The 111,557-nt window shown below is 59.8% G+C and carries 109 protein-coding genes, 1 other RNA gene and 1 pseudogene (2 of these 111 only partly in view); 69 read left to right on the plus strand and 42 right to left on the minus strand.

Features of this window, described 5'->3' with window-relative positions:
- Positions 1 to 265: the end of a DUF1013 domain-containing protein gene (locus tag J7400_RS13665; RefSeq protein ID WP_209064172.1), read on the plus strand. It extends 491 nt beyond the left edge of the window; 265 of the gene's 756 nt are visible here — the last part of the coding sequence; its start codon lies off the left edge, out of view; the stop codon is at positions 263 to 265.
- Positions 266 to 364: 99 nt separating this feature from the next.
- Here J7400_RS13665 and recR read toward each other — a convergent pair whose 3' ends face one another.
- From recR to J7400_RS13680, 3 genes and pseudogenes are all read right to left on the minus strand, one after another.
- Positions 365 to 955: a recombination mediator RecR gene (gene recR / locus J7400_RS13670; RefSeq protein ID WP_209064174.1), complete on the minus strand. Its 591-nt coding sequence runs from the start codon at positions 953 to 955 to the stop codon at positions 365 to 367.
- Between the two features lie 76 nt (positions 956 to 1,031).
- Positions 1,032 to 1,376 (minus strand): YbaB/EbfC family nucleoid-associated protein, encoded by a 345-nt coding sequence (locus J7400_RS13675; protein WP_209064176.1) that lies wholly within the window; start codon positions 1,374 to 1,376, stop codon positions 1,032 to 1,034.
- A 266-nt stretch (positions 1,377 to 1,642) separates the two neighbouring features.
- A pseudogene (locus tag J7400_RS13680) lies at positions 1,643 to 3,418 on the minus strand (DNA polymerase III subunit gamma/tau); the annotation flags it as partial.
- Positions 3,419 to 3,571: 153 nt separating this feature from the next.
- Between J7400_RS13680 and J7400_RS13685 the strand changes: the two are divergent.
- On the plus strand, positions 3,572 to 4,069 hold the full coding sequence (locus J7400_RS13685) for a dual specificity protein phosphatase family protein (protein WP_209064181.1): 498 nt from the start codon (positions 3,572 to 3,574) through the stop codon (positions 4,067 to 4,069).
- A gap of 68 nt (positions 4,070 to 4,137) precedes the next feature.
- Here J7400_RS13685 and J7400_RS13690 read toward each other — a convergent pair whose 3' ends face one another.
- Entirely contained in the window at positions 4,138 to 4,665 is a 528-nt protein-coding gene (locus J7400_RS13690) for a cytochrome c family protein (RefSeq protein ID WP_209064184.1), read from the minus strand.
- A 144-nt stretch (positions 4,666 to 4,809) separates the two neighbouring features.
- On the opposite strand from J7400_RS13690, the gene J7400_RS13695 reads away from it, so the two are divergent.
- Entirely contained in the window at positions 4,810 to 5,646 is an 837-nt protein-coding gene (locus tag J7400_RS13695) for a prephenate dehydratase (RefSeq protein WP_209064513.1), read from the plus strand.
- A 100-nt stretch (positions 5,647 to 5,746) separates the two neighbouring features.
- Here J7400_RS13695 and J7400_RS13700 read toward each other — a convergent pair whose 3' ends face one another.
- Together J7400_RS13700 and nudC are read right to left on the minus strand one after the other, a co-directional pair.
- Complete coding sequence (locus J7400_RS13700) at positions 5,747 to 6,214, minus strand: SRPBCC family protein (RefSeq protein ID WP_209064187.1); 468 nt, start codon at positions 6,212 to 6,214, stop codon at positions 5,747 to 5,749.
- Between the two features lie 55 nt (positions 6,215 to 6,269).
- The gene (gene nudC / locus J7400_RS13705; RefSeq protein ID WP_209064190.1) at positions 6,270 to 7,244 is read right to left on the minus strand and encodes an NAD(+) diphosphatase; all 975 of its coding nucleotides are present in this window, start codon (positions 7,242 to 7,244) and stop codon (positions 6,270 to 6,272) included.
- A 181-nt stretch (positions 7,245 to 7,425) separates the two neighbouring features.
- Here nudC and ffs point away from each other — a divergent pair.
- From ffs to J7400_RS13730, 5 genes are all read left to right on the plus strand, one after another.
- An RNA gene (gene ffs / locus J7400_RS13710) (signal recognition particle sRNA small type) lies at positions 7,426 to 7,524 on the plus strand.
- Positions 7,525 to 7,785: 261 nt separating this feature from the next.
- Complete coding sequence (locus J7400_RS13715; RefSeq protein WP_209064191.1) at positions 7,786 to 9,726, plus strand: extracellular solute-binding protein; 1,941 nt, start codon at positions 7,786 to 7,788, stop codon at positions 9,724 to 9,726.
- A 3-nt stretch (positions 9,727 to 9,729) separates the two neighbouring features.
- Positions 9,730 to 10,818 (plus strand): microcin C ABC transporter permease YejB, encoded by a 1,089-nt coding sequence (locus tag J7400_RS13720; RefSeq protein ID WP_209064193.1) that lies wholly within the window; start codon positions 9,730 to 9,732, stop codon positions 10,816 to 10,818.
- The gene (locus tag J7400_RS13725) at positions 10,818 to 11,924 is read left to right on the plus strand and encodes an ABC transporter permease (protein ID WP_209064196.1); all 1,107 of its coding nucleotides are present in this window, start codon (positions 10,818 to 10,820) and stop codon (positions 11,922 to 11,924) included. Before J7400_RS13720 ends, J7400_RS13725 begins: the two co-directional genes overlap by 1 nt.
- The gene (locus J7400_RS13730; protein WP_209064198.1) at positions 11,921 to 13,501 is read left to right on the plus strand and encodes an ABC transporter ATP-binding protein; all 1,581 of its coding nucleotides are present in this window, start codon (positions 11,921 to 11,923) and stop codon (positions 13,499 to 13,501) included. Before J7400_RS13725 ends, J7400_RS13730 begins: the two co-directional genes overlap by 4 nt.
- Positions 13,502 to 13,523: 22 nt before the next feature.
- Here J7400_RS13730 and hemN read toward each other — a convergent pair whose 3' ends face one another.
- Positions 13,524 to 14,879 carry an oxygen-independent coproporphyrinogen III oxidase gene (gene hemN, locus J7400_RS13735; RefSeq protein ID WP_209064201.1) on the minus strand — a complete coding sequence of 452 codons (1,356 nt, stop codon included), beginning with the start codon at positions 14,877 to 14,879 and terminating at the stop codon, positions 13,524 to 13,526.
- Between the two features lie 71 nt (positions 14,880 to 14,950).
- Between hemN and J7400_RS13740 the strand changes: the two genes are divergently transcribed.
- Entirely contained in the window at positions 14,951 to 15,691 is a 741-nt protein-coding gene (locus tag J7400_RS13740; protein WP_209064203.1) for a transcriptional regulator FnrL, read from the plus strand.
- 80 nt (positions 15,692 to 15,771) lie between these two features.
- Here J7400_RS13740 and J7400_RS13745 read toward each other — a convergent pair whose 3' ends face one another.
- Entirely contained in the window at positions 15,772 to 16,611 is an 840-nt protein-coding gene (locus J7400_RS13745) for a universal stress protein (protein WP_209064206.1), read from the minus strand.
- A 219-nt stretch (positions 16,612 to 16,830) separates the two neighbouring features.
- Here J7400_RS13745 and ccoN point away from each other — a divergent pair, with 219 nt between their 5' ends.
- The 9 genes from ccoN to ccoS all read left to right on the plus strand — a co-directional run bounded on the left by ccoN (position 16,831) and on the right by ccoS (position 25,922).
- Complete coding sequence (gene ccoN, locus J7400_RS13750; protein ID WP_209064208.1) at positions 16,831 to 18,432, plus strand: cytochrome-c oxidase, cbb3-type subunit I; 1,602 nt, start codon at positions 16,831 to 16,833, stop codon at positions 18,430 to 18,432.
- A gap of 15 nt (positions 18,433 to 18,447) precedes the next feature.
- Complete coding sequence (ccoO, locus tag J7400_RS13755) at positions 18,448 to 19,179, plus strand: cytochrome-c oxidase, cbb3-type subunit II (protein WP_209064210.1); 732 nt, start codon at positions 18,448 to 18,450, stop codon at positions 19,177 to 19,179.
- Positions 19,180 to 19,189: 10 nt separating this feature from the next.
- Positions 19,190 to 19,375 (plus strand): cbb3-type cytochrome c oxidase subunit 3, encoded by a 186-nt coding sequence (locus J7400_RS13760; RefSeq protein ID WP_209064212.1) that lies wholly within the window; start codon positions 19,190 to 19,192, stop codon positions 19,373 to 19,375.
- Positions 19,372 to 20,241 carry a cytochrome-c oxidase, cbb3-type subunit III gene (gene ccoP / locus J7400_RS13765; RefSeq protein WP_209064213.1) on the plus strand — a complete coding sequence of 290 codons (870 nt, stop codon included), beginning with the start codon at positions 19,372 to 19,374 and terminating at the stop codon, positions 20,239 to 20,241. Before J7400_RS13760 ends, ccoP begins: the two co-directional genes overlap by 4 nt.
- A gap of 333 nt (positions 20,242 to 20,574) precedes the next feature.
- Entirely contained in the window at positions 20,575 to 21,570 is a 996-nt protein-coding gene (locus J7400_RS13770; RefSeq protein ID WP_209064216.1) for an AraC family transcriptional regulator, read from the plus strand.
- Positions 21,571 to 21,679: 109 nt separating this feature from the next.
- Complete coding sequence (gene ccoG / locus J7400_RS13775; protein WP_209064219.1) at positions 21,680 to 23,104, plus strand: cytochrome c oxidase accessory protein CcoG; 1,425 nt, start codon at positions 21,680 to 21,682, stop codon at positions 23,102 to 23,104.
- Entirely contained in the window at positions 23,104 to 23,565 is a 462-nt protein-coding gene (locus tag J7400_RS13780; RefSeq protein ID WP_209064221.1) for a FixH family protein, read from the plus strand. The genes ccoG and J7400_RS13780 overlap by 1 nt, the downstream gene beginning before the upstream one ends.
- A gap of 4 nt (positions 23,566 to 23,569) precedes the next feature.
- Positions 23,570 to 25,759, plus strand: a complete 2,190-nt coding sequence (locus tag J7400_RS13785) for a heavy metal translocating P-type ATPase (protein ID WP_209064224.1) — start codon at positions 23,570 to 23,572, stop codon at positions 25,757 to 25,759.
- Positions 25,760 to 25,763: 4 nt separating this feature from the next.
- Entirely contained in the window at positions 25,764 to 25,922 is a 159-nt protein-coding gene (gene ccoS / locus J7400_RS13790) for a cbb3-type cytochrome oxidase assembly protein CcoS (RefSeq protein WP_209064227.1), read from the plus strand.
- 86 nt (positions 25,923 to 26,008) lie between these two features.
- On the opposite strand, the gene J7400_RS13795 is transcribed toward ccoS, so the two are convergent.
- Together J7400_RS13795 and J7400_RS13800 are read right to left on the minus strand one after the other, a co-directional pair.
- Positions 26,009 to 27,400: a D-alanyl-D-alanine carboxypeptidase family protein gene (locus J7400_RS13795; protein ID WP_348540178.1), complete on the minus strand. Its 1,392-nt coding sequence runs from the start codon at positions 27,398 to 27,400 to the stop codon at positions 26,009 to 26,011.
- 186 nt (positions 27,401 to 27,586) lie between these two features.
- On the minus strand, positions 27,587 to 28,288 hold the full coding sequence (locus J7400_RS13800; protein WP_209064230.1) for an HAD family hydrolase: 702 nt from the start codon (positions 28,286 to 28,288) through the stop codon (positions 27,587 to 27,589).
- Between the two features lie 108 nt (positions 28,289 to 28,396).
- Between J7400_RS13800 and clpS the strand changes: the two genes are divergently transcribed.
- The 4 genes from clpS (at position 28,397) to hemF (ending at position 31,528) form a co-directional block, all read left to right on the plus strand.
- The gene (gene clpS / locus J7400_RS13805; protein ID WP_247738814.1) at positions 28,397 to 28,714 is read left to right on the plus strand and encodes an ATP-dependent Clp protease adapter ClpS; all 318 of its coding nucleotides are present in this window, start codon (positions 28,397 to 28,399) and stop codon (positions 28,712 to 28,714) included.
- Positions 28,715 to 28,742: 28 nt separating this feature from the next.
- Complete coding sequence (locus J7400_RS13810) at positions 28,743 to 29,726, plus strand: class I SAM-dependent methyltransferase (protein WP_209064235.1); 984 nt, start codon at positions 28,743 to 28,745, stop codon at positions 29,724 to 29,726.
- A gap of 46 nt (positions 29,727 to 29,772) precedes the next feature.
- Entirely contained in the window at positions 29,773 to 30,573 is an 801-nt protein-coding gene (locus J7400_RS13815) for an SDR family oxidoreductase (protein WP_209064239.1), read from the plus strand.
- 61 nt (positions 30,574 to 30,634) lie between these two features.
- Positions 30,635 to 31,528, plus strand: coding sequence for an oxygen-dependent coproporphyrinogen oxidase (hemF, locus tag J7400_RS13820; protein WP_209064242.1), 894 nt, complete (start codon positions 30,635 to 30,637; stop codon positions 31,526 to 31,528).
- A 60-nt stretch (positions 31,529 to 31,588) separates the two neighbouring features.
- On the opposite strand, the gene hemC is transcribed toward hemF, so the two are convergent.
- Entirely contained in the window at positions 31,589 to 32,545 is a 957-nt protein-coding gene (hemC, locus tag J7400_RS13825; protein WP_209064244.1) for a hydroxymethylbilane synthase, read from the minus strand.
- A 103-nt stretch (positions 32,546 to 32,648) separates the two neighbouring features.
- Between hemC and hemE the strand changes: the two genes are divergently transcribed.
- The gene (gene hemE, locus J7400_RS13830) at positions 32,649 to 33,680 is read left to right on the plus strand and encodes a uroporphyrinogen decarboxylase (protein WP_209064247.1); all 1,032 of its coding nucleotides are present in this window, start codon (positions 32,649 to 32,651) and stop codon (positions 33,678 to 33,680) included.
- A gap of 117 nt (positions 33,681 to 33,797) precedes the next feature.
- Here hemE and J7400_RS13835 read toward each other — a convergent pair whose 3' ends face one another.
- The 6 genes from J7400_RS13835 to J7400_RS13860 form a co-directional block, all read right to left on the minus strand.
- The gene (locus tag J7400_RS13835) at positions 33,798 to 34,892 is read right to left on the minus strand and encodes a CaiB/BaiF CoA-transferase family protein (RefSeq protein ID WP_209064250.1); all 1,095 of its coding nucleotides are present in this window, start codon (positions 34,890 to 34,892) and stop codon (positions 33,798 to 33,800) included.
- A gap of 135 nt (positions 34,893 to 35,027) precedes the next feature.
- Complete coding sequence (locus J7400_RS13840; protein WP_209064253.1) at positions 35,028 to 35,867, minus strand: SDR family oxidoreductase; 840 nt, start codon at positions 35,865 to 35,867, stop codon at positions 35,028 to 35,030.
- A gap of 11 nt (positions 35,868 to 35,878) precedes the next feature.
- Positions 35,879 to 37,027, minus strand: coding sequence for an acyl-CoA dehydrogenase family protein (locus tag J7400_RS13845; protein ID WP_209064256.1), 1,149 nt, complete (start codon positions 37,025 to 37,027; stop codon positions 35,879 to 35,881).
- 53 nt (positions 37,028 to 37,080) lie between these two features.
- The gene (locus J7400_RS13850; RefSeq protein ID WP_209064259.1) at positions 37,081 to 37,518 is read right to left on the minus strand and encodes a MaoC family dehydratase; all 438 of its coding nucleotides are present in this window, start codon (positions 37,516 to 37,518) and stop codon (positions 37,081 to 37,083) included.
- A 12-nt stretch (positions 37,519 to 37,530) separates the two neighbouring features.
- Positions 37,531 to 37,998, minus strand: a complete 468-nt coding sequence (locus J7400_RS13855; RefSeq protein ID WP_209064262.1) for a MaoC family dehydratase N-terminal domain-containing protein — start codon at positions 37,996 to 37,998, stop codon at positions 37,531 to 37,533.
- Between the two features lie 10 nt (positions 37,999 to 38,008).
- Complete coding sequence (locus tag J7400_RS13860) at positions 38,009 to 39,193, minus strand: lipid-transfer protein (RefSeq protein ID WP_209064265.1); 1,185 nt, start codon at positions 39,191 to 39,193, stop codon at positions 38,009 to 38,011.
- 134 nt (positions 39,194 to 39,327) lie between these two features.
- Here J7400_RS13860 and J7400_RS13865 point away from each other — a divergent pair, with 134 nt between their 5' ends.
- Positions 39,328 to 40,236, plus strand: a complete 909-nt coding sequence (locus J7400_RS13865) for a LysR family transcriptional regulator (protein WP_209064268.1) — start codon at positions 39,328 to 39,330, stop codon at positions 40,234 to 40,236.
- Positions 40,237 to 40,243: 7 nt separating this feature from the next.
- On the opposite strand, the gene J7400_RS13870 is transcribed toward J7400_RS13865, so the two are convergent.
- A complete protein-coding gene (locus J7400_RS13870) occupies positions 40,244 to 42,871 on the minus strand; it encodes an ATP-binding protein (protein ID WP_209064271.1) in 2,628 nt (875 codons plus the stop codon).
- Between the two features lie 155 nt (positions 42,872 to 43,026).
- Complete coding sequence (locus J7400_RS13875) at positions 43,027 to 43,614, minus strand: molybdopterin-dependent oxidoreductase (RefSeq protein ID WP_247738804.1); 588 nt, start codon at positions 43,612 to 43,614, stop codon at positions 43,027 to 43,029.
- A gap of 212 nt (positions 43,615 to 43,826) precedes the next feature.
- Between J7400_RS13875 and J7400_RS13880 the strand changes: the two genes are divergently transcribed.
- From J7400_RS13880 to J7400_RS13890, 3 genes are all read left to right on the plus strand, one after another.
- Entirely contained in the window at positions 43,827 to 44,444 is a 618-nt protein-coding gene (locus J7400_RS13880; RefSeq protein ID WP_209064273.1) for a response regulator transcription factor, read from the plus strand.
- Positions 44,445 to 44,585: 141 nt separating this feature from the next.
- On the plus strand, positions 44,586 to 45,512 hold the full coding sequence (locus J7400_RS13885) for a lipid A-modifier LpxR family protein (protein WP_209064275.1): 927 nt from the start codon (positions 44,586 to 44,588) through the stop codon (positions 45,510 to 45,512).
- A gap of 125 nt (positions 45,513 to 45,637) precedes the next feature.
- Positions 45,638 to 46,705 (plus strand): Hint domain-containing protein, encoded by a 1,068-nt coding sequence (locus J7400_RS13890; RefSeq protein ID WP_209064277.1) that lies wholly within the window; start codon positions 45,638 to 45,640, stop codon positions 46,703 to 46,705.
- An 8-nt stretch (positions 46,706 to 46,713) separates the two neighbouring features.
- On the opposite strand, the gene J7400_RS13895 is transcribed toward J7400_RS13890, so the two are convergent.
- Complete coding sequence (locus J7400_RS13895; RefSeq protein WP_209064279.1) at positions 46,714 to 47,091, minus strand: VOC family protein; 378 nt, start codon at positions 47,089 to 47,091, stop codon at positions 46,714 to 46,716.
- A 51-nt stretch (positions 47,092 to 47,142) separates the two neighbouring features.
- On the opposite strand from J7400_RS13895, the gene J7400_RS13900 reads away from it, so the two are divergent.
- On the plus strand, positions 47,143 to 47,679 hold the full coding sequence (locus J7400_RS13900) for a winged helix-turn-helix transcriptional regulator (protein WP_209064281.1): 537 nt from the start codon (positions 47,143 to 47,145) through the stop codon (positions 47,677 to 47,679).
- Here J7400_RS13900 and J7400_RS13905 read toward each other — a convergent pair.
- Positions 47,651 to 47,818 (minus strand): hypothetical protein, encoded by a 168-nt coding sequence (locus J7400_RS13905; RefSeq protein WP_209064284.1) that lies wholly within the window; start codon positions 47,816 to 47,818, stop codon positions 47,651 to 47,653. The genes J7400_RS13900 and J7400_RS13905 overlap by 29 nt on opposite strands.
- A 39-nt stretch (positions 47,819 to 47,857) precedes the next feature.
- Positions 47,858 to 48,277 (minus strand): hypothetical protein, encoded by a 420-nt coding sequence (locus J7400_RS13910; RefSeq protein WP_209064286.1) that lies wholly within the window; start codon positions 48,275 to 48,277, stop codon positions 47,858 to 47,860.
- 203 nt (positions 48,278 to 48,480) lie between these two features.
- Between J7400_RS13910 and J7400_RS13915 the strand changes: the two genes are divergently transcribed.
- Positions 48,481 to 49,032, plus strand: coding sequence for a hypothetical protein (locus tag J7400_RS13915; RefSeq protein ID WP_209064288.1), 552 nt, complete (start codon positions 48,481 to 48,483; stop codon positions 49,030 to 49,032).
- A gap of 157 nt (positions 49,033 to 49,189) precedes the next feature.
- Here J7400_RS13915 and J7400_RS13920 read toward each other — a convergent pair whose 3' ends face one another.
- Complete coding sequence (locus J7400_RS13920; protein ID WP_209064290.1) at positions 49,190 to 50,185, minus strand: quinone oxidoreductase; 996 nt, start codon at positions 50,183 to 50,185, stop codon at positions 49,190 to 49,192.
- Positions 50,186 to 50,277: 92 nt separating this feature from the next.
- On the opposite strand from J7400_RS13920, the gene J7400_RS13925 reads away from it, so the two are divergent.
- From J7400_RS13925 to J7400_RS13950, 6 genes are all read left to right on the plus strand, one after another.
- Positions 50,278 to 51,111 (plus strand): LysR family transcriptional regulator, encoded by an 834-nt coding sequence (locus J7400_RS13925; protein WP_209064292.1) that lies wholly within the window; start codon positions 50,278 to 50,280, stop codon positions 51,109 to 51,111.
- 167 nt (positions 51,112 to 51,278) lie between these two features.
- Complete coding sequence (gene rpsD / locus J7400_RS13930; protein ID WP_209064300.1) at positions 51,279 to 51,899, plus strand: 30S ribosomal protein S4; 621 nt, start codon at positions 51,279 to 51,281, stop codon at positions 51,897 to 51,899.
- Between the two features lie 267 nt (positions 51,900 to 52,166).
- Entirely contained in the window at positions 52,167 to 52,523 is a 357-nt protein-coding gene (locus J7400_RS13935) for a hypothetical protein (RefSeq protein WP_209064302.1), read from the plus strand.
- Between the two features lie 268 nt (positions 52,524 to 52,791).
- Positions 52,792 to 53,877, plus strand: coding sequence for a histidinol-phosphate transaminase (gene hisC, locus J7400_RS13940; RefSeq protein WP_209064304.1), 1,086 nt, complete (start codon positions 52,792 to 52,794; stop codon positions 53,875 to 53,877).
- Entirely contained in the window at positions 53,874 to 54,809 is a 936-nt protein-coding gene (locus J7400_RS13945) for a prephenate/arogenate dehydrogenase family protein (protein WP_209064306.1), read from the plus strand. The genes hisC and J7400_RS13945 overlap by 4 nt, the downstream gene beginning before the upstream one ends.
- Positions 54,806 to 55,657, plus strand: coding sequence for an extensin family protein (locus J7400_RS13950; protein WP_209064308.1), 852 nt, complete (start codon positions 54,806 to 54,808; stop codon positions 55,655 to 55,657). Before J7400_RS13945 ends, J7400_RS13950 begins: the two co-directional genes overlap by 4 nt.
- 9 nt (positions 55,658 to 55,666) lie before the next feature.
- On the opposite strand, the gene J7400_RS13955 is transcribed toward J7400_RS13950, so the two are convergent.
- Positions 55,667 to 56,665, minus strand: a complete 999-nt coding sequence (locus J7400_RS13955; RefSeq protein ID WP_209064310.1) for a DUF2125 domain-containing protein — start codon at positions 56,663 to 56,665, stop codon at positions 55,667 to 55,669.
- A gap of 69 nt (positions 56,666 to 56,734) precedes the next feature.
- On the opposite strand from J7400_RS13955, the gene J7400_RS13960 reads away from it, so the two are divergent.
- The 3 genes from J7400_RS13960 (at position 56,735) to J7400_RS13970 (ending at position 60,843) form a co-directional block, all read left to right on the plus strand.
- Positions 56,735 to 57,259 carry a gamma-glutamylcyclotransferase gene (locus J7400_RS13960; protein ID WP_209064312.1) on the plus strand — a complete coding sequence of 175 codons (525 nt, stop codon included), beginning with the start codon at positions 56,735 to 56,737 and terminating at the stop codon, positions 57,257 to 57,259.
- Positions 57,260 to 57,363: 104 nt separating this feature from the next.
- Entirely contained in the window at positions 57,364 to 58,602 is a 1,239-nt protein-coding gene (locus J7400_RS13965; protein WP_247738805.1) for a biopolymer transporter ExbB, read from the plus strand.
- A gap of 3 nt (positions 58,603 to 58,605) precedes the next feature.
- Positions 58,606 to 60,843 carry a peptidoglycan -binding protein gene (locus tag J7400_RS13970; protein WP_209064314.1) on the plus strand — a complete coding sequence of 746 codons (2,238 nt, stop codon included), beginning with the start codon at positions 58,606 to 58,608 and terminating at the stop codon, positions 60,841 to 60,843.
- A gap of 57 nt (positions 60,844 to 60,900) precedes the next feature.
- Here J7400_RS13970 and J7400_RS13975 read toward each other — a convergent pair whose 3' ends face one another.
- From J7400_RS13975 to gloB, 3 genes are all read right to left on the minus strand, one after another.
- Entirely contained in the window at positions 60,901 to 61,863 is a 963-nt protein-coding gene (locus J7400_RS13975) for a M23 family metallopeptidase (RefSeq protein ID WP_209064316.1), read from the minus strand.
- Positions 61,863 to 64,193 (minus strand): ATP-dependent Clp protease ATP-binding subunit ClpA, encoded by a 2,331-nt coding sequence (gene clpA / locus J7400_RS13980; protein ID WP_209064318.1) that lies wholly within the window; start codon positions 64,191 to 64,193, stop codon positions 61,863 to 61,865. Before clpA ends, J7400_RS13975 begins: the two co-directional genes overlap by 1 nt.
- A gap of 268 nt (positions 64,194 to 64,461) precedes the next feature.
- Entirely contained in the window at positions 64,462 to 65,229 is a 768-nt protein-coding gene (gene gloB, locus J7400_RS13985) for a hydroxyacylglutathione hydrolase (protein ID WP_209064320.1), read from the minus strand.
- A 61-nt stretch (positions 65,230 to 65,290) separates the two neighbouring features.
- On the opposite strand from gloB, the gene J7400_RS13990 reads away from it, so the two are divergent.
- On the plus strand, positions 65,291 to 66,031 hold the full coding sequence (locus tag J7400_RS13990; protein ID WP_209064322.1) for a methyltransferase domain-containing protein: 741 nt from the start codon (positions 65,291 to 65,293) through the stop codon (positions 66,029 to 66,031).
- A 243-nt stretch (positions 66,032 to 66,274) separates the two neighbouring features.
- Here J7400_RS13990 and J7400_RS13995 read toward each other — a convergent pair whose 3' ends face one another.
- Positions 66,275 to 67,849 carry a hypothetical protein gene (locus tag J7400_RS13995; protein ID WP_209064325.1) on the minus strand — a complete coding sequence of 525 codons (1,575 nt, stop codon included), beginning with the start codon at positions 67,847 to 67,849 and terminating at the stop codon, positions 66,275 to 66,277.
- A gap of 439 nt (positions 67,850 to 68,288) precedes the next feature.
- On the opposite strand from J7400_RS13995, the gene J7400_RS14000 reads away from it, so the two are divergent.
- The 6 genes from J7400_RS14000 to J7400_RS14025 all read left to right on the plus strand — a co-directional run bounded on the left by J7400_RS14000 (position 68,289) and on the right by J7400_RS14025 (position 73,587).
- The gene (locus J7400_RS14000; RefSeq protein ID WP_209064327.1) at positions 68,289 to 68,849 is read left to right on the plus strand and encodes a F0F1 ATP synthase subunit delta; all 561 of its coding nucleotides are present in this window, start codon (positions 68,289 to 68,291) and stop codon (positions 68,847 to 68,849) included.
- Positions 68,849 to 70,387 carry a F0F1 ATP synthase subunit alpha gene (gene atpA, locus J7400_RS14005; protein ID WP_209064330.1) on the plus strand — a complete coding sequence of 513 codons (1,539 nt, stop codon included), beginning with the start codon at positions 68,849 to 68,851 and terminating at the stop codon, positions 70,385 to 70,387. The genes J7400_RS14000 and atpA overlap by 1 nt, the downstream gene beginning before the upstream one ends.
- Positions 70,388 to 70,399: 12 nt before the next feature.
- Positions 70,400 to 71,272 (plus strand): F0F1 ATP synthase subunit gamma, encoded by an 873-nt coding sequence (locus J7400_RS14010; protein ID WP_209064331.1) that lies wholly within the window; start codon positions 70,400 to 70,402, stop codon positions 71,270 to 71,272.
- 16 nt (positions 71,273 to 71,288) lie between these two features.
- Positions 71,289 to 72,713, plus strand: coding sequence for a F0F1 ATP synthase subunit beta (gene atpD / locus J7400_RS14015; RefSeq protein ID WP_209064333.1), 1,425 nt, complete (start codon positions 71,289 to 71,291; stop codon positions 72,711 to 72,713).
- An 11-nt stretch (positions 72,714 to 72,724) separates the two neighbouring features.
- Positions 72,725 to 73,120 (plus strand): F0F1 ATP synthase subunit epsilon, encoded by a 396-nt coding sequence (locus J7400_RS14020; protein WP_209064335.1) that lies wholly within the window; start codon positions 72,725 to 72,727, stop codon positions 73,118 to 73,120.
- Between the two features lie 113 nt (positions 73,121 to 73,233).
- Positions 73,234 to 73,587: an H-type lectin domain-containing protein gene (locus tag J7400_RS14025; protein ID WP_209064337.1), complete on the plus strand. Its 354-nt coding sequence runs from the start codon at positions 73,234 to 73,236 to the stop codon at positions 73,585 to 73,587.
- Positions 73,588 to 73,715: 128 nt separating this feature from the next.
- Here the strand turns inward: J7400_RS14025 and J7400_RS14030 are convergent, their stop codons facing one another.
- A complete protein-coding gene (locus J7400_RS14030) occupies positions 73,716 to 74,783 on the minus strand; it encodes an alpha/beta hydrolase (protein ID WP_209064339.1) in 1,068 nt (355 codons plus the stop codon).
- Positions 74,784 to 74,804: 21 nt separating this feature from the next.
- Between J7400_RS14030 and J7400_RS14035 the strand changes: the two genes are divergently transcribed.
- Complete coding sequence (locus J7400_RS14035) at positions 74,805 to 75,488, plus strand: TetR/AcrR family transcriptional regulator (protein ID WP_209064341.1); 684 nt, start codon at positions 74,805 to 74,807, stop codon at positions 75,486 to 75,488.
- Positions 75,489 to 76,272: 784 nt separating this feature from the next.
- Here the strand turns inward: J7400_RS14035 and ugpC are convergent.
- Both ugpC and J7400_RS14045 read right to left on the minus strand, forming a co-directional pair.
- Positions 76,273 to 77,331, minus strand: a complete 1,059-nt coding sequence (ugpC, locus tag J7400_RS14040; RefSeq protein ID WP_209064343.1) for a sn-glycerol-3-phosphate ABC transporter ATP-binding protein UgpC — start codon at positions 77,329 to 77,331, stop codon at positions 76,273 to 76,275.
- The gene (locus tag J7400_RS14045) at positions 77,328 to 78,122 is read right to left on the minus strand and encodes an IclR family transcriptional regulator (RefSeq protein WP_209064345.1); all 795 of its coding nucleotides are present in this window, start codon (positions 78,120 to 78,122) and stop codon (positions 77,328 to 77,330) included. Before J7400_RS14045 ends, ugpC begins: the two co-directional genes overlap by 4 nt.
- Before the next feature lie 148 nt (positions 78,123 to 78,270).
- On the opposite strand from J7400_RS14045, the gene J7400_RS14050 reads away from it, so the two are divergent.
- From J7400_RS14050 to J7400_RS14105, 12 genes are all read left to right on the plus strand, one after another.
- A complete protein-coding gene (locus tag J7400_RS14050; RefSeq protein ID WP_209064347.1) occupies positions 78,271 to 79,527 on the plus strand; it encodes an ABC transporter substrate-binding protein in 1,257 nt (418 codons plus the stop codon).
- Positions 79,528 to 79,627: 100 nt separating this feature from the next.
- Positions 79,628 to 80,554 (plus strand): sugar ABC transporter permease, encoded by a 927-nt coding sequence (locus J7400_RS14055; RefSeq protein ID WP_209064349.1) that lies wholly within the window; start codon positions 79,628 to 79,630, stop codon positions 80,552 to 80,554.
- Position 80,555: 1 nt separating this feature from the next.
- Positions 80,556 to 81,404, plus strand: a complete 849-nt coding sequence (locus J7400_RS14060; RefSeq protein WP_209064350.1) for a carbohydrate ABC transporter permease — start codon at positions 80,556 to 80,558, stop codon at positions 81,402 to 81,404.
- Positions 81,401 to 83,467, plus strand: coding sequence for an alpha-galactosidase (locus J7400_RS14065; protein ID WP_209064352.1), 2,067 nt, complete (start codon positions 81,401 to 81,403; stop codon positions 83,465 to 83,467). Before J7400_RS14060 ends, J7400_RS14065 begins: the two co-directional genes overlap by 4 nt.
- Positions 83,464 to 85,173, plus strand: coding sequence for an IlvD/Edd family dehydratase (locus J7400_RS14070; protein ID WP_209064354.1), 1,710 nt, complete (start codon positions 83,464 to 83,466; stop codon positions 85,171 to 85,173). The genes J7400_RS14065 and J7400_RS14070 overlap by 4 nt, the downstream gene beginning before the upstream one ends.
- Positions 85,173 to 85,934 carry an SDR family oxidoreductase gene (locus tag J7400_RS14075; RefSeq protein ID WP_209064356.1) on the plus strand — a complete coding sequence of 254 codons (762 nt, stop codon included), beginning with the start codon at positions 85,173 to 85,175 and terminating at the stop codon, positions 85,932 to 85,934. The genes J7400_RS14070 and J7400_RS14075 overlap by 1 nt, the downstream gene beginning before the upstream one ends.
- Before the next feature lie 3 nt (positions 85,935 to 85,937).
- A complete protein-coding gene (locus J7400_RS14080; protein WP_209064359.1) occupies positions 85,938 to 86,828 on the plus strand; it encodes a 2-dehydro-3-deoxygalactonokinase in 891 nt (296 codons plus the stop codon).
- Between the two features lie 4 nt (positions 86,829 to 86,832).
- Complete coding sequence (locus J7400_RS14085; RefSeq protein WP_209064361.1) at positions 86,833 to 87,438, plus strand: 2-dehydro-3-deoxy-6-phosphogalactonate aldolase; 606 nt, start codon at positions 86,833 to 86,835, stop codon at positions 87,436 to 87,438.
- Positions 87,435 to 88,295 (plus strand): SMP-30/gluconolactonase/LRE family protein, encoded by an 861-nt coding sequence (locus J7400_RS14090; RefSeq protein ID WP_209064362.1) that lies wholly within the window; start codon positions 87,435 to 87,437, stop codon positions 88,293 to 88,295. The genes J7400_RS14085 and J7400_RS14090 overlap by 4 nt, the downstream gene beginning before the upstream one ends.
- On the plus strand, positions 88,292 to 90,229 hold the full coding sequence (locus J7400_RS14095; protein ID WP_209064365.1) for a beta-galactosidase: 1,938 nt from the start codon (positions 88,292 to 88,294) through the stop codon (positions 90,227 to 90,229). Before J7400_RS14090 ends, J7400_RS14095 begins: the two co-directional genes overlap by 4 nt.
- 146 nt (positions 90,230 to 90,375) lie before the next feature.
- Entirely contained in the window at positions 90,376 to 90,837 is a 462-nt protein-coding gene (locus tag J7400_RS14100; protein ID WP_209064376.1) for a MarR family transcriptional regulator, read from the plus strand.
- Positions 90,837 to 91,733: an alpha/beta fold hydrolase gene (locus J7400_RS14105; protein ID WP_247738807.1), complete on the plus strand. Its 897-nt coding sequence runs from the start codon at positions 90,837 to 90,839 to the stop codon at positions 91,731 to 91,733. Before J7400_RS14100 ends, J7400_RS14105 begins: the two co-directional genes overlap by 1 nt.
- A 95-nt stretch (positions 91,734 to 91,828) precedes the next feature.
- Here J7400_RS14105 and J7400_RS14110 read toward each other — a convergent pair whose 3' ends face one another.
- Together J7400_RS14110 and J7400_RS14115 are read right to left on the minus strand one after the other, a co-directional pair.
- Entirely contained in the window at positions 91,829 to 92,743 is a 915-nt protein-coding gene (locus J7400_RS14110; RefSeq protein WP_209064378.1) for a manganese-dependent inorganic pyrophosphatase, read from the minus strand.
- Positions 92,744 to 92,847: 104 nt separating this feature from the next.
- Positions 92,848 to 93,849 carry a TraB/GumN family protein gene (locus J7400_RS14115; RefSeq protein ID WP_209064380.1) on the minus strand — a complete coding sequence of 334 codons (1,002 nt, stop codon included), beginning with the start codon at positions 93,847 to 93,849 and terminating at the stop codon, positions 92,848 to 92,850.
- 116 nt (positions 93,850 to 93,965) lie between these two features.
- On the opposite strand from J7400_RS14115, the gene J7400_RS14120 reads away from it, so the two are divergent.
- A complete protein-coding gene (locus tag J7400_RS14120) occupies positions 93,966 to 94,625 on the plus strand; it encodes a DUF2161 family putative PD-(D/E)XK-type phosphodiesterase (protein ID WP_209064382.1) in 660 nt (219 codons plus the stop codon).
- A gap of 124 nt (positions 94,626 to 94,749) precedes the next feature.
- Positions 94,750 to 95,274, plus strand: a complete 525-nt coding sequence (locus J7400_RS14125; protein ID WP_209064384.1) for a GrpB family protein — start codon at positions 94,750 to 94,752, stop codon at positions 95,272 to 95,274.
- A gap of 259 nt (positions 95,275 to 95,533) precedes the next feature.
- On the opposite strand, the gene J7400_RS14130 is transcribed toward J7400_RS14125, so the two are convergent.
- On the minus strand, positions 95,534 to 96,115 hold the full coding sequence (locus J7400_RS14130; RefSeq protein ID WP_209064386.1) for an NAD(P)H-dependent oxidoreductase: 582 nt from the start codon (positions 96,113 to 96,115) through the stop codon (positions 95,534 to 95,536).
- Between the two features lie 159 nt (positions 96,116 to 96,274).
- Here J7400_RS14130 and J7400_RS14135 point away from each other — a divergent pair, with 159 nt between their 5' ends.
- Together J7400_RS14135 and J7400_RS14140 are read left to right on the plus strand one after the other, a co-directional pair.
- Positions 96,275 to 96,679, plus strand: a complete 405-nt coding sequence (locus tag J7400_RS14135) for a hypothetical protein (protein ID WP_209064388.1) — start codon at positions 96,275 to 96,277, stop codon at positions 96,677 to 96,679.
- A 60-nt stretch (positions 96,680 to 96,739) separates the two neighbouring features.
- Complete coding sequence (locus J7400_RS14140) at positions 96,740 to 97,102, plus strand: hypothetical protein (protein WP_209064390.1); 363 nt, start codon at positions 96,740 to 96,742, stop codon at positions 97,100 to 97,102.
- Between the two features lie 314 nt (positions 97,103 to 97,416).
- Here J7400_RS14140 and groL read toward each other — a convergent pair whose 3' ends face one another.
- Entirely contained in the window at positions 97,417 to 99,054 is a 1,638-nt protein-coding gene (gene groL / locus J7400_RS14145; protein ID WP_209064392.1) for a chaperonin GroEL, read from the minus strand.
- 38 nt (positions 99,055 to 99,092) lie between these two features.
- The gene (locus J7400_RS14150) at positions 99,093 to 99,380 is read right to left on the minus strand and encodes a co-chaperone GroES (protein ID WP_209064394.1); all 288 of its coding nucleotides are present in this window, start codon (positions 99,378 to 99,380) and stop codon (positions 99,093 to 99,095) included.
- 242 nt (positions 99,381 to 99,622) lie between these two features.
- Here J7400_RS14150 and J7400_RS14155 point away from each other — a divergent pair, with 242 nt between their 5' ends.
- From J7400_RS14155 to J7400_RS14175, 5 genes are all read left to right on the plus strand, one after another.
- On the plus strand, positions 99,623 to 101,122 hold the full coding sequence (locus tag J7400_RS14155) for a malonyl-CoA synthase (RefSeq protein ID WP_209064396.1): 1,500 nt from the start codon (positions 99,623 to 99,625) through the stop codon (positions 101,120 to 101,122).
- Between the two features lie 3 nt (positions 101,123 to 101,125).
- Positions 101,126 to 102,010, plus strand: coding sequence for an alpha/beta hydrolase (locus J7400_RS14160; protein WP_209064398.1), 885 nt, complete (start codon positions 101,126 to 101,128; stop codon positions 102,008 to 102,010).
- A 233-nt stretch (positions 102,011 to 102,243) separates the two neighbouring features.
- The gene (rsgA, locus tag J7400_RS14165) at positions 102,244 to 103,332 is read left to right on the plus strand and encodes a ribosome small subunit-dependent GTPase A (protein WP_209064400.1); all 1,089 of its coding nucleotides are present in this window, start codon (positions 102,244 to 102,246) and stop codon (positions 103,330 to 103,332) included.
- 139 nt (positions 103,333 to 103,471) lie between these two features.
- Positions 103,472 to 104,038 (plus strand): hypothetical protein, encoded by a 567-nt coding sequence (locus J7400_RS14170; RefSeq protein WP_209064402.1) that lies wholly within the window; start codon positions 103,472 to 103,474, stop codon positions 104,036 to 104,038.
- A 185-nt stretch (positions 104,039 to 104,223) separates the two neighbouring features.
- Positions 104,224 to 105,075, plus strand: a complete 852-nt coding sequence (locus J7400_RS14175; RefSeq protein WP_209064404.1) for a DMT family transporter — start codon at positions 104,224 to 104,226, stop codon at positions 105,073 to 105,075.
- A 39-nt stretch (positions 105,076 to 105,114) separates the two neighbouring features.
- Here J7400_RS14175 and J7400_RS14180 read toward each other — a convergent pair whose 3' ends face one another.
- Positions 105,115 to 105,570, minus strand: a complete 456-nt coding sequence (locus J7400_RS14180) for an NUDIX hydrolase (protein WP_209064406.1) — start codon at positions 105,568 to 105,570, stop codon at positions 105,115 to 105,117.
- Positions 105,571 to 105,681: 111 nt separating this feature from the next.
- Here J7400_RS14180 and J7400_RS14185 point away from each other — a divergent pair, with 111 nt between their 5' ends.
- The gene (locus tag J7400_RS14185; RefSeq protein WP_247738819.1) at positions 105,682 to 106,467 is read left to right on the plus strand and encodes an alpha/beta fold hydrolase; all 786 of its coding nucleotides are present in this window, start codon (positions 105,682 to 105,684) and stop codon (positions 106,465 to 106,467) included.
- Positions 106,460 to 107,617, plus strand: a complete 1,158-nt coding sequence (locus J7400_RS14190) for an alpha-D-ribose 1-methylphosphonate 5-triphosphate diphosphatase (protein WP_209064408.1) — start codon at positions 106,460 to 106,462, stop codon at positions 107,615 to 107,617. Before J7400_RS14185 ends, J7400_RS14190 begins: the two co-directional genes overlap by 8 nt.
- A gap of 114 nt (positions 107,618 to 107,731) precedes the next feature.
- Here the strand turns inward: J7400_RS14190 and J7400_RS14195 are convergent, their stop codons facing one another.
- The 5 genes from J7400_RS14195 to J7400_RS14215 all read right to left on the minus strand — a co-directional run.
- The gene (locus J7400_RS14195) at positions 107,732 to 108,811 is read right to left on the minus strand and encodes a 5-(carboxyamino)imidazole ribonucleotide synthase (RefSeq protein WP_209064410.1); all 1,080 of its coding nucleotides are present in this window, start codon (positions 108,809 to 108,811) and stop codon (positions 107,732 to 107,734) included.
- Entirely contained in the window at positions 108,804 to 109,295 is a 492-nt protein-coding gene (gene purE, locus J7400_RS14200; RefSeq protein WP_209064412.1) for a 5-(carboxyamino)imidazole ribonucleotide mutase, read from the minus strand. Before purE ends, J7400_RS14195 begins: the two co-directional genes overlap by 8 nt.
- A gap of 247 nt (positions 109,296 to 109,542) precedes the next feature.
- Positions 109,543 to 109,683: a hypothetical protein gene (locus tag J7400_RS14205; RefSeq protein ID WP_209064415.1), complete on the minus strand. Its 141-nt coding sequence runs from the start codon at positions 109,681 to 109,683 to the stop codon at positions 109,543 to 109,545.
- A gap of 177 nt (positions 109,684 to 109,860) precedes the next feature.
- Positions 109,861 to 110,619, minus strand: coding sequence for a peptidoglycan editing factor PgeF (pgeF, locus tag J7400_RS14210; protein WP_209064417.1), 759 nt, complete (start codon positions 110,617 to 110,619; stop codon positions 109,861 to 109,863).
- Positions 110,616 to 111,557 carry the 3' portion of an SAM-dependent methyltransferase gene (locus tag J7400_RS14215; protein WP_209064419.1) on the minus strand. It continues 117 nt past the right edge of the window, so only the last 942 of its 1,059 coding nucleotides appear in the window; its start codon lies off the right edge, out of view; it ends in the stop codon at positions 110,616 to 110,618. Before J7400_RS14215 ends, pgeF begins: the two co-directional genes overlap by 4 nt.

A 111,557-nucleotide genomic window follows, 5' to 3' on the forward strand; every position in this document is an offset into this window, starting at 1 on the left:
CCTCGCAGTGAACAAAGCGGCGGCGAAGAAAGCGGCAGAAGGCGGCATCATGTCTGATGATGAGCGTCGCAAGCTGGTGTCCACCGAGCAGTCGCTGGAGATGGAAGCGGAGCCGAAGATCCCATCCGCCATCGAAGGTCTGGAGACCTTCTCCCTTGCGGATGATGATGAGGATGACACCGACACCCGCAGCGATGATGAATTCGCGGATGCGGACAGCTTCTTCAACCTGCCAGGTGGCGATGAAGAAGAGCAGCCTCGCTAAGCGCTGCGCTCACGTGAAATTACAAAAGGCCGTGCATATCCTGCGCGGCCTTTTTGTTTTTGACAGGCCCCCAATAGCGCTGTCGCACGTCAAATATGGTCAGAGTGATTTACGGGCGTTCAGCGCGGCGCTGATGGTGCCTTCGTCAAGGTAATCAAGTTCCCCGCCAACCGGCACACCCTGCGCCAGCGAGGTCAGGGTGACCTGTCCCTCCAATTGATCCGCGATGTAGTGCGCCGTGGTCTGCCCATCGACGGTGGCGTTGAGCGCCAGAATCACTTCGGTGACGCCCTCGCTGACCACACGGTCCATCAGGCGGGGGATGGAGAGTTCTTCGGGGCCGACGCCCTCAAGTGCCGAGAGCGTGCCGCCAAGCACGTGATAGCGCCCGTCAAAGACGTTGGCGCGTTCCATGGCCCAGAGGTCTGACACGTCCTCTACGACGCAGAGCACGCCTGTGGCGCGCTTCTCAGAGGTACAGATGTCACAGATGTCAGAGGTGCCCACATTGCCGCAATTCAGGCATTCCCGCGCGCTGACGGCGACGGCTTGCATGGCATCGGCAAGGGGGGTGAGCTGGAGCGCCCGTTTGCGGATCAGATGCAGCACCGCGCGGCGGGCGGAGCGGGGGCCAAGCCCGGGCAGCTTGGCCATCATCTCGATCAGCGTATCAATTTCGGAACTGCTCATGTCCGGGCCTTTTCTGGCGATTGTTTTCGCCAGTTATAGCAAGAAAAAGCCCGGTGCACAGAAGGGTTTCTGAAGATCAGAAGGGCAGTTTCATGTCGGCGGGCAGGCCGAGTTCGGATGTGATTTTGCCCAGTTCGTCCTGTGCGCGCTCGGCGGCTTTGGACTGTGCGTCTTTGATGGCGGCGAGGATCAGGTCTTCGACCACTTCCTTGTCATCACCGTTGAAGATGGAGGGATCAATGTCCAGCGCCTTTAGCTCGCCCTTGGCAGAGGCTGTGGCTTTGACAAGGCCCGCGCCGCTTTCGCCAACAACCATGATGTTGTGCAGCTCGTCCTGCATCTCGGTCATCTTGGTTTGCATTTGCTGGGCTTTTTTCATCATGCCGGCCATGTCGCCGAGATTGCCTAGACCTTTGAGCATTGGTCGTCTCCTAGAGGATTTCTTTGCAGAGTAGATACGGGCGATGGGGCTTAGGAACAAGGGGCAGCGGGTCGCAAGATGCGTGACCGGCGCGAAATGGCACTTGTTGTGGTGAGGGGCGGCGGTTGGCTGTGGGAAACGGTTTGCGAGACGGCTGGTCTACGACCGTTCGCCACTGAAACGATTTACTGGATCGTTTCCTAGATTGATTGGGCTCCGCCCGTTCGCACCTGAAATGGTCCACTGGACCATTTCCGAGACCGTGCTCACTCCTCAAATGGGTCCCATTCGTCTTCGACTTCGGGGAGGGCTTCGGCGAGGGCTTCATTGGCCAGATCGCGGCGGGATTTGATTTCGGTGATCTTGGCCTTGGGGAAAGCGTCCATCACGGCCATGACCAGCGGATGGGCTTCGGCCTCGGCGCGCATCTGATTTTTGGCGGCGTCGCGGATTTCTGCTACGCTGGGTGCGCCGCCGGTGTTCACCAGGGTGACAGCCCAGCGGCTGCCGGTCCAGCGCTGCAGGCGGCTGCCGAGGCGTTGGGCAAGATCGTTGGGCGCTTTGGGTGCAGGCTCAAACTCGATGCGACCGGGTGAGTAATTGGCCAGTCGCACGCCGCCTTCCACTTCCACAAGCAGTTTCGCGTCGCGCTGCTGGCGGATCAGTTCGATCACGTGCTCGAAGGTCGGGTATTTGGCCAGCTCCGCGACATTCTGAGGGGCCAGAGCTGTGGCTTGGCCGTGGCCACCTGCGCGCGCGGTCACGCCGCCGCCTTGAGGCGTGTGGCCCATCGGTGCGCCTTGCGCAACCGTGCCGCCGCCTGCGGGCACACCCATGCCATTGCCGCCTCCGGGAGGGGGCGATGGTGGCGGGGTATCCTGCAGCTTGCGCACCAGCTCTTCGGGGCTGGGCAGATCGGCCACATGGGTCAGACGAATGATGGCCATCTCCGCGGCCATCATGGCGTTTGGCGCAGCGGCCACCTCTTCAAGCGCCTTGAGCAGCATCTGCCACATCCGGGTCAGCACACGCATGGGCAGCTCGTTGGCCATGGTTTGACCACGCGACCGCTCATCCGGGCTGACAGTGGGATCCTCGGCCGCCTCCGGCGTGATTTTAACAACGGAGACCCAATGCGTGATCTCGGCCAGATCGCGCAGCACGGCCATCGGGTCGGCCCCGTCGGCATATTGGGCAGACAACTCATTGAGCGCATTGCCCGCATCCCCGCGCAGGATCATGTCAAACAGATCAAGCACACGGCCCCGGTCTGCGAGGCCCAGCATGGCGCGGACCTGATCGGCTGTGGTTTCGCCAGCGCCGTGGGAAATGGCCTGATCCAGCAGGGATGTGGCATCCCGCGCAGAGCCTTCGGCGGCGCGGGTGATCAGCGCGAGCGCATCTTCGGCGATTGCTGCGCCCTCGGCTGTGGCGATGCGCGTGAGCATGCCAATCATGTCTTCAGGCTCGATCCGGCGCAGGTCAAACCGCTGACAGCGGGACAGCACGGTCACCGGAACTTTGCGAATCTCGGTGGTGGCGAAGATGAATTTGACGTGGGCGGGGGGCTCTTCCAGCGTTTTGAGCAGCGCGTTGAACGCGCTGGTGGAGAGCATGTGCACCTCATCGATGATGTAGATCTTGTAGCGTGCCGAAGCCGCGCGGTAGTGCACGGAATCGATGATTTCACGGATGTCGTTAACACCGGTGCGGGAGGCGGCGTCCATCTCCATCACATCGACGTGGCGGCCTTCCATGATCGCGACGCAATGTTCGCACTCTCCGCAAGGTTCGGTGGTGGGGCCGGAGGTGCCATCCGGGCCGATGCAGTTCATGCCTTTGGCGATGATCCGCGCCGTTGTGGTTTTACCGGTGCCACGAATCCCTGTCATGACAAAGGCTTGCGCGATGCGGTCGGCCTCAAAAGCGTTTTTGAGCGTGCGCACCATGGCGTCCTGCCCGACAAGATCCGCGAAGGTTTCGGGGCGATACTTGCGCGCGAGAACCTGATAGCCGGTGTCGGGAGTGTCGGTCATGGTCGTCCTGTGAGATTTCCGCCCGGAAGATTCGGGTGGTCAGTGGCAATGGTCTGACGCAGGTTAAGCGGCAGGGGGCGGCGCGTCCACCGGATATAGGCAGGGACAGGGCTCTGCAATCGGGCATGCGCTGCGTTTGGGCAGTGGAGCGATCGGGTGATGGAACGATTTGAGATAAGCGCTTTGGATGTTGGCGGGGGACAGCTGGCGCTTGCGCGGCAACCCGGCAGCACAGGTAAGCTCGCTGAGGATGTGCGGGCCTTGGCGGATTGGGGCGCAGAACGGGTGCTGAGCCTCACCGAAACGGAGGAACAGCAAGGGTTGGGTGCCGCGGCGCTGCCGCAACAGCTTGAGGCGCAGGGAATCGCCTGGATGCATTTTCCGATACGGGATTTTGATGTGCCCGAGGCGCATGAGGCGGAAGCCTGGGGCGCGTTGCAGCAGGAGATCCTGAATGCGCTTGGCAGTGGAGGGCGCGTGCTGGTCCATTGCCGGGGCGGTTGCGGGCGCTCCGGGATGATTGTGCTGAGGTTGATGCTCGCCTGCGGGGAGGCGCTGGAGGATGCGCTGAAGCGGTTGCGGGTGGTGCGGCGCTGTGCAGTGGAGACCGATGCGCAGATGCGGTGGGCCACAGAAGGGGCGTTGCAACAGGCCTAACGGGGCTGCCCAAAACAAAAGGCCGCAGAAGAACTGCGGCCTTTCAAAACAGATATCTGGCGGTCAGATCAGTTGCCAATCGTTTCCAGATAGGCAATCAGGTTGGCGCGGTCTGTCGGCTTTTTCAAACCGGAGAAGGCCATCTTGGTGCCTGGCGCATAGCTTTTTGGGTTGGTCAGGAAACCGTCGAGGTTTTCTGGGGACCAAACGTCAGCCACCTGCTCCAGCGCACCGGAGTAGTTGAAGCCGTCAACCGAATCCACAGCGCGGTTTACAACGCCAAAGAGGTGCGGGCCGGTGCCGTTGGCACCATCATCGAGTTTGTGGCAGGCTTTACATTTGCTGAAGACTTTGGCGCCTTTGTCAACATCTGCGCTGGCCAGAAGCTCTGCGAAAGACGGTCCTTCGTCGACTTCGGCTGCGCCGCTGTCTGCGCCTTCAACTTCAATCACATAAGCCTGCTTGGCATGGCCGTCACCGTGTCCTTTTGGACCAGTGTGGTAAAGCGCTTCGGCAGCCCAGCCGCCCAGCAAGAAAATAAGCAGCGCGCCGCAAAGTGCGCCGACTACTTTGGTGATTGTCATCGTGTCGAACATGCTACGTTTCCGTTTCGTGGCGTTTGCTGGCTATCTACGCGCTTCCCCTGTCAAAACGCAAGGTGTAGTTACCGCGACCAAACGCCCCTACTTGCGCAATTCTTGCGTTGGTCGGAAGGCGCAGAGGGGGCAGGAATGACCAAGTTGACCAATCGCATCGCATTTCAGGGCGAGCCGGGGGCCTATTCACATGAGGCGTGCCAGAACGCGCGCCCGGAGATGGAGGCCATGCCCTGCCGGTCCTTTGAGGATGTGATCGCTGCGGTGAAGAGCGGCGAGGCAGATTTGGCGATGCTGCCGATTGAGAACACGACCTATGGGCGTGTGGCAGACATTCACCGTCTTTTGCCCGAAAGCGGCCTGCACATCGTTGATGAAGCCTTCGTGCGCGTCAGAATCAGCCTGATGGGCCTGCCGGGTGTGCCGCTTGAAGACATCGATACGGTGCGGGCGCATATGGTGTTGATCCCGCAATCCGCCGCGTTTTTGCGCTCCCATAAGATCAAGGCCTATTCCGCTGCGGACAGTGCGGGCGCGGCCCGTGAGTTGGCAGAACATCGGCGTGCCAATGAAGGGGTGTTAGCCTCTGAGCTGGCTGCGGAGATTTACGGGCTGAATGTGTTGGCAACGGATGTGGAAGACCACGGCCACAACACTACCCGATTCCTGATCATGTCACGTGAGCCGAACTATGCGCGCCGTGAAGACCGCAAGATGATGACCACCTTTGTGTTTGAAGTGCGCAACATTCCGGCCGCGCTCTACAAAGCGATGGGGGGATTCGCCACCAATGGCATCAACATGACCAAGCTGGAAAGTTACATGGTGGGCGGGAGCTTCACGGCGACGCAGTTTTATGCGGATATCGAAGGGCATCCGGAGGATCCGGCGGTGCAACTGGCGATGGATGAGCTGCGCTATTTCACCACAAATGTGTCGATCATCGGGGTCTACCCTGCGGATCAAGACCGCCTGACGTAAGTGCAGCCAATCGGGCTTTGATACGAAAAAAGGCGCCTCTTGGGGCGCCTTTTGTCTTATGAAACTGGGCCAGCCGCCCGCGCGAGAAAACCCAAATGGGTCAGGCGCTCTGGGCGTAGCGGTCCTCAAAATCCTCACGCATATGCGCCAGACGTTTGCTGACCCGGCTGGTCAGATTGCCCCGCGCCAGCTTCAAAGATTGCAGCAGCAGGCGGGAGGACAGGGTTTTGGCACGCATGCCGCACCAGAATTGGATGCGTGTCTTGGTGCGCGACAGGGCCACCAGTTCGATTTTCACGTCGGTTTCCAGCCCGCCGATCTTGGCTTTCATGGCGATTTCATTGGGCCGGTCATAGCCTGTCATCTCCAGATGTACCTCGCGCGCTTTGCCGCGAAAGATGAAGGAGATCTGCCATTCTGCCCCAACGCCTGCGTGATGCAGGGTGTCCAAGCGCGTGACATCGGCGCCGCGCCGCAGGGCTGACCGTTCGTAGACTTCAACGTCCGTGAGCATGATGAATGCTTGTTCGATGGGAACGTCGATGTCTTCTCTTCCGGTAAGTTCCATTGGGCCTCTGCTTTGGGTCAGGATGGGTGTCGCGCTGTTTGGCGCAAGTTTCGCGTCAATCCAATCTGTCCGCAAGCCAGTTCCGAAGAAGAAAATGTGCAATTGCACCTATCCGAGCGGGCTTGAGTTTTGGGTGGTTGCCGGCAAAGACATCCAGCATGTCTTCGCGGCTGACCCAGAGGGCGTCCTCAAGTTCATTTGGGTCGACGGTGATCTCTTCGGTCAGGGCCTCGCCCCGGCAACCAAACATCAATGATGAAGGGAAGGGCCAGGGCTGGCTGGCGAGGTAAGAGACCGCGCCCACTTTGATGCCTGATTCTTCGACAACTTCGCGCCGCACCGCCGCTTCAAGTGTTTCGCCGGGTTCCACGAAGCCTGCCAAAAGCGAGTACATCCCGTCGGGCCAGCCGGGGGAGCGACCCATCAGCACTTTGTTGCCATGGGTGATGAGCATGATCACCACCGGATCTGTGCGGGGGAAATGCGAGGTTCCGCAGGAGGGGCAATCCCGCTGCCAGCCGGACATGGCCATACGGCTTTCCGCGCCGCAGGCTGCGCAGAAGCGATGTGACCGGTGCCAGCCAAAGATCGCCCGCGTGGTGGCCGCAAGCTCGGCGTCGCGTGCTGACAGACGCGCCATTGCCGCGCGCACCTCTACAAAACGATGGTCTTCCGGCAGGACGGGGTGGTGCTGTTCAGAGGGATCAAAGAACTGATTGATGGTTGCGAGGTCCTGCGCCTCCGGCTCCCAAGCGGAAATGTCATGGGCAAAGAGCGCGCTGCCGTCCTCAGACAGGCCGAGAAATATCGGCGGGACTGGCGGGTTTGCCGCTTCGTTAAGCAGCGGGTGATCCATAGGGAGCTGCACCAAGCTGTCAGTGTTTGGGCCGGACAACAGAGATTTGCCGCGCCAGACAACAATGGTGCGGCTGCTCGGCAGCTTGGCCAGCGCGTTGGCTTTCTCCCCGCGCAGTTCGGCGGCGCGGTTGAGGCCTGAGCCTCCAAAGGTGACGGTTTCTGCGTGTCTCATGCCTGGCTCCTCTTGTCGCAGATGAGTGGCATGATCGTGCCGTCGCTGCAATGGAAAGGCGTTTGAGATCACAGCTTTGTCTGGTGGTGCCTATGCGGGAGGCGGGCAGGGGTGCCTGCTCCGGCGACAGAGTTGGGCAGAGGCGCTTGCATCTGCCGCGCGTGCGCCCTATATCGGCTCTTGAGAGGTTGGCGCGGGTAAGCGCCTCGCCAACCCGGTCAGATCCGGAAGGAAGCAGCCGTAACGAGCCCCGCTTGGGTCGTTGTCCAGCCTCTCACCTTACTTCTCCCCACAAATGTTTCAGACCGTTTGCTGTGCGAAAACGCCTTTTTGCAGAGGGCGCCTAACAGCGGTTATGCCTTTGTTTTGGCGTTAAAAAGCGCCTTGGCCGCATGAATGCGCCGTGGTGCAGCTTTGCCAGCATGTGATGCGCAAACATTCACGCCATATTGAGTCATTGAGAACTTGAAGTTTGTTGGTTGAAACCTTTAGCTTATCTAACACGTAAACACAGTGAACATGTGGGTGCAGGAGAGGCCAAATGACCGAAAAAACCATAAGAATTGCTGGACCTATGTTTGACCGACGCGGTGCGCTGCGCCTGATGGGCGGGAGCGCGCTGTCGATTGGCGCAGGGCTTGGCAGCGGGATGGCCTTTGCCAACGAGGACGAGATTATCCGCTCGCATGGCTATTCGTTCTTTGGCGACCTAAAGTACCCGGCGGATTATCCGCATTTTGACTATGTGAATCCGAATGCCCCCAAAGGTGGTCAGATCACGCTGAGTGCGCGCGGCACCTTTGATGGCTTCAACCGGTTTGCGTGGCGCGGAAATCCTGAGACGGCCTCAGGTGTTGTGGCCGAAGCGATGTTTGCGGAGATGCCATGGGGCGGTGGTGCGCCGGCGGATTCGATTACGGACAGTTATTGTCTGATCGCAAAAGAGGTCGAATACCCCAAAAGCAAGACGTGGTGCGTGTTCCACATGCGCGACGATGTGGTCTTCCGCGATGGCACACCGCTGCGGGCGCAGGACGCCGCGTTTACGCACAATCTGTTCCTGGAGCAGGGCATCCGTTCTTATGCGCGCTCGGTGAGTGAACGCATCACGGGTGTGGAGGTCATTGATGACCACACGATCAAATATACTTTCGCCGATGGCATATCGCGCCGCTCTCTGATCAGTCAGGTCGGTGGCACGCCGATTTTCTCTGAAGCCTGGTATCAGGAGACGGGTGAGCGGCTGGATGAGCCTTCGGTGCTGTCGCCAATGGCGTCGGGTCCCTATCAGGTCGGTGACTATGAGTTTAACCGCTATGTGGTTTATGAGAAAAACCCCAACTACTGGGGCTGGGACCACCCTGCCAATGTTGGCCGGTTCAATTTTGACCGCGTCAGGATCGAGTATTTCTCCGATGCGACTGCAGAGTTTGAGGCCTTCAAAGCGGGTGAGTACACCTTCCGCACCGAAGGATCGACCAAGCGTTGGGCCACGGGATATGATTTCCCCGGTGTGAATGACGGCTCGGTGAAGAAAGTGGCGCTGCCTGATGGCACGGCGCCAAACAACAGCGGCGTGATTTTCAACACATTGCGCGCGCCGCTGGACAACCGCGATGTGCGCCATGCGCTTTCACTGGCGTTCAATTTCGAGTGGACGCGGGAATCGCTGCAGTTCGACCTCACTACACAGCGCACGTCCTTCGTGGAAGGGCAGGAATGGGAAGCCAAAGGCGTGCCGGAAGGGGCAGAGCTGGCGCTTCTGAAATCGCTGGGCGATGTTGTGCCGCCTGAGATGCTGACAGAGACTGCGGTGGTGCCGCACACCTCCAAAGCGTCCAACCCGATCGACCGTCGCAACAAGCGTGCGGCGCTCAAGCTGTTTGAGAAAGCCGGTTGGACGGTGAATGACAACGGCGAGATGGTGGATGCCAGCGGCGCGCAGATGTCGCTTGATTTCCTCGTGATCTCCAGCTGGGATGAAACCCGACTAGCCACCATTGAGGCCTACGTGAAGACGCTGGCAAATTGGGGCATCAAGGTCAAAGCCGACAAAGTCGACAGCGCGCAGGGACAGCAGCGTTTCCTCGATAAGGACTATGACCTGATCCATACGCGGATTTTGACCTTCTCTTCCGCAGGCACCGGCCTCAAACAGCTGTTTGGCTCCCAAACCGCGGAAGTCTCCTCCTACAATCCATCTGCCCTGCGCAGCCCCATGGTGGACGCCATCATCGATGCGGCGCTTGCCACCACATCGCGGGAGGATGAGGTTGTTGCGTTGACGGCGCTGGACCGCGCGTTGCGCTATGAGCGCGTGATCGCCCACGCCGGATTTGTTCCGGAGACCTGGGTGTCTTACTTTGACATGTATGAGCGGCCCGAAGAGCTGCCGCCCTATGCGGTCGGTGTGCTTGATTTCTGGTGGTACAACAAAGAGAAACACGAGGCGCTGATCGCCTCGGGTGCGCTAAGGAAGTAAGCTTTGGGCGCCTATATTCTCCGCAGACTGTTGCTCATAATCCCGACGTTGCTTGGGATTATGATTATCAATTTCTCGCTGGTTCAATTTGTCCCCGGTGGCCCGGTGGAACAAGTCATTGCCCGGATGCAGGGCGAGGGTGATGTGTTCTCAGGCTTTGCTGGCGGCAATGAAGATGTCGGCGGGGAAGAGACCTTTGGCTCTGACAGCGAGTATCTTGGGGCGCGCGGGCTCCCCAAGGAATTCATCGAGGAGCTTGAACGGGAGTTCGGCTTTGACAAGCCGCCGCTGGAGCGGTTTCTCAATATGATGGGCAACTATCTGACGCTGGATTTCGGGGAGAGCTATTTCCGTAAGATCACAGTGATTGATCTGGTGCTGGAGAAGATGCCGGTCTCGATCACGCTCGGGCTTTGGTCAACGCTGATTGCCTATTTGGTGTCCATTCCGTTGGGCATCCGCAAGGCGGTGAAAGATGGCACGGCCTTTGATACCTGGACGTCAGGGGCGATCATCATCGCCTATGCCATTCCGGGCTTTCTATTTGCGATCATGTTGCTGGTGCTGTTTGCTGGCGGGTCTTATTTTAAGATATTCCCGCTGAGGGGGCTGACCTCTGACAACTTCCAAGACCTGACAACCATGGGCAAGATCCTGGATTATGCCTGGCACATCACGTTGCCGGTGATCGCCTCCACTATCTCCGCCTTTGCGACACTGACGCTTTTGACCAAGAACAGCTTTCTGGATGAAATCAAAAAACACTATGTGATGACAGCGCGGGCCAAGGGGCTGACAGAGCGGCGTGTGCTTTATGGGCATGTGTTCCGCAATGCGATGCTGATCGTGATCGCGGGTTTCCCGGCGGTGTTTATCGGTGTGTTCTTTGGCGGCTCTGTTCTGATCGAGACAATCTTCTCGCTTGATGGGCTCGGGCGGCTTGGCTTTGAGGCCGCGGTGGCGCGAGATTACCCCGTGATCTTTGGCACGCTCTTTGTGTTTGGCCTGATCGGCCTTGTGGTCGGTATCCTGTCGGACCTGATGTATGTGTTGGTTGATCCGCGCATCGACTTTGAGAAGAGGGAAGGCTGATGGCGCTGTCTCCACTGAACCAGCGCCGCTGGAGCAACTTCAAACGCAATCGCCGCGCCTTCTGGTCGCTGATTATCTTTTGCGTGGCCTTTGGCATTTCCCTGTTTGCGGAGCTGATTGCCAACGACAAGCCGATCCTTGTGAACTATCGCGGTGAGTTCTTTACGCCTGTTTTTAGTTTCTACCCTGAAACGACCTTTGGCGGGGATTTCAAAACCGAAGCCGACTACAAGGACCCGGTCGTGCAATGCCTCATTTCCACCGGGGGTGTTGAGGATTGTTTTGATGTGCCGGAAGATATTCTCGAAGAGCTGGATGCGGGCACCTACAGCGCGGACGGGTTTGACAAAGGCTGGGCGCTCTGGCCGCTCATTCCCTACAGCTATGACACGCCGGTGGATCGTTCCGGTGCCGCACCATTGCCACCGGATGGGCAGAACTGGCTGGGCACGGATGACCGCAAACGGGATGTGGTTGCGCGTGTGCTCTACGGCTTCCGCTTGTCGATATTCTTCACCCTTCTCGTGACAGCGGCGGCAAGCCTGATTGGCATCGTGGCCGGGGCCGTGCAGGGCTATTTTGGTGGCTGGTTGGATCTGATCTTCCAACGGGTGATCGAGATCTGGGGCGCCACGCCAAGCCTTTATATCATCATCATCATGTTTGCGATTGTGGGGCGCAGTTTCTGGCTGCTTGTGCTCTTGACGGTGTTGTTCAGCTGGACGGCGCTGGTTGGTGTGGTGCGCGCAGAATTCTTGCGGGCGCGGAACCTTGAGTATGTGCGCGCGGCCAAGGCGCTGGGCGTGAGCAACAGGGTGATCATGTTCCGCCATATGCTGCCCAATGCGATGGTCGCGACCGTGACCATGCTGCCCTTCATTGTGACCGGCACGATCAGCACGCTGGCGGGGTTGGATTTCCTTGGCTTTGGTCTGCCATCCTCAGCACCGAGCCTTGGCGAGCTGACCCTTCAGGCCAAGCAGAACCTGCAAGCGCCGTGGCTTGGCTTCACCGCCTTCTTCACATTTGCCATCATGCTCTCGCTCTTGGTCTTCATCTTTGAAGGCGTGCGCGATGCGTTTGATCCGAGAAAGACCTTTTCATGAGCATTCTGGACGTCAAAGACCTGCGGGTGGGGTTTCGCCAAGACGGGCAGCTTCATGAGGCCGTGAAAGGTGTGTCGTTCAGCGTGGATCGCGGGGAAACCGTGGCGCTGGTCGGGGAGTCCGGGTCGGGCAAGTCGGTGACGGCTTTGTCGACGGTGTCGCTGCTGCCGGGCAGTGCCGAGGTGCAGGGCTCGGTGCACTATGACGGGCAAGAGATGGTTGGCGCGCCTGAAAACCTGCTGCGGCAGGTACGTGGCAATGACATCAGCTTTATCTTTCAGGAGCCGATGACCAGTCTCAATCCCTTGCATACGCTTGAAAAGCAGCTTGGCGAGAGCCTTGCCCTGCACCAGGGCGTGACGGGGGATGCGGCGCGTGGCCGGATTTTGGATCTGCTCAACAAAGTGGGATTGCGCGATGCGGAACAGCGCCTGACGGCCTACCCGCACGAGCTGTCCGGTGGACAGCGGCAGCGTGTGATGATTGCCATGGCGCTGGCCAACAAGCCTGACATTCTGATCGCTGATGAGCCAACAACCGCGCTCGACGTGACCATTCAGGCGCAGATTCTGGAGTTGCTTGCCGAGCTGAAGAAATCCGAAGGCATGGGGCTTTTGTTCATCACCCATGATCTGGGCGTGGTGCGGCGCATCGCGGATAAGGTCTGTGTGATGAAGGACGGGGAGATTGTCGAGGCTGGCCCGGTCGCGGAAATCTTTGAAAATCCGCAGCATCCTTACACGCAGCTTTTGCTGAGTGCGCAAGCGAGCGGCCATCCTGCGCCGGTTCCGGACGGGGCGGATGTGGTGAGCGAAGCGCAAAACCTGCGGGTTTGGTTCCCCATCCAAAAGGGATTGCTGAAGCGCACGGTGGGCCATGTGAAAGCGGTGAATGACGCGAGCCTGACGGTGCGCGCCGGAGAGACGCTTGGCATCGTGGGTGAAAGTGGATCGGGGAAAACGACGCTGGCACTGGCGATGATGCGGCTGATTTCCAGCGACGGCAAAATCGGCTTTGTCGGCAACGATGTGCGCAAATGGAACACGCGGCAGCTGCGCGCGCTGCGCAAAGACATGCAGATTGTGTTTCAGGATCCGTTCGGCAGCCTGAGCCCGCGGATGACCTGTGAGCAGATCATCTCTGAAGGGCTTGGCGTGCATGGCAATCCGGATGGGCGGGACACGCGCACGCTTGTTGCCGAGGTCATGGAAGAGGTGGGCCTGAACCCCGCGACCATGGATCGCTATCCGCATGAATTCTCCGGTGGGCAGCGTCAGCGGATCGCCATCGCCCGCGCAATGATCCTGCGCCCCAAGCTGGTGGTATTGGACGAGCCGACATCAGCGCTGGATATGACGGTGCAGGTTCAGATCGTGGAGCTGCTGCGCAACCTTCAGGAAAAATACGGGCTGGCCTATCTGTTTATCAGTCACGACCTGCATGTGGTGCGCGCTATGAGCCATAAGATCATGGTGATGCGCGCAGGTGATGTGGTGGAGCAGGGCACTGCCGAGACCCTGTTTGAGAACCCGCAGACCGATTATACCCGCGAGCTGCTGGCCGCAGCGCACGGGTAGGCCGCAAAAGGCAACGCCGCGATCAGATCGCGGCGCTGTGTTGTGCTTTGCTCATATCATAAGCGTCAAAGGCGCGGGCAATCATCCGCGTGAGCGGTCGCGCCTGAGGCGGGATCACCAAGGCGTTGCTTTCCAGCGCGAGCATGTTCGGGAACTGCGCCATCACCTTGGAGAACATCTCGTTCAGCGCGGCGCGGGAGATATCAAACCGCTCGACGATTTCATCGGACTCTATGCGGAAGTCACACATCAGCGCTTCGATCATCCGGCCGCGCAGAAGGTCGTCCCCGGTGAACTTATGGCCACGCGAGGTGGTGAAACGGCCCTCGCGGATGCCTGCGGTGTAAGCCGAGGTGGCCGGGGCGTTCTGCGCGTAGCCTTGTGGGAAACGCGCGATCGAAGAGGCGCCGACCGCCAGCAAGACATCGGCCATATCGTCGGTGTAACCTTGGAAGTTGCGGCGCAGGGTGCCGTTGCGCTGTGCCACCGAAAGACTGTCGGTCTTGGTCGCGAAGTGGTCGATGCCAATTTCGTCGTAATTGTCCCAGAGGAAGAGCTGACGGGCTGTTTCAAACAGCGCAAGACGTTCCTGTGGCGTTGGCAGCGCGTCAGATGGGATCATCTGCTGGCGCTTTGCCATCCAGGGCACATGGGCATAACCATAAAGCGCGACGCGGTCAGGAGACAGCGACAGCAGCTTCTGCACGCTTTCGGTGATGCGCGCTTGTGTCTGATGGGGCAGGCCGAAGAGAATGTCGGCATTCACGCTTTTGACGCCATGCGCGCGGATCATGTCGACCGCTTCGCGGGTGATGTCATAACCTTGAATGCGGCCGATGGTTTTCTGGATATCGTCGTCAAAGTCTTGCACGCCGATGGAAGCGCGGTTCATCCCGGCCTTTGCCAGAACAGCCAAACGGGCTTCGTCGATCTCATTGGGATCAATTTCGACAGAGAACTCACCGTCCTGTGCCATCGGGGCGACGTCGAAAATGGCACCCGCGAGATCTTCCATCATGCCGGGGTCAAGCAGGGTTGGCGTGCCGCCACCCCAGTGCAGGCGCGACAGGCGCACGCCCTCCGGTAAGATAGATTTGAGAATCAACAATTCTTGCTTTAGGGTCTCGACGTAAGACGCCACCGGCGAAAGCGTGGAGGTGCCCTGTGTCCGACAGGCGCAAAACCAGCAGAGGCGGCGGCAAAAAGGCACATGCACGTATAGAGAGACCTCAGAACCTGACGGAATAGACTGAATCCACTCCTTGTAAGTGTCTGGGTTTACGTTATTTTCAAAATGCGGGGCGGTGGGGTAGCTGGTATAACGCGGTACTTTTGCGTCAAACAGCCCCAGTTTCGCCAATTGTTTTCCCGTTTCCATGGGCGTAGGGGGTACCTCAAAACACGACTCACTATCCTTGACCCAGATCAATTCCAGGTATGGCTTATAAAATGACTGATCTTACCAAGTTTGTTGGCGGTTGTGAGAACTGCCCGATCCAGCACCGCGCAGTTTGCGCGCGCTGTGACACAGACGAGCTCGATCGGCTCGAGGAGATGAAATACTACCGCAGTTTTGAAGCGGGGCAGACCATCATCTGGTCCGGTGACCGCATGGAGTTTGTGGGCTCTGTGGTGTCGGGGATCGCGTCCCTCACGCAGACCATGGAAGACGGCCGCACGCAGATGGTCGGGCTTTTGCTGCCGAGTGACTTTGTGGGGCGCCCGGGGCGGGAAGCTGCAACCTATGATGTTGTGGCAACCACGGATGTTGTCATGTGCTGTTTCCGCCGCAAGCCGTTTGAGACCATGATGGTGGAGACGCCACATGTTGCGCAGCGGCTTTTGGAAATGACGCTCGACGAATTGGATGCCGCGCGCGAATGGATGCTTGTGCTGGGTCGTAAGACCGCGCGTGAAAAAATCGCCAGCCTTCTGTCGATCATCGGGCGTCGCGATGCGGCGCTGAAGCTGTTGAACGGCCACGAAGAAATGGTGTTTGACCTGCCGCTGACCCGCGAAGCGATGGCGGATTATCTTGGCCTGACACTTGAGACGGTGAGCCGACAGATTTCCGCGCTCAAAAAGGACGGGGTGATTGTGTTGGAAGGCAAACGCCATGTCACCGTGCCGGACTTTCAGCGGCTTCTGGATGAGGCCGGAGATGACAGCGACGGCGGGATGATGGCCTAAGATAAGAGCCAATTCTATCAGCAAAGAAAAAGGCGCCGGTTTGGGCGCCTTTTGTGTTTTTGGGCATCAACCTGCGCAGGTTAGTGGGCAAGGAAGACAGGCAGGTGCGCGTGTTCCAGCATGTTGCGTGTTGCGCCGCCCAAGATGGCTTCGCGGAAGCGGGAGTGCCCATAGGCGCCCATGACCATCAGGTCGGCGTTGTTGTCCGTGGCGTGGCGCAGCAGCACATCTGAGACGCGAGGCTGCGTTTTGGAGAGTACATCCACCTGCGCATTCACGCCATGACGGGCCAGGAACTGTGACAGCAGGCCGCCGGGATCAGAGCGGTTTGGACCATGGGTGGGAGGATCGATCACCACCACATGCACCACATCCGCGGATTTGAGGAACGGCAGCGCCGCGCGTGTAGCAACCAGCGCTTCGGCGCTTTCGTTCCAGCCGATGCAGACGGTTTTGGGCGTTTTGATGGGGGGCGCTGATTCTGGCACCATCAAAACCGGAGCCTGCCCCTCAAAGAGCGCGGCCTCAAGCGTGGGTTCCAGCTCGTTGCCGTGGTTTTTGCCGTAAGGTTTCGGGAGCACAACAAGATCTGCAAAGCGCGCGCGTGATGCGACATGGCGTCCCAGGTCCGCGATCTGAGCAACGCCCATATCGCTGGCCCAACGCACGGTGCTGCTGTTGAGTTTCGCCTCTGCTTTGTCCTGAATTTCCTTGGCTTCGCCGTGGGCGCGGGCGAGCATTTCCTGCATCAGGATCGCGTCTGCTCCGGCATAAAAATAACCGGTCTGAGAGCGGTCTACACCAAGGGCAAGCACGTCCAGATGGGCGTCTTGCGCCTCGGTCAGGGCGATGGATTGCTCAAGCGCCGCGCGGGCAATGTCAGCGTCGGTCATGACGCAGAGAAGTGTTTTGTAGTCCATTCGAACCTACCGTTGTTTGAAAATGAAGTCTGGACCGTGAGGGCTTTCCAATGTGTCGGCGAGAAAGATGCTGGCCTTGGATATGATTAAGTCCTACACGCCGCGCGACTTTCCTTGATGCAGATCAAGGCGGCATTAACGCTGCACCCGCAAAACATGGACTGTCTAAATCCGCTAAGGCTCTGGAGACTCGGGCCAAGCAAGACGAAGGGACGCGAAATGGTAAATTACTTCAAGCTGATCGCGCTTGGCCTCATCACATTTTTTGCGATGATTGCGGCCAACTATGCGCGTGATCTGGCTTATATGGTACACGCCCTCATTATCGCGGGCGTGTCCTTTGGGCTGTTTATTTGGGTTTTGCGCGGTACCGGCACAAAAACGGTGATCGCGCAGGACGAATATATGGACGACGTGATCCGCTACGGGGTCATTGCAACCGCATTCTGGGGCGTTGTTGGTTTCCTGGCAGGCGTATTTATCGCCTTTCAGCTGGCCTTCCCGGTCCTGAACTTTGATTGGGCACAGGGCTACGCCAACTTTGGCCGCCTGCGTCCGCTGCACACATCTGCTGTGATCTTTGCATTTGGCGGCAACGCCTTGCTGGCGACCTCCTTCTATGTTGTGCAGCGCACCAGCGCCGCGCGCCTCTGGGGCGGCAACCTGGCATGGTTTGTGTTCTGGGGCTATCAGCTGTTCATCGTACTGGCGGCCACCGGCTATGTTCTGGGCGGCACACAGTCCAAGGAATATGCCGAGCCGGAATGGTATGTTGACCTGTGGCTGACTATTGTCTGGGTTTGCTATCTGGCGATTTATCTGGGCACGATCATCAAGCGTAAAGAACCCCACATCTATGTGGCGAACTGGTTCTATCTCGCGTTTATCGTGACCATCGCGATGCTGCACGTGATCAACAACCTGACCATCCCTGTGTCGATCTTTGGCTCCAAATCCGTTATCGTCTGGGCCGGTGTTCAAGACGCGATGGTGCAGTGGTGGTATGGCCACAACGCTGTGGGCTTCTTCCTGACTGCAGGCTTCCTGGGCATGATGTACTACTTCATCCCGAAGCAGGCCGAGCGTCCGGTGTTCTCCTACAAACTGTCGATCATCCACTTCTGGGCACTGATCTTCCTGTATATCTGGGCGGGTCCACACCACCTGCACTACACCGCGCTGCCTGACTGGGCGTCGACCCTTGGCATGGTGTTCTCCGTCATCCTGTGGATGCCGAGCTGGGGTGGCATGATCAACGGTCTGATGACCCTGTCCGGTGCCTGGGACAAGCTGCGCACAGACCCTGTGATCCGTATGATGGTGATCTCGGTTGGTTTTTACGGCATGTCCACCTTTGAAGGCCCGATGATGTCGATCCGTGCGGTGAACTCGCTGAGCCATTACACTGACTGGACCATTGGCCACGTGCACTCCGGTGCTCTGGGGTGGAACGGCATGATCACCTTTGGCGCGCTCTACTATCTGGTGCCTGCGCTGTGGAAACGTGATCGTCTGTATTCCCTCAGCCTCGTGAGCTGGCACTTCTGGCTCGCCACCATCGGCATCGTGCTCTACGCGGCGTCCATGTGGGTGACCGGTATCATGGAAGGTCTGATGTGGCGTGAAGTGGACGCAAACGGCTTCCTCGTGAACTCCTTTGCCGACACTGTGGCTGCGAAGTTCCCGATGTACGTGGTGCGCGGTCTGGGTGGGGTCATGTTCCTCGCTGGTGCCCTCATCATGTGCTACAACCTGTGGATGACTGTGCGTAAGGCACCGGCCAAAGAGGCCAGCCTGTCCGTCGCAGTCCCGGCTGAATAAGGAGGGCCGGCAGCTATGGCTATTCTCGACAAACACAAGATCCTCGAGACCAACGCGACCCTCCTGCTTATTTGCAGCTTCCTGGTCGTAACCATTGGCGGCATCGTGCAGATTGCACCGCTGTTCTGGCTGGAAAACACCATTGAGGATGTAGAGGGCGTACGCCCCTACACCCCGCTGGAAATGGCTGGACGTGAAATCTACATCCGCGAAGGGTGCTACGTCTGCCACAGCCAGATGATCCGCCCGATGCGCGACGAGGTTGAGCGTTATGGTCACTACTCACTGGCGGCGGAGTCCAAATACGACCACCCGTTCCAGTGGGGCTCCAAGCGTACCGGTCCTGATCTGGCACGTGTGGGCGGCCGTTACTCCGACGATTGGCACGTGGATCACCTGCGTGACCCGCAGGCTGTGGTGCCAGAGTCGGTGATGCCGAAATACGGCTTCCTTGAGAACCGTATGATCGAGGGCGAATACATGGGCGATATCATGGCAGCCAATGCTGTGGTGGGCGTGCCTTACACCGAAGAGATGATCGAAAACGCGCAGTCCGACTTCCTCGCGCAAGCGGATCCGGACAGTGACTATGACGGCCTTCTCGAACGCTACGGCGAAGACAGCGTGAATGTGCGCAACTTCGACGGGCAGCCGGGTGTGTCTGAGGCTGATGCGCTGATCGCTTATCTGCAGATGCTGGGCACGTTGGTTGATTTCTCAGCCTTCACGCCTGACGCGTCCCGCTAAGGAGGAAAACATGGAAACATATTCATTCCTTCGCGAGTTCGCTGACAGCTGGATGTTGCTGGGCCTGTTCCTCTTCTTCGTCGGGATCATCTTTTGGGTGTTCCGTCCCGGCGCAAGCAAAGAGTATCGCGACAACGCCAACATCCCATTTCGCCACGCAGATAAACCCGCCACGCACAAGGAGGCGCGGCCATGACCAAGCAATCCAAAAAGTTTGAGGGCGATCCGAACACCACAGGCCACTCCTGGGATGGGATCGAAGAATTCGACAATCCGATGCCGCGCTGGTGGCTATGGGTTTTCTACGCCACCATCATCTGGGGTGTGGGCTACACCATCGCTTATCCGGCCTGGCCGGGCATCAGCGGCGCGACCGCAGGTGTGATGGGGTGGTCCTCCCGTGGTGACGTGGTCGAAGAGATCCAAGTGGCTCAGGACAAGCTGGCGCCGATCAACGCAAAGCTGGAAGCCGCTGAGCTGACCCAGATTGCGGCGGATGACGAGCTGAACAGCTATGCGACCTCTGCAGGCTCTGCCGTGTTCAAAACCTTCTGTGCCCAGTGCCACGGCTCTGGCGCGGCGGGCGGCGTTGGCTATCCGAACCTACTGGACAACGATTGGCTGTGGGGCGGTGACATCGAGAACATCTATCTCACCGTCAAACACGGTATTCGCAACGAAGACGACGACGATGCGCGCTATTCCGAAATGCCTGCTTTCGGCGAAATTCTTGAAAAAGAAGAGGTCGAACAGGTTGTGAACTACGTGATGTCGCTGTCTGGTGATCCGGTTGATGCCTCCATGGTGGATGCGGGTGCGGTGGTCTTTGAAGACAACTGCTCTGCCTGTCACATGGAAGACGGCACCGGTGACCGCGATCAGGGTGCTCCTAACCTTGCGGATGCGATCTGGCTCTATGGTGGGGATTATGCCTCCATCAAGGAGACGGTCACTTACAGCCGCTATGGTGTGATGCCATCCTGGTCTTTCCGGGACCGCCTGAGCGAAGCGGAGATCCGCGCGGTGTCTGCTTATGTGCACCAGCTGGGTGGTGGTGAGTAATCACCCGCTTCCGATAGAACTTTAGTGAGCCGCCCCGAGCAATCGGGGCGGCTTATTTTTTGACGAATTTTTTCGCTATTTGACTAAGATCAAATTTTACCGGGCAAAGCGGTGCTACCTTAGGGTTGTAGGCAGCGCGCTGCATCCAGCGCCGCCTCATTCGCCCGGTACGGCTGAGGTCCGGGCATCGGGTGCCAGTCTTTTCGTCCTGTTCGCGCGTTTCCTGAAGAGACTGGCACCCCAAATCTTCCAAGAAAGTTCTTGCAAATCACGCCACATGCTTGGTTCAAGCGATGGCGTCTCCTAAATTTGGAGAGACTGCAGGAGGTCAAGATGAACACGCACACCCGCTATCCCGTCCAGAAATCTGTGCCCGCGTTTTTGGAGGCAGCTGGTATTTCGACCTCTGAGATGCTGCGCACCTGCGGGCTGCCCAAGGACCTGTTTGCCCTTGAGGGGCGTGCGCTGTCGGCCAAGCAGGTGTTTGATCTGTGGGAGGCCATGCTGGCGCAGGCCAAAGAGCCGCGAATGATCCTGGAGATGGCACGCGCCATGGCTCAGGGACCCATTGTGCCGGCGGTTTTTGCGTTTTCCTGCAGCCCCAATATCGCCACGGGGCTTGAGCGGCTTGCGGTCTTCAAGCCCCTTGTTGCGCCTGTGCGACTGATCACCAGCGAGACCGAGCGCACGGTGACGCTGGAGATTGAGGTGGCTGATCCCAAATTGCGCATGCCAGATGGGATGGCCGCCTTTGAGATGGTCTATTTTCTGGAGCTGGGGCGGACCTTTACAGGTGTGGACTTCCTGCCGGTCGAAGTTGGCATGCCTGCGTTTGTGAGCGATCAGGATGAGTTTGACCGCTTTTTCGGGCGCAAGGCTGTCCTGAGCCGCCGTCCGCGTTTGGTGATGACAAAAACGGATGCCTATCGCCCTTTGATTTCGGAAAGCCCGCAGCTCTGGGCCGGATTTGAGCGCGAGCTGACGCGCCAGCTTGCCGAGCAGCGCCGCAATACGGCGATGTCTGCGCGGGTGCGCAGCGCGCTTCTGGAGCTGTTGCCAGCCGGTCGGGCCTCTGTGGATGCGGTGAGCGAGAAGCTTGTGACAAGCCGTCGCAGCCTACAGCGGCACCTGAAGGCGGAAGGCATGACGTTCCAGCAGGTTCTGGATAAAACACGCTCTGATTTATCGCTGCACTATCTGCGCGATCAGGCCATGAGCGTTGAAGAAATCTCCTATTTGCTGGCCTATCAGGACCCCAATTCCTTCTATCGCGCCTTTCACACCTGGACCGGTGCGACACCTGCGCAGATGCGGCATGAAATGGCTTAAGTCCCTGAAAAATATGTCTATCAGATGCGCCATTTGACACAGGTCAATGTCCTGAAGTGCTATGATAGGTGAAGACTGATTTTGCCTCCAATAGCCAGAGAGTGATTCCGTGAGCAACAGTCCTGCACCGTCACTTTACGCCAAACGCGAACCGATTTTCCCCAAGCGCGTCCATGGTATGTTCCGTAATCTTAAGTGGTGGATCATGGCGGTGACGCTTGGCATCTACTACCTCACGCCGTTCCTGCGTTGGGACCGTGGGCCGAGCCTGCCGGATCAGGCGGTGCTGGTGGATATCGCGAACCGCCGCTTCTTCTTCTTCATGATCGAGATCTGGCCGCACGAGTTTTACTTCGTGGCGGGGCTGTTGATTATGGCCGGGCTTGGCCTGTTTCTGTTCACCTCCGCGCTTGGTCGTGTGTGGTGTGGCTATGCCTGTCCGCAAACGGTTTGGACGGATCTGTTCATTCTTGTGGAACGCTGGATCGAAGGGGATCGCAACGCCCGTCTGCGTCTGCATCGGCAAGAGAAGCTGGATGCGCGCAAGATCCGTTTGCGTCTAACCAAATGGCTGGCGTGGTTGCTGATCGCGTTGGCAACAGGCGGGGCCTGGGTTTTCTACTTCGCAGATGCGCCCACGCTGGCGGTTGATCTTGTGACCGGCGCAGCACACCCGGTGGCCTACACAACGGTGGCGATCCTGACGGCGACAACCTTTGCCTTTGGTGGCTTTGCACGTGAGCAGATCTGTATCTATGCCTGCCCTTGGCCACGTATTCAGGCAGCAATGATGGATGAGGATACCCTCACCGTCGGTTATCGTGAATGGCGTGGCGAGCCGCGTGGCAAAGGCAAGCGGGATGCGGCAAGCGAGCAGGGGGACTGCATCGATTGTATGGCCTGCGTGAACGTATGCCCTGTGGGGATCGACATTCGTGATGGCCAGCAGATGGAATGTATCACCTGCGCGCTGTGCATCGATGCCTGTGACGACATCATGGACAAGATCGGCAAGCCTCGCGGGTTGATCGACTATCTGGCGCTGTCAGATGAAGGCCGTGAACGCGCAGGCGAGGCACCAAAGCCTGTGTGGCAGCATGCGCTGCGTCCGCGCACCATTATGTACACCACCATGTGGGCGGCGGTTGGCATCGCCCTGATTGTGGCGCTGTTCCTGCGCTCCGATATTGAAGCCACGGTGGCGCCTGTGCGCAATCCGACCTATGTGACCCTCTCTGACGGGTCGATCCGCAACACCTATGAGGTGCGGCTGCGCAACAAACACCATGAGCCGCGCATGTTCCGTATTTCTCTTAAGGGCGATCCGGCGCTGCGGGTGCAGCTTGAAGGCACGCCTTATGAGGCGGTTCAGGTCGAAGCGGATGAAATGCGCATCCAACGTGTGTATGTTGTGGCTCCAAAAGGGTCCGTGCCAGCGGATGGCGAAAGCACGCCTTTCCGCTTCTGGTTTGAGGACACGGGCAACGGCGATCGGGTTTACAAAGACACGATCTTTAATGGAAAGGGCCAGTGATGGCTGAGAAGAAATTCACCGGGCGCCATGCGGCATTGGTTTTTGTCGGCGCATTCGGTGTGATCATTGCGGTCAATCTTGTGCTGGCTTTCAGCGCGGTGAAGACCTTTCCCGGGTTGGAGGTCAAAAACTCCTATGTCGCCAGTCAGGAGTTTGACGAACGCCGCACAGCGCAGGAAGCGCTTGGCTGGGATGTCACCGCGCGGGCAACAGGTGGCCTGCTGATCCTGACTGTTACCGACGAAAGCGGGCGCCCTGTGCAGGTTAGCAACCTGCAGGCGGTGCTTGGACGGGCGACCCATGTGAAGGATGACCGCGAGCCTGAGTTTCAGTTTGATGGCACCGCTTATGTGGCGCGCGAAGAGCTGGCTCCGGGCAACTGGAACATCCGTATGAAAGCCAATGCCCTTGATGGCACCGCGTTTGAGCAACGCGTGGTGCTGATCGTCGAGAAGAGCTGATCTGATGACCGCAGTTGCGCGCCCCCACCTCTCTGCCTGTCCGGCCTGCGATGCAGCCCCGGCGGCGGAAGCCTTGGCCGAAGGGGCCATGGCAGAGGAAGGCGCGCGCATTGCCTTGTCTGTTCCCGGTGTGCACTGCGCGGCCTGCATTGCAACGGTTGAAGGGGCGCTTTCCAAGGTCGCGGGTGTCACCTCAGCACGGGTGAACCTCACACTCAAGCGCGCTTCCATCGAGGCTGAGGCTGACGTCACGCCGGAAATGCTGACAGACGTTTTGGAACGCGTGGGCTATGAAGCGCATGAGCTGGATGCAGGCACCTTGAGTGCGACCCAGACTGACAAGGCGGGGCGTGACCTGCTGATGCGGCTTGCGGTGGCGGGTTTTGCCTCCATGAATGTGATGCTGCTGTCTGTGTCTGTGTGGTCAGGGGCTGAGGCGGCAACGCGCGATCTGTTCCACTGGATCTCAGCAGCCATTGCGCTGCCGACCATCGTGTTTTCCGGCAAACCGTTTTTTGTCCATGCATGGAGCGCATTGAAGCACCGCCGCCTCAATATGGATGTGCCGATTGTTCTGGCGATCCTTCTGGCGGTTGTGACCTCGCTTTGGGAAACGTCTTTGTCCGGCGAGCATGCCTATTTTGATGCGGCGCTGACGCTGGTGTTTTTTCTGCTGGCGGGGCGCTATCTGGATCACCGCACACGGGCCGTGGCGCGCTCGGCCGCTGAGGAACTGGCGGCGCTTGAAGTGCCGCGGGCCATTCGTGTGCAGGATGGGCAGGAAGAGACCGTCGCCGTGCAGGAGTTGCGCGTTGGCGATCTGATATTGGTGCGGCCCGGCGGGCGCATGCCTGTGGACGGCGAGATTGTCGAAGGGCGTTCAGAGTTGGACCGCTCTTTGCTGACGGGTGAAACCGTACCGGTCTTTGCCGAGCCTGGTCTGGGTGTCAGCGCTGGTGAAGTGAACCTGACAGGGCCGCTGATGATCCGCGCCAGCGCGGTGGGGGATCAGACCAGCCTGCATCGCATGGCGGATCTGGTGGCTGTAGCTGAGGCGGGCCGCTCCAACTACACCTCACTGGCGGATAAAGCGGCGAAGCTGTATGCGCCCGGTGTTCATATCCTTTCGGCTCTGAGCTTTCTGGGATGGTATCTTTACACCTTTGATATGCGCACAGCGCTCAATATCGCAGCGGCGGTGCTGATCATCACCTGTCCCTGTGCCTTGGGCCTCGCGGTGCCTGCCGTGACAACCGCCGCCTCCGGGCGCTTGTTCCGCAAAGGTATGCTGATCAAACACAGCACCGCCTTGGAACGTCTGGCGCAAGTTGACACGGTGGTTTTTGACAAGACCGGCACACTGACCGCCGGAACACCCGAGCTGACAAATCTTGACGCATTTAATGCAGATGAACTGTCAGTTGCTTTGGCACTGGCGCGGGGCTCCGCCCATCCGCTGAGTGTCGCGCTGACCAAAGCGGCGCAGGCGGCTGGTGTTGCCCCGGCGGACGTGCGCGATATCGAAGAGGTGCCTGGTTATGGCACGCAAGGAACTCATGATGGTCAGTTGGTGCGCCTTGGCCGTGCAAGCTGGGTTGGTGCAGAAACGGGGGCGCAAACAGCGGCCTATCTGAGCCTTGGCACAGGCGGTGCCCGCGCGTTTGTCTTTGCAGACGCTTTGCGTGAGGGTGCCGAAGGGGCCGTGGCCGCGCTGAAGAACGTTGGCAAAGAGATCATTCTGCTGTCGGGTGACTCCTCCGGCGCGGTGGAGAGCCTTGCGCAGCGTTTGGGCATTTCCGACTGGGTTGCAGAAGCTTTGCCGGAGGATAAGGCAAAGCGTGTGCAGGCTTTGGCCGCGGGCGGCAAAAACGTCCTGATGGTTGGCGATGGCCTGAACGACACCGCAGCTCTGGCGGCGGCGCATGTGTCGATCTCTCCGGCCACAGCGCTGGATGCGGCGCGTGTGGCCTCTGACATCGTGCTTTTGGGCGGTGATCTCGCGCCGATCCCACTGGCCATTGAAACGGCGCAATCCGCGACACGGCGCATTCGGGAGAATTTCCGTATTGCGACGGTTTACAATATCATCGCTGTGCCCTTGGCGGTTGCCGGTCTGGCGACCCCTTTGATTGCCGCATTGGCGATGTCTTCCTCTTCCATTACAGTGTCGCTCAATGCGCTGCGCCTGAGGTGATAAAATGCAAGTTCTGTCTTACCTGATCCCAATCTCACTGTTGTTGGGGGGCGTCGGCCTTGTTGCCTTTCTCTATACCGTGCGTTCCGATCAATATGACGATCCGGAAGGCAATGCTCAGCGCATTCTGTCCGGGCAATATGACGATAAGCCCAAGGGCTGAGCGCGGCTCGAAAGCTTTTCACAAAAGAAAACGCCTTCCATCATGCTCAATGGAAGGCGTTTTCTTTTGTTGGATGGTTCCGCGCGTTAGCTGGGGCCAAGCGTGTAGCAGGTGATCTGGCGGGCCTGCAGACGGCGGCAGGCTAGGTCTGCGGTTTCTTTGGACAGCCCCATAAAGTTGGCCTCAAACCCGCGGGTGTTTTTGACAACTTTGCGGAGGCTGCCATCCAGTGTGGCCATTTCTGCCAGCGCGGTTTTGAGCAGCATTTTTTCCGCCGCATAGCGGCTGCCGTAACGGCCCACGTTGATGCCCCAATGTCTGCCGCCTGCGGTTGAGATACGGGTGACGACCTTGGGCTGAGGCGGTGGTGTCGGCTCCGGTTCAACGCTTGCCAAAGTTGCGCCGGTGGTTTCTTGGGCCTGCAGAAGTGCGGATTGAATGTCATGCTCGATCACATTCGCCGCAGCCACAATGGTCGGATCCGGCGTTGCGGCCTTTGCAACCACGGCTGGCGCCTCTTCCGGTGTCGCGGCTGTCGGACGCAGCTTGGGGCGCAGCGACTTTTTCACAGCGGTTGCCACTCGGATGGTTTTGCCCGCGCCTTTGGAGGAGCCGATGTAATCCGGACGTCCCGGCTTTCTCAAGGCAACGCGGCTGGCGGAGCGGGTGAAGCCCAGGTCGAGCAGCTCAGCCACCTTTGCATTGCGGGTGGCTGTGGACCGGCCGCCAAACACGGTGGCAATTATGCGCTTGCTGCCGCGCTCTGCGGAGGCCACGAGGTTAAAGCCCGCCGCGCGGGTATAGCCGGTCTTGATCCCATCCGCGCCGCGATAGGCGTTCAGCAGGCGACGGTTGGTGTTGTTCACGGTCTTGATGCCCGCGCTTGTGGAGCGGCGGGAGAAGAGGTTGTAGTACTCCGGATAGTCATAGAGTACGTGGCGGCCCAGCGTGGTCATGTCCCGCGCAGTGGACATGTGGCCGGTCTCTGTCAGACCATGGGCGTTTTTGAATCTGGTGTTGGACATGCCAAGCGCCTTGGCGGTGCGGTTCATGCGGCGGGCAAACGCCGCCTCTGAGCCTTCGATAGCCTCGCCAATCGCGGTGGCCGCGTCATTGGCGGATTTCACAGCCGCCGCGCGGATCAGATAGCGGAGCGCGATTCTCTGACCGGACTGCAGGCCAAGCTTAGAGGGCGGCTCTGCCGCTGCATTCCGGGAAATCTTGACCTTTGTGTCGAGGCTGATTTCGCCATTCTCCACCGCCTCAAAGGCGATGTAGAGCGTCATCATCTTGGTCAAAGAGGCTGGGTGCAGACGGGTGTCTGCGTTGCGGCTGTGCAGGACTTTACCGTCGCGTGCATCAATCACCATGGCTGCATATGGCGCCGCAGAGGCCGCCAAAGTGGTCAGAGCAACACACACCACAAGTGCTGCCGAAAATAGCCCAAAACGGGCCGACTCAAAACGCCGCGCCTTCACGAGAACTGCCCTTTACTGCCTCTGATCGCCGGTTTTCCGGTCTGACCTTTATTGTTGAGAAGAGGCTAACACAGGCATCGGATTGAGGAAAGTGAATGTTTATTGAGGTTTTCAGCTATAGAGGCGATCTCTCGAAGATGTTGTGGCCGCATCAGCATCCACCCCAACACTTGCACAGATTCGGTATCATTTGATGATATTTATAACTTCCGGAAGGTCGGAGAGTTGTGAAAGCGCCACAAAGCGTGCGTTGTTTTTGGGCATTTCAGCCTGCTCCAGCGCCCAGGCGGGGCCGTTTGGCACGTGCACAGCCCAGCTTCCGGCCGCCAGTGCGGGCAGGATGTCGGATTTCATCGAGTCGCCCACCATCATCGCCTGCGCAGGACCGTCCGCATGGCGCGCAAAAGTCTCCGCATAGACCTGCTCGGTTTTGTGGCTGACGATCTCGACCCAGGAGAACAGCTCGCCCAGACCGGATTGCGCCAGTTTGCGTTCTTGATCCAGCAGATCGCCTTTTGTGATCAGGATCAGCCGATGCGTGTCTGACAGGCCGCCGACCACGTCTGCCACATCGGGCAGAAGGTCAATTGGATGGGCCAGCATGTCGCGCCCGCAAGCCATCAGCTCTGCGATCACGGAGGCGGGCACTGTTTCTTCGGTGACTTCAATGGCTGTCTCTATCATCGACAGCACAAAGCCTTTCACCCCGAAACCATAGTGACCCACATTGCGCCGCTCGGCCTCAAGCAGGCGCTCATGCAGGTGCGCAGGCTCGGTGAAATCAGCCAGCAATTCGGCAAACCGCTCCTGTGTCAAACGAAAGAGCCGCTCTGTGTGCCAAAGAGTGTCGTCAGCGTCAAAGCCGATGGTGGTGAGCGTCCGGGGCATGAATTCAGTCCGATTGAGTGAGACCTCTTTTCTTACACCATCGACAGGCTATATAAACAGCTAACCACAGACCGGATTCTTGTGAAAATGACCTTTCCGAACGTACTCATGAGCATGGGCGACGATGACGGCGGTGACCTCGGGGTCGCGCTGGACACGCGCGTGCGCACTAAAAAGCCGCCGCTTTACAAAGTGTTGCTGCTGAATGACGACTACACGCCGATGGAATTTGTGGTGCATGTGCTGGAGCGCTTTTTTGCGATGACCCACGCGCAGGCGTTTGAAATCATGTTGACCGTGCATAAGAAGGGTGTGGCGGTGGTTGGCGTGTTCAGCCACGAAATTGCCGAGACCAAAGTCACCCAAGTGATGGATCTGGCGCAACGTCACCAGCATCCGTTGCAATGCACCATGGAGAAGGAGTGACCGGCCCGCGCCGTGTCACCAAAGAGCAATGTCTCACAGCAGATTGTCCCTGGCCGTTGATGAGCACGGTCTTGCCCTTCCGTTGGAAGGGCATATTGCCGTTTTTGCGCCGCGCGTTGGCTACGACCTCAGCGCTTTGCCGCGTGATCGCAGCACCATCATTCAGCCGCTGAAGCCGGATCATGATGCCTTTGCACAGGTCGGCTATAGCGCCGAGGTGGTGGAGCAAGGTTCCTATGCCGCAGCTCTGGTTGTGCTGCCGCGCGCCAAAGCGCTGGCCCGCGATCTGATTGCCCGCGCCTGTACAGTTGCGCCGCTTGTTATTGTGGACGGGCAGAAAACCGATGGGGTCGACAGCCTTTTCAAAGAGTGCCGCAAACGGGCAGATGTGCACGGGGCCTTCACCAAAGCCCATGGTCGGCTGTTCTGGTTTGAAGGCGGAGATTTCGCGGACTGGAAGGCTGGTGAGGCCACGGAGATCGCAGGTGGGTTCACCACGCGTCCGGGCGTTTTCAGCGCAGATGCCGTGGATCCGGCCTCGGCCATGCTGGTTGAGGCGCTGCCAGCCAAACTTGGACGTGTTGTCGCCGATCTTGGGGCGGGCTGGGGCTTCCTGTCGTCACATATTCTGCGCCGTGATGGTGTTGAGGTTTTGCATCTTGTTGAAGCGGATCACACGGCGCTGGACTGTGCTAAAGCCAATGTGGTTGACGCGCGGGCGCAGTTTCATTGGGCCGATGCCACAAACTTCAAACCCGGACATCGCGTGGATACGGTGGTGATGAACCCGCCGTTTCATACCGGGCGGAAAGCGGAGCCGGATCTGGGCAAGTCTTTCATACATGCGGCTGCCAAGATGCTTGCGCCGTCTGGCCAGCTTTGGATGGTGGCAAATCGGCATCTGCCGTATGAAGCAACGCTGCGAGAGGCCTTCAAAGAGGTCGAAGACGTTGCCGGAGATACGCGTTTCAAGGTACTAAAGGCGCAGCGCCCCAGCCGCACACGCGGCTGAGGCAGGCTTTTGAGCCGACAACATGGCAGCGTGATGGGGATCGTAGATGTCATTTTCAATTGCAGGTAAGACCGCGATTATCACCGGCTCGGCCAACGGGATCGGGCTGGCGGTGGGGCGGCATTTTGTGGAGCACGGCGCCAATGTCATGTTTGCCGACATGGACGAAGAGCGGCTCTGCACAGAGTTTGGCACGCGCCCTGAGGAAGGCAATGTGCGCACCTTCGCGGGCGATCTGCGCGAGAAGCTGACGATCAACAACCTGATCTCAGCCACCATTGATGCCTTTGATCAGATTGATATTTTGATCAATGGCTGCCGGCAGGTGACAACCAGTGACCCGCTCAATCCGGATGATGCATCTGTTGAGCTGATGCTGCAGCAAAACCTGATGACCTCGCTGAAGCTCAGCCAGATTGTGGCCAAGCGGATGATCAAACAGGCCGAAGGCAAGGAAGAAGGCTCTGCCGGGGCGATCGTGAACCTCTCCTCGATTGCCGCACAACGGTCACAGCCTGATCTGCTCGGTTATTCCATTGCCACAGCGGCGCTGGATCAGATGACGCGCGCGATGGCTGTGGCACTAGCGCCGGAACGGATTCGCGTGAATGCGGTTGCGATTGGCTCGGTGATGTCGGCAAGCCTGCAGACCGCGTTGAAGGACAATCGCGATTGCCGCAATGAGATTGAGCAGCACACACCCCTTGGCCGGATCGCGGCACCTGGGGAGCTGGCGGATGCGGTGCAGTTCCTGTCCTCAGAGGCTTCGGGCTTCATGACCGGCCAAATCGTGACGGTTGATGGCGGCCGCTCGCTTCTGGATACGGTCAGCACACCCGCGCATTAAACAAAATTGACGCCTGTCGGCATTGGACCGTGGCGGCATCTGAACAGACAAAGAGGCGAGCATGAGCGCATCGATGGAGACTGAAAAGCAAACCGCGAGCGCGTGGTTCCGCTCGTTGCGCGATGAAATTGTCGCGACTTTTGAAGGGCTTGAGGATACTCATGCCGAAGGTCCCTTTGCCGATCAAAATGCGGGGCGCTTTGAGGTGACCGAGACCAAACGCGCCAGCGCGGATGGATCTGACGCGGGTGGCGGTCTGATGTCGGTGATGCGCGGCGGGCGCGTGTTTGAGAAAGTCGGCGTCAATGTCTCCACCGTTTATGGCGAATTGGGAGAGCGTGCGCAGGCAGCAATGGCGGCGCGCAAAGGCTTCCCTGAAATGAAGACAGATCCGCGTTTCTGGGCCTCTGGCATCAGTCTTGTGGCTCATATGCAGAACCCGCATTGCCCGGCTGTCCACATGAACACGCGGATGTTCTGGACCCCGCACGGCTGGTGGTTTGGCGGTGGATCTGACCTTAACCCCTGTCTTGAGTATGATGAGGATACAGCGCATTTTCACGCTGTCCAGAAGGCCCATTGCGACAAGCATGGCGATGCGCAGTATCCACGGCTAAAGGCTTGGGCGGACGAGTATTTTTACATTCCGCACCGCAATCGCGCGCGCGGGGTTGGCGGCATTTTTCTGGATGATCACAACACCGGTGATTGGGCCAAGGATTTTGCGTTTATTCAGGACATTGGTCGTGCGTTTCTGCCAGCCTTCCTGCCGTTGATCGAAAAGCGCCGCGTGCAGGCATTTGGCGATGCGGAGAAAGATGCGCAGCTGGTGCACCGGGGGCTCTATGCTGAATACAACCTCGTCTATGATCGCGGCACCAAGTTCGGGCTGGAGACCGGCCATGATGCCAACGCGGTTTTGATGAGCCTGCCACCGCTGGCTAAGTGGGTCTGACATAAGAAAAGCGCCGGTGAAGACCGGCGCTTTTTTGTTTGCTCAGGCGGATATTGACGATCAGCGCCAGTCAAAGAAACCGGGGCCGCCGCGCTCAAGCAATTGAGCAGCCATGGTTTTTCCGAGCTCTGCGCCATCTTCAATCGGAGCGAGCTGATCGTCGCTGAGGCTTTCAGAGCCATCAGGCCGCAAGACCTCACCGCGCAGGCGGAGCGTGTTGCCATCAAGCTCGGCAAGCGCCGCAATTGGGGTTTCACAAGAACCATCGAGCGCGGCCAGGAAAGAGCGTTCCGCCGCAAGGCGTTGGCCGGTGGGCGTGTCATGGATGGCTTCCAGCATCGCGGCGGTGTTCATATCCTCGGCGCGGCGTTCGATGCCGATGGCGCCTTGGGCGACGGCAGGCAGCATGTCTTCGGGCTCAATGGCGCTGGTGGCGACGTGGGACATCTCCAAACGGTTGAGGCCCGCCATGGCGAGGAAGGTGCAATCCGCGACGTTGTCTGAGAGTTTTTTCAGGCGGGTCTGAACGTTGCCGCGGAACTCTACCACATTGAGATCATTGCGGTAATTCAAGAGTTGAGCGCGGCGGCGCAGGCTGGATGTGCCGACCGTTGCGCCCTCAGGCAGATCCGCCAGAGAGGCGTGGTTGGGCGACACAAATGCATCGCGGGTGTCTTCGCGGGGCAGATAGGTGTCAAGCAGCAGGCCGTCGGGCTGCAGGACAGGCATGTCTTTCATCGAGTGGACCGCGATGTCGATGCTGCCGGCAAGCATGGCCTCTTCGATTTCCTTGGTGAAAAGCCCTTTGCCACCCAGCTCTTTGAGCGGTTTGTCTTTGGCAATCAGCTGTGCGTTGTCACCGGATGTGGTGATCACCACAATCGCAAACGCGGCCTCAGGCAGATCGAAGGCAGCCATCAATCTGCGCCTAGTTTCATAGGCTTGCGCCAAGGCAAGGGGGGAGCCACGGGTGCCGATTTTCAGCGTCGAGTCGGGGGAGGGCAATGTCACGGTCATGGCGCAGGGATAGCCGCGACAGGGTGTCCTGACAAGCGCTCTGGCCTTGACATCTTGACGCTGGTGCCAGACGACGAAGGCGACACATTGGAAAGGGGAAACCATGGCCGAGAAGACGATCCTGCGCGCATTGGCGGGTGAGACGCTGGACACGCCGCCGATCTGGATGATGCGGCAGGCGGGGCGCTATCTGCCGGAGTATCGCGCCACAAGGGCGCAGGCGGGTGACTTTCTATCTCTTTGTTATAACAGCAAATTGGCCGCTGAAGTGACGCTTCAACCGATCCGGCGTTATGGCTTTGATGCCTCTATCCTGTTTGCTGATATCCTGCTTCTGCCGCAGGCTTTGGGGGCGGATTTGTGGTTTGTCACGGGCGAAGGTCCACGGCTGTCGACCATTGAAAATCAGGCGGATTTTGACCGGCTGAAACCGGCCAGTGAAATCCACGAAACCCTTGATCCTGTTTATGAAACTGTTCGAATCCTGCGTCGGGAACTGCCCAAGGAGACCACGCTGATTGGCTTTGCCGGAGCGCCTTGGACGGTGGCGACCTATATGGTTGCGGGGCGGGGGACGCCGGATCAGGGGCCTGCGCATAAACTGAAGGATGAAAATCCTGATTTGTTTCAAGCGATTATCGATCGTTTGACCGAAGGGACCATCGACTATCTGTCAAAGCAGATCGAGGCTGGGGCGGAGGTTGTGAAGCTGTTTGACAGCTGGGCGGGTTCTCTGAAGGGGGCGGATTTTGACCGCTATGCCCTTGAACCTGCTAAGAAAATCATTGCTGAGCTGAAGGCGAAGCATCCGGATGTGCCGATCATTGCCTTCCCGCGTGGCGCGGGAGAGCGCTATGTGGGCTTTGCCAAGGCGACGGGCGCGGATTGTGTGGCGCTGGATGATGGTGTGACGCCGGAGTGGGCTGCAGAGCATGTGCAGGTTGATGGCTGTGTGCAGGGAAATCTCAAGTCTTCCCATATGGTTACAGGCGGTCAGGCGCTGGTGGATGAGACCCGGAAGATTGTTGATGCCTTCAGCAAAGGGCCGCATATCTTCAACCTTGGCCATGGCATCACACCGGATGCAGACCCTGAGAATGTACAGCTGATGATCGACGCGTTGCGTGGGCGCTGAGCCCGCGTTAACCACGTTTTTTAACGTCGGTATTGCGTCTGTATCGCGACTGTATTGCGGAGGTGCGTTTTTTTGCGCCTCTTTTTTATGACCTGACCGTGCGTTGCGGCAGGTCGATCAGCGCTCTTGACGCGGGGATTGTGCCAATTCGGCAAGAATCTCCGCCGTGTGTTCGCCACGTTTGGGGGCAGGGTTGATCGGCGCCACCTTCCCGTCAAAGCGCGGGGCAGGGGCGGCCTGCAGATTGCCGTCCGGATGATGCCAGACCTGACGCGCGGCCATGTGGGGAGACTGCGCGCTTTCCTCAGGCGAAAGCACCACGGCGACGCAGGCGTCGGAGCCGGAAAACAGGCTGTCCCAACGCAGGCGCGGCTCTGACAGGAAGATTTCAGACAGGCGCGCGGTGAGCTTGGGCCAGAGGGTAGCGTCGTGCTGGTGGGCAAATTCCGGATCGTCGCTGAGGCCGAGCTTATCCAGAAATTCGGCGTAGAACTGGGGCTCCAGACATTGCACGGAGACATGGCCGCCATCGGCGCAGAGATAGCTGCGCGACCAATGTGGGCCGTCCAGCAGGCTGTGGCCGCGCTCCATTGACAGGCCGCCACCCTGACGCAGCGCCATGAGCAGGGTCATCATGTGGGCGGAGCCGTCCACAATGGCGGCGTCCACCACGGTGCCCTGTCCGGTGGTGCGTGCGTTGAGAATGCCGGAGAGGATGCCGATCACCAGATAAAGCGCGCCGCCGCCAATATCCCCGACCAGTGTGGCGGGGGTGATGGGTGGGCTGCCTGGCTCTGAGGCATACCAAAGCGCGCCGGATTGGGCGATGTAGTTGAGATCGTGTCCGGCACTCTGGGCGCGCGGGCCGGCCTGGCCCCAGCCGGTCATGCGGCCATAGACCAGCGCGGGATTGTCGGCGTGGCATTCGGAGGGGCCAAGCCCCAAGCGCTCCATCACGCCGGGGCGGAAGCCTTCGATGAGCGCGTCCGCGGAGACGATGAGGCGCTTGGCGGTGGTAAGATCCTCGGGATCTTTCAGGTCAAGCGCGATGGAGCGTTTGCCCCGGTCGAGCACGGATTGATCCGCGGTGATCGCGGCGGCGGTTTTGCGGTGGATGGTGATCACATCCGCGCCAAGGTCCGCCAGCAGCATGGCGGCGAAGGGGCCGGGGCCGAGGCCTTCGATTTCGATGATGCGGGTGCCTTGGAGCATGTGTGGTCCAATCATGAGAGCCGAGGGCTGCATAGTCCCGCGGGGTGGTGCGAATGCGCCGCCCCACCAAACCTAAGGTTTGTCTCCGACAAAACGGGGCGGGACGGCGCAGCCCGACTTGCAGTCGGGCCTTTTTTAGGTGCCGTTCAGACCACCGCCAACCGTCAGAGTCTGGCCGCTGACATAGTTGCTTTCGGGGCAGCAGAAGAGATAGACGCCATCGGCGGCTTCTTCTGGTGTGCCGGGGCGGCCCAGCGGCACCATGGAAGCAAAGCCTGTGGCGACTTTTTCGGGGATGCCGATGCCGACGGTGTTGCCATCCACGGTGATGGATTTCTTCTCATTGGTGGCCTCGGTGAGGCGGGTTTCGATATAGCCAAAGGCGACGCAGTTCACATTCACCTTAAAGCGGCCCCATTCTTTGGCCAGTGTTTTGGTGAGGCCGAGCACAGCGGATTTGGCCGAAGCATAGTTGGCCTGACCCACATTGCCGCCGGTGCCTGCGATGGAAGAGATGTTCACCACCTTGCGGAAGACTTCCTGTCCGGCCTCAGCCTCTTGGGTGGCCGCGCCTTTGATGAAGCCGGAAGCGGCGCGCAGAATGCGGAAGGGCGCTTTGACGTGCACATCCATCATGGCGTCAAACTGATCGTCGGTCATATGGCCGATGAGGCTGTCCCATGTGTAGCCCGCGTTGTTGACGATGATGTCAATCGCGTTCCACTCAGACACACCTGCGCCGATGAAGCGTTCGGCAAAGCCGTCCTCGGTCACGGAGCCGGGCACGGCAATGGCCTTGCCACCGGCTGCGGTGATTTCATCGACCACAGCTTGCGCAGGAGCCTCCTCGAGATCGTTGACGACGATATTGGCGCCTTCGCGGGCGAGTTTCAGGGCGACGGCGCGGCCGATGCCATTGCCTGCGCCGGTGATATAGGCGGTTTTGCCTGTCAGCTTTCCGGTGAGTTTGCTCATTTGGGTGGTCCTTAGTCGAGATCCAGAGATCGGGCGATCACCTCTTTCATGATTTCATTGGTGCCGCCATAGATCTTTTGCACGCGTGCATCGGTGTAGAGTTCGCTGATCGGATACTCTGACATGTAGCCGTAGCCACCGTGCAGCTGCAGGCATTCATCGACGATTTCACATTGGGTCTGTGTGCCCCACCACTTGGCCATGGCGGCTTTTTCAGCAGTGAGCTGGCCTGCGTCGAGCTCGGTCAGACATTGATCGCAGAAGGCGGCGAGCAGTTCGATCTTGGTGGCGCATTCAGCAAGCTTGAAGCGGGTGTTCTGAAAATCCATGACGCGCTGGCCAAAGGCTTTGCGCTCTTTCACATAAGCCAGCGTGTGGTCGAGCGCGCATTGGGAGGCCCCAAGCGCCATATAGCCAAGGATCAGGCGCTCCCATGGGAGCTGTTTCATCAACTGGATGAAACCCTGGCCTTCCTCGGGGCCAAGCAGGTTGGTCAGCGGGACGCGCACATCCTGAAAGGAAAGCTCGGCAGTGTCGTTGCGCTTCATGCCCATCTTCTTGAGGCGGCGGCCGACGGTGAAGCCCTCAAGCCCTTCGGTTTCCACGATGATCAGCGACACGCCCCGGCCTTTGGCGGTTGGGTCGGTCTTGGCGACCAGCACGATCAGATCGGCGGTGGCGCCATTGGTGATGAAGGTTTTGGAGCCGTTGATCAGATATTCATTGCCATCGCGGATGGCGGTGGTTTTGACCGCCTGCAGGTCAGAGCCGGTGCCCGGTTCGGTCATGGCGATGGCGGCGACTTTGCGCCCTGCGGCGAGATCGGGCAGCCAGCGGGCCTGTTGTTCCTCAGAGCCAAAGGCGGTGATGTAATGCGCGGCGATGTTGTGGACCGAGACGCCCCAGCCGCTGTCTCCGGCTTTGGTCTGTTCCAGAAAGGTGATGGCGTCAAAGTGGCGCGACAGGCCAAGGCCGCCGTGGGCTTCGGGGAAGGTCGCGCCAAGGATGCCAAGGTCACCGGCTTTGTGCCAGAGGTCTTTGGGCACCACGCCGGCCTCGGACCATGCGGCGTTGTTGGGGATGACCTCTTCGGCCATGAAACGGCTGACGCTGTTTGCAAAGGCGGTGTGATCCGCCGTCATCCACATGTGGTTGGGCATTTGAGGTCCTTGTTGTCTGTCAGGAGGGGGCGCGCAGCGTGGCGTGCGCGGGATCAGGGGGTGCCGCAGACCTTGGCTTCGCCGCGCAGGGTTCTGGTGCCGTCATCAATATGTGCGGCGAGCGCGAGGGTCAGCAGCACGCGGCCGTGTTGCTCAAGCCGGTCGCTGACGGTGCCTGTACAGGTGACGGTTGCGCCCACCGGGGTGATCGCGGTGAAGCGGCTGGAGAGGCCGCGCAGGCGGCTTTGCCCGGCCCAGCCGGTCACGAGGCGGCCGAGTTGGGCCATGGAGAGCATGCCATGGGCAAAGACATCGTCCATGCCAGCCTCGCGGGCAAAATCCAGATCGATGTGGATCGGATTGTGATCTGCGGATGCTCCGGCATAGAGCGCGAGGGTTTTGCGGCTGATCGGGCCGAATGTGAGTGGGGGCAGGTGGTCGCCGACCTGAGCGGTGTCCGGGGTGCGGGCGATTGTGATCGTCGTGGTCATGATGTCTCTCCCTTAGCTCAGGCGGTGGATCAGAGCGCGATTGGCCTCAACCAGCAGGCCACGTTGGGGGTGGCTGATGCGGGTGGTGATATGGGCGATCTCAAGTTTGCCGCCTTTGGGGTCGCTGAAGCCGGTGATCTCGTTTTCGACCTGCACCGTGTCTCCGGCGTAGAGCGGCCCGTGGTAGGTGTAGTCTTCTGCGCCATGCAGGAGCACGCGCAGATCGCCGTTGATCAACTCCAGAATGTCGGGCTGCCCGCGGCGTTTGGCCTTTTGTCCGGCCAATGTGCCCACCACCACGGCGTAGGTGGCAGGGGCGAGAATGTCGGGATGGTCAGCGGCGCGGGCGGCGCAGGTGTCGAGGTGGACCGGGTTGGTCTCGCCGATGGTTTCGGCAAAGAAGATCAGCGCCCCGCGTTCGATGGTGATCTCGATGACGGGGGTAATGTGACCCTTGGCGCTGCGATCAAAGATGCCCATCCGCCCTGCCTCACGCCGCCTGATAAAGCGTGACCACGCAGGCGCCGCCAAGGCCAAGGTTGTGCTGAAGCGCGGTGCGGGCACCTTCGACCTGCCGCGCCTCTGCGGTGCCGCGCAGCTGGTGGGTCAGCTCATAACATTGCGCCAGACCGGTGGCCCCCAGCGGGTGGCCCTTGGACAGCAGGCCGCCGGAGGGGTTGGTGACATATTTACCGCCATAGGTGTTGTCGCCATCTGCGATGAATTTCTGCGCGGTGCCTTCCGGCGTGAGGCCAAGCCCCTCGTAGGTGATGAGCTCGTTGTGGGCAAAGCAGTCATGCAGCTCGACCACATCCACATCCTCGATCGCGATGCCGGAGGCTTCCTGCACCTGCAGCGCTGCTGCTGCGGTCATGTCATAGCCCACCACCTGCATCATGTCCTGTGCCTCAAAGGTGGAGGCGTAGTCGGTGGTCATGGCCTGCGCCTTGATCCGGACGGTGGTGTCCAGACCGTGTTTGGCGGCAAAACGCTCCGAACAGAGAATGGCGGCAGCACCGCCGCAGGTTGGCGGGCAGGCCATAAGACGGGTCATGACGCCATCCCACATCACGGGGGCGGCGAGCACCTCTTCCTCAGAAAGCTCCTGTGAGAACAGGGCAAGCGGATTGCGCGCCGCGTGGCGGGAGGCCTTGGCGCGGATCCTGGCAAAGTCTGCCAGCTCGGTGCCGTATTTCTGCATATGTGATTGCCCCGCGCCGCCAAAATAGCGCAGCGCCAGCGGCACTTCGGCGTGGCCGACCAGCGTGTCGCAGGCTGCGTCAAAGTCATCAAAGGGCGTGGGCCGGTCGGTCCAATGGCTGCCCAGAGCGCCAGGACGCATCTGCTCAAAGCCCACAGCGAGCACGCAGTCTGCCATGCCGCTCTCCACGGCCTGCCGCGCCATATAGAGCGCGGTGGAGCCTGTGGAGCAGTTGTTGTTGACGTTGATGATCGGGATGCCGGACATGCCAACCTGATAAAGCGCCTTCTGCCCGCATGTGCTGTCGCCGTAGACGTAGCCCGCAAAGGCCTGCTGAATATCTGCGTAGCTGAGACCCGCATCTTTCAGCGCGGCCCGCACGGCGGCGGCACCCATTTGGTCATAGCTTTCAGATGCACCGGGTTTGGCAAATTTGATCATGCCAACACCCGCCACGATGGCGGCTGCGCTCATGGTAGTCTCCTCCAATCCGGTCTCTGGCCAGCCTCTGCGGCCCCGGATCCTGCGCCAGTATCGGGTTGACGTAGATATCTGGCAAATTCAATGTTGTCGCAAGCTATTCATTTTTGGAATGGCAGGGAGAGGCCATGAATCTGACCAAATTGCGCTATGTGGTGGCGGTGGATCGGCAGGGGGCAATCTCGGCTGCGGCGCGGGCGCTGAATGTGACCCAGTCGGCGGTGACAAAGGCGGTGGCCGATGTCGAGCAAGAGGTTGGAACCGCTCTGTTTTACCGCCATGCGCGCGGGGTTGCGGCCACCGCGCAGGGCCGACAGTTTGTGGACCGCGCCGCCCGCATTCTGGCGGATGTGGATCAGCTGACATCAGATGTGGATGCGGCGCGGCAAACGCGCGAGCAGGTGCTGCGGATCGGTATTGCGCCAAGCTCCATGGAAGGGTTGATGAGCCGTGCCGTGTGGTCTCTGGTGAATGCGCATCCGGATGTGCGCGTGCATGTGCGGGGCACTTCGTTTGAGGCGGGGCTGCAGCTCTTTCGTCAGGGAGATCTGGATGCGTTTGTCGGGCCTTCGCGCCCGCTGATGGCGGAGCCGGGGGCGCGTGCCGAGGCTTTGGCGCCGCTGCAAGTGCGGTTGTTTGTGCGCCACGGGCATCCCTTGCTTGGGCGGCAGGTCACGGCGCAGGATTTGGTGGGCTTGCCGCTGATCGTGCCTGAGACCAGCGGACCTTATGCGGAACAGATGCAAAATGTGATGCCGCAGATGGAGGGCGACCTGCTAAGGCGGCTGCACATCATGCAGAACTTCGCGATGGCCGCAGGCGTTGTCGAGCGCAGCGATGCGGTGGGGATGGTGGCGGCCAGCTATGCGGAGAGCCGCCATTTCCGCGCTCGCTTTGATGTGTTGGATTTTCCAGACCAAGGCCCCGTCTCGATGGCTGTGGTGTTTCGCAGCGGCCCGCGACGCGGACAGGCGCTGGGCTGGTTTTTGGAAGCGTTGCAGAGCTTTCCGCCCACAACGGGTGCGGAGATGCCTTAGCGCGGTTTTACTCGGCGGCGTCTGAGGGCAGGTGATCCATAAGCGCGGCGCGGGTTTCGCTCCAGATCGCAGGGAAGGCGGTCAAGGCGCGGTCAAACCCGCTGTCGTCTTGCATTTTGGCGGCGGTGTCGGCTTCGACCAGCTGTGCGTGCAGGCTGCGCGCGCCAAAGACCGCTGCGGCCCCCGCCAGATTGTGGCACATTTTGGCGATGATGGCGGGGTCACTGTCGGGCGCGGCGATCGCGTCGCGCAGCGTGTCGCCTTCGTTGAGGAAGCGGGTAAGCAGCCGGGCAAACGTGTCGGCTGGCAGGCCGGACCGGTTGTTGGTCAGCGTTTTGATGTCGACAGCCACGGAGGCTGTTTTTGCGCCGTCTTCTTCGCCCGAGGTTTTGGCGGTGCTCAGGGTTTGCAACGTGTTCTGCAGGGCCTCGCGATCCAGCGGTTTGGCGAGGAAGCCGTTCATGCCGGCTTCTTTCAGGCGCAGGCGTTCGGTTGGCAGGATGTTGGCGGAGACCGCAATGATCGGCGTGTGTTTGTTGGGGCCGTTGCCGCCGCGAATGGCGAGGGTGGCCATCAGCCCGTCCATCACCGGCATGGCAATGTCCATCAGGATCACATCAAAGGCGGCCACGCTGGCCTGTTCCAGACCTTGTTCGCCATCAGCGGCAACGATCACCTCATGGCCGGCATTGCGGAGCATTTCTTCGGCTAGTTCGCGGTTGATGGCGTTGTCTTCGACCACCAGAACGCGGCGTTTGATGGCGGGAGCGGGCGTGCTTTCCTCCGCGTGCTGGGGCGGGCGGCGGCCCGGGGCCATGGGCAGGCGCACCCAGAACACACTGCCTTGGCCTTCGGTGCTTTCAACCCCAAGGGTGCCACCCATGGCGGTGACGATGCGGCGGGCGATGCCAAGGCCGAGGCCGGTGCCACCGGGCACTTGCCCAAGGCCGGTGTCATTGGTGACAAAATCCTCAAACACCTTGTCCAGACGGTCTTCGGCGATGCCGATGCCGGTGTCACAGACGCGCAGTTCGATCACCGGCGTGTCGTCGATGGTTTCGGGCAGCGCCTCAACCTCAACCGTGATGGCACCTTTGTTGGTAAATTTGATGGCATTGCCGATCAGATTGAGCAGCACCTGTTCCAAGGCGGCGCGGTCGGTGCGGACCCAGGCGCGCGGGACGCCTTCCCAGCGCCAGCTGAGGGCGTTGCCGCGCGCGGAGGCTGCGCTCAGTTGGCTGTCGACCAGCTCCTGAAGCAGAACCGAGAGATCTGTGCAGGCCAGAGAGATATTGAGCACACCGGCCTCATGGCGGGCGATATCAAGCACCGTGTCCACATGGCGCATGAGCACCCGGCCCGAGATTTCCATATTGCGGATGTAGCGGGTTTGCGCGGTGGTCAGGGCGGTGTCGTTGAGCAGGCTGAGATTGCCGAGCATGCCGTTGAGCGGCGTGCGGATTTCGTGGCTCATCACGGTGAGGAACTCTGCCTTGGCGCGTTCGCCCGCAAGCGCCTGATCGCGGGTTTTGACCAGCTCCTGCTCGGCGGCGACGCGATCCGAGATGTCATGCATGAAGCCCAAAAGGATCGGGCGGCCGTCTTCTTCGGCAACCTCGACGGAGATTTCGCCGGGGAACAATGTGCCGTCGGCGCGCCGCAAATCCGAGCGGATGCGGCCGCGGCCCGCGAAATGGTCGGATTGGCCGTTGCGGATGCGCTCCATCGCGGCCTTGTGGATGGCGTCGGTCCCCGGCGGGGCGATCAGGTCGATCACATTCTGGCCGCGAATGTCCTCAAACTTGTATTGGAACATGTCTTCGCAGGCTTTGTTGAACTCCAGCAGGCGGCCTTCGCCGTCGGTCACCAGCACGCCGTCCAGCGAGGTGGTGAGGATGGTGCTCATACGGTTGTTGGCTTCGGTCAGGGCCTGGCCGTGCTGGCGTGCGAGCCGGTAGTTGTTGAAGGCGTGGATGACCAGCGCAAGCAGGGCGACCAGGAGCAGGGCGATCAGGCCGGTCAGACGCAGCAGCGTGTCTGCCACTTGCGCGCGCTGGCGGTCTGCCTGTTCGGCGAAGAAGGTCAGCCCTTTCAGGGACAGGGTGCGGGTGTCGTTGCGCAGATGCGCTGAGTCCTTGGTAAGCTGCGGCAGGGCGGCGCGCAGTTCGGCATCGGGCGCGTCAATGATCGGCACCGTGTTGATGACAAAGCTGTGCACGCGCTCCAGCGCCGCATCAAACTCCGGCACGGAGGTCAGGCGCAGATAGACGGGGGAGGTCGCCAGTGTGGTGACGCGGCTGTAGAGAATGTCATAGCGCAGCCGCAGGCGGGCGAGGCCGCCTTCGGGGTCCAGAATGGCGGTTTCCAGCGCGGTGGTGAAATCGCGGCTTTCGAGCTCGACCTGATTGAGGGACCAGTCCACGTCATCGGAGGCTTTGGCGCGCACCTCGCGGAAGTTAGAGGTCACCTCATAGGCGGCGTAAGCGGAGAAGACCGTCAGCACGCAGACAAGCACGATGAGGCCGATGCTGAGGCGGCGGCGCCAGGGGGAGCGATCTGGTGAAAGGGACGCCCGCGTCGCGTGGCGGCGTTGCGTGGCGTGATCCTGCGCGGTTTGTCCGGAGCGCGCGCTCACGGCTTTGCCTCCGGTGCCGGACAGGGACCCGTCATGCTGCGTTCGCGCGAATATACCAAAACCAACCCACATACTTAAACATACGCTTGCGGCGCGCTGAGGAGCCCTTGGGCTCGTGGAAAGACTTGTGACAGGCTTTGCGACATGCGCAAAAGCTAGTCGATGACTTCAATTCTGTCGAGTTGCCAAATGCTGCGCGAGTAGATTTGCGATGTGCGATATTTCTCATCGGAATCAAACGGGTAGATCACCCAGAGCGGGCCTTTTTCACGGCGGTGCATGGTGTCACCGTTCATTTCATAGGCCAGAATGGGCGCGTCGCCTTCAAGCGAAGCAACCGGGATCTCGATCGTGTAGTCGTTAATCGCGGAGGCCCGAAGCGTGTTGCCAGAATTCCCCAATTCTTCAAGCAACAACGCTATCGGTACACCCGTGAACATAAGAACCCCTTCGGTCCATATGGTCGAAGTTGAAATGGAGGCTGCCGGTAATTCGCGCAGCATCTCCAAATCGAACTGAGCTGTGTCGTCGACATTGGTTTTGTCGATCGTGCCCGACACAGTCAGGATGACGCTTCCGGATGGCGTGTCCATGGCGTCGGCAGCCCGAAGGGCTGTCGTGAGTGGTAGCAAAAAGCTGAGTGCAAGCGCGAAAGTCGCGGATGTTTTTGGTCGCATTTTTCTGCCGCCTCGTTTGCTTGACGTTAGTGTTAACTGCTTGGATTCGATGGTGCACGTGAGCATGAGGATAAACCTCCTATACAAAGGGGTAGGTTTTCGATTTAACCTCGCGTAAGGTGGCGAGGGATGGTCACATATTCGCTAAGGTTGAAAAACAGTGGTGGTGTTTCGCGGAAGTAAATGCTTCACTTTTCTCGGCTTAAATGGGGATATCAAACCCTTGCAGTTTCCGGGGCTGGGCGAGATATGTCCAGTACGAAGCGCGGAGTGAGTTGTTGAAGATACTAATCGCTGATGATCATGATCTCTTGAGAGATACCGTGGTGGCGTTTGTGGAAGCGGCCGGTGCGATGTCGACCGTCGGGGTTTCCGATCTGGATGGTGCGCTTGCCGCATTGGATGAAACGGCTGATTTTGATCTTGTGCTTCTGGATTACAATATGCCGGGCATGCGTGGTCTGGACGGGTTGAAGCAGGTGCTTGCGCATAAGGTGGCCCCGCGGGTGGCGCTGATTTCCGGAGAGGCCTCACGTGAGGTGGTGCATCGGGCGATGGCGGCAGGCGCTGCCGGATTTGTCCCCAAAACCCTGCCAGCCAAATCTCTGGTCAATGCCATTCGGTTTATGGCGGCAGGGGAGCAATTTGTGCCCGCTGACCTGCTGACCGAAGAGGCGATAAGCACAGAGCGCCATCCGATTGCGCAAAAGCTCACCAAACGCGAAATGGAAGTTCTGCAGGGGCTTGCGGAGGGCAAAGCCAACAAAGAGATCGCGCGTGATCTTGATCTGTCAGAGCCGACCATCAAGCTGCATGTGAAAAATCTCTACCGCAAGATTGGGGCCGCGAACCGGACGCAAGCGGCGCTGATTGCGCGTGAGGCGGAGCTGTTCTGAGCCGAGCCGAGCGCACCTCGCGGCTTTGATGCTATTTTGCCGCAAAGTTTCCTTAACTTCACCTGACTGCGGCGCTCAAAGGTTCTTTAAGTGCTTGTGTGCTTTATGCAGCGCCAAGGAAACTACCGCTGGAGATAAACCATGTTGGCGCGCATTTTTGCGACTGTTGTTGCAATTGGGGTCACTGCCGGAATCACTGCGCATTCTGCGATGGCAGAGGGGCGCAGCTATCTTGGGTTTGGCAACCTTCTTGTGAATGATGCGATTGGCGACGGGTATGACCGCTGGCGCACCGGCTCTTATGGCACCAGCCGTGTCTGGGGCTATGACTGGGACGGCGCGTTGCCGGAAGCGGCGGGTGATATTTTGGAGCTGCGACTGGGGGGGGAGGTGATCGCGCCCAGAACGCTTGTGAACCCAAGTACCTCCGACCGTCCGTTTGCGGGGATGTTGAGTGCCGGTGTGCACACGCATTTTCAGCGCAGCGGTACGGAATTCGCGCTGGGTGGCGATTTGGTGGCCATTGGCCCAATGACCCATCTGGATGAGCTGCAAAACGCCATTCACGACTTGATCAATGTGTCCCAATCTTCACCTGAGGTGCGGGCCGCTCAAATTCCCAACACATGGCGTCTGCGCGGTGTGGCAGAGATTGGCCGCGAAGTGCAGATGGGCGGGCAGTCTCGCTTGCGCCCCTTTGTAGAGGCGCGTGCCGGTGACGAAAGCCTTGTGCGCGCCGGATTTGACCTGACCATCGGCAAATTTGGGGAAGGTGAGCTTTTGGTGCGGGACTGGGTGACCGGTCATCGCTATCGCACGATTCGCAACCATCAGCCGGGCTGGAGCTTTGTGGCTGGTGCAGATGTGGCACATGTTTTTGACAGCGTGTTTCTGCCGGAAGACCGTGGCATCGCGCTTGAGGAGATGCGCAGCCGGGTGCGTGCCGGCGTGCATTGGCGTGGCCAGAAACACCATGTTTTTTATGGCCTGACTTGGCTTTCTGAAGAGTTCGAAGCGCAGGATGAGGCGCAGGTTGTCGGGGCCATCAAGCTCGATTTCAAATTCTAAAAGCGGCTGGCGCGGCACGGCCGCGCGGCGCCCTCCGCCGGATTTTGCGGAGAATCGGGTAGGCAATTCTGTCCGATTTTGTTAACCTGCCGTTAATAAAAAAAGACATGGCAGGTTATCGGGCAATGAAGACGGGCTTTCGTGGCACGTTTGTCATCTCCTGGTCACAGACAGAAATAGACGGTCAGAAGGCCGCACCGCTACAAGCGCTGGACACGGGCGTGGTGTGGTCCTGGTCACAGGAAGCCGTCCGTGTGGACGGCCCCACGGGGCTATTGCGTCTGGACCGAGGCGAAGAAGGTGCAAACATCCGCAAACGGGCGGCGCATATGGTGCGTCGGCTGGTTGGGGCTGCGGTGAATACGCAGACCCATGTGACATCTTTGGATGAAATCGAGGTTGAGGATCCGCTCATGGAGGGCGGGTTCGTGGTGACCGACGGCACCGACAGCTATACGGCGACGGTGATCGAAGTGGCGGGCAGTGCCCCGCTGTTGATGTTTTTGGATGAGCTGCCGCCGAAGAATCGGCAGCTTTGGGTGGTGCATCATGCGATGAGCGCGCTGCAGCGCCCCAAGGCGGAGGACAGCAGCGGTGTGATCTGTTTCACGCCGGGCACGCGGATTGCCACGCCGGAAGGGCCGCGCCTGATTGAGGAGCTGCGCGAGGGTGACCGGGTGCAGACCCGGGACAATGGCGCGCAGGAAGTTCAGTGGATTGGCAGCCGCCGCATGACCGGCGCGCGCCTTTTTGCGATGCCCAAGCTGCGCCCGATCCGCATCCGGCCCGGTGCGCTGGGCATTGAGCGCCCTGATCAGGAGCTGATTGTCAGCCCGGAGCACCGGATGCTGGTGCGCGGCGCGGCGGCACGGGCGCTGTTCAATGTGCCTGAGGTTTTGGTGACCGCGCGCGATCTGGTGAACGGGCGCACGGTTGCGGTGGACAGTGCGCTGAAGGAAGTCACCTATGTGCATCTGCTGTTGCCAAGCCATGAGGTGATCTGGGCCAATGGCGTGGAAACCGAGAGCTTTCACCCCGCCAGTGCGGAGATGGACAGCCTTGCGCCGCAAGACCGCGCGCGTCTGGCCGCGCATCTGCCGGATGTGGCCGACGATCCGCACAGCTATGGCGCCTATGCGCGCCGCAATCTGACCACCAGCGAGGCGGCCATTCTGCTGCATGACGCCGCCTGACCTCTGTCTCAGCCGGTCTGGCTGAGATCCTGTGCAAGCATCAGGGCGTTTTCGTCCGGATCATAGAATGTGGCGAGTTTGACCATGCCCGGGACTTCCTGCGTGGGTCCGTCAAACCGCACATTGGCCCCTTCCAGGGCACTGCGGGCCGCGTCGATGTCGGCAACGCCAAAGACCGGCACACAGTTGCCCGGATTGGGCTCTGCCTGCTCGCCAAACCCCAGTGTGACGCCTTCGGTGTTGGTGGCCATTTCGCTCCAGCCCGCCTCATCAATGTGATAGCGCAGCTCAAATCCAAGCTTTTCCTGATACCACGCGGCGCTGGCGTGACGATCTTTGACCGAAAGGGCCAGGGTGATGCGGTTGTCGACGGGGGCAAGAGCCATGGGCGGGTCCTTATGTCTTGTGTGAAATAAAAAATAAAGTAACTATACTTTATGGACATTCATTCTCTTGTCAAGCTGACCTCTCGCGCCTGGGCGCTGGACATTCTGGCGCATATGCATGCCGGGGTGCCGGGGCGGCAGGCCGCTTTGCTGACCGCCACAGGGGCGGGGCGCACGGCATTTGCCGCGAGTCTGCAGCATCTGATGGGGCTGGGGCTGGTGGGGCGCAATTCGGGGCATGGGCATCCGATCCGGCCCGAGTTTCGGCTCACGCAGGAAGGCGTGGCAGCGGCGGCGCTGGCGCACCGCGTGTTGCAGGCGGTGCCTGATGGTGCGCAGCTGGGGGTGTTGCGCAAGAGCTGGACGGTGCCGGTGCTGGCCTTGGCGCAGCAGCCTCAGCGGTTTTCGGGGCTGCGGGCCGGGTTAGGCGCGATCACGGATCGGGCGCTTTCCGCATCGTTGCAGCGGCTGGAAGCGCAGGATTGGGTGACGCGGGAGATTGATCTCTCTCAGCGGGTGCCGTTTCCGGTCTATCAGGCGGTGAACGCCGGTGGTGAGATCAGCCGGATTGTGGCGATGGCGGCGTGACTTCGGGTGCGGGGCAGACCTTCATCTTTTGCTTCGTGACGTTGAAGTGGGCGTGGTAATAGTAGGGGCTGTTGGGGTCGAGTTTTTTGAACGCCTCAAAGGTCTGATCAAAACCCATGCAGAACAGATTGTCGGTCATGTCAAAGAGGTGCTGGATGCCGTCATGGCAGCTGTATTCCTACTCCGGATACACCTCTTCGTACATCTGATGGGTCACGGCGCGGCCCTCTTCTGAGAGGTTGAGGCATTTCACAAAGTCCAGACGCACCTGCGTGTGCGCGATGGTGTAGGGGCTGTGGTTCTCGGCCCTGTCAAAGCTCACGAAATGGGACACGAAATCAGCATTGGCCAGCGCAAGAACAAAGGGGCGGTGCAGCACGGCGTTGACCGCAAGCGACTTGCCTCGTTCGCGTGCGGCTTCCTGATCGTGATAGTGTTGGAGGTAGAGTGGCGGATCAAAAGCCTCCAGCGCGGCCCACTCAACGGGGCAAAATTCCTGCGCAAGCTCCGCGTAGCTTGGGTTGGCAGGACGAAGCGCTGCGAGCGCCAGCAGGAAAGTGACGTAGCCAATGAGGGCTGCAGCAATAAGGCGCTTCATAACGTGTACCACTCAATCTATGCGGTCTTGTTCTGGAGGTGTGCTGCGGCGGGAATAGGGAGCAATTGCGGCGAATTGGGGGGCTCAGTTTGTTCCTTATCATCCTTAAGTGTGCGAGTTTTCGGAGCGTGATGTTTTGGTTGAGTTTGTGAGTGTCTCAATGCAATCTGAGGGTGTTTTCCCTAAGTCGAAGAGTTAGATCCTTGTTCAAATCAAAGCTTCTTTTGGTCGTATTCTCCCTGATTGCAACATCCGCGAGTGCTCAAGACATCCGCTGGAAATCCGATAAAGCGACGCCGGGGGACTATGTGTCAGTCGAGCAGTCGCAGGGTGGATTGATCCACCATGTTTATGCTGGTCGTAAGGGTAAGGATTTTGTCCTTAAGAGTTATCGTGGCGCGCAACCCGCAGGAGAGCCTGTCTTTGTCACTTATCTGGACAAAGACGGAAACTACCGGAAATGGGTGCGCGCGGATGGGTTCGAGATCAAATATCGGCCGCATGATTGCACGCGTACGTTGGGACAATGCACCTATAAAGAAACCCACTCGGACGGGACGCGCAAGAAGCGTACACGTGTGACAGAGGCCACGAATGATGGCCTCGCCTTCAAGGAATATGACGAGAAAGGGGCGTTTTTGTTTGGCGGTCGCATTGCGCTTGATGCTTGGGGCTGGGGAGGAGACGGCACTATTGATGGCAACCGTGGAAAGCAGAAATTTAGGCTTGTTGGGCGCAGTTTTGATCCAAAATAGTGGGTGACCACCCGGTAAAAGTGCTGAGTGGACTGATTGGTTGTAGCGAAGTGTGCTGTGACGGGATTACAAGCTACGCTTGGATTCGAAGCCTAACATGTATTTCCATTGGGCTCTTGCTGAAGCTGCCCCGCCATTTCGGCGGGGCAGCTTGATGTCAGTCGATTGTGAGCACTAGTTTCCCGGTGGTGGCGCCGCTTTCCAATTGTCGTTGCGCCTCTGATGCCTCGGTGATTGGCAAGGTGGAAATTTGCGGGCGCAGGATGCCATTCTCCAAAAGCGCAATGACGCGAGCCATGTCTGTCTGGAAAGCCTCGGGCTGATTGAGGAAATACGTGTAGATGTCGCTGACACGCACGGCGACGGACTTTTGGAAGTGTTTGGCGAGATCTTCGGCAAATGTCCCTGTGGGCGGGCCTGCGAGGAAGCCAAACAGAACCACAGTGCCCAAGGGGGCGAGGGCGTCCAAATCCGTGGCCAGTGTGGCGCCAGAGATTGGGTTCAGGCTGAGGTCGACACCGCGACCGCCGGTGATTTCTTTGACCCGTTCGGTGACGTTTTCCGTGCGGTAGTCGATCACATGGTCGGCGCCCTGAGCGCGCGCATAGTCCATCTTGTCAGTGCTGACCGAGGCGATGACTGTCATGCCGAGGTGCTTGGCGATGTGCTGGGTCATGGTGCCAACACCGCCAGCGGCAGCATGTACGAGAACCGATTTTCCTGCCGCCGCACCGCCCAAGTTGACCAGCATGTGGTATGCGGTCATGGCGTTCACCGGCAGCGCAGCGGCCTTGGTGAACGGGATGCTGTCTGCAATTTTGGTCACGTAGGGCGCTGCCACAATAGAGTGGGTGCCATAGCCGCCGGCGCCAATCGGCCCCATCCAGGCAACGCGGTCGCCCTCGGCGAATTGGGTGACATCCTCGCCAACGGCTTCTACCACGCCCGCGCCTTCCACGCCCGGGACATGGGGCAGGTCGGGCATCATGCCCTCAGGCATCTCACCGCGCCGGATAATGGTGTCGATGAAATTCACAGCGGCGGCGTGGTTGCGGATCAGCACTTCGTTTGGTTTTGGGGGCTGCGGCGCGTGGGCTACCTTTGTGAGGACGTCGGCGGCTCCGGTGTGGGGGATCTCGATAGCATAAGGCATGTGTTTTCTCCTGTGTCTGAGGGAGAAGTTAGGCGGTCACATCCGAGAAGATAATGGTTGAAAATAAGAGTTATAATCTCAAAAATGAGATAATGATCTACAACGACCTTGCCTTATTTGTCGCTGTCGCGCGCCATCTCAGTTTTTCTGAGGCGGCAGAAAGTCTTGGCATACCTCTCAGTCGGGTGAGCCGCCGGATTGCAGGGTTGGAGACCCAACTGGGGGTGCGGCTTTTTGAGCGTACCACAAGACAGGTGCGGCTCACGGAGGAGGGGCGCCGGCTGTTTGATCAGAGCCAAGGCGCTGTTGAGGCACTTCAGAATGTGGCTGGAATTCTGGAGCTACCGGCACAGCAGACCATTCGCGTGACGGCATCGCCTTTGGCGGCGCGAGTCTCCATAGGGCCGCGGCTCCTGGCCTTTGCCGCAGATAATCCCACGGTCCGGTTTGATCTGATTGCTGCGAACGCCAATCTCGATTTCTTCCGCGACAATATTGATCTCGCCTTTCGGCTGGGGCCGCTGGAGGACTCCAATCTGATTGCCCGGCGGCTCTGGTCTGTGCCTTATCGGTTCTGCGCGACCGCTGGATTTTGCAAGGCGCATGGAGTGTCGGGTGTGGTGTCACGCGAGGTGCTGCTGGGACTGCCAGCGGTGTGCACGCAGCAGGCCTGGATTCTGAGCAATGGCGAGCGGTTGCAGCCTTCCAACGTTGCGCATGTGCTCGATGATCTCAATCTGGTGGCTGACGCGGCGCGGATGGACTTTGGCGTGGCGCTGCTGCCTGAAGATCTGGTGAGGGACGGTCTGGTTCCGCTGGAGGTTTCGGATGTGCCGCCGGTGTCACGTGACATGTATGCGGTCTATCCCAGCCGTCGGCTCTTGCCAGATCGCATGCGCAGGCTTATCGACTTTATCGCAGCTTAAGCGGCGCTGCCATTGATAGGGCACTCCCCGCTTGACTCCCCAAGAATCCCCCGTATAAGCGCGCATTCATTGGTGTTGGTGGCCCTCGCAAGAGGAACCCTGTCACGTCGGCAAAATCCGGCGAGAGGACAACGCCCTTCGAAAACCTGAACGAAGGAGATCAGCAGATGACAAAAAGAACTGCTGCCAAGTACAAAATTGACCGCCGGATGGGCGAAAACATCTGGGGTCGTCCTAAATCCCCAGTCAACCGTCGTGACTATGGCCCGGGCCAGCACGGTCAGCGCCGCAAAGGCAAACTGTCCGACTTCGGCACCCAGCTGCGCGCAAAGCAGAAGCTGAAAGGCTACTACGGCGACCTGACCGAGAAGCAGTTCCGTCGCATCTACGCAGAAGCGGAACGTGTAAAAGGCGACACCGGTGAAAACCTGATCGGTCTGCTCGAGCGCCGACTGGACGCCGTTGTATACCGCGCGAAATTCGTTCCAACCGTCTTTGCTGCGCGTCAGTTCGTGAACCACGGCCACGTGCTGGTGAACGGCAAGCGCGTGAACATCGCGTCTTACCGCGTGAAAGAAGGCGACGTGATCGAAGTGCGCGAGAAGTCCAAGCAACTCGCAGTGCTGCTGGAAGCTGTTCAGCTGGCAGAGCGCGATGTGCCTGACTACATCGAAGCAGATCACTCCAAAATGACCGCAACTTTCGTGCGCGCACCTGGCCTGTCCGACGTGCCTTACCCGGTCATCATGGAGCCAAACCTGGTCGTGGAATTCTACGCGAAGAACTAATCTTCGCCGCGACATTTGGAAATTCTGGAGAACCCGCCCTTGTGGCGGGTTTTTCTATGCTTGCAGTGCAGGCTTGGGTTGCGCTTGGGCGATGGGTCTAAAATCGGTGATTTGTCCAGCGATAAACCTGTTTAACGCCCTGATTTCTATTTACAATTTTAGCGGTTCGGTTGCCAGAATCTTAAAAAAGTGCAAGCGTATCAACAATATTAACGAGGCAGCATCGGGGGCTGCGCCGGATCGACATTGGTGCAAAGGAGTAAAGGCATGGTCGAAGCGGTCGGAATATTGGGCGAGACCACAGGTTGGCATGGATTGAGCGCGACGCAGAATGCAATGCTGCACGCGGCACTGGCCAAATACAGTGGGCAGGCACCGCAGGTGCCAGTGGAAAGCCCTAAGACAGAAGTGGTTCAACCTGTGCAGCAGGCGGCGCAAACGCAGCGGCCGGCGCATGAGACGCAGCGCAACCGAGCCGTGGACGGTGCCGTGATGAGTGCGATCCGTTCGGCGGTGTCGAGCTATCAGAACGCGCAGAACGGCAACTTTGCCACCATCCTGAAAGACAAGCTGGATGCGGCGGGGATTGATACCAGCAAATCGGTGGTGGATTACTACACCTGATTGCGGGTTGGCCGAGCGCGGCAACTGACACAGACATCATAGGCAGGCGCTTCGTTTTGGGCGCGTGTGATGAGGCGGCATCCTTGGGTGCCGCTTTTCTTTTGTGGGCATTTGGTTTGGTCTTTGGGTGCGCGCTTTGGCAAGGCGATTGGGGTGGCTGGGCAACAGGCAGGCGTTCCGTTGAGGCAAAAGCGCCCCTTGCGGTTGTGATGTCTTTCCAAGCGGGCAGGGCGGAGCTAAACAGCAAGCCAGCGAAGGAGTGAAACGCATGTCAGAAATTCAGCCGCAGCCGGGTGTGTTGGACATCGAGTTGTATGTTGGCGGGAAGGCCACAGTTGAGGGCGTGAAAGACGTTGTGAAACTGTCCTCCAATGAGAACCCATTGGGGTGCAGTGACGCGGTCAGCGAGTTTCATGCCAAGACCGGGTTCAACCTGCATCGCTATCCTTCGACCGATCATGCGGAGCTGCGCCAGGCCATTGCCGAGGTGCACGGGCTGGATGTGAACCGCATCATCTGTGGTGTGGGCAGCGACGAGGTGCTGCAGTTCATCGCGCAGGCCTATGCCGGTGTGGGCGATGAGGTGGTCTATCCGGAGCACGGTTTCTCCATGTATCCGATCCTTGCCAAGATGGTGGGCGCAAAGCCTGTGCCGGTGGCGGAGCGTGAGCGGGTTGTGGATGTGGACGCCATTCTGGCGGCCTGCACCAAGCGCACCAAGATTGTCTTTATCGCAAACCCAGCCAACCCGACCGGCACGATGATTGGCGGCAATGACATGGCGCGGCTGGCGGATGGTCTGCCTAAAGGCTGCATTCTGGTGCATGACGGTGCCTACACCGAATATGTGCAGGGCTTTGACGGCGGCGCCGGGCTTGTTGAAGCGCGCAGCAACGTGGTGATGACCCGCACCTTCTCCAAGATTTACGGTCTGGGCGGATTGCGCGTGGGCTGGGGCTATGCCTCCAAAGAGATCATTGATGTGCTCAATCGGGTGCGTCAGCCGTTCAACCTCTCAAACATCCAGATGAAGCTGGCGGAAGCCGCCGTGCGTGATCAGGAGTGGGTGGCCAAATGCCGAGCGGAGAACACGCGCCTGCGGGCGTGGCTGGCAGAGGCGCTGATGGAGATTGGCGTGCCGTCTGACACCTCCTGCACCAACTTCATTCTGGCGCGGTTTGCCGATCAGGAAGAGGCGGAAGACTGCAACGCTTACCTCGCCTCTCAGGGGCTGATCGTGCGGCAGGTGGCGGGCTATGGCTTGCCCAACTGTCTGCGGATCACCGTGGGGGATGAGCCAAGCTGCCGCCGTGTGGCCCATGCCATCGGTCAGTTCAAGGCCGGTGCACGATGAGCGACGTGGTGTCCGCGCCGGTTTATAACCGTGTGGCCCTGATTGGCCTTGGGCTGATCGCCTCGTCGATGTTCTGGGCGATCAAACGCGCGGGGCTTGCGGGCGAGGTCACAGGCTTTGCCCGTTCCGAGGAAACCCGCGAGACCGCGCGGCGGATCGGCCTGTGTGACCGTGTGTGTGACAGCGCCAAAGAGGCGGTAGAGGGCGCGGACCTTGTGGTGCTCTGTGTGCCGGTGGGCGCGATGGGCGCTGTGGCCGCAGAGATTGCTCCGGCATTGGCGCAAGGCGCGACCGTGACGGATGTGGGCTCTGTGAAGCGCCATGTGATTGACGCGGTGGCCCCGCATCTGCCCGAAGGCGTGCATTTTGTCCCAGCCCACCCGTTGGCGGGCACCGAGCATTCCGGCCCTGAGAGCGGCTTTGCCGAGCTATTTGACAACCGCTGGTCTCTGCTGGTGCCGGTGGAGGGCAGCGCGCCTGAGGCGGTCGCCAAGCTGCGCGCGTTGTGGGAAGGCATGGGCGCCAATGTGGATGAGATGGATGCAGATCACCATGATCTGGTGCTGGCTGTCACCAGTCACGCGCCGCACTTGATTGCCTACACCATGGTGGGTGTTGCCGATGATCTGCGCCGCGTCACAGACAGCGAAGTGATCAAATACTCCGCCGCCGGTTTCCGGGACTTCACGCGGATTGCGGCCTCTGATCCAACCATGTGGCGCGATGTCTTCCTGACCAACAAAGACGCGACGCTGGAGATTCTGGGGCGCTTCACCGAAGAGCTGTTTGCGCTGCAACGGGCGATCCGCACCGGCGACGGCGATCATCTGCACGATTACTTCACCCGTACACGCGCCATTCGGCGCGGCATTATTGAAGCCGGACAGGACACCGCAGAGCCGAACTTTGGCCGGGGTGCGCCAAGCGCATGAGGCGCGTTTCAGGATATCTGCTGGGTGTCCTGACGCTGGGCGCAGTTTTGACAGCGGCCACACCCATTGCGCAGGCCAATGCGCCCGAGCGCAGCCTGCGCCCTGTGACGCGGCTGATGGTGTTTCCGGTGGCGCTGCCAAGCTTTGCTCCGGATCGGTCCTTGCGCCCGGTGATCCGGCCCGGCTCGGGCGGTGCCGTGGCCAATATCGTGCCGGTGTCAGCCTCCGTGCAAAGCTCATTGGCTGCACTGGAGCCGGTGACGCAGCCAGTGCCCGTTCGGGTGACGCGGGAAGAGAAGAAGGCGCGCAAGGCGGCCGGGATCGGAAAGATCTGTCGGGACCGCGATTTGATCGGCAAAGAGGTGCCTCCTGTGCCCGCGAAATTGCCCGGCTGTGGCATTCGTCGCGGGGCGGTCAAGCTTTATGAAGTGGATGGCGTTGCGCTGAGCACACCGGCGGTGATGACCTGTGACACCGCCAAAGCCCTGAAAAAATGGGTCAACAAAGGCGCAAAGAGAGCCGTGCGCAACTATGGTGGTGGCATCGACACGCTGAAGGTGGCAGCGGGCTATTCCTGCCGGACACGCAACCACAAAAAAGGCGCCAAGATCAGCGAGCACGGCAAGGGCAAGGCGATCGATATTTCAGCGCTGGTTCTGGAAAACGGCGACACAATCTCTGTGCTGCGGGACTGGGGCAAAGGCAAACGTGGCCGGATGCTCAAGAAAATGCACAAAAGCGCCTGTGGGCCGTTTGGCACGGTGCTGGGGCCGAATTCGGACCGTTTCCACCGCGATCACTTCCACTTTGATACGGCGCGCCACCGTGGCGGACCTTACTGCCGGTAAGCTGCGCGTTTACCGCAGCACGATTTTTGGCGCGGGGCCAATGGGCAGCGGGCCGAGATGGGTTGCGCCGCGTTTGAAGGTCAGCGGAATGTCGAGCGTGTCGGCGTTGCCCGAAAGCCCGGCGATAAAACCAAGCGCCTGCTCGATCGTGTCCACCACAGAGGCGGGCACCTGTTCAGATTGGCGGGCAACCTGCAGAATGTCGCGCCAGTTGACTGCGCGGATGGTGATTTCACCGGTCGGCACACCAAAGCGGTCGATGGTCACGGCGCCAGCGGCATTAAGCTCCAGATCGCCCCAGATGACCTCGGCCAGAGTGAGATCCAGCGCGACGGGCTGTGGCCGGTCCTGTTCAATGGCGGAGCGATCCCATGGACGACTGAATTCGGCGGTCATATCAGCCTGAAAGCTGGAGAAACTGCGCGGCAGGTCGAGATCTGCAGGCAGGTTGAGCACCGCGGTTGGGGCAAATTCGTCGGCCTGAAACGCGAGACGGTAGCGCGCGGGATTATCCTCCTGCCGGTGCATGGCAATGTTCACCGCGTTGGCCAGAAGTTCCCAGCCCTGTGAGGAGCTGATGGCAAGCCCGTCGATCGCGAGATTGCTGCGGGCCAGTGTCAGATCGGTGCCCGGCTCCAAAATCAGGGAGGCGCGCATGTCTGTGGTGTTCACCGTCAGCTTTTCGGTTGGGGTCGAAATGGTCTGGGTGTTTGGCCAGACCGCAATCACGTGATGCGGACGGTAGGTGAGCGCAAAAATCTGAAAGAAGGGCGCATCCCAGGCAACGCTTGTGTCCGGATCTGCAAGGGTCACGTTGGTGAGCGTGCTGTCCAGACGGCTGGGGAAGCCGCGTAGGGAGAGGTCGCTATATTCGGCGACCCAGCCATCCTTCTGGCGTGCCTCAAACCATGCGGGGATGCCTTTGGAGAGGCCCCAGTATCCGGCGAGCCAGAAGCCGGACCATGCCATGGCCGCCAGTGCGATCAGAACTGTGAGACGTTTCATCATGGCTGGCCCTTTCTCCCCGATCCAGTTTGGTGTTTAACGGCGCAAAGCCAGTAGGACCAGAGGCAGCATATGTGGGTATTTGGATATGGGTCCCTTTTGTGGAACCCCGGTTTTGAGGTCGCCGAACAGGCGGTGGCGCGGCTTGACGGCTGGCACCGCAGCTTCTGCATGCGCTCCATCCACCATCGCGGCACGGTTGAGCACCCCGGTTTGGTGTTGGCATTGGACGCCGAAGTGGGCGCGCATTGTCAGGGGCTGGCGCTGAAGGTGGCAGAGGGCCATGAGGCGCGCACGCTTGAGTATCTGCGCGAGCGGGAGCTGATCAGCTCGGCCTATCTGGAGCGAAACCTGCCGTTGACGCTGACCGATGGGCGCGTGGTGGAGGCGGTGACCTATGTGATCGACCCCGAACATGTGCAGTATTGCCACCTGCCGCTGGCGGAGCAGGCGGCGATCATTTCCACGGCTGTGGGCGGGCGCGGGCCGAACACTGAATATCTGCACAACACCGCCAATCACCTGTTTGAGCTGGGCATTGAAGATGCGGATTTGGCCTGGTTGTCCCGCGAAGTAAGCAGAATGACCACAGCCTGAGACCAGCGCGGGGCGGGGGCTGGAAATACCTTGGCACATGAAGGACATGCCAGTAGGGTGAGCGCTGAATAACGCAGAATAAACAAGTGTCAGGATCCGTCCTCATGGATCAGCCGGACCGCAAAGTCGAGCCGCATTTCTCTAAGCCAACGCGCCAGATTTTCCTGATGGTGAGCGTTTTGGGAATGACCGGGGCTTTGGGCTATTTTGCCCTGCCGCGTGTCTTGCCTGTGTTTCAGGCAAACCCCTATCTGAACGGCTTTATCATCTTTGTCTTTTTGATCGGCGTGGCCGCGACCTTTGGTCAGGTGCTGTCGCTGATTTCCTCGGTGCGCTGGATCGAGGGGTTTGCGGGGCTGCGCGACGGCTATGACGCGCACAATCCGCCGACGTTGCTGGCACCGCTGGCGAGCCTGCTGAGGGAACGCGGGGCGCATGGGCAGATCGCTTCTTCCTCTGCACGCTCCATTCTGGATTCGGTGGCCACCCGCGTGGATGAGGGGCGGGAAATCACCCGATACCTCGTCAATATGCTGATTTTCCTTGGCCTTTTGGGCACCTTCTACGGGCTTGCGACCACCGTGCCTGCGGTGGTGGACACGATCCGCAGCCTTGATGTGGGCGGTGGCGAAGGCGGTGTTGAGGTGTTCTCGCGTCTGATGACGGGGCTGGAAAGCCAGCTTGGTGGTATGGGCGTGGCCTTTGCTTCCTCGTTGCTGGGGCTTGCGGGCTCGCTGATTGTGGGCCTGCTGGAGCTGTTTGCCGGTCATGGCCAGAACCGGTTTTATCGCGAACTCGAAGAATGGCTGAGCTCGATCACGCGGGTGGGTTTTGCCACCAGCGATGGTGAAGGCGGCGATATTCAGGTGCTGGGGGCGGCGTTTGAGCATATGTCGGGCCAGCTTGATCAGCTGCGCGAAACCATGATCGAAACCGCTCAGATGCGCGGGCAGAACAGCGGCCAGATGGGCGAGCTGATCGAGGCGGTGAACCGGATGGCGGACCGCGTGGACACGCAAACGCCTGTGACCCAGGCATTGTTGCGGCTGGCGGAAGGGCAGGAAGCGCTGCTGGCCAAGATGGGCGAGGGGACTGTCGGGGACGGTGGCATTGATGCGGAAAGCCGGATGCGGCTGCGCTCGATCGATGTGCAGATGCTGCGCATTCTGGAAGAGATCTCCGCCGGGCGTCAGGAAAGCATGGCGGAGCTGCGCACCGAGCTGAGCGGGATTTCCCGTGTGCTGCGGCGGCTGGCCAAGGCGCAGGAAGCGGAAAACGCCGCGCCCAACACCAAGGTGCAGCTCAAGCGCTCGCCAATCTCAAAAGGTGGGCAGGAGGGCTAAGCCATGGCCCTCTCGCGGCGCACAGGACAACGGTTTCAAGGCTCGATCTGGCCCGGTTTCGTGGATGCGATGACCGGGCTTTTGCTGGTGCTGATGTTTGTGCTGACGATTTTCATGATCGTGCAGTTTGTGCTGAGCGAGACCATCACCGGACAGGAAAGCGAGCTTGATGCGCTACAGGGCGAAGTTGCGGCGCTGGCCGATGCGCTGGGGCTGGAGCGGACGCGCACGCGCGATCTGGAAGGTGAGCTGAGCGGTTTGACGGCAACGTTGACGGATCGGGACAGCCAGCTGCGCGAACAGGAAGCGCTGATCGCGGCTTTGACGGCAACACGGGATGCCCAAGGCGCAGCGCTGGAACGTGCGCGGGCGCAGATCACAAGCTTTGAGGCGCAGGTGGCGACACTGCTGGCGCAACGCGATGACGCACAGGCCAATGTGGCCGCGCTGGAAGTGGCACGCGATGCGCTGATTGATGAACGCGCGGCGCTCAATCTGGCGCTGGCGGCGGCGCGGGATGAAATTGATGCCGGTGCAGAGGCTGCCCGTCTGGTGGCCGCAGAAGCGGAGGCAATGGAAGCGCTGATTGCGAGCCTGCGCGAAGATGTGGCCGAAGGGCAGCTGCAGATTGATGAGCTGGGCGCGGAGGCGGATCAGTTGGACCGCGCGCTCACCGAGCAGGAACAGCAGCGCTTGCTTGAGGCAGCGGCGGCGGAAGAGCTGCGCAAGCGTTTGGAAAACGCCGATGCGGAGCTGACCGCCATGACTTTGGCGCTGGAAGAGCAGCGCAAAGAGGCTGAGGACACGCTGACGCTCTTGGCAGCGGCGGAGGCTGCGCGGGATGATCTGGACCTGAAACTGGCGGCGGCGCTGGTCGAAGGGCAGGACGTTGGCTCTGATCTGGCGGAGGCCGCGCTGCAGCTGGCCACGCTTCAGACGGAGCTGGACACACGCGATGGTCAGCTGGCTTCGGTGAAGGCGGAATTGGCAGCGACATTGCTGGGGTTGGAGGAGAACCGGCGCACCGTGAATGATTTGCAGGCGCAGCTGGTGCAGGAAGTGGCCGCGCGCGCCACAGCAGAGGCGCAGGTTTCTGAACGCTCTGACGATCTGGCGACGCTTGGGGCCCAATTGGCCGAGGCGCTGGCCGCAAAACTGGCAGCGGAAACCGAAGGCGCTGCCTCTGCTGCACAGGTGGACGGGCTGACCGCGCGGGTTGCCACGCTTGAAGATCAACTGGCAGCGGCGGTGGCCGCGCAGGTGCAGGCGCAGGACAGCGGCAATGACCTGCGCGAGCGGCTTGCGGCGGCTCTGGCGGCGAAGCTTTCCGCAGAGCAGCAGTTGCGCGACGGTGGCGATGTGCAACAGGCCCTTGCCGCAGCACTGGCGGCCCAGCGGGCGGCGGAAGCGGCGCAGGCCGATGCGTTAAGCGAGGCGGAACGCCGGGACGTGTTGCTGTCAGAGGCCAACAAGGCACTGTCAGAAGAAGAGGCCAGATCGGCGGAGAGTCAGCGCCAGATCGCGGTGCTCAATCAGCAGATTGCCGCGCTGCGCGCGCAGTTGGGATCGCTGCAGGGCATTCTGGATGAATATGCAGAGCGGGATGCGGCGGCGCAGGTCCAGCTTGAGGCGCTTGGCTCTGATCTCAACGCGGCTCTGGCGCGGGCTGCCGCAGAGGAACGCAGACGGCGGCAGCTGGAAGAGGCGGAGCGCAAGCGGCTGGAAGATGAGAAGCTGGCGCTTGAGGCCGAAGCTGCTGCGCTGGCGGCGGAGACGCGGGATCTGGCGCAGTATCGCTCTGAGTTCTTTGGGCGTTTGCGCAATGTGCTTGGCGCGCAGGAAGGGGTGCAGATTGTCGGTGACCGCTTTGTGTTCTCCTCAGAAGTGCTGTTCCCGCCGGGTGGTGCGCAGCTGTCACCGGAAGGACAGAGTGAGGTCGCAAAGGTCGCGGGCATTCTGCAGGGTGTGGTGGATGACATTCCAGCTGAGATCAACTGGATCCTGCGGGTGGATGGCCACACCGATGATGTGCCGATTTCAGGTGGCGTTTTTGCCGATAACTGGGAGCTGAGCCAAGCACGGGCGCTGTCTGTGGTGCGCTATCTGATTGATGTGCTGGGCCTGCCGCCCACGCGCCTGTCTGCCAATGGCTTTGGCCAGTATCAGCCGGTGGATCCGGCAGACTCCGAGGAGGCGCGGGCGCGCAACCGGCGGATCGAGCTGAAATTCACCGAGAAATAAGCGGTTTCAAAGGTGCTGTTTGTCCATTGGCTGCTCCCTACATGCGGGGCAGCCATCTCATTCTATCGTCAGGATCGTCGTTGACTGATCCAGAATGGCACCGTCTCGCTTGAGAAGAACCTCACCTGTGTAGGCGCCTTTGGGCCAGCCGCCCTGCGGTGTGCGGCGCCCGCCAGCGCGGAAATACTGTGCCTGCGCGCGGTCCAGCAGCATGGTCTGCGTGTAGACAGCGCCTTGCGGGCCATTGATCGTAAAGGACATCTGATCGCCCGGACGGCTGCCAAAAGCGTGCCCAAACAGCACCAGCGCCTTGGCCTGCGCAGGGATGCGCTCGCGCCCGGCCATGCCGTCTTTCACCCGGTCATATTCCGGAATGCCAACCTCAAATCCGATGCGGATCAAACCGCCCGCCACATAGGAAATAGGCTCTGCCCAAAGAGAGCTGTGTGCGCCGCCGCAGGTGCCGAGGGTGTCGGCTGAGAAGGGATCAACCACCTGATCATTGTGGCGCACAGAGATGTGCAGATGCGGAAACTGCGTGCGCCCGGAGAGGCCGATCTCGCCCAAGGGCTGGCCGCGTTTGACCTGATCTCCGGTCGCGACGCTGACGGTGTTGCGCTTCATATGGCAATATTGGGTGACCCAGCCGTCGCCGTGGTCAATCGCGACCCCATTGCCGCAGTCGCGCCCGTTGAGTTTCGGAATGTCTTCGGTGCGGATGATCTGATCGCGCATGCCGTCGCGCGCACCCAGAACCACGCCGCCCGCAGCGGCAAGCACATTGACCCCCTCAGCCATGGCCTTGGAGGTGGGCAGGGCAAAATCCGTGCCTTTGTGCCCGTCATAAGACAGCCCGCCGCAGGTGTGATCCTGTGTGCCGTCCGAGCTGTCCTGATCGACATAGTTCTGAATGAAGCAGGTTTCGCCCAGCTCACAGTCGACAGGCAGCGAAAACAATGGCGCGCCCGCAGCGGGGAAAGCTGCGAGCGCGCCAAGAAGTGCGATGCCTGTGAGGCGCATCAGTCCGCCGTCAGCAGCGGCGGCTGTTTGTCGCCAGTGATGCGCGGCTTGTCCGGGCCGGACAGATCGAGCACCAGCTCGCCATCTCTGACCTTGACCTTGACCACGCCGCCTTTGGCAAGCTTGCCAAAGAGCAGCTCTTCGGCGAGCGGCTTCTTGATGTGCTCCTGGATCACACGGCCAAGCGGGCGGGCGCCCATCTTGTCGTCATAACCCTTATCCGCCAGCCACTGCGCGGCCTTTGGTGTGAGCTCGATGGTCACGTTGCGGTCCATCAGCTGGGCCTCAAGCTGCAGTACGAATTTCTCGACAACCTGCAGGATGGTCTCTTTCGGCAGAGGCTGGAAGGAGATCACCGCGTCCAGACGGTTGCGGAATTCCGGTGTGAACGTGCGCTCGATCGCGGCGGTGTCTTCGCCCTCGCGACGGTCGCGGCCAAAGCCGATGGCGGCCTTTGCCTGCTCGGTGGCACCCGCGTTGGAGGTCATGATCAGAACCACGTTGCGGAAGCTCACGGTGCGGCCGTTGTGATCGGTCAGCTCGCCGTTGTCCATCACCTGCAACAGGATGTTGTAGACATCGGGGTGGGCTTTCTCGATCTCATCAAGCAGCAGCACGCAATGCGGGTGCTGATCCACGCCATCGGTCAGAAGGCCGCCCTGATCAAAGCCGACATAGCCCGGAGGTGCGCCGATCAGGCGGGAGACCGCGTGTTTCTCCATGTACTCAGACATGTCAAAGCGCAGAAGTTCCACACCCAGCGTGTCCGCCAGCTGTTTGGCGACTTCGGTTTTACCGACACCGGTTGGACCGGCGAAGAGGTAGTTGCCGATGGGCTTTTCAGGCTCGCGCAGACCGGCGCGGGCCAGTTTGATGGCAGAGCTGAGCGCCTCGATGGCTTTGTCCTGACCAAACACCACGCGCTTGAGGGATTTTTCCAGATCCTTGAGCACTTCGGCGTCGTCTTTGGAGACGTTTTTCGGGGGGATGCGCGCGATTTTGGCGACCACGCCTTCGATCTCTTTCACGCCGATGGTCTTGCGGCGTTTGGAGGCGGCCAGCAGATGCTGCGCGGCACCGGCCTCGTCAATCACGTCGATGGCTTTGTCCGGCAGTTTGCGGTCATTGATGTAGCGTGCAGAAAGTTCCACAGCGGTTTTGATCGCATCGGCGGTGTATTTCACGCCGTGATGCTCCTCAAAATACTCCTTGAGGCCTTTGAGAATTTTGATGCTGTCCGGCACGGTTGGCTCGTTCACGTCGATCTTCTGGAAACGACGGGACAGGGCGCGGTCTTTCTCAAAGTGCTGGCGGAACTCTTTATAGGTGGTGGAACCCATGGTGCGCAGTTTGCCGCCCTGAAGCGCAGGCTTCAGCAGGTTGGAGGCATCCATTGCGCCGCCGGAGGTGGCACCAGCACCGATCACGGTGTGGATTTCATCGATGAACAGGACGGCGTCGGGGTGATCCTCAAGCTCGGTCACCACGGCCTTGAGGCGTTCCTCAAAGTCACCGCGGTAGCGGGTGCCGGCGAGAAGTGCGCCCATATCAAGGGAGTAGATCGTGGTCTGGGAGAGAACCTCGGGGATTTCGCCCTGCACGATTTTGCGCGCGAGACCTTCGGCGATGGCGGTTTTGCCGACGCCCGGGTCGCCCACCAGAAGCGGGTTGTTCTTGCGGCGGCGGCACAGCACCTGAATGCAGCGCTCGACCTCATGATCGCGGCCGATCAGAGGGTCTACGTCGCCTTTGTTGGCTTTGGCGTTCAGGTCGACGCAGTATTTGGCCAGCGCGCTTTCTTTGCCTTCGCCGCCCTCTGCGGTGCCTTCGATGCGCTGTTCGCTCTCATCTTCGGCGCCAGAAACCGGACGCGCCTCGCCAAAGGCGGGGTTCTTGGCCACGCCATGGGCGATGAAGTTGACCGCGTCATAGCGGGTCATGTCCTGCTCCTGCAGGAAATAAGCGGCGTTGGATTCACGCTCCGCAAAGATCGCCACCAGCACATTGGCACCGGTGACTTCGGTGCGGCCTGAGCTTTGGACATGGATCGCGGCGCGCTGGATAACGCGTTGGAATGCGGCGGTCGGGACCGCCTCGCTGCCTTCGATGTCTGTGACCAGATTGGACAGGTCATCGTCAATAAATTCGATCAGGTCGCTGCGCAATTCGTCGATGTTCACGCCGCAGGCCTGCATCACGCGCAGGGCATCTGGCTCTTCCAGCAACGACAGGAGCAAATGCTCCAGTGTGGCAAACTCATGTTTGCGCTGGTTGGCCTGTGCAAGTGCGGCATGAATGGCTTGTTCGAGCGTGTTTGAAAATGACGGCACGGTGTGACTGCTCCCTCCGAGGTTAGATGAAGGCGGAACCTCCGCGTATCATCATAGGGTCTGTACTGTTAAAGTTTGGTCGATTGTCGGCGGTCTTCAAGGACTTTCTGTAAAATTTGACACAGATTGTCGCAGGATGCAGCCTAAGGTTGGGTCACTCTGTCGTGAAACGCTGAAGGAATGGACTGCAAAACGGCCAGTAAAGGCTGGATTTGAGGCGGCGCCATGCCTTTGCGCGGCACCGACCTGCATGATTTGGCAAAGCCGATCAAAATTGATCTTTGCGCTTGCGAATTTCGGTGAACACCTCTTCAGCCGTGGCATCCGGCATGCCGATGGCGACCTGAAGGGCCGGATCGTCTCCGCGCAAGAAGGGATTCGTGGCCTTTTCCTGCCCGAGGCTGGAGGGCACAGTGAATTTCCCCTCGGCGCGCAAGGCATCCACCTCCAGAATACGGGCGGTCAAAGCCGGATTGTCTTCGCCCAGAGAGGCGGCAAAGGCGCAGTTGGAGGCGGTGTATTCGTGACCTGAGCAGACGGTTGTGGTGTCCGGAAGGGCGGCGAGCTTGCTGAGGCTCTTAAACATCTGCGACGGTGTGCCTTCAAAAAGACGGCCGCAGCCCATGGCCATCAGGCTGTCGCCGGTGAAGACGGCCTGTGTGTCGGGGAAGTGAAAGGCGATGTGGCCCACGGTGTGGCCTGACACATCAAGCACCACGACTTCTTCACCCGCGAAATCGAAGCTATCGCCCTCTGCCAGTGCGAGATCTAGCGCGGGCAGACGGTGGGCATCGGCGCTGGCGCCAATCACTTTGGCGGGATGTTCCGCAAGAATACCGGCGAGCCCGTCGATATGATCCCAATGGTGGTGGGTCAAAAGCACATGGCTGAGCTGCCAGTTGCGCTCGGAAAGGGCTGCGAGAATCGGGCCGGGCTCGGGCGCATCGACCAGAGCAGTGGCTCCGCTGGCCTCATCATGCACCAGAAAGGCGTAGTTGTCCGACAGGCAGGGAATGGTCACGATCTGATGGGGCATGGAAATCCGCCTCTGCATGGTTATGTTAGCACTAGATTTGCCGATCAGAGAGCCAGGCGCAATGCATCTTGATGTGCAGGACCTACGCAATTTCTATTACCGCAGCACTTTGGGGCGTGCGGCCCAGAAAGCTGTGCGTGACGAATTGCTGGAACTTTGGCCCGAGGCCAAGGGACAAACGGTCGTTGGCTTTGGCTTTGCGGTGCCGCTGTTGCGGCCCTATCTGGCGGAAGCGCGGCGCGTTGTTGGCCTGATGCCCGGGCCGCAGGGGGTGATGCCCTGGCCTGCGGGGATGGCGAATGTTGCGACGCTCTGTGAGGAGACGCTTTGGCCGATTGCGACCGGACATGCGGACAAGCTGGTGATCATGCACGGGCTTGAAACCAGCGAGCGGCCCGGAGATGTGCTGGCAGAGGCCAACCGCGTGCTGGGGCCAGGCGGGCGCGCGGTGTTCATTGTGCCGCACCGTTCCGGCATGTGGTCGCGCAGCGATAAGACGCCTTTTGGCTTTGGCCGTCCTTATTCTACGGCGCAGCTGGAAGGCTTGCTGAAGCAGCACGGATTTATGCCGGAGCGGCACCGCGCGACGCTTTATCAGCCGCCGAGTCACAAACGTTTCTGGCGCAAGACCGGCAACCTTCTGGAGAACTTTGGCAAGACGGTGTCGCCGGTGATGGCGGGGGGCGTGCTGATTGTGGAGGCCAGCAAACGGGTTCAGGCTCCAAGCGGGCCCGGGGTGCGCACACGGGTCACGCGGCAACTGGGCGTTCTGGCGCCCAGTCCGGAAGTGGCGCCAGCCTAGGGTCTGCTGACATTCACCGCGCACCCCCGGTTTGAGACCCAAATCCACCAGCGCAAGGCATTTTGGTGATGTAAAGGTGGCCCCTTTTCGAACCAAAATAACGCGGCGATGGTGGATTTTGGCCAAATCCCACAGAGACGCGGCGAATTTTACCCATTGCGTCGTAATTTTTCCCTCGAGATCAACCAGATCAGAGCGGTCAAAATGCCTCGCGCCGGAGTGCGCGCTGAATGTCAACAGACCCTAGGCCACATTGCGCAGGATGGTGATGCGCGGATCGTCATCGGCGATGCCGACACCGCTTTCAAAGTCTTCTTCAAGTAGTTTGAGCACGGCCACATCGCCCACGTAGATTTCGGAATAGGCCACTTCAAAGCCATTGCCGTAGGTGTGGTTGACGATGTCGACCTCACCCTGAAGCTCGGGCGGGATGTTGATCGTCAGATGATTGCCCGTGAGGGTGCGCAGGACTGCGGGGCCCTGATCAAAGGCATCGGGCATCACGTTGAGCACCAGCGTGTCCTCGCCCGCGTTGCCATCCACATAGTGGCCAAGGCCAAAGGTGATGTGGTCATCCCCATCCCCGCCAAAGAGCGCGGTGTCGTTGTTTTTGACCAGATCAGCGGTGATCACATCGTCGCCTTCACCGCCAAAGAGGTGCACTGGTCCGTCGCTAGCCTCGGTCACGGTGATTGTGTCATCGCCTTCACCGCCGTGTGCCAAGTGGCTGCCGCCCACAAGTGTCAGCGTATCGTTGCCTTCTTTCAGCGCGATCAGGCTGTTTTCCTCGGCGGTCAGAGTGTCATCGGAGGCGGTGCCGGCCAGATGGTTGAGGGCAAACATGCGATGGGCGCTGGCACCATTGGTCTCGTCTTTGAAATAGCCGCTGTCGGGGTCAAAGACGCTGGTGAGCTCCACATCCTCGGCAGAGAAATCGGTGACGCCTTCAAGCCGCACAGTGCGGGTTTCGACATTGTCGGGGTTCAGCGGGTTTTGCCAGCTGATGTGCACATCCGTAAAGGCTCCATCCGGATCTGTGGTGGTGGTGATTTCCGGCGTCGGGATCTGCGCGAGATCGGGCATATTGGCGCTGGCGCCGATATCGACCAGAAGCATGTCCTCTTCGGTGTCAAAATCGGTGATCCGCGCCACGATGAGCTCTTTGCTGTCCTCGCCATCGCGAATAGCCGTAGCAGCGTCCACATCCAATGCGTAGACATCGGCACCGGCACCGCCGGTCAGCACATGGGCAAGCGTGTCTTCCGGGAAGCCGGACAGGGGCCGCATCAGGAAGGTGTCGTCGCCGTCGCCGCCATCGGCGTGGGCTGCATCGCCCTCTGCCGACTGGGAGGCCTTAAGAAAGAAGGTGTCATCCCCGTCGCCGCCATAGCCGTGGGCGGCCTGAGAGATATGCATATAGTCTTCGCCGTCCCCGCCAAAGCCCTGCACAGAGCCGCCGATCTTTAAGGCGTCGTTGCCGTCTTCGCCGTGAATTTCGCCTGAGCCCCAGGAGATCAAGGTGTCCTCGCCGTCGCCCGCCATAATGTTGTCGCTCCCGCGGGCAATCAGGCTGTCGCCGTCATCGGTGCCCATGATCGCGTCTTCGAAAGCCGGGGCGGCTGTATCAGGCTCGGTGGGCGTGTCACCGGAGCTGTTGGGAGTTTCTTCAATCAGGTTGGAGGAGGTGTCCTCATCGGGCTGATCACCCTTTTCTGGCGGAGTGGTCCCATCTTGGTCGTCGTTTGAAGACCCCATCACATCCACAACGGCGGTTGCTGCGCCGATGCCCAGCAGAGAGAGAATTACAAGCGGTCCCATGACTACCTCAGAAATTTAGAATCGGACTCCGTCCGCCGAGGAAGTATTGAGCGCGTAGTAGATTGAAATTTCGTTGATACATGCCGTGGGTGACCGAAACCGGATAAGGCTGGGCGTGCCGAATTGTCGCACTATGTGACGCAACGCCACGAATGGTTTGGGTCAATATTTGGGAAACTCACGGGTTTCGCCTAAAAAACAGGTTCATAGGATATGTTTAGAGCCGCTTGCGCCAACGCCTTGACAGCGGATGGTTCGATGGCTGTGGAGGCCATTTTCCAGACCTTCCTATTGCCGTGCAAACTTGTTGCTAGGCGAGCGTCCCTCTGCTACACCCGCGACGGATTTTAACGCCTCGTTAGTCCCGGGGCCATAAACGCCCTCGTTTTTTGCATACAATTGTATGCGAGAGGTGAGGCCAGCAAGCGGAAGGGTGGACGTGTCCGAACCAGCTTCGATCTCCTCCGGCATTGCAGAACGCTATGCCGCCGCGGTCTTTGAGATCGCACAAGAGAACAATGCGCTGAGCGAATTGGAAAGCAGCCTCGAAGGCCTGAGCGCGGCAGTCGCCGACAGCGCAGAGCTGCGTGATCTGATCAATTCGCCTTTGATCAGCCGCGATGAACAAGGTGCAGCCATCACGGCCGTTGCCCAAAAAATCGGTGTACAAGATGTACTGGTGAACGTGCTGGGCCTGATGGCGCAGAAACGTCGCCTGTTTGTGCTGCCGCAGCTTATTGAGCACCTGCAAGCGATGCTTGCGGAGCACAAAGGCGAAGTGACTGCAGACGTCACCAGCGCCAAGGCATTGACCAAAACCCAGAGCGAAAAGCTGGCCAAGACCCTGGCCGCGCGCGTGGGCAAAGATGTCAAGATTAATGCGACCGTTGACGCGTCTCTCGTCGGCGGTCTTGTCGTTAAAGTGGGCTCGAAGATGATCGATACCTCGATCCGCTCCAAGCTCGCATCCCTACAGAATGCAATGAAAGAGGTCGGATAATGGGTATCCAAGCAGCCGAAATCTCTGCGATCCTTAAGGAGCAGATCAAAAACTTTGGCCAAGAGGCCGAAGTGGCCGAAGTCGGCCGTGTGCTTTCCGTCGGCGACGGTATTGCGCGCGTCTACGGCCTGGACAACGTTCAAGCCGGTGAGATGGTTGAATTCCCAGGTGGTATTCAGGGCATGGCGCTGAACCTGGAAAACGACAACGTGGGTGTCGTTATCTTCGGTTCTGACCGTGACATCAAAGAAGGTGACACAGTTAAGCGCACCAACTCCATCGTGGACGTTCCAACCGGCAAAGGCCTGCTGGGCCGTGTTGTTGACGGTCTGGGCAACCCGCTGGACGGCAAAGGTCCGATCGACTCTGACACACGTGGTGTTGCAGACGTTAAAGCGCCGGGCATCATCCCGCGTAAATCCGTTCACGAACCAATGGCGACCGGCCTGAAGTCCGTTGACGCGATGATCCCAATCGGCCGTGGCCAGCGTGAGCTGATCATTGGTGACCGTCAGACCGGTAAAACCGCCGTTGCTCTGGACGCGATCCTGAACCAGAAATCCTACAACGACGCCGCAGGCGACGATGAGAGCAAGAAGCTGTACTGCGTATACGTTGCGGTTGGCCAGAAGCGCTCCACCGTTGCTCAGCTGGTGAAGAAGCTGGAAGAAACCGGCGCGATTGAATACTCCATCGTTGTGGCCGCAACCGCGTCCGACCCGGCACCGATGCAGTTCCTGGCACCTTACGCCGCAACCGCGATGGCCGAGTACTTCCGTGACAACGGCAAGCACGCGCTGATCATCTATGATGACCTGTCAAAGCAGGCTGTGGCCTATCGTCAGATGTCCCTGCTGCTGCGTCGTCCGCCCGGCCGTGAAGCCTATCCTGGTGACGTTTTCTACCTCCACTCCCGTCTGCTTGAGCGTTCCGCGAAGCTGAACGAAGACTTCGGTGCAGGCTCGCTGACCGCGCTGCCGATCATCGAAACCCAAGGTGGCGACGTTTCCGCGTTTATTCCGACCAACGTGATCTCCATCACCGACGGTCAGATCTTCCTTGAAACCGAGCTGTTCTACCAGGGTATCCGCCCTGCTGTGAACACCGGTCTGTCGGTTTCCCGTGTGGGTTCCTCCGCACAGACTTCCGCGATGTCTTCCGTTGCGGGTCCGGTGAAACTGTCCCTCGCGCAGTATCGTGAGATGGCAGCCTTCGCCCAGTTTGGTTCCGACCTTGACGCCGCAACCCAGCAGCTGCTGAACCGTGGTGCACGTCTGACCGAACTGATGAAGCAGCCTCAGTACTCCCCGCTGACCAACGCAGAAATCGTCTGCGTGATCTTCGCGGGTGTGAACGGCTACCTCGACAAAGTGGACGTATCCGAAGTTGGCCGCTTTGAAGAAGCTCTGCTGACCTTCCTGCGCAGCAAGCACGCCGACCTGCTTCAGTGGATCACCGACGAAGATCCGAAGATCAAAGGCGAGGCCGCTGACAAAGTGAAAGCCGTTCTGGACGCGTTCGCCGCTGACTTTTCATAAGGGGTTCGGACAATGCCTAGTCTGAAGGACCTAAAAAACCGGATCGAGAGTGTGAAAAACACTCGGAAGATCACAAAAGCCATGCAGATGGTTGCCGCGGCGAAACTTCGCCGCGCGCAGGAAGCTGCTGAGCAGTCGCGCCCCTATACAGAACGGTTCAACGCCGTTCTGGCCGGGCTCGCGGCCTCGGTTGGCGGCTCTGACTCTGCACCTAAGCTGCTTGCAGGGACCGGCAGCGATCAGACCCACCTTCTGGTGGTGATGACCGCTGAACGCGGCCTCTGCGGTGGCTTCAACGCAAACATTGCTAAGTTGGCGCGTGCGAAAGCTGCGGAACTGAAAGCTGAAGGCAAAACCGTCAAGGTTCTGACCGTTGGCAAGAAGGGCCGTGACGCGATCAAACGCGAATTGGGTGACGACTTTGTAGGCCACGTTGACCTCACCGAGGTGAAGCGCGTGGGTTACGACGACGCTCAGGGCATTGCCCGTGACATTCTCGTACGCTTTGACGCGGGCGAGTTTGATGTTGCAACGATCTTCTACTCGAAGTTCGTGAACGTCGTGAGCCAGATCCCAACCGAACAGCAGATCATCCCAGCCGCGTTTGAAGCGGACGAAGATGGGGCAAGCACTCTGTATGACTACGAGCCAAGCGAAGAAGCCATTCTGGCTGACCTGCTGCCGCGCGGCGTCGCTACACAGATCTTTGCTGCACTGCTGGAAAACGGTGCCTCTGAGCAGGGTGCGCGGATGTCCGCAATGGACAACGCCACACGCAACGCAGGCGACATGATCGACAAACTGACCATCGAGTTCAACCGCTCGCGTCAGGCTGTGATCACCAACGAGCTTATTGAAATCATCTCGGGCGCGGAAGCGCTCTAAGAACCGGAGACGAAACATGGCAAACGCAAAAGGTAAGGTGACTCAGGTCATCGGCGCTGTTGTCGACGTGCAGTTCGACGACACTCTGCCGGAGATCCTGAACGCACTGAACACCGAAAACAACGGTAAGAAACTGGTTCTGGAAGTTGCCCAGCACCTTGGTGAAAACACCGTTCGTACCATCGCAATGGACGCAACCGAAGGTCTGGTTCGCGGCGCAGCAGTGGAAGACACTGGCGCTCCGATCTCTATCCCGGTTGGCAACGCGACCCTCGGTCGTATTCTGAACGTGATCGGTGAGCCGGTTGACGAAGGCGGCCCAGTGGAAGCGAAAGAAACTCGCGCCATCCACCAGCCAGCACCTGAGTTCGCTGAGCAGGCAACCGAGTCCGAAATCCTCGTCACCGGCATCAAGGTGATCGACCTTCTCGCACCTTACTCTAAAGGTGGTAAGATCGGTCTGTTCGGCGGCGCCGGCGTGGGCAAAACCGTTCTGATCATGGAACTGATCAACAACATCGCAAAAGTGCACTCCGGTTACTCGGTGTTCGCGGGTGTTGGTGAACGTACCCGTGAAGGCAACGACCTCTATCACGAGATGATCGAATCCAACGTGATTAAGCCAGACAACCTCGAAGACTCTCAGGTTGCTCTGGTTTACGGCCAGATGAACGAGCCTCCCGGTGCGCGTGCCCGTGTTGCGCTGACCGGTCTGACCCTGGCGGAACAGTTCCGTGACCAATCCGGTACCGACGTTCTGTTCTTCGTGGACAACATCTTCCGCTTTACCCAAGCGGGTTCCGAGGTGTCCGCGCTTCTGGGCCGTATTCCTTCTGCTGTGGGCTATCAGCCAACACTGGCCACCGACATGGGTGCGATGCAGGAACGTATTACCTCTACAAAGTCCGGCTCGATCACCTCGATCCAGGCTGTGTATGTTCCAGCGGACGACCTTACCGACCCGGCACCAGCGACAACCTTTGCTCACTTGGACGCGACAACCGTTCTGTCCCGTGCGATTTCCGAACTGGGTATCTACCCGGCTGTGGACCCGCTGGACTCCAGCTCGCGCCTGATGGACCCATCTGTTGTGGGTGAAGAGCACTACAACGTGGCCTTTGAGGTTCAGGGTATTCTCCAGCGCTACAAGTCGCTGCAGGACATCATTGCGATTCTCGGTATGGACGAACTGTCTGAAGAAGATAAGCTGACCGTTGCGCGTGCGCGTAAGATCCAGCGTTTCCTCTCCCAGCCGTTCGACGTTGCGAAGGTCTTCACCGGTTCTGACGGTGTTCAGGTGCCTCTGGAAGACACCATTGCTTCGTTCAAAGCTGTTGTGGCTGGCGAATACGACCACCTGCCTGAAGGCGCCTTCTACATGGTTGGCGGCATCGAGGAAGTGATCGCAAAAGCCGAGAAGATGGCTGCTGAAGCGGCCTAAGGAGGCCCGACATGGCAAACGAACTGCAATTTGATCTGGTCAGCCCTGAGCGGAGCCTTGCTTCGCTCCAGGCGACCGCCGTGCAGATCCCTGGCGCTGATGGTGACCTCACCGCAATGCCAGGCCATGCGCCTTTGCTGACCTCGCTGCGCCCAGGTGTGGTGCGGGTTCAGACGGCGGATGGTGAGAAGGATTTTGTGGTGACCCGCGGTTTCGCGGAAATCTCTGCAGAATCGATCTCGGTGATCGCGGAACACGCACATAGCGGTGACACCGTGACCAAGGCAGACCTTGAGGACGTCATCGCAGACGCCCGCAAGGCCGCAGCCGAAGCCGGTGAAGAGCACAAAGACGGTGCGGAGAAATTCCTCTCCGATCTGGAACAGCTCATGGAAGATATGGTCTGATCCCAACCGGGACATGACCAACATGAGGCCTCGCCACCACGGCGGGGCCTTTTGCGTTTTCGTAACCATATTTTGGCTTGATGCTGCCTTTATTGGCTTGCACACAGATGGCGATGAAACGGATACGAAATAGCTATGTCGGGGTGGATCAGGGGGATGTGGCCCTCTTCTCCGACTTTGAAGAAAATGGACAGATGTGGACCGGGGATGGGCCACGGGAGCGGCGCAAACTGGTCAAGTTTCGGTCCAAGTACCGCGTGCCGCCGGCGGTGCATGTGTCATTGTCGCTGTGGGATATGGACAGCGGCCCGAACATCCGTTCCGAAGTTGCGGCTGAAGAGATCACCAATCTCGGGTTTCAGCTCGTTTTCCGCACCTGGGGTGACAGCCGCGTGGCCCGCGTGCGCATGTCCTGGATGGCGATCGGCGAGCTGGCTTACGTGGACGACTGGGTGATCGCGGATTGAAGCCTGCGGTGGGGCGCTGGGAGGTCGCTGGGGGGGAGCCAATAGCTATGGGCGCTGTTGGTCTACTGGTATCAGCTTAAGTGCAAGAGAAAGTGGAGACCATATTGCTATGACCTCCACCAATCATTTTACGCGTTGAAGAATTCTGCCACGGCATCGGTGGAGGCTTTGACGGCCTCTGGCTTGTGGTAGAAATCCACGTGTGTGAACTCGTCAAAGGCCAGCTCTTTGTGGTCGTTGGTCAGCTTCTCGACAAAGGCGGTTGAGCAAATCGCAGTTGCGGCGTTTGTGCCATAGATTGTCAACGATGGTTGCACGATCTTGTCGGCATAGGCTTCGCAGATCGAGAACAAGGACTGCATGGGCTGATCACCGATGTGCATATTGGTGTAATTCGGTACGGCAATCGGCCCTTTGGCGCCGTCGCGACCGTAGTAGTCGTAAGTTTCGCCAGCCATCTCCGGATAAGCAGCTGCAGAGGTGAACTCTTCACGGGACATCTCGTCGTTCAGACCAAAGGGTGCAACATAGTCTGGCGCGCCAGTTTCATATTGCGTCTGCATCGAGGCGTTGGCGGCGGCGATCATCTGATTGGCCATATCCCGGTCTGTCCACTGAAATGCGTCTGAGGCCATCATACCTGATACCATAGCGATCTTCTTGATGCGGTGGTCTGTGACCGCTGCTGAGGCGATCGTCTGACCGCCCTGACAAACGCCAAGACCGTAGATTTCGTCAACAAACGGCAGGGTGCCCAGATAGGACACGGCGTCCCATGTGTTTTCGATCAGGCGGAAATTGTAGCGTGATTGCATATGTTCGCCGGGAAGCGCCGGAGAGGAGCCCATGCCCATGTAGTCGAAACCAAGGTAGATAAAGCCGCGCGCGGCCATTTCGGGACCGTAGGTCGCGGGGATCTGGTCCTTGACCTGCGGGAAGGGGCTGGCACCGACAATGGCCTTGTACGTCTTGGCCGGGTCGAAGTCTTCGGGCAGATACAGATCGCCCACAAGATCGAGGCCGAAGGATTTGAAATTGACGGGGTTTGTACCGGGTTTGAAGGACATTTCAGAAGCTCCTGCGTTGATGGGAAGAGATGTCTGTTGCGCGCCTGCGCTCCAGCCCGCGAAGGACATCAGGGAGGCAAGCGAGGCGGTTTGGATGAGGTGGCGTCTTGAGAGGTTGGTCATTGTCATGGTCCACTTGTTTCCAGGATCGTGTTTCGCCTTGCTAAAGTAAATCGTTGTGTTTACTTAGGTGGGGTGGGTGTCTCTTGTAAACAGATAATTTTACTTTTGAGGTCGAAAATCGTGAAACGCACTGAAAAGAAAAGAAAAGATATTATCGATGCGGCGATCGATGAGTTCCGCGAGCAGGGGTTTCTGGGGGCCAAGACCACCTCAATCGCCAAAAAAGCGCAGGTTTCGAGTCGCACGCTCTACAATCACTTCGAGAGCAAAGAGGCGCTGTTTGAAGCCATCTCGGCGATCATGTTGGAGCAGAACCAGAGCATGGAGCCGGTGGTCTACGACCCAAGCGGGGATTTTGTGGAGCAGTTAAAGGACGCTTTGTGGCGCTATATCGCGGTCATAACAGAAGAGACGGCCATTGGACTGAACCGCATGGTGCTGTCAGAGCTGATCCGCGATCTTGAGCGTTCCCGGAAATTCTTCACCGAGACGGAAACCCATGACTACCCGATGACGCGGTTGATTGGCGAGGCCATGGAGGCAGGCGTGCTGCGTAAGGCGGATCCGGTTTTTGCCACCAACCAGCTGTTGGCGCTCGTGAAGAATTTCTTCTTCTGGCCGGAATTTTTTCTCGGCGAGACACCGACGCCAAAGGATGCCTTGGATGATTGCGTCGTAATGTTTTTGGCGCACTACAAAGTGGACGGGTGATCGGGGGGTGATGCCTGCAGTGAGGCGCTGGGAGGTCGCAGGTTGGTGCTTGCGGTGGAGCGCTTAGGCGCCTTTGGGGCGTTTGGCTGGATAGAGCCCAAATGTGCCGAATTTCTGTATTTTACCTGAGGTCTGCTTTGCAACTTCTTGAACATACCTCACTCTTTTTATGCGATGTTACCTCGACAACCACCAGTTAGGCTAAGATGTGCTCAAGGTTTTCTTGTTAGTAGCTTTGTCTTCCATTGTCGCTGTGGCGTTGGCCATTTTAGGGCTATTGTCTTGGTCATCAGGCAATGCGTTCCGAGGGGCGACTTTCAGCAAATATGAATGGGCGGCAAATGGGGAATGTGGAGCAAACTCCCTCGATAGCTGTATTCAGCAACGCCCGCGGTGCCCTCGTGGCGCAATGGTTCAGGATCTGAGGCAAAGATTCCTGCGTAACCGCGAGACATCCAAATCCGAGGTTGCAGAATTAATCGGCAAGCAAGACGCCATCGTCGAGATTGGTGGCGAGCAATGCGAAGCTCACTATTTGGGTATGTGTAGCGCGATGTCTTTTGATGGTGACAGCCTGTATGTTTGCTACGATCAGAACAACACGTTGGTTAGATCAGGCCTCTTTAGACACTGATAGGCTGATCCTCAACTCGGACCGTCATATATGGTGCGCCATTCGCAGTAAGATCTACATTTTCCCCATAAACCAAGCCAGTAAACTTCGATGCACAGAAAAACGCCCCGCTCAAAGAACGGGGCGTATGTTTGTTTCTTGTTCTGTCACTCAGCGGATGCGCGCGCCGGTGTCGGGGTCAAACAGGTAGATGCGCTCGGCCGGGATTGTGAGGCCGACTTTTGCGCCTTCAGGGCTGCGATCATCGCCGCGTTCCTCAACAATCAGGCGGGTGTCGCCGATACCGCCCAGATAGCAGTAGGACACGCCACCAAGCGCTTCGGTGAGCTCGATGGTGAGCTGGTCTGCGCTGTGATCCAGTTGCAGATGCTCCGGGCGAATGCCGAGTGTCACTTTGGTCTGGCTCTGCGGCAATGCGATGGGGGAGGGGATGGGCGCGGAGAAGGCCGGGTTTGTCAGTGTGCCGTCCACCACATCACATTCCAGGAAGTTCATCGAAGGCGAGCCGATGAAGCCCGCGACAAAGCGGTTGTCGGGATCGCGGTAGAGATCCAGCGGCGCGCCGACCTGTTCGATACGGCCATCACGCAGCACCACGATCTTGTCGGCCATGGTCATGGCTTCGACCTGATCGTGGGTCACATAAATCATGGTGGCGCCGATTTCCTGATGCAGGCGGGCGATTTCCACGCGCATATCGACACGCAGTTCCGCATCCAGGTTGGAGAGCGGTTCGTCAAACAGGAAGACCTCCGGTCCGCGCACGATGGCACGGCCAATGGCGACACGCTGACGCTGACCACCGGAGAGCGCTTTGGGTTTGCGCTTGAGGTATTGATCCAGTTTGAGGATCGAGGAGGCCTTTTGCACCTTTTCTTCAATCTCGGCCTTGGGCACGCCGTTCATGCGCAGGCCAAAGCCCATGTTCTCCGCCACTGTCATATGCGGATAAAGCGCGTAGGTCTGGAACACCATGGCGACGCCGCGCTTGGCCGGATCCATGTGGGTGACATCGCGCGACCCGATGTTGATGGTGCCGCCGGTGGTCTCCTCCAAACCGGCGATCATGCGCAGCAGGGTGGACTTGCCGCAGCCTGACGGGCCGACAAACACACAGAATTCGCCATCTTCGATCTGCAGATCCACGCCGTGGATCACCTGCGTTTCGCCGTATTTCTTGATGGCCCCTTGCAGAGTTACGCCTGTCATGTGGTCGCTACCTTTTGTTGTCTGGTTTCGGGGAAACGCCATGCCTGGGCTTCCCGGCCAATTTGAGCGGCGGTTTCCATCACGCGCGGCGCCCAGGTTTCAAGTTGATCAAGTGAGGTTCGGCTGGTCGGGCCAGTCACGGACAAAGCACCCAGCATGCGGCCGTTGGGTGTGAGAACTGGCGCTGCGATACAGACGATGCCGGGTTCATGTTCCTCCCGGTCAAAGCCGTAACCGCGCGCCCGGATGTTTTCGAGCTCGGCGCGCAAGTCTTCCCCTGTCACCAAGGTGGTGGGGGTGAAGCGGTGAAAGCTCTGTTGGGCGATGGCGGACGCCAAAGTGGCTTCATCCAGAAAGGCCATCATCGCTTTGCCAACGCCGGTGCAGTAGGCGGGGCCAACCTTGCCAGCCTGAGAATACATTTCAACCGGGTCGCGCGCGTTTCGTTTGTCCACATAAAGCACCTGCGAGGCGTCCAGCTGCGCGAGATGCACGGTTTCTCCGGTGGCTTGCGAGAGCGCATCCAGATGTGGGCGGGCGATGGGGGCAAGCGAGCTTTGTGTCCATGCGGCATGGGCGAGACGCACCAGGCGAATGCCCAGCGTGTAGGTTTGCCGTTCGCTGTCATAAGACAGCATGCCCTGATTGGTCAGGGTTTGCAGAAACCGATAGAGCGTGGCCTTCGGGAAGGCGCTTTGCTCCTGCAGCTCTCCAAAGCGCACAGGCCGCTCAAAGGCGGCCACTTGATCAAGCACATCCAGTGCTTTGCCGACTGTTCCGTCGCCTGCCATGACGCTTCTATGCTCCTCCGCTTTCCTGCGGATCCGCAGGAATCTGTTGACAACCTAGCTCGAACAGGGTGTAGTTTTCAATATGTAAAACGAGGTTTCAAATAATGGAACCAAAACTTACATAATTTTGGAGCACAGGGAGGACACAATGCTTTCCAAAATGAAAACCACTGCAGCCGCGGCCGCGGTTGCTTCGGCGTTTGCTGTACCGGCTTCCGCGGAGCTGAGCGGCGATCTGACCATTTTCCTGGATACGTCAAACCCAGCGCCGCGCGCGACAATGGAAGCGATGATTGCGCGTTTCGGTGAGAAGCACCCGGACCTGAACATCGAAACCACTGTGATCGATCGCGAAGCCTATAAGACCCAGATCCGCAACTTCCTGACCGCAAATGCGCCGGACGTTGCCACCTGGTATGCCGCCAACCGTATGCGCCCCTACGTAGAAGCGGGCCTGTTTGAAGATGTATCCGATCTGTATGCAGAGCCAGCCATCGCAGAAGGTCTGGCTTCCACCAAAGGCGCTCTGACCATTGACGACAAGCAGTGGGGCGTGGCCTACACCTACTATCAGTGGGGTGTTTACTACCGCAAAGACATCTTTGCCGAGCTGGGCCTGTCTGAGCCAACCACCTGGGATGAAGAGAAAGCCAACTGCGCCAAGATCGTCGACTCTGGCCGTGCCTGCTACACCATCGGCACCAAGTACCTGTGGACCGCTGGCGGCTGGTTTGACTATCTGAACATGCGCACCAACGGCTTTGATTTCCACATGGATCTGGCGGCTGGCAACGTGTCTTGGGAAGACGAGCGCGTGAAGCAGACTTTCATGAACTGGAAAGAGCTGATCGATATGGGCGGCTTTATTGCTGACCACCAGACCTACAGCTGGCAGGAAGCGCTGCCGTTCATGGTGAATGGTGAAGCAGCGGCCTATCTGATGGGCAACTTCGCTGTGGCTCCGCTGCGCGAAGCAGGTCTGTCTGATGACCAGCTGGACTTCTATCAGTTTGTGAAGATCAACCCGGACGTTGCACTCTCTGAAGATGCACCAACCGACACCTTCCACATCCCTGCAAACGCGAAGAACAAAGAAGCGGCACGTGAGTTCCTGCGCTTTGCCACCTCGCCAGAAGAGCAGACCATCATCAACAACGGCAAGAACCTGGGTCAGCTGCCTGTGAACGCTGCCTCCTCCGTGGATGATGACAAGTTCCTGCAGCAGGGATTTGAGATGCTGTCCACCAACTCCACCGGTGGTGTGGCGCAGTTCTGGGACCGTGATGCCCCAGCAGAGATGGCCAAAGTCTCCATGGAAGGTTTCCAGGAGTTCATGGTGAAGCCAGATCAGCTGGACAAGATCCTGGCCAAGCTCGAGCGCGCACGCGGTCGTATCTACAAATAAAAGCAAGGCGTTGGCTCGGCCGTCTGGCCAGTTGACCGCCGTTTGACACGAGAGGCGGGGGAATTCTCCGCCTCTCAGCCCTCAAACCCCGGGTTATGTTATGACCGTTTCTTCTGAAATTCCTGAAACCGAAAGCTGGTTCCACCGCAATCAACAGCGCATCGCGCCCTGGGTTTTCCTGGCGCCGGGCATCCTGTTTTTCGCGGTCTATGTGATCGCGCCGGTGTTCCAATCTTTCAACCTGTCGCTCTATGAGTGGGACGGGTTGGGCGAAAAGACCTACGTGGGCTTTCGCAACTATGAAGACCTTTATTGGGAGTATGTGGATCGAGACGCCTTCTTTGTGTCGTTGAAAAACAACGTGCTGTGGCTGTTTCTCTACCTGCTTGCCATTCCTGCTGGCCTGTTCATTGCGCTGTTCCTGAACCAGACCGTCGCGGGCATCCGTATCTACAAGTCGCTGTTCTTCTTCCCATTCGTGATCAGTCAGGTGGTGGTTGGTCTGGTGTTCAGCTGGTTTTACGATCCGAACTTCGGCCTGCTGAACACGATGCTGGGCTGGGTCGGCATGGGGCCGATCAATGTGCTGGGGAACGAAGCCCTTGTGACCTACGGCATCGTCGCTGCGGGCCTTTGGCCGCAGACGGCCTATTGCATGATCCTTTACCTCACCGGCCTGAACGCGGTGGATCCGGAGCAGATCGAAGCCGGTCGTCTGGATGGGGCGAAGGGCTGGAAAATGCTCTGGCACATCATCCTGCCGCAGCTGCGCCCGGCGACCTTCATTGCCTTTGTGGTGACGATCATCGGCGCGCTGCGCTCCTTTGACCTGATCTCCATCATGACACAGGGCGGCCCGTTTGGCAGCTCGCGTGTGCTGGCCTATTACATGTTTGAAGTGGCGCTGTCGGAATACGGTTTCCGCATGGGCTACGGCGCGGCGATTGCCGTGGTGCTGTTCCTGATCATGCTCTGCTTTATCACCTACTTCCTGTGGTCGATGTACCGCGAAGAGAAGGGGCACTGAGATGTTTCCACAACCGATTAAAAAACAGCCTCAGGCCGCGCAGCTCGCCTATAAGACCATGTTGCCGATTGCGCTGCTGCTCTGGCTCGCGCCTCTGCTGGCTGTCGCTCTGTTCTCCATCAAGCCGGATGCGGATTTCACCTCCGGCAACTATTGGGGGCTGCCGTCAAGCTTTGAGGGGGCGGCGAACTATGGGCGGGTCTTCTTTGACTCCGACATGCCGCGTTATCTGCTGAACTCCTTCATGATCACCATTCCAACGGTGATCGGGGCGGTGGCGCTCAGCTCGATGACGGGTTTTGCACTAGGGATTTACAAGTTCCGTGCCAACCTCTGGATCTTCTTTATGTTTGTGGCCGGAAACTTCGTGCCGTTCCAGATCCTGATGGTGCCGGTGCGTGACCTGACGCTGGACATGGGGCTTTACAACACCAAGACGGGTCTTGTGCTGTTCCATGTGGCCTTCCAGACCGGGTTCTGTACGCTGTTCATGCGCAACTTCATCCGTGCTCTGCCGTTTGAGCTGATTGAAGCGGCGCGGGTGGAAGGTGTGAGCGAATGGCGCATCTTCTGGTATGTGGTGTTGCCCCTGATGAAGCCCGCGCTGGCGGCGCTTTCGGTGCTGATCTTCACCTTCATCTGGAACGACTATTTCTGGGCGGTGGTGCTGACCCAAGGGGCGGAGAGTCAGCCTGTGACCGCTGGGATCACCTCGTTTAACGCGCAGTATCGTGCGGCTTATCACCTGATGAGCGCGGGCTCGATTGTGGCGGCGCTGCCCCCTGTGGCGATGTTCTTCCTGATGCAACGGCACTTCATTGCCGGTCTCACTTTGGGAGCTGTGAAGTGACGCAAGCTTTGCAAACCTGGCGCATCGAGGCGCCGGGGCAGACCTTGGTGCTTGGTTCAGACGGGGGCGTGCCCGGCGCGCTCTACTGGGGCGCTCCGTTGCCTGCGGGGGACGATTTGCGCGCGCTTGCAGCCGTGACCGCGCGTGACGTGACCGGGGGCATGATCGATGCACTGCCCGCCCTGTCGCTATGTCCGGAAGCGGGCAACAGCTTTCAGGGGCAGGCGGGGCTGGTGGTCTACCGCGATGGGCAGGCGCTTTACCCACGCTTTAAGCTGATTGAGACCGACGGCGCGCGCTTTGTGTGCGAGGACACGGAAGCCGGACTGACGCTGACCTTCACCTTTGCCGTTGAGGGCGGTGTGATTGCCGCGACAACCACGCTGACCTCCAATGCGGAGATCACCGTGCACCATCTGGCCGCGCCGGTGTTGCCGGGACCGCAGATGGGGGCGGAGATTTTGCAATTCTCGGGCCGCTGGGTTGGGGAGTTTCAGATGGAACGCAGCCCCTGGCGCGCGGGCATTCTGATGCGGGAGGCGCGCACGGGCCGGTCCGGCCATGAGCATCCACCGCTGGCCTATTTCCCGGAGCAAGGCGCAAGCAACACGCAAGGCCAGGTCTTTGCCATGCATTACGGCTGGTCCGGTGGACATGTGATGTATGCCGAAGAGCTGCCGGATGGGCGGCGTCAGATCCAGTGGGGCCATGCCACTGGCACGCGCCGGGCAGGGACGCGGTTTGAGACCGGAAAGCTCTATCTCTCGGTTTCCGACGCGGGGTTGAATGGCTGCGCGGTGGCGTTTCAGCGTCATCTGCGGGAGCATGTCGTCACCTGGCCGCATCCGGAGCGTCCGCGACCGGTGCACTACAATTGCTGGGAAGCGATCTACTTTGACCATGACTTTGAGGAACTCAAGGCGATTGCCGATCGGGCGGCGGCGCTGGGCGCGGAGCGCTTCGTGCTGGATGATGGCTGGTTCGGGAAACGCGATGACGACACCTCCAGCCTTGGGGATTGGGACATTGATCCACGTAAGTGGCCGGACGGGCTGAGCCCGCTGATTGATCATGTGGCGTCGCTTGGGATGGTCTTTGGCCTGTGGTTTGAGCCGGAGATGGTCAACCTCGACAGTGATCTGGCACGGGCCCATCCGGAGTGGATTCTGGGGCCCGTGGATCAGATCGAAGGGCGTCAGCAGCGGGTGCTGGATATGGCCAACCCTGAGGTGCGTGATTATCTTTACGGCAAGATCAGCGCGATTCTGGAAAGCCACGACATTGATTATATCAAGTGGGATCACAACCGCTTGCTGCCTGTGGCCGATGCGGCGCAGGCGGAGGGCGTTTATGCGCTGATAGGCGCGCTGCGCGCTGCTTTCCCCAAGGTGGAGATTGAGAGCTGCGCCTCTGGTGGGGGGCGGATCGATGCGGGGATTTTGCGCCATACGCAGCGGGTTTGGCTGAGTGACAGCAATGACGCGCTGGAGCGTTTGCGCATTCAGCATGATGCGGCGCTGATGCTGCCTGCGGCGATCACAGGCAGCCATGTTGGGCCGCGCCATTGCCATACCTCCGGGCGGGTGCATGACATCCACTTCCGCGTCTGGGTGGCGGCGCAGCGGCACATGGGGTTCGAAATGGATCCCCGCGAGCTGACAAAGGAAGAAGGCGAGGTGCTGACCCGTGTCACCACTTGGTGGAAGGCCAATCGGGACTGGCGTATGTCGGCGGACATCCTTCGGCTGGATGCGGCAGACACCAGTGTGATTGCAGAGCAGCAATTGGCGCAGGACAAGACGCGCTTTGTGGTTTTTGCCGGTAAGGGGGACACCGGGACGCAGATCATGCCGCGCCCTCTGAGGCTCACGGGGTTAGAGCCGGATGCGCTCTATGACATTGATCTGATCAACCGCGATGAGGCACATCATTTGTCCCGTCGCGAGATGCCGATAAAAGACGGGCCGCTCACGGTGAGTGGCCAGCTATTGATGCAACACGGACTCATCCTGCCGTGGTCCTTCCCGGACCGGATGTGGGTGATTGAAGGAAAACGAGTATGACCAAGAAACGCCGCTCCCAGCATTGGTATGGCAAGCTGGACAAAGACGGGTTCATTCACCGCAGCTGGATGAAAAACCAAGGCTTTCCGGATCACGCTTTTGACGGGCGCCCGATCATCGGGATCTGCAACACCTGGTCGGAGCTGACCCCCTGTAACTCCGGTCTGCGCACGCTGGCCGAAGGCGTGAAGCGCGGGGTCTGGGAGGCGGGTGGCTTCCCTGTGGAGTTTCCGGTGATGTCGCTTGGCGAAACCCAGATGAAGCCGACCGCGATGCTGTTTCGCAATCTGCTGGCGATGGATGTCGAAGAAAGCATCCGCGCCTATGGCATTGACGGTGTTGTGTTGCTGGGCGGCTGTGACAAGACCACGCCGGGGCAGCTTATGGGCGCGGCGTCGGTGGACCTGCCGACCATCGTTGTGAGCTCCGGCCCGATGCTGAACGGCAAGTTCAAAGGCAAGGACATTGGCTCTGGCACCGATGTCTGGAAGTTCTCCGAGGAGGTCCGCGCGGGCGAGATGACCCTGCAGGATTTCATGAACGCGGAAAGCGGCATGAGCCGCAGCGCGGGCGTATGTATGACCATGGGTACGGCCTCCACCATGGCGTCGCTTGTGGAAGCGATGGGCATGGCGCTGCCGACCAATGCGGCACTGCCTGCAGTGGATGCGCGCCGGATGGCGCTGGCGCATCTGACTGGCAAACGCATTGTGGAAATGGTGGATGAGGATCTGAAGCCTTCTGACATCCTCACCAAAGAAGCGTTTGAAAACGCCATTCTGGCCAATGCGGCAGTGGGGGGTTCCACCAACGCTGTGGTGCATTTGCTGGCGCTTGCGGGCCGTGTGGGTGTGGATCTGACGCTGAAAGATTTTGAGATCGGCTCTGAGATCCCGCTGCTGGTCAACTGTATGCCGTCGGGCAAATACCTGATGGAAGACTTCTGCTACGCCGGCGGTGTGCCTGCTGTGCTGAGCCAGCTGAAAGATCACGTGCGTCCGGCCAACACTGTGCTGGGCAAAGATATCGCGACCTATCACGAGGGGGCTGAGATCTATAATGACGACGTGATCCGACCGCTCGACAATCCGGTCAAACCTGCCGCCGGTCTGCGCGTGCTGCGGGGCAATCTTGCGCCCAACGGGGCGATTGTGAAGCCTTCCGCGGCTACGGATGCGCTTTTGGAACATGAGGGCGAGGCCTTTGTGTTTGAAAATATCGAAGATCTGAAAGCCAATATTGATCGGGATGATCTGCCGGTGACGCCAGAGACCATTCTGGTGCTGAAAGGCTGTGGCCCGAAGGGCTATCCGGGGATGCCGGAGGTGGGCAATATGCCGATCCCGGCCAAGCTGGTGAAAGAGGGCGTGCGCGACATGATCCGTGTGTCCGATGCGCGCATGTCGGGCACGGCCTTTGGCACGGTGATCCTGCACGTCAGCCCGGAAGCACAGGCCGGGGGCACGCTGGCGCTGGTGAAAACCGGTGACCGCATCAAAGTGTCAGCGCAAAACGGTGTGCTGGAGCTGCTGGTGGATGAAGCAGAGCTTGAGGCGCGCCGTGCCGACTGGCAGCCCGATCCAGAGCATTATACACGCGGCTACGCAAAACTTTATTACGACCACGTGCTGCAGGCCGACAAAGGTGCAGATCTCGACTTCCTCGTCGGCAAGGATACACGTTTGGTCACACGGGAGAGCCACTGATGGCAGGCACGATTTTTCCAGATCTCAAAGGCAAGTCCGTTTACATCACAGGCGGGGCCAGTGGCATCGGCGCGGCCCTGACCGATGGGTTTATGGCGCAGGGCGCAAAGGTGGCCATCATCGGGCGCTCCGCTGCGGATGACTTCATCGCAGAGATGGAAACCAAACACGGTGCAACACCTCTGTTCATGCAGGGTGATATCTCTGACATTCCACGTCTGCGCGAGACCATCCAGCAGGCGGTGGGAGAACACGGGGGTCTGGATGTGGTGGTGAACAACGCGGCCAACGACCAGCGCCATGCACTCGATGAGGTGGACGAAGCGTTCTACGACTGGATGCAGGCGGTGAACCAGAAAGCCTATTTCTTTGCCTGTCAGGAAGCGGCTCGGCAGATGACGGACGGCGGCTCGATCATCAATTTCAGCTCGATCAGCTACATCATGGGCAACGCGGGCTACCCGATCTACACGGCGGCCAATGCGGCGATCACGGGGATGACCCGTTCGCTGGCGCGGGAACTGGGGCCAAAAGGCATTCGCGTGAATGCGCTGGCGCCGGGCTGGGTGCTGACCCAGAAACAACTGGACATGTGGGCAGAGCCTGAAGCGCTGGCGGCGCATATGGAGCGTCAGTGTCTGAAAGAGCATCTGAAGCCCGAGGATATGATCGATCCGACGCTTTATCTCGCCTCCAATGCCAGCCGGATGATGACAGGCCAGTGTATGGCTGTTGATGGCGGCGTTGTGGTTTCGGGGTAAGTGATGAGCGTGCAAGCAGAATGGATCGCGGTGGATTGGGGCACGTCTCGGTTGCGGGCCTTCGCCATGGCGGGCGAGAAGGTGCTGGCCACTGCAGAGTCCGAGCAGGGCATGTCCAAGCTGAGCAAGGCAGAGTTTGAGCCAGCCTTGATGGCGCTGGTGGGCGATTGGCTGGGCGATGGCGTGACCGATGTGATTGCCTGCGGCATGGTTGGCGCGCGTCAGGGCTGGGTTGAGGCGCCTTATAGCGCGGTGCCTGCGCCGGCGTTGGCGGAACGGATCATTCGCGTGCCAGACACCGATGCGCGCCTGCGTGTGCATGTGGTGCCGGGCCTGAAGCAGATGAAACCCGCCGATGTGATGCGTGGCGAAGAGACCCAGGTTGCTGGCTTTCTGTCCAAACATCAGAACTGGGACGGGGTTTTGTGCCTTCCGGGGACCCATACGAAATGGGTGCACGTGAGCGCGGACGAGGTCGTGAGCTTCCGTACCTTCATGACAGGGGAGATGTTTGCGCTTCTGTCCAAACAATCGGTGCTGCAGCATTCGGTCGGTGAAGGCTGGGACGAAGAGGCCTTCCGCGCGGGTATGGATGTGACGCTCTCGCGCCCGGAAAACCTAGCGACAGAGCTGTTTGCGATCCGGGCCAGCGACCTGCTGGAGGCGACACCCGCGGCTGTTGGCCGTGCGCGGCTCTCCGGCCTTCTGCTGGGCGCTGAGTTGGCGGCATCGCGCCCCTATTGGCTGGGGCAGCAGATCGCGGTGATTGGCGATGCGGCGCTCTCAAATATCTACGCTGAGGCGCTCAAGGCGCAGGGCGGGTTTGTCTCTGTGGTGGACTGCCAGGAAATGACACTTGCGGGGCTGATCGCCGCGCGCAACCTTTTGGGATAAAAACATGAGCCGGTCGATTATTGCGATCTTGCGCGGGGTGACCCCGGGCGAAGTGGAAGCGATTGCACAGGAAATTCTCGCTGCAGGCATTGATAAGATCGAGGTCCCGCTGAACTCGCCGGAGCCTCTGGAGAGCATTGGCTTGCTGGCAAAATCCATCGGCGCTCAAGCGCTTGTGGGCGCGGGCACGGTGCTGGAGGTGGCGCAGGTGGATGCGGTGAAAGCGGTTGGCGGGCAATTGATAGTCTCACCCAACTGCGATGTGGACGTGATTGCCCATACCGCAAGCCTTGGCATGGAAAGTTGGCCCGGCGTGTTCACCCCGACGGAAGCTTTTGCCGCGCTGAAGGCTGGCGCAACAGGGTTGAAGCTGTTCCCCGGTGACATGGCGGGGCCAGCTGGCCTTAAAGCGATGCGTGCCGTGCTGCCCAAAGACCGCGCGGTCTATGCTGTGGGCGGTGCGGGGCCGGATAACTTTGGAGAGTGGGTCGCGGCAGGCGCGAGCGGGTTTGGCATCGGCTCTGCGATCTACAAACCGGGGATGAGTGCAGCTGATGTGCGTGCCAAGGCAGATGCGATTGTGGCGGCCTATGATGAGGCCATGGCATGAGCGTCGTCTTTGACAATCGGGTCTGTGAACTGGGTGAAGGGCCGCTCTGGCATCCGGTGCGCGAGCAATTTTATTGGTTTGATATCAAAGGCAAACGCCTGCTGACCCAGAAAGAGGGCGTGCAGCAGGAATGGGTGTTTGATGAGTTCTTCTCCGCCGCTGGTTGGGTGGATGAGGAGACTTTGCTCGTGGCCTCGGAAACCGCGCTGTGGCGAATGGATCTGGAATGTGGTCTGCGCGAGCATGTGGTCGATCTGGAAGCCGACAATCCGGTCACCCGCTCCAATGACGGGCGCGCGGATCCTTGGGGCGGTTTCTGGATCGGTACCATGGGGAAATCTGCTGAGCCCAAGGCGGGCGCGATCTATCGCTTCTACAAAGGGGAACTGCGTCAGGTGGTTGGAGACATCACCATCTCAAACGCGATCTGTTTTGATCAGACACGCGCCTGTGCCTATTACACCGATACGCCGACAGGTCAGGTGATGCGCCAAAGCGTGGACCCGGAGACTGGCTGGCCTGTGGGCGCGGCTGAGGTGTACCTTGACCTGAAGCCGGAAGGGTTGAACCCGGATGGCGCGGTGGTCGACGCCGAAGGCAATGTCTGGATCGCGCAATGGGGGGCTGCACGTGTGGCGGCCTATGATCCTGCGGGCAGCTTTGTGAAGGCCGTGGAGGTGGGCGGGGTGCAAGCCTCTTGTCCGGCCTTTGGTGGCCCCGAGCTGCGTGATCTCTATGTCACCACAGCGGCGGAAGATCTGGCGGCTGATGTTCTGGCTGCTGCGCCAGAGAATGGCATGACATTTGTGCAGGAAAACGCCGGTCAGGGCGTTGCGGAACCGCGGGTGATCCTATGAAACAAGAGCTGGGCGTCTGTTATTATCCGGAGCATTGGCCGGAGGAGATGTGGGCGAAAGATGCCGCCGATATGATCGCGGCAGGCATCACCTGGGTGCGAATTGGCGAGTTTGCCTGGAGCCGTATGGAGGCTGTGGCAGGCACGCTGTCGCTGGAATGGCTGGACCGCGCGATTGACGTGCTGGGCAGTGCCGGCTTGAAGGTTGTGCTGGGCACACCGACCGCGACACCGCCGCGCTGGATGATCGACAAACACCCCGACATGCTGGCGGTGGATGAAAATGGCAATCCGCGCAAGTTTGGCTCGCGCCGGCATTACTGCTTCAGCCATGAAGGGTTTAAGGCAGAAAGCGCGCGGATCACCAAGATCCTTGCAGAGCGCTACGGCAAGAACCCATATGTGGCGGCGTGGCAGACCGACAATGAGTACGGCTGTCACGACACGATCATCAGCTATTCAGAGCCTGCGAAGATCGCGTTCCAAGCCTGGTGCAAGGCGCGCTATGGCACGGTTGAGACACTCAATGAGGCCTGGGGTAATATCTTCTGGTCGATGGAGTATTTCTCCTTTGATCAGATCGACTTGCCGAACCTCACAGTGACCGAGCCGAACCCCACGCATGTGCTGGCCTTCCGCCGCTTTTCCTCTGATCAGGTGGTGGCGTTTAACAAGGTGCAGACTGATATCCTGCGCGCCCATACGGATGCGCCGCTGATCCACAACTACATGGGTCGCATTCTGGAATTTGACCATTTTGACGTGGGCGAAGACCTCGATATCGCGAGCTGGGACAGCTATCCGATTGGCTTCCTGTCAGACCGATTGGAAGCGTCAGAGGACCACAAGGCGCGGTTCCTGCGTCAAGGGGACCCAGACATGCAGGCCTTCCACCACGATCTTTATCGTGCGGTGGGCAAGGGCCGTTGGTGGGTCATGGAGCAGCAGCCGGGCCCTGTGAACTGGGCGCCCTACAATCCCGCGCCTTTGCCGGGGATGGTGGCGCTGTGGTCGCTGGAGGCCTTTGCCCATGGCGCAGAGGTGGTGAGCTATTTCCGTTGGCGGCAGGCACCGTTTGCGCAGGAGCAGATGCACGCGGGGCTGCAAACGCCGGATGGCCGCGAAGCACCGGGCATGGATGAGGCGCGTGCGGTGGCCAAGATTTTAGCCGCTTTGCCCCCGCAAGAGACGCAGCAGGCTGAGGTGGCGCTGGTGTTTGATTATCCATCTGACTGGGCCTGGCACACACAGCCGCAGGGCGCAGGGTTCGACTATTTCAGACTGATGTTTTCAGCCTACCGCGGGTTGCGTCGTGCGGGGCTGTCGGTGGACATCGTAAGCGCGTCTTGCCGCGATTTTGCAGGCTACAAAGCGGTGTTTGCACCGGGGGTGGCGACGGTGGATCCGGCAATGGTGGAGGCGGTGAGGACCGCAGGCGCGCAGGGCATCTACGGGCCGCGCACCGGGGCCATCACCGAGGACTTCTTTATCCCCGCAGGGGGGCGCCCGGAGGTGCCGGGGCTGGATGTGCGTGTGGAACTGATTGAAAGCATGCCACCTCATGCCGGGATGCCGGTGGCTGGCGGTGGTATGGCCGATCACTGGCATGAAAGGCTGAGCGGTGCGGCGGAGGTGTTGCTGGCAACCGAGGCTGGCGCGCCGGTGCTGATGGGGCAGGGAGACCGTTGGTATCTCGGCAGCTTCCCGGATGATGCACTGTGGGATCGGCTTGTGGCTATGGTGGCTGAGAAGGCTGGTTTCGCTGTCAGCCCCGTGCCGGAAGGTCTGCGCAAACGCCGCTTCGGAGAGCTGGAATTTGTGATCAACTACAATGGCTTTGCGGAAAACCTTGGGGATTTGACGGTGCCCGCCTGTGGCGTAGCGGTGCTCAAAGACGGCGCGCCAATTGCGGTGAGCGATCTGAGCCGGGGTTGATCCAGATATTTTAGAATGATGTTTAGAAAGGGCGAGGGGTTTTCTCTCGCCCTTTTTGGGTTGGCGTAACGTCAACGTCAAGATGACTTGTCAAAGTAGATGGTTCGTATACGAATTAGGCGAAACAAATTCGGATGCGAACCAAAATGGCCAGACAACCCCGTCTGTTTTTTCTGATCAACAAAGCCTATGCGGCGCTTACGCGTGCGTCTGAACGAAAGACGCAAGCCATGGCTGGGCTGTCGATGTCGCAACATGGTGTCTTGGCGCTTTTGTCCAAAGAGGACGGTCAAACGGTGACTGACTTGGCCAAAACGCTTTCGATGCGCAAATCGAGCCTCAGCGGGTTGATTGATCGTATGGTGGAGCGCGGCTTTGTCCGTCGCGCGCGTGAGGATGCTGATGGGCGCGTGGTGAGAGTATACCTTGAACCCTCTGCGCAGGACTTACTGCACCGCACGTTGCCTTTGGTGCAGCACATCAACGGGCTGTTGCTCGCACCTTTTGACGAAGTGGAACAGGAGGTGATCGGGCGTTTTCTGACCCACATGGCTGAGAATGCGGAAGAGATCATTGATCAGGTGGACCTTTCTGAGGAGCAGGCGTGATGTTGGATATGAGTGATGTTGCTGTCGAAGACGTAACGCTCACCACCGAGGATGGCACGGCACTTACTGGCACGCTCTATCGAGGGGCTGCGCCGCAGGTGGCGATCCTGATCTCGGCAGGGACCGGATATCCGCGCAGGTTTTACCGTCATGCGGCGGCCTATCTGGCGGCGCGGGGTGCGGTGGTGCTGACCTATGATTTTCGGGGAATTGGCGACAGCGGGGCAGAGGACCTTGCAGCATCGAAGATCGACTACCCCGACTGGGGGCGGCTTGATATGACGGCGGCGCTAAGCTGGTTGGTGCGGGAGGCGGAGGGGCTTCCGCTGACCACATTGGGGCATAGCGTTGGCGGGCAATTTGTCGGGTTTGCGCAGAACAATACGCTGGCGGTGCGGCATGCTTTTGTCGCGGTGGGCAGCGGATATTGGCGATTGCACAAGCCTGCGAATTGGCCTCTGGAGCTGTTTTGGTGGTGGGCCTACGGCAGCTATTGCCTTGCACGCCATGGATTTATTCCCGCAGGTGGCATCTGGGGCGGAGAGGCTCTGCCGCCTAAGGTGTTTCGGACATGGCGGCGGTGGAGCAGCCGGAGGAGCTATCTGTTGCCGGACCTCGCCTCAGGCAAATACCCGCATCACTACGATCAGGTGACCGCCCCGATATGCTCCTGGTCCCTGAGTGACGATCCGATTGCAACTGAGGCCGCCTCGGAAGATACGCTGTCATATTATTCCCATGCAGAGAAGCATTTGGCTTTGCGCACACCAGCGGCGCTGGGCGTCAAGAAGCTGGGTCATGAAGGGGCGCTTCGCAAAGGGCGGGAGGCGCTTTGGGCGGAGCTGTGGGAGTGGCTGGCGGAAGGGGCGTTGCCGGAGGGGGCGATGTCTAAGTGATTGGTGGGGTGCGCAGGGACTGCGCACCCTACGAGGGAAAAGAAAAAGGCCGGTGTGGGGACACACCGGCCTTTTGTTTTGAGAGATATGCGCGATCAGACTTTGAGGTTTGGAATGATCTGCTTTTTGCGGCTCACTACGCCCGGCAGCACAACGCTGTCACCTTCGGCAGTTGCGTCAAAGGACTTCGCGGCAACGGTTTTCACCAGATCGTTTGGCACCAGCAGGGTGCTTTCTTCGTTCAGGATGTCCACGACGAAGAGCAGAACCTGATCCACGCCATCCTCGGAGGCCACGGTGGTCATGCTGTCCATCAGGGACGCTTTGCGGTCCAGCACGATGGCGGGAGAGGTGGTTTCCAGAACGGAGACGCGGAATTTGGTGCCGTCGACTTCGTATTCTTTGGAGTCCATGCGCAGCAGCACTGCGTCGGAGAAAGAAGACACGTCGGATTTTGCGGCAAACATTTCAGCAGCATAAGACGGGATGTCGATGCCCAGATCAGCGGCCAGCTTCTCGGCCACGGCTTTGTCATGGTCGGTGGTGGTCGGGCTGCGGAATTCCAGCGTGTCAGACAGGATGCAGGTCAGCATGGTGCCTTTGATCCAGTCTGGCATGTCGATGTCGCCCATCAGGTCGTGCATGATGGTCGCGGTGCAGGCCACCGGGCGGATGGTGATGTCGATCGGGCCTTTGGTTTCCAGACCGCCCACCAGCTTGTGGTGGTCGATGATCGCCTGAACGTCTGCGCCATTGATGTTGGCAGGCAGCTCGGCAGGGTTGTTGGTGTCCACAATCACCACGGCGGCGTCATCTGCCACGTCGGCAATGATCTCAGGCTTGGTCAGGTCCCAGCGCTCCAGCAGCCATGCGGCTTCGGTGTTGGGCTCGCCCAGCAGCTTTGCTTCGGCTGGGGTGCCTTTGATTTCAGAGAGATACCAAGCCCAGATGATGGGGGAGCCGGTGGAATCGGTGTCAGGAGACTTGTGGCCAAAAACCTGAATGGTCATGTCGAGAGGTCCTTAGAAAACAGGGGAATATTGCGGATTTGCGCGCCTTATAGAAGGGCGCGCGCGCTTTGTCACGGGGGCAGGCGCCGGGGCGGCGATTTGGCCTAGAGCGGCAGGCGGGTCACGGTGAAGCCTGCCGCCTCAAGCTGGGCCAGAACGCCGTGATCTCCGGGCAGATGCAGCGCGCCAAAGGCGACAAGCGAAGGGGTCTTGGCCAGCGCGGGGGCTAGGGTCGCAACCCAAGCGGTGTTGCGGGTTTTGATCAGGTCTTCTTCGACCTGCTGCAGCAGGGTGGCGATGCGCTCTGCGTCGGCATCTCCCTGCGCTGCCTGCAGCATATCCGCACGGTTGAGTTCCCAGATAAGCTGAATGGTTTCAGAGAGATACATGTCGATCACCGTGGGGATCATATTAGCCCCCGAAAGATCAGTGCCCAGATCGAGGCTCCAGCGCAGATCATCGACCTGTTGCTCGATCGGGTCACCTGCCAGCAGCCCGATCAGGCTCTCGGTGTTGTCCAGAGAATGCCGGGGCAGATCACGCGCTTGAGCAAGGGCTTCGATTTGCAGATCCAGTCCCTTTTTGCCTGATTTAACAACATCAAAGGCACAGGGTGGCACCATCAGCGTCATGCCCAAAAACCAAGGCTGATATCGCGCGGCCAAGAAGGGCGGCATGCCACGGGCCTTCAGTTGATCAGAGACTTTGGCCCAGTTCTTATCTCCGAGACGGTCGATGAGCGAGGGGCCGGACTGGATCAGAAAGAGCTCCGGATTTTGGGTCAGATGGCGCTGAAAGCCGAGCTGTGCCTCCGATGTCATCTCCATAAAGAGCTGCTGGGGCGGTGGCGTGAGGCTGCGCAGGCGCTCTACGGTGGCGGCGTGCTCGGGCAGGTGCAGATGGAAGGTTCCGATGATGTGGGAGACAACCCCGTCTTTCTCTACCTGCCAGAGCAGCCCTTCGGAGAAGGGCGCCTGCGATGCGGCCTCAAGCATCGCGGCGCGTTCCGCCAAGGGGCGCTGTTCAAACTGGTTTGGGCCTTCGCAATTGGCCATGGCCGCCCCGGAAAAACCGAGCAGAAACAAGATCGTCGAGAACATGCGCATCAGAAACCTCATAGGAATTGGCGCCAAATTAGCAGGTTGCCTCCTGCACTCAAGGGCGCGCGCACCGGCTGGCAAAGCGTGGTGGGCATTTGCCCAAATTGCCGCTACCAAGAGGTATGAGCAAGATCGCCGAAACAGAGCTTTATGCCCCGATCAAAGCCTGGCTGGAGGCGCGGGGATTTGAGGTGAAAGCCGAAGTGGGCGCGGCGGATGTGGTGGCGATGCGGGCAGGGGAAGAGCCTGTCATCATAGAGTTAAAGACTGGTTTCTCCCTCGCGTTGCTGCAACAGGCGGTGGCGCGTCAGGCGGTGACGGATGCGGTCTATGTGGCGGTGCCGCGCTGGAAGGGGCGGGCCGGATGGAAAGCGTTTTCCGGCAATATTGGCCTGTGCAAACGGCTCGGCGTCGGGGTGCTTTCGGTGCGGCTCAAGGATGGGGCGGTGGAGGCGCATTGTGATCCGGTGCCGTTTCAGCCGAGAAAATCCAAGGCACGTAAAGCCAAGCTATTAAAGGCGTTTTCGCGCCTTGAGGGAGATCCAAATGTGGGCGGGACGCGCGGTGCTACGGTGACGGTTTACCGTCAGGATGCGGAAAAATGCGCGATATATCTCAATGAAAACGGCGCGAGCCGGGGGCGGGATGTTGCCGGTGGCACGGGTGTGGAGAACGCGACAACCTTGATGCGGGACAACCACTATGGCTGGTTTGAGAAGGTCGAAAAAGGCGTTTACATGCTCAGCGAATCCGGCGTCGCGGCGCTTGCAGATGCGGGTTAAGCGTTGCGCCGGGACGGTGCATTAATCCGCAAAACTGGCCCTGTTGGCACGTCGGTATCGCGTCGGTATTACGGCTGTTTCGCGGAGGTGGAATTTTTTGGACTTGAAAGGTTAATGCAGCGGCATGGTTTTGGTTGTGGAACATGATCCCGCATGGGCGGCGGGCTTTGCGAAAGAGGCGGCCGCGATCCACGCGGCACTGGGCGCAGAGGCGATCGAGTTGCATCACATTGGCAGTACCTCTGTGCCCGGACTGGTGGCCAAGCCTATCCTAGATCTGCTTGGTGAGGTAGCGGATCTGGCGGCGGTGGATGCGGCCAAGGCGCAGTTTGAAGCGCTGGGCTATGAGGTGATGGGAGAGCTCGGCATCCCGGGACGGCGGTATTTTCGCAAGATGGACGCTGCGGGGCAGCGCAGCCATCACCTGCATGTGTTTGAAAGAGGCTCTGCGCATGTGGCACGCCATCTGGCATTTCGCGACTACCTGCGCGCGCATCCCAAGGTGGCGGCGGACTATGGCGCGTTGAAGCGCGAGCTGATTGCCGAGGGTCGCGGCGATTGGGAGGCGTATATTGACGGCAAAGACGCCTTTGTGCAGCGGGTTGAGGCGGAGGCCTTGGCTTGGGCGCGGGGGCGGGATCAGAGCTGAGCGCAGTTTTCTAAGGCATAGGAGGATCGGGAGGGCCGCGCCTGAGCCTGGGTGGGCGCGGAGGAGCGGTGATGCATGGCAGTTTATCTGACCAAGAGACTCTGCCGTTTTGAGGATGAAGACCTTCGCAAATGCGCCCTCCCATGGGGAGGGTCGGGCGCGGCCCGGATTGGTCATCCGGGCTTTGATGCGTTTTCCAAACCAGCATCGTCCAACAAATCTGCAACGCCTGACGCTGGTCGGCCTTTCTGCGTCAGACTTAACACGGCGGCTCCAAGGTGAGGCCGGTCTGGTAGCTGCGCTTAAGGAGAGCGGCGCGGCGGGGGGCGGAGCCGGTGGCGCCGTTCAGAAGTTCGATCTTGCGCGGGGAGAGGCCGAAGTAGCCAAAGGTGCCTTTGCTCCAGAGGGTGTTAAGCGCCGCCGTATAGCCTTCCTCTTCCATCTCATCTGAGCGCGCGCCTGCGGGGATGAGCAACACGCCGGTGCGGGGTTTCAGCAGGCTTTGTTCGGGATCATCAAGCTGATCATAGGCCCAGCCCCAACTAAAAACACGGTCCATCCAGCCTTTCATCATCGACGGCATGCCCCACCAGAACAGCGGGAAGACAAGGCAGATCGCGTCACACCGCTCAATGCGTTCTTGTTCGCGCCGCACGTCGGGCGGGGGCGTGTCTGTACTCTCGATATCAGCCATGGACCAGAGCGGGGAGAACCCCTCTGCGTTGAGATCGGCCAGCTCGGTGCTATGGCCCGCCGCCTGCGCGCCACGCATGAATTCGGCGGCAACCGCGTGGCTGAAAGAGGCTGGGTTGGGGTGGTCGATCACCGTGAGAACATGCATGTCGTCTGATCCGGTTTGGCTGTGTTCTCAGAGAGATAGGGGAGGGGGGTGTGGATTGCGAGGGGGCGGCGTGTGGATGGAGAACGTCGTGATTTCCACCATGGATTGTTGCGGGCGTTTTGTTACCTTCGGAATGTGGGTGCAATTGGGAGACAATCTATGAGCGACGGTCACAAGTGGTCATTTTCTGGCGGAGTTTTGGCGACTGGCCTTTGCGCGCTCGTTGGGACCGCCGTTTCAGCACAGGATGTCGCGGTGAGCGAAGGGTTGAACACCGGGCCTTTGACATCTTCGGAGCAGTATCTGGACGAGATCGTGGATTTTGGTGCGTTGGGGCAGTCGCAATATCGCGGGAAACGGTTTCCTGTTCATCTCAGGCATGGCGCTTTGAAAATTGGTAGCGTTTTTAAAGGCCAGTACCTTTCTGCGCACACAACCGGGAATATTGCGGACAGCGGGCCAGTTATTGACCGCTTTGGAGATGGCAAAACGCTTTTCTTAGAAATGATCCCTGAGGGTCTCACCTATGGCAAGCGGGAGAAATACACGAGAACCGTTGGCTAAGGGGCGCAAGCAAAAAAGACTGCGACTGTCGAAACCGTGCTCGGGCACAGGCCGCTGGCAGTGGTGTTTCCCCGGCCCCAATATGCCTTTGGTATTGAGGTGAAACGTCTGTTTCGCATGGAGCAGCATGATGGGGCGGGCAAAAATGATCGACACATTCGCGTGAAAGCCTTTGGTGCAAACGGAGACCTCGTGGCGGAGCGGCGGATCATGGTTGCAGACGTATTTTCCGCAAGCTTTGTGCGTTGCCAGTATTCCCAAGATGTCACGGCGCTGCAAATCACCTCGAATGTAGACGGTGGCATCGCGCTGTCCAAACTGAGTTTTGATACCTCGCCAGAGCCGCCTGAGACCACGCGGAAAGCGCAAGCTGATTTGCCGGAGGGCTTTGAATTTATGCCGTGCAACTCGCCGATGGGTTAGGGTCGCTAAAACAGTCCAGAATGGCCCGGAACAAGGGCGCAGCCCGCCGGGCCAGCGCCCGACCGCCCCTCTGGGCGGGCGCTTTTTGCGCGGTTTTGGGAGATTGCGGGCAAAGAGGTCTTTGGCAGAGATAAAGTGGCGGCTTTGTACGTCTGAGCGCCCACCCGCGGTCGGGCGCTGGCCCTTGCAGCACCTAAAGAAAAAGGGCCGCCCGAAGGCGACCCTTTCGTATTTGTCTGGCGGAGGCTTTCGTGACCTTGGCCCTTGCGGGGCCAAGGCACTGTCGCCATCACAATCCCTGACGGGAGTTGTGATTACATCATGCCGCCCATGCCGCCCATGTCAGGCATTGCAGGTGCGCCTGCGCCTTCTTTGGCTGGCTTGTCTGCAACCATCGCTTCGGTGGTGATCAGCAGGCCTGCAACGGAGGCCGCGTCTTCCAGAGCGGTGCGGGTCACTTTGGCTGGGTCGATCACACCGAAGGAGAACATGTCGCCATATTCTTCGGTCTGTGCGTTGAAGCCGAAGGAGGTGTCGTCGCTCTCGCGGATTTTGCCCGCCACAACAGCACCGTCGACACCGGAGTTCTCTGCGATCTGACGCAGAGGTGCTTCGATGGCTTTGCGCACGATGTTGATGCCTGCGTTCTGGTCAGCGTTTGCGCCTTCCAGACCTTCCAGTGCTTTACCGGCCTGAACCAGAGCAACACCACCGCCGACGATCACGCCTTCCTGCACAGCTGCGCGGGTTGCGTTCAGAGCATCGTCCACACGGTCTTTGCGCTCTTTCACTTCCACTTCGGTCATGCCGCCAACGCGGATCACAGCAACACCGCCTGCCAGTTTGGCAACGCGCTCTTGCAGCTTCTCACGGTCGTAGTCGGAAGAGGTTTCTTCGATCTGAGTGCGGATCTGAGCCACGCGTGCTTCGATCTCTGCTTTCTCGCCTGCACCGTCAACGATGGTGGTTTCGTCTTTGGTGATCTCGATTTTCTTGGCGGTGCCGAGCATGTCCATGGTGACGTTCTCGAGCTTCATGCCCAGATCTTCGGAGATAACCTGACCACCGGTCAGGATTGCGATGTCCTGCAGCATGGCTTTGCGGCGGTCGCCGAAACCAGGTGCTTTCACAGCAGCAATTTTCAGGCCGCCGCGCAGTTTGTTCACAACCAGAGTTGCCAGCGCTTCGCCTTCCACGTCTTCCGCGATGATCAGAAGAGGCTTCTGGGACTGGATCACCTGCTCGAGCAGTGGAACCATTGGCTGCAGGGAAGACAGTTTCTTCTCGTGCAGCAGCACCATGCAGTCGTCCAGATCAGCGATCATTTTGTCTGCGTTGGTCACGAAGTAAGGGGAGAGGTAGCCGCGGTCGAACTGCATGCCCTCAACAACATCGGTCTCGGTTTCCAGACCTTTGTTTTCCTCAACGGTGATCACGCCCTCGTTGCCAACTTTCTGCATCGCGTCTGCGATCTGCTGGCCGATTTCGGCTTCGCCGTTTGCGGAGATGGTGCCAACCTGAGCAACTTCTGCGGAGTCAGCAACTTCGCGGGATGCGGATTTGATGCCTTCAACCACTTTCGCAGTTGCCAGGTCGATGCCGCGCTTCAGGTCCATTGGGTTCAGACCAGCAGCAACCTGCTTGAGGCCTTCACGCACGATGGCTTGGGCCAGAACGGTCGCGGTGGTGGTGCCGTCGCCGGCTTCGTCGTTGGTGCGGGAAGCAACTTCCTTCACCATCTGTGCGCCCATGTTCTCGAACTTGTCTTCCAGCTCGATCTCTTTGGCCACAGATACACCGTCTTTGGTGATGCGTGGTGCGCCGAAGGATTTTTCCAGAACAACGTTACGGCCTTTTGGGCCGAGGGTCACTTTGACTGCGTCTGCGAGAACGTTCACGCCGCGCAGCATTGCATTGCGGGCATCGGTGTCGAATTTGACGTCTTTTGCCATTTTATAGGCTCCTAAATTCGTAAATTGCGGTCAGACGATCAGGCAATGATGCCCATGATGTCGGATTCTTTCATGATCAGCAGCTCTTCACCGTCAACGGTGACTTCGGTGCCGGACCATTTGCCAAACAGGACTTTGTCGCCCGCTTTCACGTCGAGCTCGACGCGTGCGCCTTTGTCGTCACGTGCGCCTGCGCCCACGGATACAACTTCGCCTTCAGCTGGTTTTTCTTTGGCGCTGTCTGGAATGATCAGACCGCCTGCGGTTTTCTCGTCGCTTTCAACGCGGCGAACGAGCACGCGGTCATGCAGAGGTGTAAAAGCCATGACTAGGTTTCCCTAATTAAAGTGTCTCCCTGACTCCTCAGCGGAGCCGTTATCACTCCCTAATGGCGAGTGCTAACGGCGAAAGAGGTAGGGGGCGAATGCGGGGGAGTCAACGGCTGTTTCAGAAGTTTCTTGTTTTGGGCGGAAATTGGGGGCGCAGGCTTTGTTTTATGGTTCTTGAAAATCCTGTCGGGATGCCCAAAGGTCGGCCCGCAAGCCAAACCGACGAAGGATGATCCGGCGTGACCAACACACTTTATGACGCATTGATTGCGCCTCATGCGCAGAATTCGGCTGTTTTTCTGGAGTGCGATGATGGGGTTTCGCTGACCTATCAGGATTTTGTCGCACGCGCGGCGCAGATGGCGCGGGTGTTGGCAGAGGCCGGAGTGGCGCCCGGTGAGCGGGTGGTGGTGCAGGGGCCAAAGACGCGCGATGCGCTGGCGCTTTATGGTGGGGCGCTGCAGGCGGGGGCGGTCTATCTGCCGCTCAACACCGCCTATACGCAGGAAGAGGTGCGATACTTCTGCGAAGACGCGACGCCCAAGCTGATTGTCTGTGATGCCAAGGATGCGGCGCAGATCGGGGAGATTGCGGCAGATGTGGGTGCGCAGGTGCTGACCCTGACCGCAGAGGGCGGGAGCCTGAGCGCGGCAGCGGATGCGCAGCCTGCAGAGTTTGAGACCGTGGAGCGCGGGCCAGAAGACCTTGCCGGCTTGCTTTACACATCAGGTACCACCGGACGCTCCAAAGGCGCGATGATGTCGCATAAAAACCTGCTGTCCAATGCGCAGTCGCTGACCGATCTTTGGCAGATTACAGCGGGCGACAGGTTGGTTCATGCTTTGCCGATTTTCCACACCCATGGGCTTTTTGTGGCGATGAACACCTCGCTGCTGGCTGGCGCGCGGGTGCGGTTGATGGGGCAGTTTGATCTGGAGATGATCCTGAGCGCCTTGCCGCAATCCACGCTGATGATGGGTGTGCCGACGTTTTACACGCGGCTTCTGGGCGATGCGCGGTTTGACAAAGCCCTCTGTGCCAACATGCGGCTGTTTATTTCCGGCTCGGCACCTTTGCTGGCAGAGACCCATCAGGCCTTTGAGGCGCGCAGCGGGCACCGCATTCTGGAGCGCTACGGCATGACGGAGACCAATATGATCACCTCAAACCCCTATGATGGTGCGCGGGTGGCGGGCACCGTGGGCTATGCGCTGCCGGGCACGGAGGTGAAGATCACTGATCCTGAGAGCGGGGAGACTTTGCCGCATGGGGAGATCGGCATGATCGAGGTGCGTGGGGACAATGTGTTTCAGGGCTATTGGCAGATGCCGGAAAAGACTGCTGAGGAGCTGCGCGAGGATGGGTTTTTTATCACCGGTGATCTGGCGGTGATGGAGCCGGATGGGCGGGTCACCATTGTGGGGCGGGCGAAAGATCTCATTATCTCAGGGGGATATAATATCTACCCCAAGGAGGTTGAAGATGTGCTCAACGATCTGGAAGGCGTGTCGGAAAGCGCGGTTTATGGCGTGCCGCATGCGGATTTTGGCGAGAGCGTGATCGCGGCTTTGGTGGCGCTGCCCGGTGCGGAGCTGGATGTGGAGGCGATCAAGGCAGAGGTGGACAAACGGCTGGCGCGGTTCAAACATCCGCGGGTGTATCAGATCATGGAGGCCTTGCCGCGCAACACCATGGGCAAGGTGCAGAAGAACGTGCTGCGGCAAGAGCACAAGGGGTAGAAGATGCAGATCACGGCAAATGGCATCCAGATTGAGGTGGAAGATCACGGGCCGCGCGAAGGTGTGCCTTTGGTGCTTATTCGCGGGTTGGGGTCGCAGCTGATCCATTGGCCCGCAGAATTTGTGCAGGGTCTGGCCGACGCGGGGTTTCGCGTGGTGGTGTTTGACAACCGCGATGTGGGGCTGTCGCAGCGTTGCCCCAAAGACGGCGTGCCCAGTCAGGCGGACGCGATCACGGCGCAGGCTTTGGCGGAGGGCGCGGTGCCTGCGGCCTATCGTCTGAATGACATGGCGGCGGACACGATTGGCGTGATGGATGCGCTGGGCATCGAGACAGCACATGTGTTTGGCATGTCCATGGGCGGAGCGATTGTGCAGCTCTTATGCATGGATCACGCCGCGCGTTTGCTCAGCGGCACCATCGTGATGGCCACGGCACGCCCGTTTGCGGAGCGCGGCGGCAATGCGGAGTGGCTGGCAACGCTGTTGGCGCATCCGGTGGCGCGGGAGGATTTCATTGCCAATGCGCTGCGGGAATATGAGTTCTGGGGCAGCCCGGCTTATCCGATGACAGAAGCAGAGCTGACGGCGCAGGCGGGGCTGGCCTATGACCGGGGCTTTGATCCAGAAGGTGTGAACCGGCAGGTGCTGGCGGTGATTGCCTCCACCGACCGGCGGCATGATCTGACCCAAGTGATGGTGCCCTGTCAGGTGATTCACGGGGAAAACGACACGTTGATCCCGCCCGAGGCTGGGGCGGAGATCGCCGGGTTGATCCCGGGATGTGACTACCATGCGATCGACGGCATGGGGCATGTGATCACGCCGAAGCAGGCGCCCATGCTGGTGGCGATGATGCAGGATTTTGTGGCGCGTCACGCGGGCTGAATAATTGACGCGCGCTGGCCTTGGGCGTAGAGCTAGGGCAACTCAGATGGAGGTTTTATGGCCCGGTACCAGGATGCCTGAACATGGCGGGTGGCAGAGCGCCCACCCGATGCACCAACAGATCAGCGACCCAAGCGCTTTGGCGCGGGGCTGAGCGTTTGTGCCCCCACAATTTTCTGTTACCTTTCGGCCAGATGCGCAGCGTGTGGCTGATCCATGAGAGTTCATGACCAATGACACGGGACTATTCCCAATTTTTGCCCAGCAGTGGCACCCCTTCTGACACCCCCAAGCGCGCGCCGCTGGATATTCTCGGCTGGCAGTCTTTCTTTGCCCAGCAGACCGATCTTGATGCTCTGGAGGCCTCTCCGCCGGTGCGGGTGGTGGAAGTGCATCGCAACGGATTGCGTGTGCGCGGCGACGGTATTGAGGCGCTGATCCCGCCGGGGCCTGAGGCCACGGTTGGCGACTGGCTTTTGTTTAATGCGGAGCTGCCGAGCCACAGTGAAGTTTTGGCGCGCAAGAGCCTGTTTAAGCGCCGCGCCGCCGGACACGATCGCAGCATTCAGATGATTGCGGCCAATGTGGACACGGCCTTTGTGGTGACCAGCTGCAACAATGATTTCAACGTGGCGCGGCTGGAGCGGTTTCTGGCGCTGGCCTTTGAGGCGGATGTGACGCCGGTGATTGTGCTGACCAAGGCGGATCTGTGCGAGGATACGGCGCCCTTTGTGGAAGAGGCGCAGCGGATTTCGGACCGGGTGCCGGTGGTGTTGCTGAATGCCAAAAGCGAAGAACCTGCCGCAAAGCTCGCCGATTGGTGCGCGCCGGGGCAGACCATTGCGTTCCTTGGCACTTCCGGTGTGGGGAAATCCACGCTGGTCAATGCGCTCTTTGGCAGTGAGCAGGCCGAGACCGGGGCGATCCGCGAAGATGACAGCCGCGGGCGGCACACCACCACGGCGCGGCAGTTGCATTTCACGGAGTCGGGTCTGGCCATTCTGGACACGCCGGGGATGCGCGAGTTGCAGCTTGCGGAGGCAGGTGACGGCTTGGCGGATCTGTTTGCCGATGTGGTCGAGCTGGCCACACAGTGCAAATTCCGCGATTGCGCGCACGAAAGCGAGCCGGGATGCGCCGTGCGTGCGGCGATTGCGGCGGGCACGCTGGATGCGGATCGGCTGGAGCGGTGGCGCAAGCTGGAGGCAGAGGAGCGGCACAACACCGCCTCGCTGGCGGAGCGGCGCGCCTATGACAAAAACTTCGGCAAGATGATCAAAACCGTCACCAAAGCCCATAAAGGGCGAAAGGGGCGCAAGTAGCCGGAGTTTTCTCCCCAAAACAGAGGCGTTCGGAGTGATCCGGGCGCCTTTTGTCTGCGTATCTTTCTCAAACCGGCCGGAAAAACTCTGAATTCTGGGCGGGGGGTGGACCTAAAGCGCGCAAGGGAGGGCGACAACCATGCATTTCAGAATGCCGATCCGGGAACGCTCTCTGATGTTGTGCCTCACCCTCGCGCTTGCGCTGGGTTGGGGGGCAGCCGCCAAGGCGGAGACCTCTGCCACCGCCGCGCCGGAGGTGGAGAGCCTGCTGGGGCAGCCTCAGGCGCTGGGCTCAGGGCAGTTTCGTTATCTTGGTCTGAAGGTCTATGACGCGCAGATGTTTGCGCCGCAGGGTCAGGGGTTTGACCGGGACGGAAAATATGCGCTGAAGATCGAATATCAGCGCAAGATCCGGCGCAAGATTTTGCTGCGGGCGTCGCTGGAAGAGCTGACACGGATTGAAGGCGAGCAGGCGGATCATGCGGATATCCTGTCCAAGCTGACCAGCTGTTACCGCGATATCCAGCCGGGCGACCGGATTGTGGCGGCCCCCAGAGGTGCGGATGCGTTGCGGTTTTGGGTGAATGGCACCCAGACCTGCACCCTGCAGCATGACAATATTCGGGATCGCTATATGGCGATGTGGATTGGAGATAAGGCGCGCAATCAGGATTTTGCGCGCGACGTGATGGCTGAGCAAAGGTAGCGGGGCTGACAGCTCCCCCCAGCGTGGCGGTGCCGCGTTCCGCTCGATGCGGTATCGCGAAACGTCTCGTTGCCTTGCATTAAGCCCGGCCCCTCTGTTGCTGCTTTGGTCCGGCGGCGACTCTCGGGGCTGCGCGTGGTCGGGATGGCTTGCTCGTCCCGGCCACGCGTGTCACTCAGGGCGGTATGAGACTTTTGCTTCTGACCGCCCTCACGATGACCGCCTTTGCCGCGAACTCTGTTCTGAACCGCGCCGCTGTGGGCGGGCTTGGCATGGATGCCATGAGCTTTGGCGTGATCCGGCTTGTCTCCGGCGCGCTGGCGCTGGCGGCGCTGATTGCCTGGCAGAAGCGTGGCTTTGCCATTGGCGGGGCCGGGCGCGGCATCGCGGTGGCGGGCCTTCTGGCCTATATCTTCGGCTTCTCATTGGCCTATCGCGGCTTAGATGCGGGGCTTGGCGCGCTGATCCTGTTTGGCGTGGTGCAAATCACCATGTTTGGCGGCGCGGTGGTGGCGCGTGAAGAGATGCCGATGACCCGTTGGCTTGGTGCCGGATTGGCGCTGGCGGGGCTGGTCTGGCTGCTTGCGCCGGGTTCAGGTGGCGCCGTGTCGGTGGCCCATGCGGCGGCGATGGCGGCGGCGGGCCTTGGCTGGGGCATCTATTCGCTGCAGGGCCGCAAAGAATCAGATGCGACGCAGGCCACGGCGATGAACTTCATTCTGGCCGCGCCGGTGGCGGTTTTGCTGAGCTGGGCGCTGACTGGCGAAATTGTGATCGGCGGCGCTGCGGCGCTGAGCGGGCAGGGTGTGGCGCTGGCGGTGGTCTCTGGCGTGATCACCTCGGGGCTGGGCTATGCGCTGTGGTATGCGATCCTGCCGGGGCTGGGCGCAAGCCGCGCGGCGGTGGCGCAGCTGACCGTGCCGGTGATCGCCATGGCAGGTGGCATGGCGTTTCTGGCAGAGCCGCTGACTCTGCGGTTTGTCGGCGCGGCGGTGCTGGTGATTGGCGGCGTGCTGGTGTCGATGCGTAAGGCTTAAGCCGCGGCAGGGTGCGCCTGCCTCAGCGGCGCGACTTCCCTAAGGCTTCACGATGGGTTCCAGCGGATCATAAGTGAGACCGGTGCCCCAGGCGACATCTGGCAGGCTATCAGGCTTAAACCGCACCTGGGTTAGCTCTTCAGGTGAGAAAAACCGCCGCTCGGTGACGATGTTCTCCGGATCTTTCCAGTCGCGCGACAGGCTGCCTTCGGTGATGGTGCAGCGGAAATAGATGTCGACCTGATGAAAGCTGCCGCTTGGGTCGTGAAATTCATTGATCAGGCAGGGATCATGCACGGCGACGGTGAGGCCGCATTCCTCCCAGACCTCGCGGGCGAGATTTTCCTTCAGCGAGCTGTGCCGCTCCACGCCGCCGCCGGGCACACACCAGAGATCGCTTTGACCCTCGGGATAGGCATTCACCAGCAGCAGCTTGCCCGCTTGCAGGATAATGGCGCGGGCGGCGAGGCGGGGAGAGGGCGAAGGCGGCGACATGCATAAAGTTCCGTAAGGTTTTTGCTTTTGTAGAGCGGGCGGAGCGCCTATCTCAAGGCCATGAGATATTTGATCCGAAAATGCGCCGTTCTGGCCGCGCTCCTGCCGTTGATGGCCGCGCCTGTGCTGGGCACTGTGCCAACTGAGACCGAGGACGCTATGGCTGACGAATGTGTGGTGATGCTGCATGGGCTGGCCCGTACCAAGAATTCCTTTGTGGTGATGCAGCTGGCGCTTGAGCGGCATGGTTATGAGGTGGTGCGGCAGGGCTATCCCTCCACCAAGGAAGACATCGCGCATCTGGCCTATGGCACCCTGCCTGAGGCGGTGGCGAAATGCGGCGACCGGAAGGTGCATTTTGTGACCCATTCCATGGGCGGCATTCTGCTGCGCCAGTGGTTTGTGAACAATCGGCCTGAAAACCTCGGCCGTGTGGTGATGTTGGGGCCGCCCAACAAGGGCAGCGAAGTGGTGGACGAGCTGCGTGATCTGGCGCCGTTTGAGTGGCTGAATGGTCCGGCGGGGCAGGAGCTGGGCACGGATGGGTTGCCAAGCGATCTGCCGCCGGTGGATTTTGAGCTGGGTGTGATTGCGGGGGACCGCTCGCTGAACCCGTATTTCTCAAGCCTGATCGAGGGGCCGGATGACGGCAAGGTTTCTGTGGCCAGCACCAAGGTGGCGGGCATGAAGGATCATATTGTCCTGCCGGTGACCCATACGTTTATGATGAACAATCCGGTGGTGATCGCGCAGGTGGAGGCCTTCCTTGCAGAAGGCGCTTTTGATCCGGAGCTGGGCTTTGAGGGGGCGGATGCCACTGTGCGGGCCTTGCAGCGGATTGTGGAAGATGACTGCGTGGCCTCTGCCTGTGATGAAGAGGCGCGCCACGATGAGTGATCCGGCGCTGGATCTGGCGCTGGATCTGACGGGCGCGGAGGTGCTTTTGCCGGACGGTTTGGCGCAGGTCACGCTTGGTGTGCGCGACGGGGTTTTGACCGCGCCGGGGCAGGGACGCGCGATTGATTTGAGCGGGTTTCGGATTTTGCCGGGCATTGTGGACCTGCATGGCGACGGTTTTGAACGCCATCTGGCCCCGCGTCGCGGCGCAATGAAGAACCTTGGCGACGGGCTGATGTCGGTGGATGCGGAGCTGGCGGCCAATGGCATCACCACAGCTGTGCTGGCCCAGTTCTGGAGTTGGGAGGGCGGGATGCGCAGCCCCGAGTTTGCGCTGCGCTTTCTGACGGCGCTCGACGCAGCTGAAGGGCTGTTGACCGACATGCGGGTGCAGCTGCGTTTTGAGAGCCATTTGCTGTCTGACTACGCCGCTTTTGAGGCGGCGGTGGATGCGCACGGCGTGCCTTATGTGGTGTTCAATGACCACCTGCCGCATACCGCTTTGGAGAAGGGCAAAAAGCCGCCTCGGCTGACCGGACAGGCGCTCAAGAGCGGGCGTAGTCCGGAAGCGCATCTTGCCTTGCTGAAAGAACTGCACGGCGCGCGGGCCGCGGTGCCAGAGGCGGTGTCCGGACTGGCGGCGCGTTTGGCAGCCAAAGGCGTGCGGCTCGGCAGTCATGATGATGACACGGCAGAGACACGGGCCTTTTGGCGGGCGCGTGGGCTGAGCATCAGTGAGTTTCCGGAAACCCGCGCGGCGGCAGAGGCGGCGCAGGCGGCGGGGGATCCGGTGGTGATGGGCGCGCCCAATGTGGTGCGCGGCGGCAGCCATTCCGGCAATGTGACCGCATCAGAGCTGGTGGCCGAAGGGCTGGTGGATGCGCTGGCCTCTGACTACCACTATCCGGCCCCCAAACAGGCGGTGCTGCGCATGGTTGAGGAAGGCGTCTGTGATCTCGCGACCGGCTGGGCGCTGATTTCGGCGCGGCCGGCAGAGGTGTTAGGGCTGAGTGATCGCGGCACGCTGGAGGCGGGCAAACGCGCGGATCTGATTGTGATGGCGCCGGATGGGCGCATCGGCGCGACGCTGGTGGGCGGGCGCGTGAGCCATATGGCCGGAGATGTGGCGGCGCGGTTTATGGCGGCCTAGGGGAAAAAGAGGGGGGCTTCGCCCCTGCCACCGCAAGCGGTGGCCACCCCAGGATATTTGACGAATGAGAAGGCGGGGCCCCGCGACAGGGCCCTTTGAGTGCGCCTTGAAGCCTTACTTGGCGGTGTCGCGTTTGACGCGGTTGACGTGGCCCATTTTGCGGCCTGCCTTGACCTCAGACTTACCGTAGAGATGCACGGCGGTGTCGCGCTCTTTGAGCAGGGCGGGGAGCTGGTCCATATCGTCGCCGATCAGGTTTTCCATCACCACATCGCTGTGACGCTGGCCGTCGCCCAGAGGCAGGCCGACCACGGCGCGGATGTGTTGTTCAAACTGATCCACCGCGCAGCCGTTTTGGGTCCAGTGGCCGGAGTTGTGCACGCGCGGGGCGATTTCATTGACGATGAGGCCCTCAGAGGTGACAAAAAGCTCCACACCCATGACGCCCACATACTCCAGCGCGTTCAGGATGTTGGCGGCGAGCAGCACCGCATCCATGCGCTGGGCGGCGGTGAGGCGGGCAGGCACGGTGGTCGTGCGCAGGATACCCTCCGCATGCACGTTTTCGCCCGGATCAAAACAGGCGACCTGACCGTCGATGCCGCGCGCGGCAATCACGGAGACTTCGTGGGAGAAATCGACAAAACCTTCCAGCAGCGCGGGGGCGCCGGCCATATCGGCGAGGGCGGCCTCTGCATCGGCAGCGTTTTTCAGGCGGGCCTGACCTTTGCCGTCATAGCCAAAGCGGCGGGTTTTCAGGATCGCGGGTGCGCCGATCTCGGCCACGGCCGCGGCCATGCTTTCGGCGTCGGTGACATCGGCGAAGGGGGCGGTTTTCAGGCCCAGCTCGCGCAGGAATGTCTTTTCTGTCAGGCGGTCCTGGCTGACGCGCAGGGCTTCGCGGCCCGGGCGGATCGGCACATGGGCTTCAAGAATGTCGAGCGCTGAGGTGGGGATGTTTTCAAACTCATAGGTGATGACATCCACAGCCTCGGCAAAGGCGCGCAGGGCCTCGGCATCGTCGTAGCTTTTCTGGAAGTGATAGTTGGCCACGTGGCTGGCAGGGCAATCGCCGCCGGGCTCATAGATGCAGGTTTTATAGCCCAGACGGGAGGCGGCCACAGAGAGCATGCGGCCAAGCTGGCCGCCGCCGAGAATGCCGATGGTGGAACCGAATGGGAGGGGATCAGTCATCTTGGGGTTCATCCGGGATAGAGGCCGAGAGGGCGTCGCGCCATGCATCAAGGCGGGTGGCAAGGTCAGCATCCTGAAGTGCCAGAATGCCTGCGGCCATGAGGCCTGCGTTGGCGGCACCGGCTGCACCAATGGCCATGGTGGCCACGGGGAAACCTTTGGGCATCTGCACGATGGAATAGAGGCTGTCGACACCCGAAAGTGCGCGGGTTTGGACCGGAACACCCACCACAGGCACGCGGGTTTTGGAGGCCATCATGCCGGGCAGATGGGCCGCGCCGCCTGCGCCTGCGATGATCACCTGCAGGCCGCGATTGGCGGCTTCTTTGCCGTAAGACCAGAGGCGATCCGGGGTGCGGTGGGCAGAGACGATCTTTTTCTCGTAGGTGATGCCCAGCTCTTCCAGAATGGTGGCTGCTTCTTTCATCGTGGGCCAATCGGATTGGCTGCCCATAATGATGCCGACTTGAGGTGTGTCCGTCATATGCGCCTCTGACATGAGAATTTGGCGAGCGTTATAGACGGTTTAAGGATTTAAGCAACGGAGCCGATGGGCTTTGCGAAAATGCGCTGATGAGCGCGTATGAAGCGGTGGTTGATTTGCGCATATGCGGGCCTGACATATGCAGAAGCGCAAAGCAGCCCGCAATTTTGGCAAGATGCTTTGCGCATTTTCTGGAGGGTCGTGCGTTTGGGCAAACGGGCAGCGCCGGAAGTGGGCGCCCCGCGCGTTACGCCACTTTTTTGAGCTGCACGCCTTTGCGCTTTGCAATGAATGCGGCGCGGCGCTGGCCACGGGCCCAAGGCATCTGAGGGGCGTCTGCTTTGGATGCGGCAACAACGGATTTGATAAAGCGGCTCTGGGTTTTCATGTCTGCTCTCCTTGGTCTTTCTGGCCTCTGTCGGGCCTATTGTTTCCAACTTGAGATCAGTCTCGTGTCGAATTGAGGCGGAGATGGGGCAGGATTGGTCAGATTTTAGGAAAATGCGGTGACAATTTGGCGGTATTGGTGAAGGCCTTGAAGTCAAAGGCCTTTCACAGGCCGTGTTTAGAGGCGGATGCAGGAAATCAGGCGTCCGTAGTCTGCTTCTTTGGCGTGGGTGGTGCGGCGGTAGGAGTAAAATCTGTCGGCATCGGCATAGGTGCAGTGACGGATCCACTCGGCCTCTCCGACGCCCGCGCGGCGCAGGCGGTGCAGCCCGTAGGCGGGCAGGTCAAAGAGCATACGATCACCTTCGCCATTGGCAAAGAAGCGGCTGTTCTCGGGATCTTCGGCAAGAAAGTTGTCCAGAAACTCAGGGCCAACCTCATAGGCGCTTTGGCTGATGCAGGGGCCGATTACGGCGCGGATGTTGGTACGGGAGGCGCCGAGGGCTTCCATGGCTTCCACGGTGGCTTCGAGAATGCCGTCCAATGCGCCGCGCCAGCCTGCGTGGGCCGCCCCGATCACACCGGCCTCAGGATCTGAGAACAGAACCGGCTGGCAGTCTGCGGTGAGGATTGAGAGCGCAAGGCCCGGTTGGTTGGTGACAATCGCATCGGTGCGGGGCCGCTCGCCGGTGATGGGGCCGGTGGCGGTGTGGACATCGGCGGAATGCACCTGATGCACGGAGGCGAGGTGGGCGATGTCGACCTCCATCGCATCGGCCACACGCTGGCGGTTGATCGCAACAATCTCGGACTGGTCAGAGCTGCCCATGCCGCAGTTGAGGCCTTCGAAGATGCCGGAGGAGGCACCGCCGCGGCGGGTGAAGAAGCCATGATGCACGGGGGCAAGCAGGTCCGAGGTGAGTATCTCAAGTGTCATGTGGTGCATCCTGCTGGGGGTGTGCCGCCTTCGGGGAAGAGCGCGAGGACTTTGAACAGGTTTCCCATTTCCTCGGGGTGCGTCAAGCGGCGATGTGCGGCGATGTGGCTGGCAAGCGCCGCGCCGCTGAGGTTTGCGGCCAGCGCTTGTGCGCGGGCAGTGATGCCGAGGCGCTCCAGAAACACGCCTTGCGGGGTGAGGCGGCTGTGAGCACAGGGGGCGGCCTGTGCCAAGGCCTCAAAATCCACATGGGCGGTCAGGTCGCTTGCGCCCGGCGCGGCGAGCGGGTCGATGAAGGCGTGGTCTTGCAGCGCCTGCAATGTGTCGCCTTGCGAGCGCCAGTCGCCATAGTCAATCAGCAGGGCCGCGCCGCCTGCGTCGCGGATGCGGGTGCCGATCTGATCGGCGATGGCGGCGGCCTGCGGACAGGTTTCAACGATGTTGTCTTGCACGGTGTCGGCAAGGCGGTGCGCGATGTGCGGCTGCGGCAGCTCTGGCCCCAAGGCAAAGGCAAGCGCGCCGTCGCGCATGGCAATCAGGCGCTCGTGCCAGCCTTCCGCGCCACGCTGATATTGGCGGATCGGGAGGGCGTCAAAAAACTCGTTGGCGACGAGATAGAGCGGCTGATCCGGCAGGGTGTCGAGGCCGTCGTGCCATGTGACTTTATCGCCAAGGGCCTCGCGCTGTTTGGCGCGCAGGGTGGGGGAGGCCTCAACAAGGTGGATCTGGGCGGCGGCGTGAAAGCCCGGCACCGCGCGGGTGGCGCGCAGGATGTCCGCCATGAGCGTGCCGCGGCCGGGGCCAAGCTCGGCCAATGTAAAGGATGCGGGGGCGCCTTGATCAAGCCAGGTTTGGGCCAGCGAAAGGCCGATGAGTTCACCAAACATCTGACTGATCTCCGGCGCGGTGGTGAAATCACCGTCAGCGCCCAGAGGGTC

It is taken from the genome of Shimia sp. R9_2 (assembly GCF_017743735.1).
Lineage (GTDB): Bacteria > Pseudomonadota > Alphaproteobacteria > Rhodobacterales > Rhodobacteraceae > Shimia.

Excerpts from the sequence above, each read along its gene's own strand:
- J7400_RS14060 (WP_209064350.1), top strand. The coding sequence starts at position 80,556 with ATGTTTCCACAACCGATTAAAAAACAGCCTCAGGCCGCGCAGCTCGCC.
- J7400_RS13835 (WP_209064250.1), bottom strand. The coding sequence starts at position 34,892 with ATGCTCCAAGGCACCCGCATCATCGAAATCGAAGGCCTCGGCCCCGGC.
- J7400_RS13895 (WP_209064279.1), bottom strand. The coding sequence starts at position 47,091 with ATGGCTCTTGCCCCCGTCGACAACCGCATCACCCTGGCCCTTTCGGTC.
- J7400_RS13700 (WP_209064187.1), bottom strand. The coding sequence starts at position 6,214 with ATGGAACTTACCGGAAGAGAAGACATCGACGTTCCCATCGAACAAGCA.
- J7400_RS13875 (WP_247738804.1), bottom strand. The coding sequence starts at position 43,614 with ATGCTCACGTGCACCATCGAATCCAAGCAGTTAACACTAACGTCAAGC.
- J7400_RS14075 (WP_209064356.1), top strand. The coding sequence starts at position 85,173 with ATGGCAGGCACGATTTTTCCAGATCTCAAAGGCAAGTCCGTTTACATC.
- J7400_RS13990 (WP_209064322.1), top strand. The coding sequence starts at position 65,291 with ATGCATCTTGATGTGCAGGACCTACGCAATTTCTATTACCGCAGCACT.
- J7400_RS14115 (WP_209064380.1), bottom strand. The coding sequence starts at position 93,849 with ATGCGCATGTTCTCGACGATCTTGTTTCTGCTCGGTTTTTCCGGGGCG.
- J7400_RS13900 (WP_209064281.1), top strand. The coding sequence starts at position 47,143 with ATGGACATTCATTCTCTTGTCAAGCTGACCTCTCGCGCCTGGGCGCTG.
- J7400_RS13785 (WP_209064224.1), top strand. The coding sequence starts at position 23,570 with ATGACCGCAGTTGCGCGCCCCCACCTCTCTGCCTGTCCGGCCTGCGAT.
- J7400_RS14195 (WP_209064410.1), bottom strand. The coding sequence starts at position 108,811 with ATGACTGATCCCCTCCCATTCGGTTCCACCATCGGCATTCTCGGCGGC.
- ugpC (WP_209064343.1), bottom strand. The coding sequence starts at position 77,331 with ATGACAGGCGTAACTCTGCAAGGGGCCATCAAGAAATACGGCGAAACG.
- J7400_RS13730 (WP_209064198.1), top strand. The coding sequence starts at position 11,921 with ATGAGCATTCTGGACGTCAAAGACCTGCGGGTGGGGTTTCGCCAAGAC.
- J7400_RS13740 (WP_209064203.1), top strand. The coding sequence starts at position 14,951 with ATGACTGATCTTACCAAGTTTGTTGGCGGTTGTGAGAACTGCCCGATC.
- rsgA (WP_209064400.1), top strand. The coding sequence starts at position 102,244 with ATGACACGGGACTATTCCCAATTTTTGCCCAGCAGTGGCACCCCTTCT.
- J7400_RS13890 (WP_209064277.1), top strand. The coding sequence starts at position 45,638 with ATGAAGACGGGCTTTCGTGGCACGTTTGTCATCTCCTGGTCACAGACA.
- J7400_RS14135 (WP_209064388.1), top strand. The coding sequence starts at position 96,275 with ATGAGCGACGGTCACAAGTGGTCATTTTCTGGCGGAGTTTTGGCGACT.
- J7400_RS13855 (WP_209064262.1), bottom strand. The coding sequence starts at position 37,998 with ATGGGCATCTTTGATCGCAGCGCCAAGGGTCACATTACCCCCGTCATC.
- groL (WP_209064392.1), bottom strand. The coding sequence starts at position 99,054 with ATGGCAAAAGACGTCAAATTCGACACCGATGCCCGCAATGCAATGCTG.
- J7400_RS13780 (WP_209064221.1), top strand. The coding sequence starts at position 23,104 with ATGGCTGAGAAGAAATTCACCGGGCGCCATGCGGCATTGGTTTTTGTC.
- hemF (WP_209064242.1), top strand. The coding sequence starts at position 30,635 with ATGAGCGCATCGATGGAGACTGAAAAGCAAACCGCGAGCGCGTGGTTC.
- J7400_RS13685 (WP_209064181.1), top strand. The coding sequence starts at position 3,572 with ATGGAACGATTTGAGATAAGCGCTTTGGATGTTGGCGGGGGACAGCTG.
- J7400_RS13955 (WP_209064310.1), bottom strand. The coding sequence starts at position 56,665 with ATGATGAAACGTCTCACAGTTCTGATCGCACTGGCGGCCATGGCATGG.
- pgeF (WP_209064417.1), bottom strand. The coding sequence starts at position 110,619 with ATGACACTTGAGATACTCACCTCGGACCTGCTTGCCCCCGTGCATCAT.
- J7400_RS14095 (WP_209064365.1), top strand. The coding sequence starts at position 88,292 with ATGAAACAAGAGCTGGGCGTCTGTTATTATCCGGAGCATTGGCCGGAG.
- recR (WP_209064174.1), bottom strand. The coding sequence starts at position 955 with ATGAGCAGTTCCGAAATTGATACGCTGATCGAGATGATGGCCAAGCTG.
- J7400_RS14050 (WP_209064347.1), top strand. The coding sequence starts at position 78,271 with ATGCTTTCCAAAATGAAAACCACTGCAGCCGCGGCCGCGGTTGCTTCG.
- purE (WP_209064412.1), bottom strand. The coding sequence starts at position 109,295 with ATGACGGACACACCTCAAGTCGGCATCATTATGGGCAGCCAATCCGAT.
- hisC (WP_209064304.1), top strand. The coding sequence starts at position 52,792 with ATGTCAGAAATTCAGCCGCAGCCGGGTGTGTTGGACATCGAGTTGTAT.
- ccoP (WP_209064213.1), top strand. The coding sequence starts at position 19,372 with ATGACCAAGCAATCCAAAAAGTTTGAGGGCGATCCGAACACCACAGGC.
- J7400_RS13965 (WP_247738805.1), top strand. The coding sequence starts at position 57,364 with ATGGATCAGCCGGACCGCAAAGTCGAGCCGCATTTCTCTAAGCCAACG.
- J7400_RS13800 (WP_209064230.1), bottom strand. The coding sequence starts at position 28,288 with ATGCCCCGGACGCTCACCACCATCGGCTTTGACGCTGACGACACTCTT.
- J7400_RS13860 (WP_209064265.1), bottom strand. The coding sequence starts at position 39,193 with ATGAGCGCAGCCGCCATCGTGGCGGGTGTTGGCATGATCAAATTTGCC.
- J7400_RS14130 (WP_209064386.1), bottom strand. The coding sequence starts at position 96,115 with ATGCATGTTCTCACGGTGATCGACCACCCCAACCCAGCCTCTTTCAGC.
- J7400_RS14170 (WP_209064402.1), top strand. The coding sequence starts at position 103,472 with ATGCATTTCAGAATGCCGATCCGGGAACGCTCTCTGATGTTGTGCCTC.
- J7400_RS14180 (WP_209064406.1), bottom strand. The coding sequence starts at position 105,570 with ATGTCGCCGCCTTCGCCCTCTCCCCGCCTCGCCGCCCGCGCCATTATC.
- J7400_RS14010 (WP_209064331.1), top strand. The coding sequence starts at position 70,400 with ATGCCTAGTCTGAAGGACCTAAAAAACCGGATCGAGAGTGTGAAAAAC.
- J7400_RS13850 (WP_209064259.1), bottom strand. The coding sequence starts at position 37,518 with ATGACCACGACGATCACAATCGCCCGCACCCCGGACACCGCTCAGGTC.
- J7400_RS13960 (WP_209064312.1), top strand. The coding sequence starts at position 56,735 with ATGTGGGTATTTGGATATGGGTCCCTTTTGTGGAACCCCGGTTTTGAG.
- ccoN (WP_209064208.1), top strand. The coding sequence starts at position 16,831 with ATGGTAAATTACTTCAAGCTGATCGCGCTTGGCCTCATCACATTTTTT.
- J7400_RS14105 (WP_247738807.1), top strand. The coding sequence starts at position 90,837 with ATGTTGGATATGAGTGATGTTGCTGTCGAAGACGTAACGCTCACCACC.
- J7400_RS13995 (WP_209064325.1), bottom strand. The coding sequence starts at position 67,849 with ATGGGACCGCTTGTAATTCTCTCTCTGCTGGGCATCGGCGCAGCAACC.
- ccoS (WP_209064227.1), top strand. The coding sequence starts at position 25,764 with ATGCAAGTTCTGTCTTACCTGATCCCAATCTCACTGTTGTTGGGGGGC.
- J7400_RS14085 (WP_209064361.1), top strand. The coding sequence starts at position 86,833 with ATGAGCCGGTCGATTATTGCGATCTTGCGCGGGGTGACCCCGGGCGAA.
- J7400_RS13865 (WP_209064268.1), top strand. The coding sequence starts at position 39,328 with ATGAATCTGACCAAATTGCGCTATGTGGTGGCGGTGGATCGGCAGGGG.
- J7400_RS14205 (WP_209064415.1), bottom strand. The coding sequence starts at position 109,683 with ATGAAAACCCAGAGCCGCTTTATCAAATCCGTTGTTGCCGCATCCAAA.
- J7400_RS14070 (WP_209064354.1), top strand. The coding sequence starts at position 83,464 with ATGACCAAGAAACGCCGCTCCCAGCATTGGTATGGCAAGCTGGACAAA.
- J7400_RS13885 (WP_209064275.1), top strand. The coding sequence starts at position 44,586 with ATGTTGGCGCGCATTTTTGCGACTGTTGTTGCAATTGGGGTCACTGCC.
- J7400_RS14080 (WP_209064359.1), top strand. The coding sequence starts at position 85,938 with ATGAGCGTGCAAGCAGAATGGATCGCGGTGGATTGGGGCACGTCTCGG.
- J7400_RS13925 (WP_209064292.1), top strand. The coding sequence starts at position 50,278 with ATGATCTACAACGACCTTGCCTTATTTGTCGCTGTCGCGCGCCATCTC.
- J7400_RS13840 (WP_209064253.1), bottom strand. The coding sequence starts at position 35,867 with ATGAGCAAACTCACCGGAAAGCTGACAGGCAAAACCGCCTATATCACC.
- atpD (WP_209064333.1), top strand. The coding sequence starts at position 71,289 with ATGGCAAACGCAAAAGGTAAGGTGACTCAGGTCATCGGCGCTGTTGTC.
- J7400_RS13845 (WP_209064256.1), bottom strand. The coding sequence starts at position 37,027 with ATGCCCAACCACATGTGGATGACGGCGGATCACACCGCCTTTGCAAAC.
- J7400_RS13675 (WP_209064176.1), bottom strand. The coding sequence starts at position 1,376 with ATGCTCAAAGGTCTAGGCAATCTCGGCGACATGGCCGGCATGATGAAA.
- J7400_RS13760 (WP_209064212.1), top strand. The coding sequence starts at position 19,190 with ATGGAAACATATTCATTCCTTCGCGAGTTCGCTGACAGCTGGATGTTG.
- clpS (WP_247738814.1), top strand. The coding sequence starts at position 28,397 with ATGAGCATGGGCGACGATGACGGCGGTGACCTCGGGGTCGCGCTGGAC.
- J7400_RS14120 (WP_209064382.1), top strand. The coding sequence starts at position 93,966 with ATGAGCAAGATCGCCGAAACAGAGCTTTATGCCCCGATCAAAGCCTGG.
- J7400_RS13945 (WP_209064306.1), top strand. The coding sequence starts at position 53,874 with ATGAGCGACGTGGTGTCCGCGCCGGTTTATAACCGTGTGGCCCTGATT.
- hemC (WP_209064244.1), bottom strand. The coding sequence starts at position 32,545 with ATGACCGTGACATTGCCCTCCCCCGACTCGACGCTGAAAATCGGCACC.
- J7400_RS13970 (WP_209064314.1), top strand. The coding sequence starts at position 58,606 with ATGGCCCTCTCGCGGCGCACAGGACAACGGTTTCAAGGCTCGATCTGG.
- J7400_RS13810 (WP_209064235.1), top strand. The coding sequence starts at position 28,743 with ATGTCTCACAGCAGATTGTCCCTGGCCGTTGATGAGCACGGTCTTGCC.
- J7400_RS13950 (WP_209064308.1), top strand. The coding sequence starts at position 54,806 with ATGAGGCGCGTTTCAGGATATCTGCTGGGTGTCCTGACGCTGGGCGCA.
- atpA (WP_209064330.1), top strand. The coding sequence starts at position 68,849 with ATGGGTATCCAAGCAGCCGAAATCTCTGCGATCCTTAAGGAGCAGATC.
- J7400_RS14055 (WP_209064349.1), top strand. The coding sequence starts at position 79,628 with ATGACCGTTTCTTCTGAAATTCCTGAAACCGAAAGCTGGTTCCACCGC.
- J7400_RS14185 (WP_247738819.1), top strand. The coding sequence starts at position 105,682 with ATGGCCGCGCCTGTGCTGGGCACTGTGCCAACTGAGACCGAGGACGCT.
- J7400_RS13770 (WP_209064216.1), top strand. The coding sequence starts at position 20,575 with ATGAACACGCACACCCGCTATCCCGTCCAGAAATCTGTGCCCGCGTTT.
- J7400_RS13935 (WP_209064302.1), top strand. The coding sequence starts at position 52,167 with ATGGTCGAAGCGGTCGGAATATTGGGCGAGACCACAGGTTGGCATGGA.
- J7400_RS14045 (WP_209064345.1), bottom strand. The coding sequence starts at position 78,122 with ATGGCAGGCGACGGAACAGTCGGCAAAGCACTGGATGTGCTTGATCAA.
- J7400_RS13815 (WP_209064239.1), top strand. The coding sequence starts at position 29,773 with ATGTCATTTTCAATTGCAGGTAAGACCGCGATTATCACCGGCTCGGCC.
- J7400_RS14025 (WP_209064337.1), top strand. The coding sequence starts at position 73,234 with ATGAAACGGATACGAAATAGCTATGTCGGGGTGGATCAGGGGGATGTG.
- J7400_RS14090 (WP_209064362.1), top strand. The coding sequence starts at position 87,435 with ATGAGCGTCGTCTTTGACAATCGGGTCTGTGAACTGGGTGAAGGGCCG.
- J7400_RS13920 (WP_209064290.1), bottom strand. The coding sequence starts at position 50,185 with ATGCCTTATGCTATCGAGATCCCCCACACCGGAGCCGCCGACGTCCTC.
- J7400_RS13745 (WP_209064206.1), bottom strand. The coding sequence starts at position 16,611 with ATGGACTACAAAACACTTCTCTGCGTCATGACCGACGCTGACATTGCC.
- J7400_RS13905 (WP_209064284.1), bottom strand. The coding sequence starts at position 47,818 with ATGACCGACAATCTGTTCTGCATGGGTTTTGATCAGACCTTTGAGGCG.
- J7400_RS14175 (WP_209064404.1), top strand. The coding sequence starts at position 104,224 with ATGAGACTTTTGCTTCTGACCGCCCTCACGATGACCGCCTTTGCCGCG.
- J7400_RS13725 (WP_209064196.1), top strand. The coding sequence starts at position 10,818 with ATGGCGCTGTCTCCACTGAACCAGCGCCGCTGGAGCAACTTCAAACGC.
- hemN (WP_209064201.1), bottom strand. The coding sequence starts at position 14,879 with ATGGAAACGGGAAAACAATTGGCGAAACTGGGGCTGTTTGACGCAAAA.
- J7400_RS14150 (WP_209064394.1), bottom strand. The coding sequence starts at position 99,380 with ATGGCTTTTACACCTCTGCATGACCGCGTGCTCGTTCGCCGCGTTGAA.
- J7400_RS14020 (WP_209064335.1), top strand. The coding sequence starts at position 72,725 with ATGGCAAACGAACTGCAATTTGATCTGGTCAGCCCTGAGCGGAGCCTT.
- ccoO (WP_209064210.1), top strand. The coding sequence starts at position 18,448 with ATGGCTATTCTCGACAAACACAAGATCCTCGAGACCAACGCGACCCTC.
- J7400_RS14110 (WP_209064378.1), bottom strand. The coding sequence starts at position 92,743 with ATGACCATTCAGGTTTTTGGCCACAAGTCTCCTGACACCGATTCCACC.
- J7400_RS13975 (WP_209064316.1), bottom strand. The coding sequence starts at position 61,863 with ATGCGCCTCACAGGCATCGCACTTCTTGGCGCGCTCGCAGCTTTCCCC.
- J7400_RS14100 (WP_209064376.1), top strand. The coding sequence starts at position 90,376 with ATGGCCAGACAACCCCGTCTGTTTTTTCTGATCAACAAAGCCTATGCG.
- J7400_RS14030 (WP_209064339.1), bottom strand. The coding sequence starts at position 74,783 with ATGACAATGACCAACCTCTCAAGACGCCACCTCATCCAAACCGCCTCG.
- J7400_RS14160 (WP_209064398.1), top strand. The coding sequence starts at position 101,126 with ATGCAGATCACGGCAAATGGCATCCAGATTGAGGTGGAAGATCACGGG.
- rpsD (WP_209064300.1), top strand. The coding sequence starts at position 51,279 with ATGACAAAAAGAACTGCTGCCAAGTACAAAATTGACCGCCGGATGGGC.
- J7400_RS14125 (WP_209064384.1), top strand. The coding sequence starts at position 94,750 with ATGGTTTTGGTTGTGGAACATGATCCCGCATGGGCGGCGGGCTTTGCG.
- hemE (WP_209064247.1), top strand. The coding sequence starts at position 32,649 with ATGGCCGAGAAGACGATCCTGCGCGCATTGGCGGGTGAGACGCTGGAC.
- J7400_RS13690 (WP_209064184.1), bottom strand. The coding sequence starts at position 4,665 with ATGTTCGACACGATGACAATCACCAAAGTAGTCGGCGCACTTTGCGGC.
- J7400_RS13910 (WP_209064286.1), bottom strand. The coding sequence starts at position 48,277 with ATGAAGCGCCTTATTGCTGCAGCCCTCATTGGCTACGTCACTTTCCTG.
- nudC (WP_209064190.1), bottom strand. The coding sequence starts at position 7,244 with ATGAGACACGCAGAAACCGTCACCTTTGGAGGCTCAGGCCTCAACCGC.
- gloB (WP_209064320.1), bottom strand. The coding sequence starts at position 65,229 with ATGCCCCATCAGATCGTGACCATTCCCTGCCTGTCGGACAACTACGCC.
- J7400_RS14190 (WP_209064408.1), top strand. The coding sequence starts at position 106,460 with ATGAGTGATCCGGCGCTGGATCTGGCGCTGGATCTGACGGGCGCGGAG.
- J7400_RS13715 (WP_209064191.1), top strand. The coding sequence starts at position 7,786 with ATGACCGAAAAAACCATAAGAATTGCTGGACCTATGTTTGACCGACGC.